General features: G+C 60.9%; 102 protein-coding genes (1 of these 102 running past the window's edge). 49 read left to right on the plus strand and 53 right to left on the minus strand.

Translation table 11 applies throughout. The features are described 5' to 3' along the window. Positions 1-1,230 carry the 3' portion of a YccS/YhfK family putative transporter gene (locus ACRAWE_RS22385; protein WP_432525901.1) on the plus strand. Its footprint begins 849 nt before the window's first position, so the window shows 1,230 of its 2,079 coding nt (coding positions 850-2,079); the start codon falls outside the window, past its left edge; the stop codon is at positions 1,228-1,230. A 40-nt stretch (positions 1,231-1,270) separates the two neighbouring features. Here ACRAWE_RS22385 and argD read toward each other — a convergent pair whose 3' ends face one another. From argD to ACRAWE_RS22400, 3 genes are all read right to left on the minus strand, one after another. Next, complete coding sequence (gene argD, locus ACRAWE_RS22390) at positions 1,271-2,488, minus strand: bifunctional acetylornithine/succinyldiaminopimelate transaminase (RefSeq protein WP_063918407.1); 1,218 nt, start codon at positions 2,486-2,488, stop codon at positions 1,271-1,273. Positions 2,489-2,618: 130 nt separating this feature from the next. After that, positions 2,619-3,194: an aminodeoxychorismate synthase component II gene (locus ACRAWE_RS22395; RefSeq protein ID WP_432525902.1), complete on the minus strand. Its 576-nt coding sequence runs from the start codon at positions 3,192-3,194 to the stop codon at positions 2,619-2,621. 72 nt (positions 3,195-3,266) lie between these two features. Next, on the minus strand, positions 3,267-4,793 hold the full coding sequence (locus tag ACRAWE_RS22400) for a helicase HerA-like domain-containing protein (protein ID WP_019456142.1): 1,527 nt from the start codon (positions 4,791-4,793) through the stop codon (positions 3,267-3,269). A 210-nt stretch (positions 4,794-5,003) separates the two neighbouring features. On the opposite strand from ACRAWE_RS22400, the gene ACRAWE_RS22405 reads away from it, so the two are divergent. Beyond that, positions 5,004-5,273, plus strand: a complete 270-nt coding sequence (locus ACRAWE_RS22405) for a hypothetical protein (RefSeq protein ID WP_004930356.1) — start codon at positions 5,004-5,006, stop codon at positions 5,271-5,273. Between the two features lie 17 nt (positions 5,274-5,290). Continuing rightward, positions 5,291-5,569, plus strand: a complete 279-nt coding sequence (locus ACRAWE_RS22410) for a type II toxin-antitoxin system RelE/ParE family toxin (RefSeq protein WP_015379287.1) — start codon at positions 5,291-5,293, stop codon at positions 5,567-5,569. Here ACRAWE_RS22410 and btsR read toward each other — a convergent pair whose 3' ends face one another. The 3 genes from btsR to ppiA all read right to left on the minus strand — a co-directional run bounded on the left by btsR (position 5,570) and on the right by ppiA (position 8,706). Beyond that, entirely contained in the window at positions 5,570-6,295 is a 726-nt protein-coding gene (gene btsR / locus ACRAWE_RS22415; RefSeq protein ID WP_019456143.1) for a two-component system response regulator BtsR, read from the minus strand. Beyond that, a complete protein-coding gene (locus ACRAWE_RS22420) occupies positions 6,295-7,980 on the minus strand; it encodes a sensor histidine kinase (RefSeq protein WP_211129498.1) in 1,686 nt (561 codons plus the stop codon). Before ACRAWE_RS22420 ends, btsR begins: the two co-directional genes overlap by 1 nt. Positions 7,981-8,136: 156 nt before the next feature. Next, entirely contained in the window at positions 8,137-8,706 is a 570-nt protein-coding gene (gene ppiA / locus ACRAWE_RS22425; protein WP_019456145.1) for a peptidylprolyl isomerase A, read from the minus strand. A 353-nt stretch (positions 8,707-9,059) separates the two neighbouring features. Here ppiA and ACRAWE_RS22430 point away from each other — a divergent pair, with 353 nt between their 5' ends. The 6 genes from ACRAWE_RS22430 (at position 9,060) to ACRAWE_RS22455 (ending at position 13,831) form a co-directional block, all read left to right on the plus strand. After that, complete coding sequence (locus tag ACRAWE_RS22430; protein WP_432525935.1) at positions 9,060-9,398, plus strand: PTS lactose/cellobiose transporter subunit IIA; 339 nt, start codon at positions 9,060-9,062, stop codon at positions 9,396-9,398. Further along, on the plus strand, positions 9,395-10,702 hold the full coding sequence (locus tag ACRAWE_RS22435; protein ID WP_019456148.1) for a 6-phospho-beta-glucosidase: 1,308 nt from the start codon (positions 9,395-9,397) through the stop codon (positions 10,700-10,702). Before ACRAWE_RS22430 ends, ACRAWE_RS22435 begins: the two co-directional genes overlap by 4 nt. Positions 10,703-10,774: 72 nt before the next feature. After that, positions 10,775-11,755, plus strand: a complete 981-nt coding sequence (locus ACRAWE_RS22440) for a LacI family DNA-binding transcriptional regulator (RefSeq protein WP_019456149.1) — start codon at positions 10,775-10,777, stop codon at positions 11,753-11,755. Between the two features lie 188 nt (positions 11,756-11,943). Continuing rightward, entirely contained in the window at positions 11,944-13,128 is a 1,185-nt protein-coding gene (gene tsgA, locus ACRAWE_RS22445) for an MFS transporter TsgA (protein WP_004930336.1), read from the plus strand. A 110-nt stretch (positions 13,129-13,238) separates the two neighbouring features. Beyond that, complete coding sequence (locus tag ACRAWE_RS22450; RefSeq protein ID WP_025159908.1) at positions 13,239-13,487, plus strand: AbrB/MazE/SpoVT family DNA-binding domain-containing protein; 249 nt, start codon at positions 13,239-13,241, stop codon at positions 13,485-13,487. Continuing rightward, positions 13,481-13,831, plus strand: coding sequence for a type II toxin-antitoxin system ChpB family toxin (locus ACRAWE_RS22455; RefSeq protein ID WP_019456151.1), 351 nt, complete (start codon positions 13,481-13,483; stop codon positions 13,829-13,831). The genes ACRAWE_RS22450 and ACRAWE_RS22455 overlap by 7 nt, the downstream gene beginning before the upstream one ends. Here the strand turns inward: ACRAWE_RS22455 and ACRAWE_RS22460 are convergent. Next, positions 13,828-15,096, minus strand: coding sequence for a cytosine deaminase (locus ACRAWE_RS22460; protein WP_275507223.1), 1,269 nt, complete (start codon positions 15,094-15,096; stop codon positions 13,828-13,830). The genes ACRAWE_RS22455 and ACRAWE_RS22460 overlap by 4 nt on opposite strands. A gap of 303 nt (positions 15,097-15,399) precedes the next feature. Between ACRAWE_RS22460 and nirB the strand changes: the two genes are divergently transcribed. Genes nirB through cysG form a run of 4 tightly spaced genes read left to right on the plus strand, consistent with a single transcriptional unit; the run spans position 15,400 to position 20,543 of the window. Then, positions 15,400-17,949: a nitrite reductase large subunit NirB gene (nirB, locus tag ACRAWE_RS22465; RefSeq protein ID WP_432525903.1), complete on the plus strand. Its 2,550-nt coding sequence runs from the start codon at positions 15,400-15,402 to the stop codon at positions 17,947-17,949. Beyond that, positions 17,946-18,272: a nitrite reductase small subunit NirD gene (gene nirD / locus ACRAWE_RS22470; protein WP_019456155.1), complete on the plus strand. Its 327-nt coding sequence runs from the start codon at positions 17,946-17,948 to the stop codon at positions 18,270-18,272. The genes nirB and nirD overlap by 4 nt, the downstream gene beginning before the upstream one ends. Before the next feature lie 16 nt (positions 18,273-18,288). Then, the gene (gene nirC, locus ACRAWE_RS22475; RefSeq protein WP_432525904.1) at positions 18,289-19,089 is read left to right on the plus strand and encodes a nitrite transporter NirC; all 801 of its coding nucleotides are present in this window, start codon (positions 18,289-18,291) and stop codon (positions 19,087-19,089) included. Positions 19,090-19,139: 50 nt separating this feature from the next. Beyond that, positions 19,140-20,543: a siroheme synthase CysG gene (gene cysG / locus ACRAWE_RS22480; protein WP_432525905.1), complete on the plus strand. Its 1,404-nt coding sequence runs from the start codon at positions 19,140-19,142 to the stop codon at positions 20,541-20,543. 50 nt (positions 20,544-20,593) lie between these two features. Here cysG and trpS read toward each other — a convergent pair whose 3' ends face one another. The 12 genes from trpS to pilM form a co-directional block, all read right to left on the minus strand. Further along, entirely contained in the window at positions 20,594-21,601 is a 1,008-nt protein-coding gene (gene trpS / locus ACRAWE_RS22485; RefSeq protein ID WP_063918397.1) for a tryptophan--tRNA ligase, read from the minus strand. A gap of 2 nt (positions 21,602-21,603) precedes the next feature. Further along, a complete protein-coding gene (locus ACRAWE_RS22490; protein ID WP_019456159.1) occupies positions 21,604-22,302 on the minus strand; it encodes a phosphoglycolate phosphatase in 699 nt (232 codons plus the stop codon). Next, positions 22,295-22,972: a ribulose-phosphate 3-epimerase gene (rpe, locus tag ACRAWE_RS22495; RefSeq protein ID WP_019456160.1), complete on the minus strand. Its 678-nt coding sequence runs from the start codon at positions 22,970-22,972 to the stop codon at positions 22,295-22,297. The genes ACRAWE_RS22490 and rpe overlap by 8 nt, the downstream gene beginning before the upstream one ends. Before the next feature lie 51 nt (positions 22,973-23,023). Further along, the gene (dam, locus tag ACRAWE_RS22500; protein ID WP_004930319.1) at positions 23,024-23,836 is read right to left on the minus strand and encodes an adenine-specific DNA-methyltransferase; all 813 of its coding nucleotides are present in this window, start codon (positions 23,834-23,836) and stop codon (positions 23,024-23,026) included. An 84-nt stretch (positions 23,837-23,920) separates the two neighbouring features. Further along, positions 23,921-24,931, minus strand: coding sequence for an SPOR domain-containing protein (locus tag ACRAWE_RS22505; RefSeq protein WP_197668280.1), 1,011 nt, complete (start codon positions 24,929-24,931; stop codon positions 23,921-23,923). Positions 24,932-25,087: 156 nt separating this feature from the next. Beyond that, entirely contained in the window at positions 25,088-26,188 is a 1,101-nt protein-coding gene (aroB, locus tag ACRAWE_RS22510) for a 3-dehydroquinate synthase (protein WP_019456162.1), read from the minus strand. A 106-nt stretch (positions 26,189-26,294) separates the two neighbouring features. Then, the gene (aroK, locus tag ACRAWE_RS22515; RefSeq protein ID WP_004391482.1) at positions 26,295-26,816 is read right to left on the minus strand and encodes a shikimate kinase AroK; all 522 of its coding nucleotides are present in this window, start codon (positions 26,814-26,816) and stop codon (positions 26,295-26,297) included. A gap of 349 nt (positions 26,817-27,165) precedes the next feature. After that, positions 27,166-28,410: a DNA uptake porin HofQ gene (gene hofQ, locus ACRAWE_RS22520; RefSeq protein WP_432525907.1), complete on the minus strand. Its 1,245-nt coding sequence runs from the start codon at positions 28,408-28,410 to the stop codon at positions 27,166-27,168. Beyond that, positions 28,407-28,763, minus strand: a complete 357-nt coding sequence (locus ACRAWE_RS22525) for a HofP DNA utilization family protein (RefSeq protein ID WP_432525908.1) — start codon at positions 28,761-28,763, stop codon at positions 28,407-28,409. Before ACRAWE_RS22525 ends, hofQ begins: the two co-directional genes overlap by 4 nt. Then, a complete protein-coding gene (locus ACRAWE_RS22530) occupies positions 28,756-29,256 on the minus strand; it encodes a hypothetical protein (protein WP_432525909.1) in 501 nt (166 codons plus the stop codon). Before ACRAWE_RS22530 ends, ACRAWE_RS22525 begins: the two co-directional genes overlap by 8 nt. Then, positions 29,249-29,788: a PilN domain-containing protein gene (locus ACRAWE_RS22535; protein ID WP_432525910.1), complete on the minus strand. Its 540-nt coding sequence runs from the start codon at positions 29,786-29,788 to the stop codon at positions 29,249-29,251. The genes ACRAWE_RS22530 and ACRAWE_RS22535 overlap by 8 nt, the downstream gene beginning before the upstream one ends. Beyond that, positions 29,788-30,621, minus strand: a complete 834-nt coding sequence (gene pilM, locus ACRAWE_RS22540) for a type IV pilus biogenesis protein PilM (protein WP_432525911.1) — start codon at positions 30,619-30,621, stop codon at positions 29,788-29,790. Before pilM ends, ACRAWE_RS22535 begins: the two co-directional genes overlap by 1 nt. A 121-nt stretch (positions 30,622-30,742) precedes the next feature. On the opposite strand from pilM, the gene mrcA reads away from it, so the two are divergent. Then, complete coding sequence (gene mrcA, locus ACRAWE_RS22545; protein ID WP_025159904.1) at positions 30,743-33,301, plus strand: peptidoglycan glycosyltransferase/peptidoglycan DD-transpeptidase MrcA; 2,559 nt, start codon at positions 30,743-30,745, stop codon at positions 33,299-33,301. 51 nt (positions 33,302-33,352) lie between these two features. Here the strand turns inward: mrcA and nudE are convergent, their stop codons facing one another. After that, positions 33,353-33,907, minus strand: a complete 555-nt coding sequence (nudE, locus tag ACRAWE_RS22550; protein ID WP_015379304.1) for an ADP compounds hydrolase NudE — start codon at positions 33,905-33,907, stop codon at positions 33,353-33,355. A 446-nt stretch (positions 33,908-34,353) separates the two neighbouring features. Here nudE and ACRAWE_RS22555 point away from each other — a divergent pair, with 446 nt between their 5' ends. The 7 genes from ACRAWE_RS22555 (at position 34,354) to ACRAWE_RS22585 (ending at position 41,256) form a co-directional block, all read left to right on the plus strand. Next, positions 34,354-36,489, plus strand: a complete 2,136-nt coding sequence (locus ACRAWE_RS22555; RefSeq protein WP_063918393.1) for an intracellular growth attenuator family protein — start codon at positions 34,354-34,356, stop codon at positions 36,487-36,489. Between the two features lie 98 nt (positions 36,490-36,587). Further along, entirely contained in the window at positions 36,588-37,268 is a 681-nt protein-coding gene (yrfG, locus tag ACRAWE_RS22560; RefSeq protein WP_019456170.1) for a GMP/IMP nucleotidase, read from the plus strand. Then, positions 37,265-37,672, plus strand: a complete 408-nt coding sequence (hslR, locus tag ACRAWE_RS22565) for a ribosome-associated heat shock protein Hsp15 (RefSeq protein ID WP_025304547.1) — start codon at positions 37,265-37,267, stop codon at positions 37,670-37,672. Before yrfG ends, hslR begins: the two co-directional genes overlap by 4 nt. Before the next feature lie 25 nt (positions 37,673-37,697). Continuing rightward, positions 37,698-38,576 carry an Hsp33 family molecular chaperone HslO gene (hslO, locus tag ACRAWE_RS22570; protein ID WP_015379307.1) on the plus strand — a complete coding sequence of 293 codons (879 nt, stop codon included), beginning with the start codon at positions 37,698-37,700 and terminating at the stop codon, positions 38,574-38,576. A gap of 194 nt (positions 38,577-38,770) precedes the next feature. Beyond that, a complete protein-coding gene (gene pckA, locus ACRAWE_RS22575) occupies positions 38,771-40,390 on the plus strand; it encodes a phosphoenolpyruvate carboxykinase (ATP) (protein WP_025159902.1) in 1,620 nt (539 codons plus the stop codon). A 126-nt stretch (positions 40,391-40,516) separates the two neighbouring features. Beyond that, positions 40,517-40,780 (plus strand): FitA-like ribbon-helix-helix domain-containing protein, encoded by a 264-nt coding sequence (locus ACRAWE_RS22580; protein WP_004930730.1) that lies wholly within the window; start codon positions 40,517-40,519, stop codon positions 40,778-40,780. After that, a complete protein-coding gene (locus ACRAWE_RS22585) occupies positions 40,777-41,256 on the plus strand; it encodes a type II toxin-antitoxin system VapC family toxin (protein WP_432525912.1) in 480 nt (159 codons plus the stop codon). The genes ACRAWE_RS22580 and ACRAWE_RS22585 overlap by 4 nt, the downstream gene beginning before the upstream one ends. A gap of 33 nt (positions 41,257-41,289) precedes the next feature. Here the strand turns inward: ACRAWE_RS22585 and envZ are convergent, their stop codons facing one another. From envZ to cbpA, 4 genes are all read right to left on the minus strand, one after another. Continuing rightward, positions 41,290-42,660, minus strand: coding sequence for a two-component system sensor histidine kinase EnvZ (gene envZ, locus ACRAWE_RS22590; RefSeq protein ID WP_025159901.1), 1,371 nt, complete (start codon positions 42,658-42,660; stop codon positions 41,290-41,292). After that, on the minus strand, positions 42,657-43,376 hold the full coding sequence (ompR, locus tag ACRAWE_RS22595) for an osmolarity response regulator transcription factor OmpR (RefSeq protein WP_004709363.1): 720 nt from the start codon (positions 43,374-43,376) through the stop codon (positions 42,657-42,659). The genes envZ and ompR overlap by 4 nt, the downstream gene beginning before the upstream one ends. A 257-nt stretch (positions 43,377-43,633) precedes the next feature. Then, a complete protein-coding gene (locus ACRAWE_RS22600) occupies positions 43,634-43,939 on the minus strand; it encodes a chaperone modulator CbpM (protein WP_019455157.1) in 306 nt (101 codons plus the stop codon). Positions 43,940-43,944: 5 nt separating this feature from the next. Then, a complete protein-coding gene (cbpA, locus tag ACRAWE_RS22605; protein ID WP_019455158.1) occupies positions 43,945-44,904 on the minus strand; it encodes a curved DNA-binding protein in 960 nt (319 codons plus the stop codon). Between the two features lie 230 nt (positions 44,905-45,134). Here cbpA and greB point away from each other — a divergent pair, with 230 nt between their 5' ends. The 5 genes from greB (at position 45,135) to ACRAWE_RS22630 (ending at position 51,557) form a co-directional block, all read left to right on the plus strand. Continuing rightward, positions 45,135-45,608 carry a transcription elongation factor GreB gene (gene greB, locus ACRAWE_RS22610; protein WP_019455159.1) on the plus strand — a complete coding sequence of 158 codons (474 nt, stop codon included), beginning with the start codon at positions 45,135-45,137 and terminating at the stop codon, positions 45,606-45,608. A gap of 157 nt (positions 45,609-45,765) precedes the next feature. Next, positions 45,766-48,099, plus strand: coding sequence for a Tex family protein (locus ACRAWE_RS22615; protein ID WP_019455160.1), 2,334 nt, complete (start codon positions 45,766-45,768; stop codon positions 48,097-48,099). Positions 48,100-48,705: 606 nt separating this feature from the next. Then, positions 48,706-48,930 carry a ferrous iron transporter A gene (gene feoA, locus ACRAWE_RS22620; protein WP_025159900.1) on the plus strand — a complete coding sequence of 75 codons (225 nt, stop codon included), beginning with the start codon at positions 48,706-48,708 and terminating at the stop codon, positions 48,928-48,930. A 72-nt stretch (positions 48,931-49,002) separates the two neighbouring features. Beyond that, positions 49,003-51,318: a Fe(2+) transporter permease subunit FeoB gene (feoB, locus tag ACRAWE_RS22625; RefSeq protein WP_019455162.1), complete on the plus strand. Its 2,316-nt coding sequence runs from the start codon at positions 49,003-49,005 to the stop codon at positions 51,316-51,318. Next, positions 51,318-51,557, plus strand: coding sequence for a FeoC-like transcriptional regulator (locus tag ACRAWE_RS22630; protein ID WP_063918391.1), 240 nt, complete (start codon positions 51,318-51,320; stop codon positions 51,555-51,557). The genes feoB and ACRAWE_RS22630 overlap by 1 nt, the downstream gene beginning before the upstream one ends. A 43-nt stretch (positions 51,558-51,600) precedes the next feature. Here ACRAWE_RS22630 and ACRAWE_RS22635 read toward each other — a convergent pair whose 3' ends face one another. Together ACRAWE_RS22635 and bioH are read right to left on the minus strand one after the other, a co-directional pair. Then, positions 51,601-51,885: a YdgH/BhsA/McbA-like domain containing protein gene (locus ACRAWE_RS22635; RefSeq protein WP_019455164.1), complete on the minus strand. Its 285-nt coding sequence runs from the start codon at positions 51,883-51,885 to the stop codon at positions 51,601-51,603. Between the two features lie 270 nt (positions 51,886-52,155). Beyond that, positions 52,156-52,926 (minus strand): pimeloyl-ACP methyl ester esterase BioH, encoded by a 771-nt coding sequence (bioH, locus tag ACRAWE_RS22640; protein WP_019455165.1) that lies wholly within the window; start codon positions 52,924-52,926, stop codon positions 52,156-52,158. 40 nt (positions 52,927-52,966) lie between these two features. On the opposite strand from bioH, the gene gntX reads away from it, so the two are divergent. Further along, complete coding sequence (gene gntX, locus ACRAWE_RS22645) at positions 52,967-53,650, plus strand: DNA utilization protein GntX (RefSeq protein WP_063918390.1); 684 nt, start codon at positions 52,967-52,969, stop codon at positions 53,648-53,650. A 58-nt stretch (positions 53,651-53,708) separates the two neighbouring features. Beyond that, positions 53,709-54,284 (plus strand): Fe-S biogenesis protein NfuA, encoded by a 576-nt coding sequence (gene nfuA / locus ACRAWE_RS22650; protein WP_004930777.1) that lies wholly within the window; start codon positions 53,709-53,711, stop codon positions 54,282-54,284. 69 nt (positions 54,285-54,353) lie between these two features. Here the strand turns inward: nfuA and malQ are convergent, their stop codons facing one another. Then, complete coding sequence (gene malQ, locus ACRAWE_RS22655) at positions 54,354-56,444, minus strand: 4-alpha-glucanotransferase (RefSeq protein WP_432525913.1); 2,091 nt, start codon at positions 56,442-56,444, stop codon at positions 54,354-54,356. Between the two features lie 9 nt (positions 56,445-56,453). Then, the gene (gene malP, locus ACRAWE_RS22660; protein WP_432525914.1) at positions 56,454-58,859 is read right to left on the minus strand and encodes a maltodextrin phosphorylase; all 2,406 of its coding nucleotides are present in this window, start codon (positions 58,857-58,859) and stop codon (positions 56,454-56,456) included. Positions 58,860-59,319: 460 nt separating this feature from the next. On the opposite strand from malP, the gene malT reads away from it, so the two are divergent. The 5 genes from malT to glpD all read left to right on the plus strand — a co-directional run bounded on the left by malT (position 59,320) and on the right by glpD (position 66,016). After that, positions 59,320-62,034 (plus strand): HTH-type transcriptional regulator MalT, encoded by a 2,715-nt coding sequence (gene malT / locus ACRAWE_RS22665; protein WP_033631899.1) that lies wholly within the window; start codon positions 59,320-59,322, stop codon positions 62,032-62,034. Positions 62,035-62,116: 82 nt separating this feature from the next. After that, entirely contained in the window at positions 62,117-62,443 is a 327-nt protein-coding gene (gene glpE / locus ACRAWE_RS22670) for a thiosulfate sulfurtransferase GlpE (RefSeq protein WP_019455180.1), read from the plus strand. A gap of 170 nt (positions 62,444-62,613) precedes the next feature. Then, positions 62,614-63,450: a rhomboid family intramembrane serine protease GlpG gene (gene glpG / locus ACRAWE_RS22675; RefSeq protein WP_019455181.1), complete on the plus strand. Its 837-nt coding sequence runs from the start codon at positions 62,614-62,616 to the stop codon at positions 63,448-63,450. Positions 63,451-63,501: 51 nt separating this feature from the next. After that, entirely contained in the window at positions 63,502-64,260 is a 759-nt protein-coding gene (locus ACRAWE_RS22680) for a DeoR/GlpR family transcriptional regulator (RefSeq protein ID WP_004930797.1), read from the plus strand. Between the two features lie 247 nt (positions 64,261-64,507). Continuing rightward, complete coding sequence (glpD, locus tag ACRAWE_RS22685; protein ID WP_019455182.1) at positions 64,508-66,016, plus strand: glycerol-3-phosphate dehydrogenase; 1,509 nt, start codon at positions 64,508-64,510, stop codon at positions 66,014-66,016. 56 nt (positions 66,017-66,072) lie between these two features. On the opposite strand, the gene glgP is transcribed toward glpD, so the two are convergent. The 6 genes from glgP to asd all read right to left on the minus strand — a co-directional run bounded on the left by glgP (position 66,073) and on the right by asd (position 77,233). After that, positions 66,073-68,520 carry a glycogen phosphorylase gene (gene glgP, locus ACRAWE_RS22690; RefSeq protein WP_063918387.1) on the minus strand — a complete coding sequence of 816 codons (2,448 nt, stop codon included), beginning with the start codon at positions 68,518-68,520 and terminating at the stop codon, positions 66,073-66,075. Between the two features lie 141 nt (positions 68,521-68,661). Beyond that, positions 68,662-70,092 (minus strand): glycogen synthase GlgA, encoded by a 1,431-nt coding sequence (gene glgA, locus ACRAWE_RS22695; RefSeq protein ID WP_063918386.1) that lies wholly within the window; start codon positions 70,090-70,092, stop codon positions 68,662-68,664. Between the two features lie 135 nt (positions 70,093-70,227). Then, positions 70,228-71,505 (minus strand): glucose-1-phosphate adenylyltransferase, encoded by a 1,278-nt coding sequence (glgC, locus tag ACRAWE_RS22700; protein WP_019455185.1) that lies wholly within the window; start codon positions 71,503-71,505, stop codon positions 70,228-70,230. Positions 71,506-71,520: 15 nt separating this feature from the next. After that, on the minus strand, positions 71,521-73,503 hold the full coding sequence (gene glgX / locus ACRAWE_RS22705) for a glycogen debranching protein GlgX (protein WP_432525915.1): 1,983 nt from the start codon (positions 73,501-73,503) through the stop codon (positions 71,521-71,523). After that, positions 73,500-75,686 (minus strand): 1,4-alpha-glucan branching enzyme, encoded by a 2,187-nt coding sequence (gene glgB, locus ACRAWE_RS22710; protein WP_432525916.1) that lies wholly within the window; start codon positions 75,684-75,686, stop codon positions 73,500-73,502. The genes glgX and glgB overlap by 4 nt, the downstream gene beginning before the upstream one ends. 443 nt (positions 75,687-76,129) lie before the next feature. Then, complete coding sequence (gene asd, locus ACRAWE_RS22715) at positions 76,130-77,233, minus strand: aspartate-semialdehyde dehydrogenase (RefSeq protein WP_063918383.1); 1,104 nt, start codon at positions 77,231-77,233, stop codon at positions 76,130-76,132. Positions 77,234-77,550: 317 nt separating this feature from the next. Between asd and ACRAWE_RS22720 the strand changes: the two genes are divergently transcribed. Beyond that, positions 77,551-78,144 carry a YhgN family NAAT transporter gene (locus ACRAWE_RS22720; RefSeq protein WP_025159894.1) on the plus strand — a complete coding sequence of 198 codons (594 nt, stop codon included), beginning with the start codon at positions 77,551-77,553 and terminating at the stop codon, positions 78,142-78,144. A gap of 30 nt (positions 78,145-78,174) precedes the next feature. Here ACRAWE_RS22720 and gntK read toward each other — a convergent pair whose 3' ends face one another. The 4 genes from gntK to ACRAWE_RS22740 form a co-directional block, all read right to left on the minus strand. Beyond that, the gene (gntK, locus tag ACRAWE_RS22725; RefSeq protein WP_025159893.1) at positions 78,175-78,702 is read right to left on the minus strand and encodes a gluconokinase; all 528 of its coding nucleotides are present in this window, start codon (positions 78,700-78,702) and stop codon (positions 78,175-78,177) included. A gap of 87 nt (positions 78,703-78,789) precedes the next feature. Beyond that, positions 78,790-80,106: a gluconate transporter gene (gene gntT, locus ACRAWE_RS22730; RefSeq protein ID WP_016930400.1), complete on the minus strand. Its 1,317-nt coding sequence runs from the start codon at positions 80,104-80,106 to the stop codon at positions 78,790-78,792. A gap of 340 nt (positions 80,107-80,446) precedes the next feature. After that, a complete protein-coding gene (gntR, locus tag ACRAWE_RS22735) occupies positions 80,447-81,442 on the minus strand; it encodes a gluconate operon transcriptional repressor GntR (RefSeq protein ID WP_019455190.1) in 996 nt (331 codons plus the stop codon). Positions 81,443-81,572: 130 nt separating this feature from the next. Then, complete coding sequence (locus tag ACRAWE_RS22740) at positions 81,573-82,268, minus strand: pirin family protein (RefSeq protein WP_063918381.1); 696 nt, start codon at positions 82,266-82,268, stop codon at positions 81,573-81,575. 390 nt (positions 82,269-82,658) lie between these two features. Between ACRAWE_RS22740 and ACRAWE_RS22745 the strand changes: the two genes are divergently transcribed. Both ACRAWE_RS22745 and ACRAWE_RS22750 read left to right on the plus strand, forming a co-directional pair. Beyond that, the gene (locus ACRAWE_RS22745; RefSeq protein WP_019455192.1) at positions 82,659-83,174 is read left to right on the plus strand and encodes a GNAT family N-acetyltransferase; all 516 of its coding nucleotides are present in this window, start codon (positions 82,659-82,661) and stop codon (positions 83,172-83,174) included. Beyond that, entirely contained in the window at positions 83,167-84,348 is a 1,182-nt protein-coding gene (locus ACRAWE_RS22750; RefSeq protein WP_432525919.1) for a P1 family peptidase, read from the plus strand. The genes ACRAWE_RS22745 and ACRAWE_RS22750 overlap by 8 nt, the downstream gene beginning before the upstream one ends. A gap of 61 nt (positions 84,349-84,409) precedes the next feature. Here the strand turns inward: ACRAWE_RS22750 and iolE are convergent, their stop codons facing one another. The 4 genes from iolE to iolD are packed head-to-tail and all read right to left on the minus strand — an operon-like array spanning position 84,410 to position 89,279. Continuing rightward, positions 84,410-85,306: a myo-inosose-2 dehydratase gene (gene iolE / locus ACRAWE_RS22755; protein ID WP_063918379.1), complete on the minus strand. Its 897-nt coding sequence runs from the start codon at positions 85,304-85,306 to the stop codon at positions 84,410-84,412. A gap of 59 nt (positions 85,307-85,365) precedes the next feature. Next, the gene (locus ACRAWE_RS22760) at positions 85,366-86,250 is read right to left on the minus strand and encodes a sugar phosphate isomerase/epimerase family protein (RefSeq protein ID WP_063918378.1); all 885 of its coding nucleotides are present in this window, start codon (positions 86,248-86,250) and stop codon (positions 85,366-85,368) included. A 39-nt stretch (positions 86,251-86,289) separates the two neighbouring features. Next, the gene (locus ACRAWE_RS22765) at positions 86,290-87,303 is read right to left on the minus strand and encodes a Gfo/Idh/MocA family protein (RefSeq protein ID WP_004930848.1); all 1,014 of its coding nucleotides are present in this window, start codon (positions 87,301-87,303) and stop codon (positions 86,290-86,292) included. A 35-nt stretch (positions 87,304-87,338) separates the two neighbouring features. Then, positions 87,339-89,279, minus strand: coding sequence for a 3D-(3,5/4)-trihydroxycyclohexane-1,2-dione acylhydrolase (decyclizing) (gene iolD, locus ACRAWE_RS22770; protein ID WP_025159892.1), 1,941 nt, complete (start codon positions 89,277-89,279; stop codon positions 87,339-87,341). 545 nt (positions 89,280-89,824) lie between these two features. Between iolD and ACRAWE_RS22775 the strand changes: the two genes are divergently transcribed. Together ACRAWE_RS22775 and ACRAWE_RS22780 are read left to right on the plus strand one after the other, a co-directional pair. Continuing rightward, positions 89,825-91,756 (plus strand): bifunctional 5-dehydro-2-deoxygluconokinase/5-dehydro-2-deoxyphosphogluconate aldolase, encoded by a 1,932-nt coding sequence (locus ACRAWE_RS22775; protein ID WP_432525920.1) that lies wholly within the window; start codon positions 89,825-89,827, stop codon positions 91,754-91,756. A 204-nt stretch (positions 91,757-91,960) separates the two neighbouring features. Continuing rightward, complete coding sequence (locus ACRAWE_RS22780; RefSeq protein ID WP_019455199.1) at positions 91,961-92,797, plus strand: MurR/RpiR family transcriptional regulator; 837 nt, start codon at positions 91,961-91,963, stop codon at positions 92,795-92,797. A gap of 48 nt (positions 92,798-92,845) precedes the next feature. On the opposite strand, the gene ACRAWE_RS22785 is transcribed toward ACRAWE_RS22780, so the two are convergent. The 4 genes from ACRAWE_RS22785 to ACRAWE_RS22800 form a co-directional block, all read right to left on the minus strand. Next, positions 92,846-93,184 carry a type II toxin-antitoxin system RelE/ParE family toxin gene (locus ACRAWE_RS22785; RefSeq protein WP_432525921.1) on the minus strand — a complete coding sequence of 113 codons (339 nt, stop codon included), beginning with the start codon at positions 93,182-93,184 and terminating at the stop codon, positions 92,846-92,848. Between the two features lie 13 nt (positions 93,185-93,197). Then, complete coding sequence (locus ACRAWE_RS22790) at positions 93,198-93,467, minus strand: hypothetical protein (protein WP_019455201.1); 270 nt, start codon at positions 93,465-93,467, stop codon at positions 93,198-93,200. Between the two features lie 174 nt (positions 93,468-93,641). Continuing rightward, positions 93,642-94,463 carry a 5-deoxy-glucuronate isomerase gene (iolB, locus tag ACRAWE_RS22795; RefSeq protein WP_063918374.1) on the minus strand — a complete coding sequence of 274 codons (822 nt, stop codon included), beginning with the start codon at positions 94,461-94,463 and terminating at the stop codon, positions 93,642-93,644. A 77-nt stretch (positions 94,464-94,540) separates the two neighbouring features. Next, positions 94,541-96,046, minus strand: coding sequence for a CoA-acylating methylmalonate-semialdehyde dehydrogenase (locus ACRAWE_RS22800; protein ID WP_197668262.1), 1,506 nt, complete (start codon positions 96,044-96,046; stop codon positions 94,541-94,543). Between the two features lie 556 nt (positions 96,047-96,602). On the opposite strand from ACRAWE_RS22800, the gene ACRAWE_RS22805 reads away from it, so the two are divergent. Both ACRAWE_RS22805 and ACRAWE_RS22810 read left to right on the plus strand, forming a co-directional pair. After that, a complete protein-coding gene (locus ACRAWE_RS22805) occupies positions 96,603-98,045 on the plus strand; it encodes a sugar porter family MFS transporter (RefSeq protein WP_432525923.1) in 1,443 nt (480 codons plus the stop codon). A gap of 31 nt (positions 98,046-98,076) precedes the next feature. Next, positions 98,077-98,913 (plus strand): TIM barrel protein, encoded by an 837-nt coding sequence (locus ACRAWE_RS22810; RefSeq protein WP_063918373.1) that lies wholly within the window; start codon positions 98,077-98,079, stop codon positions 98,911-98,913. A 36-nt stretch (positions 98,914-98,949) separates the two neighbouring features. Here the strand turns inward: ACRAWE_RS22810 and fetB are convergent, their stop codons facing one another. The 5 genes from fetB to ACRAWE_RS22835 all read right to left on the minus strand — a co-directional run bounded on the left by fetB (position 98,950) and on the right by ACRAWE_RS22835 (position 102,446). Beyond that, entirely contained in the window at positions 98,950-99,723 is a 774-nt protein-coding gene (fetB, locus tag ACRAWE_RS22815) for an iron efflux ABC transporter permease subunit FetB (RefSeq protein WP_019455206.1), read from the minus strand. Further along, the gene (fetA, locus tag ACRAWE_RS22820; protein WP_063918372.1) at positions 99,710-100,387 is read right to left on the minus strand and encodes an iron efflux ABC transporter ATP-binding subunit FetA; all 678 of its coding nucleotides are present in this window, start codon (positions 100,385-100,387) and stop codon (positions 99,710-99,712) included. Before fetA ends, fetB begins: the two co-directional genes overlap by 14 nt. A 190-nt stretch (positions 100,388-100,577) precedes the next feature. Further along, positions 100,578-100,865: a FaeA/PapI family transcriptional regulator gene (locus ACRAWE_RS22825; protein WP_063918371.1), complete on the minus strand. Its 288-nt coding sequence runs from the start codon at positions 100,863-100,865 to the stop codon at positions 100,578-100,580. A 37-nt stretch (positions 100,866-100,902) separates the two neighbouring features. Next, positions 100,903-102,030, minus strand: a complete 1,128-nt coding sequence (locus tag ACRAWE_RS22830) for an FKBP-type peptidyl-prolyl cis-trans isomerase N-terminal domain-containing protein (RefSeq protein WP_211129479.1) — start codon at positions 102,028-102,030, stop codon at positions 100,903-100,905. 2 nt (positions 102,031-102,032) lie between these two features. Beyond that, positions 102,033-102,446: a hypothetical protein gene (locus ACRAWE_RS22835; protein WP_432525924.1), complete on the minus strand. Its 414-nt coding sequence runs from the start codon at positions 102,444-102,446 to the stop codon at positions 102,033-102,035. A gap of 758 nt (positions 102,447-103,204) precedes the next feature. Here ACRAWE_RS22835 and ACRAWE_RS22840 point away from each other — a divergent pair. The 8 genes from ACRAWE_RS22840 to ACRAWE_RS22875 all read left to right on the plus strand — a co-directional run bounded on the left by ACRAWE_RS22840 (position 103,205) and on the right by ACRAWE_RS22875 (position 110,645). Further along, positions 103,205-103,735 carry a fimbrial protein gene (locus tag ACRAWE_RS22840; RefSeq protein ID WP_019455211.1) on the plus strand — a complete coding sequence of 177 codons (531 nt, stop codon included), beginning with the start codon at positions 103,205-103,207 and terminating at the stop codon, positions 103,733-103,735. A gap of 91 nt (positions 103,736-103,826) precedes the next feature. Beyond that, complete coding sequence (locus tag ACRAWE_RS22845; RefSeq protein WP_074056129.1) at positions 103,827-104,375, plus strand: fimbrial protein; 549 nt, start codon at positions 103,827-103,829, stop codon at positions 104,373-104,375. Positions 104,376-104,446: 71 nt separating this feature from the next. Further along, a complete protein-coding gene (locus tag ACRAWE_RS22850; protein WP_154747656.1) occupies positions 104,447-106,948 on the plus strand; it encodes a fimbria/pilus outer membrane usher protein in 2,502 nt (833 codons plus the stop codon). Between the two features lie 24 nt (positions 106,949-106,972). Beyond that, positions 106,973-107,719 (plus strand): fimbrial biogenesis chaperone, encoded by a 747-nt coding sequence (locus tag ACRAWE_RS22855; RefSeq protein ID WP_016930416.1) that lies wholly within the window; start codon positions 106,973-106,975, stop codon positions 107,717-107,719. A gap of 11 nt (positions 107,720-107,730) precedes the next feature. Continuing rightward, positions 107,731-108,342 carry a fimbrial protein gene (locus ACRAWE_RS22860; protein ID WP_063918368.1) on the plus strand — a complete coding sequence of 204 codons (612 nt, stop codon included), beginning with the start codon at positions 107,731-107,733 and terminating at the stop codon, positions 108,340-108,342. 14 nt (positions 108,343-108,356) lie between these two features. Next, positions 108,357-109,361, plus strand: a complete 1,005-nt coding sequence (locus ACRAWE_RS22865; RefSeq protein WP_019455215.1) for a fimbrial protein — start codon at positions 108,357-108,359, stop codon at positions 109,359-109,361. 19 nt (positions 109,362-109,380) lie between these two features. Then, positions 109,381-109,920, plus strand: a complete 540-nt coding sequence (locus ACRAWE_RS22870) for a fimbrial protein (protein ID WP_019455216.1) — start codon at positions 109,381-109,383, stop codon at positions 109,918-109,920. Between the two features lie 101 nt (positions 109,921-110,021). Further along, entirely contained in the window at positions 110,022-110,645 is a 624-nt protein-coding gene (locus ACRAWE_RS22875) for a LuxR C-terminal-related transcriptional regulator (protein ID WP_019455217.1), read from the plus strand. 16 nt (positions 110,646-110,661) lie between these two features. On the opposite strand, the gene ACRAWE_RS22880 is transcribed toward ACRAWE_RS22875, so the two are convergent. Continuing rightward, positions 110,662-111,573 carry an arginase family protein gene (locus ACRAWE_RS22880; protein ID WP_432525925.1) on the minus strand — a complete coding sequence of 304 codons (912 nt, stop codon included), beginning with the start codon at positions 111,571-111,573 and terminating at the stop codon, positions 110,662-110,664. Between the two features lie 161 nt (positions 111,574-111,734). Between ACRAWE_RS22880 and ACRAWE_RS22885 the strand changes: the two genes are divergently transcribed. After that, positions 111,735-113,228, plus strand: coding sequence for a PLP-dependent aminotransferase family protein (locus tag ACRAWE_RS22885; protein WP_063918365.1), 1,494 nt, complete (start codon positions 111,735-111,737; stop codon positions 113,226-113,228). Here ACRAWE_RS22885 and ACRAWE_RS22890 read toward each other — a convergent pair. Continuing rightward, a complete protein-coding gene (locus ACRAWE_RS22890; RefSeq protein WP_432525926.1) occupies positions 113,225-114,142 on the minus strand; it encodes a DMT family transporter in 918 nt (305 codons plus the stop codon). The genes ACRAWE_RS22885 and ACRAWE_RS22890 overlap by 4 nt on opposite strands. Positions 114,143-114,156: the final 14 nt, after the last annotated feature.

Raw genomic sequence — 114,156 nt, forward strand, 5'->3', positions numbered from 1 at the left:
CTCTACCATCAACATTCGAAGCGCTTTTCCATGACGCACGAGCTGGCAGCGCTGGAAAAAATGGCGGCGCAGCATCCCGACAACCCAGTCGGCCAGTTTTGCTACTACCATTTCAGCCGCATCGCCCGCCTGCTGCGCACCCAGCACCCGCTGTACCGCCGCGATTTGATGCCCAGCCAGCACCGCCTGCCGTTTTGGCCGGCGGTGGCCAGCTACCTGTCGTTCAAATCCACCGCCCTGCGCAACGCCGCGCGGCTGGGGGTAACGCTGGCGGTCGGCAGCAGCCTGGGGGCGGTATTCAACCTGCCGAAGCCTTACTGGATCCTGCTCACCATCATGCTGGTGAGTCAAAACGGCTATAACGCCACCCGGGTGCGCATTCAGCACCGTGCGCTGGGCACGATCGCCGGCCTGTTGCTGGCGGCGGGTCTGCTGCAGCTGCAGTTGCCGGAAGGGGAAACGCTGAGCATCATGCTGGTGATCACCCTGCTGGCCTACCTGGTTTCGCGCAAGAACTACGGGCTGTCGGTGATCGGCTTTACGGTCACGGCGGTTTACACCCTGCAGCTGCTGGCGCTGAACGGCTCGCATTTTCTGGTGCCGCGCCTGATCGATACGCTGATCGGCTGCGTGCTGGCGTTCGGTGGCACCATTTGGCTGTGGCCGCAGTGGCAAAGCGGGCTGCTGCGCAAAAATGCCCATCAGGCGCTGGAGAACGATCAGGCCGCGCTGCGGCTGATGCTGAAGCAACCCGAGCCGGACGCCGCCTCGCTGGCCTACGCCCGCATGCAGGTCAACCAGGCGCACAATGCGCTGTTCACCGCGCTCAATCAGGCGATGCAGGAACCGGGATTCGCCTCGAACTATCTGGCTGACATGCGGCTGTGGGTCACTCACAGCCAGTTCATCGTCGAGCACCTGAACGCCATGACCATTCTGGCGCGCGAGCACTACATGCTGACGCCGAAGCTGGCGGAAGAGTATCTGCAAACCTGTGAAATCGCGCTGCAAAGCTGCCAGCAGCGGCTGGAATACGATGGCCCGAGCAGCGACAACAGCGGCATCATGCAGCCGCCGGACCTGCATCCGGACATGCCCGTCACCGAGATGGAGCGCCATCTGCGGCGCATCCTGTCGCACCTGAGCGTGATGCATACCATTTCGTCGCTGGCCTGGCGCCAGCGCCCGCACCACGGCATCTGGCTCAAACGCAAACTGCGCGATCAATAAGGGCGCGGCATGCCGCGCCCCGTTATTCGCCGCACGGGCTTCAGGCGTTGATCACGTCCTGCACCGCCAGCTCGAACAGCGCCATGCCGGCTTCGATATCCTGCAGCTCCACCACCAGCGACGGCGCGAAACGAATCACGTTCGGCCCGGCGTTGAGGATCATCAGCCCACGCACAGCGGCGGCGGTGAGGAAGTCACGCGCTCTGCCGTGATAATGCGGCGTCAGTTCGGCGCCAATCAGCAACCCCATACCGCGAATGGCGGTGAAAATACCGTATTTATCGCCGATATTCTGTAAAGCCTGCACATACAGCGCATGGCGCTGCTCAATGCCGCTCAACACCTCCGGCGTATTGATCACATCCAGCGCCGCCTCCGCCACCGCGCAGGCCAGCGGGTTGCCGCCGTAGGTAGTGCCGTGAGTGCCCACCTGCATCACCGACGCGATCTCTTCGGTGGTCAGCATGGCGCTGACCGGGAAACCGCCGCCCAGCGCCTTGGCGGTGGTGAGAATGTCCGGCGTCACGCCATAATGCATGTAGGCGAACAGCTTGCCGCTGCGCCCCATGCCGCTCTGCACTTCGTCGAACACCAGCAGCGCCTGATGTTGGTCGCACAGCTCGCGCACGCCTTTGAGGAAGCCGGCGTCGACCGGCGTAATGCCGCCCTCACCCTGAATCGGCTCCATCACCACCGCGCAGGTATGGTCGTCCATCACCGCTTTCACCGCCGCCAGATCGTTAAACGGCACGTGCACAATGTCGGCCGGCTTCGGCCCGAACCCGTCGGAGTATTTAGCCTGCCCGCCCACCGAAACGGTGAACAGCGTGCGGCCGTGAAACGCGTTATAGAAGGCGATGATTTTGGTTTTGTATGGGCTGTGGCGGGTGATGGCGTAATGGCGCGCCAGCTTGAACGCCGCCTCGTTGGCCTCCGCGCCGGAGTTGGCGAAGAACACCCGATCGGCGAAGGTGGCGTCGATCAGTTTACTCGCCAGACGCAGCGCCGGTTCATTGGTGAAGACGTTGCTGGTATGCCACAGGGTTTCCCCCTGACGTTTGAGCGCATCGACCAGCGCCGGGTGACAATGTCCCAGCGCCGTTACCGCGATGCCGCCGGAAAAATCGATGTACTCTTTTCCCTGCTGATCCCAGACCCGGCTGCCTTTGCCGCGCACCGGCACGAACTGGGCAGGTGCATAAACAGGCAGGATAACCTGGTCAAAGGTGCTGCGGCTCACTGCGAATTTGTCAGTCATTTTCGGCTCCACCCCGAAGGTTTTTCGGCGCTATTTCGATGTCAGATTGAAAACATAATCACGAAATATGCATAAAAAACCAATCAAGCGCAAACGCAAAACGCCTGACGGGTGAAAAAACGCGAAAGTATTAACGCTTGAGGAAATTATCCAGCAGCTGGTGGCCCTGCTCGCTGAGCACGCTTTCCGGATGGAACTGCACGCCTTCCAACGCCAAAGTGCGGTGGCGAATGCCCATGATCTCATCACGCACGCTGTCGCGCTCGCTCCAGGCGGTCACTTCAAAACAGTCCGGCAGCGTCTCGGCTTTCAGCACCAGCGAGTGGTAACGGGTCACGGTCAGCGGATCGCTCAGGCCGCGAAACACGCCGACGCCCAGGTGACGAATGGCCGAGGTTTTGCCGTGCATCACCGCACGGGCGCGCACCACCTCGGCGCCGAACGCCTGCCCCAGCGCCTGATGCCCCAGGCACACGCCGAGGATCGGCAGCTTGCCGGCGAAATGTCGAATGGCGGCCAGCGAGATACCCGCTTCGTTCGGGGTACAGGGGCCAGGGGAAATCACCAGATGCTGCGGCGCCAGCCGCTCGATATCGGCCAGCTGCAGCTCATCGTTGCGCTTCACCAGCACCTCGGCGCCCAATTCGCAGAAGTACTGGTAAAGGTTATAGGTAAAGGAGTCGTAGTTATCGATCAGCAGCAGCATGTTAGGTCCGGCAGAGAAAAACGCCGCCACAGTTTACTGATTTAACACGCCGCTGCCGACGATAATTTCCGCTTACTTTTTACGGCCGCCGGTGATCGACCCCAGCACGCCGCGCAGGATCTGGCGGCCGAGATCGCGCGCCATGCTCTTGGCGGCGGTCTGGACGATGCCGTCGCGCTTGCCGCCGCGCGGGCCGGTGGAACCGAACAGCAGCTCGTTCAGGCCGTCCATCAGGCCGCCGCCCGCCTGCTGTTGTTGCTGTTGCGCCTGCGGTTGCTGCCCCTGCTGCGGGGTGCCGACGGTGGCAAAGCCACCCGACGACAGCTTCTCGTAGGCGGACTCGCGATCGATCATATCCTCATAGCGGCCATACAGCGGCGACTTGTTGATTGCGCTGTTCAGCCCTTCCGCGCCAAGCATGCCCATCTTGGATTCCGGCGCGATCACCATCGCCCGCTCCACCACGTTCGGGCGGCCCTTCTCGTCGAGGAACGACACCAGCGCTTCGCCCACGCCCAGCTCGGTGATCGCCGTTTCGGCATCGAAGGCCGGGTTGGCGCGCAGGGTTTGCGCCGCCGTCTTCACCGCTTTCTGATCGCGCGGGGTAAAGGCGCGCAAAGCATGCTGTACGCGGTTACCCAATTGGCCCAATACGCTGTCCGGAATGTCCAGCGGGTTCTGGGTGACGAAGTAAATGCCGACGCCTTTGGAGCGGATCAGGCGCACCACCTGTTCGATCTTGGTCAGCAGCGCCGCCGGCGCGTCGTTGAACAGCAAGTGCGCTTCATCGAAGAAGAACACCAGCTTCGGCTGTTCGGGATCACCCACTTCCGGCAGGTGTTCAAACAGCTCGGCCAGCAGCCATAGCAGGAACACCGAATACAGCTTCGGCTGATTGATCAGCTTGTCCGCCGCCAGCAGGTTGATCACGCCGTGACCGTTGGCGTCGGTTTTCATCAGATCGTTGATGTCCAGCATCGGCTCGCCGAAGAACTGGTTGGCACCCTGTTCTTCCAGCGTCAGTAATCCACGCTGGATGGCGCCGATCGACGCGGTAGAGATATTGCCGTACTGGGTCTGGAATTGTTTGGCGTTATCGCCGACGAACTGCACCATGGCACGCAGGTCTTTCATATCCAGCAGCAGCAGCGCATTGTCATCGGCGATTTTGAACACCAGCTGCAGCACGCCGCTTTGCACCTCGTTCAGATCCAGCAGGCGCCCCAGCAGCAACGGCCCGAGATCGGAAATCGTGGCGCGGATCGGGTGGCCTTTTTCACCGTAAATATCCCACGGGATAATGGTGCAGGCCTGCGGTTGCCAGTCGGTAACGCCGATCGCCGCCAGACGCGCCTGCAGTTTTTCGGAAGGCACGCCCTCGGCGCCGATGCCGGACAGATCGCCCTTCACATCCGACAGGAACACCGGCACGCCGATGCGTGAGAACTGTTCGGCCATTTTCTGCAGCGTCACCGTCTTGCCGGTGCCGGTTGCCCCGGTGATCAAGCCGTGGCGGTTGGCCAACGCCGGCAAAATCACCAGATCCTGTTCCGGTTTTCCGTCTTTCATCGCTTTGGCGATAATCCGTGGTTCACTCATTTTCTGTTCCTTTGACGCTGACGCGGCGCGAAACGCGCCTGTGGATGCAATAAAGCTATAAGCGCCGCGTAACCCCGTCAAGGACAAACAAAATGAGCGCCGTCGGGGCCTGATGAATTCAGATTGCGCTTAACGTCAGAGCGTCTTTGCTTGAACAATAAAGCACCAGTGCTATAGTGAGCATTACGCTGTATATACGAGGTAAATACCATGTCTGAATCTACCGTGGTAATCCGCGTGGATGACGAGTTAAAAACCGCTTTCGCCAGCGCGGCAAAGGCCGCCGATCGCACGGCTTCGCAACTGTTGCGCGATTTCATGCGCGAGTTTGTCAGCCGCCAGGCGCAGCAGGAAGAGTACGACCAGTGGTTAAAGGAAAAGGTCGAGGTGAGCCGCAAGGCGTTGCGTGAAGGCAAGTTCGCCGACGATGAAGAGGTGGCCGCTTATTTCGCCGAACGCAGAGCTAAATCAACGCAATAAAACACAAAAGGACTTTTGTGAAACTGACATGGACGGTACCCGCCATCGCCGATCGTCTGGCGATTTATGAATGGTTGGAACTTAAAAATCCGGCCGCCGCCGCAGAAAATGATGCAAAAATCGCTGACGCGGCGGCACGCCTCGTGCATCATCCCACCAGCGGGAAAACGGGTCGGATAGCCGGCACGCGCGAGCTGGTCATCTCCCCGTCCTATCTGCTGGTCTATGAATTGGCGGCTCAACGCGTCATCATATTGGCCATCGTGCATACTCGCCGCCGGTGGCCGCCGGCATAGTCACCCCCGCAGCCCCAGTTGTTCCTTCAGCGCCTTCAAATAGCGCCGGCTGACCGGAACCGGATCGCCGGCCGACATGATCATCTCCGCCGCGCCGCCCTCTTCGAAGCGGATCTCGCGCACCTGCTCCAGATTGACCAGATACTGCCGATGGCAGCGCACCAGCGGGGTGCGGCTTTCCAGCGTGCGCAGCGTCAATTCGGTGAAACACTCCATGCCGTCGCTACGCACCACAAATACCCCGCTCAGTTTGGAACGGATCGCCAGCACCTCGTCGAACCGCAGCAGATAGATGCGGCTGTGGCCGGTACAGGGAATGTATTTCAGGTAACCGGCGCTCTCATCCAGCACCGCCACGTCCTGCGGCGCACTACGCTGCCGCAGGCGTTGCAGCGTTTTGCTCAACCGCTTCGGCTCCGCCGGCTTCAGCAGATAGTCGAAGGCATGCTCCTCGAACGCCTGCACCGCGTATTCGTCGTAGGCGGTCAGAAACACGATGTGCGGCATGCGATTGGGATCCAGCATGCCGACCATTTCCAGCCCGCTGATGCGCGGCATTTGGATATCGAGAAACACCACGTCCGGCTGCAGCCGGTGGATCTGGCTGATGGCTTCGATGGCGTTGGCGCATTCGCCGATAATCGCAATCTCCGCCTCGGCCTCCAGCAGATGGCGCAGGTTGTCGCGCGCGGAAGGTTCATCGTCAACAATCAGTGCGTTTAACATCAGGCGGCCCTCTCCATGGGAACATTGAGCGTAATGCGGGTGTAGGCGTCCGGCCGGCAATCCACCCGTACGCCATAGCCCTCGCCGTAGCGCACGCGAATGCGCTTATCCACCAGGTTCATCCCCAGCCCGCTGCAGTTCGGTTTCGGCTGGAACAGCCCGGCGTTGTCCGTCACCTGCAGCAGCAGATGCTCACCCTCACAGCAGGCACCGATTTCGATGCGTCCCACGCCCAACAGGTGCGAGGTGCCGTGCTTGATGGCGTTCTCGACGATCGGTTGCAGCGAGAACGCCGGCAGCCGCACCGCCAACAGCGCCTCCGGCAGCGATACCGCGATCTCCAGCCGATCGGCGAAGCGCGCTTTCTCGATCTGCAGATAGGCGTTCACATGTTCAATCTCGTCCGCCAGGCTGACTTCGTCATCCGAGCGTTTGAGGTTTTTGCGAAAGAACGTCGAGAGGGACTGCACCAGCTCGCAGGCGCGCTCGCCGTCGCGACGGATCACCGCCACCAGGGTATTCAGCGCATTAAACAGGAAATGCGGGTTGACCTGCGCATGCAGCAGCTTGATCTCCGACTGAGCCAGCAGCTGCTTGTGGCGCTCGTACTGTCCGGCCATGATCTGCGCCGACAGCAGGCTGGCGATACCTTCGCCCAGCGTCCGGTTGATGGTGCTGAACAGCTGGCTTTTCGGTTCATACAGCTTGATGGTACCGATGACCCGCTGGTTTTCGCCGCGCAGCGGGATCACCAGCGTCGATCCCAGTTTGCAGGCCGGATTGATCGAGCAGCAGTAAGAGAGCTGATTACCGTCGGCATAGACCACCTCGTTGTTGTCGATGGCGCGATGCGAATGCACCGAGGCGATCGGCGTGCCCGGCAGGTGGTGATCGTCGCCGATGCCGATGAACGCCAGCAGCTTGTCGCGATCGGTGATCGCCACCGCGCCGATGCCCAGCTCCTGATAAATCACCCGGGCGACCTTCATGCTGTTTTCCTGATCGAACCCCTGCCGTAGAATGCCCTCGGTGCGCTCGGCGATCTTCAACGCCTTGGACGAAAAGGCGCTGGTGTACTTCTCGAACATGGCGCGCCTGTCCAGCAGGATTTGCATAAACATCGCCGCGCCGACGGTATTGGCGATCATCATCGGCAGCGCGATGTGTTCCACCAGCTGCAACGCCTCGTCGTAAGGGCGTGCCACCGCCAGAATGATCGCCATCTGCAGCACCTCCGCCACCAGCGCCACGCCGCCGACGAACATCGGGTTGAACAGCAGCTCGATGCGCCCGCGGCGCATGGCGATGCTGTGTACGATGCCGCCGACCAGACCTTCCGACACCGTGGAGATCGCACAGGCCACGTCGGTCATGCCGCCGAGCGTATAGCGATGCAGACCGCCGGTCAGCCCGACCAGAAAGCCCACCGACGGCCCGCCCAGCAGCCCGCCCAGAACCGCGCCTATCGCACGAGTGTTGGCGATCGAATCCTGAATGTGCAGCCCAAAATAGGTGCCCATGATGCAGAACACCGAGAAGATCACATAGCACAGCAGCTTGTGCGGCAGGCGAATGGTCACCTGCATCAGCGGGATGAACAGCGGGGTTTTGCTCAGCAGATAGGCGATAACGAGATAGACGCACATCTGCTGCAACAGCAACAGCACCTGGTTAAATTCATACATGGCAGCAACTCATCCAGAGACAACAAAGGGCGAACGCCGGATTTCCGGTCTGGTTATTGTCTGCCGATTAGAGCATGAGGCGCGGGAGAAAACAGTGATGAAGGCAAGGCTTCACGAGGAAGGAGCGGCCGACCCCGGCGGGATCGGCCAAAAAATTTACGGCAGTACCTTGGCCGACAGAATCACCACCGGTTTGGTCGGCACATTCTGGTATGGGCCGACGTTGCCGGTTGGCACCTGAGCAATCTTGTCCACCACGTCCATGCCTTTCACCACTTTGCCGAACACCGCGTAACCGAAGTCGCGCTGGCCGTGATCCAGGAAGGCGTTATCCGCCACGTTGAGGAAGAACTGGCTGGTGGCGCTGTCCTTGTCGGCGGTGCGCGCCATCGAGATGGTGCCGCGCAGGTTGCGCAAGCCGTTGTCGGCTTCGTTCTTGATTGGCGCCTTGGTGGATTTCTGCTGCATGTCAGCGGTGAAACCGCCGCCCTGGATCATGAAGCCCGGGATCACGCGGTGGAAAATGGTGTTGTTGTAGTACCCGCTGTTCACGTAATCGACGAAGTTCTGGGTAGAAACCGGTGCCTTCTTGCTGTCGAGCGCCAATTCGATATTCCCCGCCGAGGTCGTCAGCATGACGTGGGTCTCACCGGCGGCGAGTGCGGCTGGCGCCACTGCGGTCAGGGAACACAGCGCGACGAAGGTCACTAAAGTACGTTTGAACATTAACGGGTCCTTTCTCTGAGAGACAAACAACGGAAAAGCGCTTTGATTCTAAAGAGCTGTATCGGCAAGTGCCAGCCATTTACCTATATTTACCCAATTACGGGACATATCCTAGGCGGCCCTGAATTTTGCTGCGGAAAGTATGGGCGCAGAAGACTTTTTTGCCAACCGCATCACGCATTTTTTGCCCAGCGCCGCCCTGGGGCGGTTTTTGCGATCCACCTCTCAGTTTGCACACGTATTGTCGTTACTCTATATAAATGAGAGCGCTCTCATTTTAAAAAGAACGGATACTGAGGCATTCCACGACGGCGTCGCCGCGCAACCCCTGGAGAAATGACGTGAGTGAATTGATGACTGAAATCAGCCCCGAGTTTGAAAGCACCATCATGGAACTGCTGGTGTTCTCCGGCAGCGCGCGCAGCAATGCGCTGACGGCGTTGCGACAAGCGCGCGCCGGCGACTTCGCCGCCGCGGCCAAACACATGGCCGAATCCAAAGAGTGGGTGAAGAAGGCGCACCTGATCCAGACTGAGCTGATCGGTCTGGACGAAGGCTGCGGCAAGTTGGCGATCAACCTGATCATCGTGCATGCGCAGGATCATCTGATGAACGCCATGGTGATCCAGGATCTGGCCGAGGACATGATCGAGCTCTATCGCCGCCAGTCGCAGATGGAGGGCCGCCCATGAACGCGCTCAAAATCGCCGTGATCGGCGGCGGCAGCAGCTATACCCCCGAGCTGGTCGATGGGCTGATCCAACGCATCGAGGAACTGCCGGTCACCGAACTGGCGTTGGTGGACGTCGAACCGGGCCGGCAAAAAGTGGAAATCATCGCCGCCCTGACCCGCCGCATGCTGGCGCGCCACGGGCTGGAGCAGGTGAAGGTCAGCGTGCACTTCGCGCTGGACGAGGCGATTCGCGGCGCCGCTTTCGTGCTGACCCAGTTCCGCGTCGGGCAACTGCCGGCGCGCGCCGCCGACGAACGGCTGGGCCTGAAATATCAGCTGCTCGGTCAGGAGACCACCGGCGTCGGCGGCTTCGCCAAGGCGCTGCGCACCATCCCGGTGATGCTGGATATTGCACGCCGGGTGGAAAAGCTGGCGCCGGACGCCTGGATCATCAACTTCACCAACCCGGCCGGTATCGTCACCGAGGCAGTGTCCCGCTTCACCAAGGCGAAGATCATCGGCCTGTGCAACGTACCGATCAGCATGCACCACATGATCGCCAACATGCTGCAGGCGCCCTACGCCGATGTGCAGCTGCGATTCGCCGGTCTGAACCACATGGTCTGGGTGCATCAGGTCACGCAGCAGGGACGCGACGTCACCGCCAAGGTGATCGACATGCTGTGCGACGGCGCGGCGCTGACCATGAACAACATCAAGGAAGAGCCCTGGCAGCCGGACTTCCTGCGCGCGCTCGGCGCTATCCCCTGCCCGTATCATCGCTATTTTTACCAGACCCGCGAGATGCTGGCGGAAGAGATGGCCGCCGCCGGCGAGCGCGGCACCCGCGCGGAACAGGTGATGCAGGTGGAAAAAGAGCTGTTCGAGCTGTATGCCGATCCGCAGCTGAACACGAAACCGGAGCAGCTCAGCTTCCGCGGCGGTTCTTTCTATTCCGAAGTTGCGCTGGAGCTGATTCGTGCTATCCATAATAATCTCGGCACGCAATTAGTGGTCAACACCGCAAACCGCGGCGCAATCCATGGCCTGCCGGACGATGCTGTGATAGAAATCAACTGTATCGTCGATGCCCAGGGCGCGCATCCGCTGACTTTCGGCCCGCTGCCGGAACCGATGCAGGCGCTGACGCAGCAGGTAAAAGCCTACGAACGCCTGACCATCGAAGCTGCGGTGCACGGCGATCGCCGCAGCGGGTTGCTGGCGCTGATCGCTAATCCGCTGGTGGGCAACGCCAATCTGGCGCAGCCGCTGCTGGACGAAGTGTTGGCGATCAACGCGCCGTATTTGCCGCAGTTCAGGTAAGCGCTTAAGCGCAGCCAGACAAGGGTTCGGCGCGCCGAACCCCTTTTTTTAGCCGTAATCAGGAGTTGGACGATGGTGACACTGGAAGATGTCGCGGCGTTGGCGGGCGTATCGCGCGCCACCGTATCGCGCGTGGTGAACGGCGACAGCAACGTCAAGGCGCCGACCCGCGAGAAGGTTGAACGCGCCGTCGCCCAGCTCGGTTACACCCCCAATCCGGCGGCCCGCGCGCTCGCCTCCAGTCACAGCAATACCCTCGGGCTGGTCACCACCTCGTATCGCGGCGGTTTCTTCGGCGCGCTGATGGACTTCGTACAGACCGAGGCCGAATCCCACGGCAAGCAGCTGCTGGTGACCCAGGGCCGCAACAGCGCCGAAAACGAATGGCAGGCGGTGCAGCGGTTATTTAGCCTGCGCTGCGACGGCGTGATCCTGCACGTGCGCTTTCTCAGCGACGACAGGCTGCGTCAGCTAGCGGCGGAGCAACGTCATTTCGTGTTGCTCGATCGCCTGGTGCCTGGGCTGGAGGCCCGCTGCGTCACCTTCGATCACCCGCTCGCCAGCCGCATGGCGACGCAACAGCTGCTCGATGCCGGGCACCGGCGCATCGCCTGTATCAGCGGCCCGCGCGAGCGCCCGTCGAGCCGCCTGCGGCTGCAGGGGTTTGAGGAAGCCATGCAGGCGGCAAACATCGAACCGCTGGCCTGTCTGGAAGGCGTCTACGATCTGGAAAGCGGTTACCGCTGCGCCGATCGGCTGCTGCGGCAAGACGCGCGGCCCAGCGCCATCTACTGCTGCAACGAAGAGATGGCGATCGGCGCCCTGCTGGCGATCAACGAGCACCGTTTGCGGGTGCCGCAGGATATCTCGTTGATCTGCTACGACAGCGGCGAACGCGCGCCTTTCGTGCGCCCGGCGCTGAGCAGCGTTCATTTTCCCATCAGCGAGATGGCGCAATACGCTGCGCGGCTGTTGATCGATCCCGCCACTCCGGCGCGCCGTTTTGAGCCGGCGATTATCAACCGCGATTCTATTGTGACTGCGCGCAAATAGATCACAACAACAGGCATCAGCCTTTCATAAATTGCATCAAAAAATCGACACCCATCACAAAAAATCCCGTTGTCTGTGCTAGGATCCGCCCCCTGGCGGCCTGATCGGGACTTTTCTGCTTTGCCGGGAAAAGCCAGCGGCCTTATACCAGCGTTAAAACCTCTAACAGACATATTCAGGCCTATACAATGAATGACAGTAACCGCATACGGCTTACCTGGATCAGCTTCTTTTCATACGCGCTGACCGGTGCTTTAGTGATCGTCACAGGGATGGTGATGGGAAACATTGCAGAGTACTTTAATCTGCCGGTTTCCAGCATGAGTAACACCTTTACTTTCCTCAACGCCGGCATTTTGATTTCGATCTTCCTCAATGCCTGGCTGATGGAAATCATCCCGCTGAAGCGTCAGCTGATCTTCGGCTTTGTCCTGATGGTGCTGGCGGTCGCAGGCTTGATGCTCGGCAAGAGCCTGACCATGTTCTCGCTGTGCATGTTTATCCTCGGCGTGGTTAGCGGTATCACCATGTCGATCGGCACCTTCCTGATCACCCACATGTATGCCGGCCGCCAGCGCGGCTCGCGCCTGCTGTTCACCGACTCCTTCTTCAGCATGGCCGGTATGATCTTCCCGATCGTCGCCGCGATGCTGCTGGCCCGCCATATCGGCTGGTACTGGGTTTATGCCTGCATCGGCCTGCTGTACGTGGCGATCTTCGTGCTGACCCTGTGCTCCGAATTCCCGGTGCTGGGCAAGAAAGGCGCCGACGCCGGTCAGCCGGTCGAGAAAGAAAAGTGGGGTATCGGCGTGCTGTTCCTGTCGATCGCCGCGCTGTGCTACATCCTCGGCCAGTTGGGCTTCATTCAGTGGGTGCCTGAGTACGCCACCAAGTCCTTCAACATGGACATCGGCCAGGCCGGTAAGCTGGTGAGCGACTTCTGGACCTCTTACATGGTCGGCATGTGGGTGTTCAGCTTCATCCTGCGCTTCTTCGATCTGCAGCGCATCGTCACCGTGTTGGCCGCACTGGCTACCGGCGCGATGTACCTGTTCGTCAGCACCGACAATCCGGAGCACCTGGGCTACTACATCATGGCTCTGGGCTTCGTTTCCAGCGCCATCTACACCACGCTGATCACCCTCGGCTCGCTGCAGACCAAGGTCTCCTCACCGAAGCTGGTCAACTTTATCCTGACCTGCGGCACCATCGGTACCATGCTGACCTTCGTGGTCACCGGCCCGATCGTCGCGAAAGGTGGCGCGCACGCGGCGCTGACCACCGCCAACGGCCTGTACCTGGCGGTGTTCGTGATGTGTCTGCTGCTGGGCTTCGTGACCAAGCACCGCAGCCACGGTCATGTGACGCACTAACGTCTTCGCATCAGATGCACCTAGGGCGCCCGCAAGGCGCCCTTTTTTATGTACATTTTTCACACTTGATTATACATTGTTTATACATGAACAATGGAGAGGGATTGCTCATGAAAGTCTCTATCAAAAAATGGGGCAACAGCGCGGGAATGCTGGTGCCCTCAGCGCTAATGAACGAGCTGGAACTACAGGTAGGTCAGGAAATGGACATGCAGGTTATCGATGGAGCGTTGGTCATTAAGCCGGTTAAGAAACGCTATTCACTGCAGCAATTGCTCGATGGCTGCGACGGTGAAGCGCCGGCCGCCGCAGACGACAGCTGGGAACACATGCCGCCGGCGGGGAAAGAAGTATGGTGAAGCGCCCCGTTTTTCAGCGCGGAGATCTTATCCGGGTCAGCCTGAATCCCGTGGTTGGCCGTGAGCAACAAGGCGACTTTCGTCCGGCACTGGTGCTGTCTCCCCGCGAGTTCAATGCGCTGGGCATGGTATTGGTCGCCCCCATTTCCCAAGGGGCGAATTTTGCCCGTACAGCGGGTTTCACCGTCAGCCTGAGCGGCAGTGGCACCGCAACGCAGGGCGTCATCTTGATCAATCAGGTTCGCATGATGGATCTGGCCGGGCGCAGCGCGCAATTCGTCGAGCATGCCCCCGGCGAAGTCATCGCCGATGCACTGGCGCGGCTTCAGGCGATCATCGACTAACGCCGAAAATCCACCGTCTCATCCTGCTGCAGATGCAGCGTAGTTTCCGCCGGCCGCGTCTCGGCGATCACCGCCCCCTGGCGGATCGAATAACGCACCGGCGTCTGGCGGCGCACCGCATCGAAGCCGCTTTCCGCCGGCAGGATCACCAGGTTGGCGCTGTTGCCGGCCGCCAGACCGTAGTCGCTCAGGTTAAGGGTGCGCGCACTGTGGCTGGTGATCAGCTTCAACCCGTCGTCGATCTGGCCATAACCCATCAGCTGACACACGTGCAGCCCCATATGCAGCACCTGCAGCATGTTGGCAGTGCCGAGCGGGTACCAGGGATCGAACACGTCGTCGTGGCCAAAGCAGACGTTGATCTCCGCCTCCAGCATCTCCTTCACCCGCGTCACGCCGCGCCGTTTCGGGTAGCTGTCGAAACGCCCCTGCAGATGAATATTCACCAGCGGGTTGGCGACGAAGTTGATGCCTGACATTTTCAGCAGGCGGAATAGCCGCGAGGCGTAAGCGCCGTTGTAAGAGTGCATCGCCGTGGTGTGGCTGGCGGTGACTTTCGCCCCCATCTCCAGCTTCAGCGCCAGCGCCGCCACGGTCTCGACGAAGCGCGATTGCTCGTCGTCGATCTCATCGCAGTGCACGTCCACCAGCCGATCGTATTTTTGCGCCAGCGCGAACGCCTTGTGCAGCGACTCCACGCCGTACTCGCGGGTGAATTCGAAATGTGGAATAGCGCCCACCACGTCGGCCCCCAACCGCAGCGCTTCTTCCAGCAGCGCTTCGCCGTTGGGATAAGAGAGGATCCCCTCCTGCGGGAAGGCGACGATCTGCAGCGTCACCCAGGGCGCCACCTCCCGTTTCACCTCCAGCATGGCGCGCAGCGCGGTCAGCGTGGGATCGGAGACGTCGACGTGGGTGCGCACATACTGCACGCCGTTGGCAATCTGCCACTTGAGGGTTTGCCAGGCGCGCTGCTTGACGTCTTCATGGGTCAACAGCGCTTTGCGTTCGGCCCAGCGCTCGATGCCTTCGAACAGCGTGCCGGACTGGTTCCAGGCCGGCTGGCCGGCGGTTTGCGTGGTATCCAGGTGAATATGCGGTTCGACGAACGCCGGCAGCGCCAGCCCGCCCTGCGCATCCAGCACGTCGCTGCGCCACTCCTGCCCTTCCGGCTGCGGCACCAGATGCGCAATGCGCCCCTGCTCAATCGCCAGTTGCCACAATCCTTCATGCCCGCTTAAACGCAGGTTGTCGATAAACTTCAATGGACGTTTCGCCACCCTTCACCTCTGCCGTTGCGCTGGTTTTCTTCATCATACTGGCAGCGGATCGCGCTGACAAAGTCGCCGTTTCGCTCCTACCTCCTGCGGCTACCCCCTGCGGGGTAATTGGCATGCAAACTGACTCGCTTCAGCTAAAGGTGAATAAAATCCGCAACTTATCAAAAATCGTGAAAAATCATCTATATACCACGTTAGAGGTATATAAGAGTGTGATTGATTTGCATCAATAAATTGCCCATCGGGAGAGATAAGGTAAGCCTAGGAAACCAGAATTTTGAGGCAATAATGAGCAGAGTCAAACTTGCCGTCGTCGGCAATGGCATGGTCGGCCACCGGTTCATCGAAGATCTGTTGGATAAAGCAGACAAAGACCAGTTCGAAATCACCGTATTTTGCGAAGAGCCGCGCATCGCTTACGATCGCGTGCATCTCTCTTCCTACTTCTCGCACCACACCGCCGAAGAGCTGTCGCTGGTGCGCGAAGGCTTTTACGAAAAACACGGCGTGAAGGTGCTGATCGGCGAGCGCGCCATCACCATCAATCGCGACGAGAAGGTCATCCACTCCAACACCGGCCGCACCGTCTATTACGACAAGCTGATCATGGCCACCGGCTCTTACCCGTGGATCCCGCCGATTAAAGGCTCGGATAGCCAGGACTGCTTCGTTTACCGCACCATCGAAGACCTGAATGCCATCGAAGCCTGCGCGCGCCGCAGCAAACGCGGCGCGGTGGTCGGCGGCGGGCTGCTGGGGCTGGAGGCCGCCGGCGCGCTGAAAAGCCTGGGGGTGGAAACGCACGTGATCGAGTTCGCTCCGGTGCTGATGGCCGAACAGCTCGACCCGATAGGCGGCGACCAGCTGCGCCGCAAGATCGAACGCATGGGCGTCAAGGTGCACACCGGCAAGAATACCCAGGAGATCGTCAACGGCGGCGGCACGGCGCGTAAAACCCTGCATTTCGCCGACGGCAGCCTGCTGGAAGTGGATTTCATCGTGTTCTCCACCGGCATCCGCGCCCAGGACAAGCTGGCGCGCCAGTGCGGGCTGGAGATCGGCCGCCGCGGCGGCATCGCCATCAACGACAGCTGCCAGACGTCGGATCCGAACGTCTACGCCATCGGTGAGTGCGCCGCCTGGCGCGATCGCACCTTCGGCCTGGTGGCGCCGGGTTACAAAATGGCGCAAGTGGCCGCCGATCACCTGCTGGGCCGCGAAAACGGCTTCCAGGGCGCCGACATGAGCGCCAAGCTGAAGCTGCTGGGCGTGGACGTCGGCGGCATCGGCGATGCCCATGGCCGCACCGAAGGCGCCCGCAGCTACGTTTATCTGGATGAAAACAAAGAAGTCTACAAACGCCTCATCGTCAGCGCCGACAGCAAAACCCTGCTCGGCGCGGTGCTGGTGGGCGACACCAGCGACTACGGCAACCTGCTGCAGCTGGCGCTGAACGGCATCGAACTGCCGGAGAACCCGGACGGCCTGATCCTGCCGGCCCATGCGGGCAGCAAACCGGCCATCGGCGTGGATTCGCTGCCGGAAAGCGCGCAGATCTGCTCCTGCTTCGACGTCAGCAAAGGCGACATCATTCAGGCGGTCAACAAAGGTTGCCACACCGTGGCGGCGCTGAAAGCCGAAACCAAGGCCGGCACCGGCTGCGGCGGCTGCATCCCGCTGCTCACCCAGGTGCTGAACGCCGAGCTGAGCAAGCAAGGCATCGAGGTCAACCACCACCTGTGCGAACACTTCGCCTATTCACGCCAGGAGCTGTTCCACCTGATCCGCGTCGAAGGCATCAAATCGTTCGAGGCGTTGCTGGCCAAATACGGCAAAGGCTACGGCTGCGAAGTCTGTAAGCCGACCGTCGGCTCGCTGTTGGCCTCGTGCTGGAACGAATACGTTCTCAAGCCGCAGCATACGCCGCTGCAGGATACCAACGACAACTTCCTCGGCAATATCCAGAAAGACGGCACCTATTCGGTAATCCCGCGCTCCGCCGGCGGCGAAATCACCCCGGACGGCCTGCTGGCCATCGGCCAAATCGCCAAGGAGTACAACCTCTACACCAAAATGACCGGCTCGCAGCGCATCGGCATGTTCGGCGCGCAGAAAGACGACCTGCCTGCCATCTGGAGCAAGCTGCTCGCCGCCGGCTTTGAAACCGGCCACGCATACGCCAAGGCGCTGCGCATGGCGAAAACCTGCGTCGGCAGCACCTGGTGCCGCTACGGCGTCGGCGACAGCGTCGGCTTCGGCGTCACGCTGGAGCACCGTTACAAAGGCATCCGCACCCCGCACAAAATGAAGTTCGGCGTCTCGGGCTGCACCCGTGAATGCGCCGAAGCGCAGGGCAAGGACGTCGGCATCATCGCCACCGAGAACGGCTGGAACCTGTATGTCTGCGGCAACGGCGGCATGAAACCGCGCCACGCCGACCTGCTGGCTGCCGACCTCGATCGCGAGACCCTGGTGCGTTACCTCGACCGCTTCATGATGTTCTATATCCGCACCGCCGATAAGCTGCAGCGCACCTCGGTGTGGCTGGAAAGCCTGGAAGGCGGCATCGATTACCTGCGCAAGGTGATCGTCGACGACAAGCTCGGCATCAACGATCAATTGGAAGCGGAGATCGCCCGCCTGCGCGACGCAGTGATCTGCGAGTGGAAAGAGACCGTCGAGCATCCGGAAACTCAGCTGCGCTTCGCCCACTTCATCAACAGCCCGCTGCGCGATCCGAACGTGCAGGTGGTGGCCGAACGCGACCAGCACCGCCCGGCGCGCCCGGACGAGCGTATCCCCGTCACCCTGATCGATACCGAGGAGAGCCACGCATGAGCCAGTGGATTACCGTTTGTCCCGTCGCCGACATCCTGCCAGGCACCGGCGTGTGCGCCCTGATCGGCGATCGGCAGGTGGCGGTGTTCCGCCCCTATGCCGACGAACAGGTGTTCGCCATCAGCAATATCGACCCGTTCGCCCAGGCCAGCGTGCTGTCGCGCGGGCTGATCGCCGAACATCAAGGCGAGTTGTGGGTCGCCAGCCCGCTGAAGAAGCAGCATTTCCGCCTGTACGACGGCCACTGCCTGGAAGATGACAGCCGTTCCGTCGCCAGCTTCGCCAGCCGGGTGGTCGACGGCATCGTGCAAGTCGCGGCATAACCTTTCGGGAGGCCACATGTTTACCGACACCCTCAACAAATGTGCCGTCAACGCGGCGCGCATTGTCCGCCTGGCGAAGGAGAGCCCGCTCGGTTTCTGGATCAGCTCGGCGATGGCCGGCGCCTACGTCGGCCTCGGCATCATCCTGATCTTCACCCTCGGCAATCTGGTCGATCCAGGCGTGCGGCCGCTGGTGATGGGCGCCACCTTCGGCATCGCGCTGACGCTGGTGATCATCGCCGGTTCCGAGCTGTTCACCGGCCATACGATGTTCCTGACGCTCGGCGTCAAGGCCGGCACCATCCGCCAGAGCCAGATGTGGGCGGTGCTGCCGCAAACCTGGCTCGGCAACCTGCTCGGCTCGGTGCTGGTGGCGCTGATGTATTACTACGGCGGCGGCAGCCTGCTGCCGGTGGATACCAGCCTGGTGCACAGCGCCGCGCTGGCGAAAACCACCGCGCCGGCCGAAGTGCTGTTCTTCAAGGGCGTACTGTGCAACTGGCTGGTTTGCCTAGCGATTTGGATGGCGATCCGCGTTGAAGGCGCCGCCAGGTTCATCGCCATCTGGTGGTGCCTGCTGGCCTTCATCGCCTCGGGTTATGAGCACTCCGTCGCCAATATGACGCTGTTCGCCCTCTCTTGGTTCGGCAACCACAGCGAGGCCTATACCCTCGCCGGCATCGGCCACAACCTGCTGTGGGTGACGCTGGGCAATATCCTGTCCGGCTCGGTGCTGATGGGCCTGGGTTATTGGTACGCCACACCGCGCGCCGAACGCCCGCAGGTGGCGAAAGCCGCCGCACGTCAGACCGCCTGAGTTTTCGGGGGCGCCTTTCGCCCCCGCACTGATTATCCCGAGGAGTGCCGATGGACTACCTGCCGATTTTCTGCCAACTGCAACATAAAGCCTGCCTGCTGGTCGGCGGCGGCGAGATAGCCGAACGCAAAGCGCGCCTGCTGCTGGACGCCGGCGCGGCGCTGACCGTCAACGCCCTGGAGTTCACCCCGCAGTTCCGCCAATGGGCGGAAGAAGGCCTGGTGACGCTGACCGAAGGCGAATTCAACCCAAGCCTGTTGGCGGAAAAATGGCTGGTGATCGCCGCCACCGATCGGCTGGAAGTCAACGCGCTGGTGTACCAATGCGCCAACCAGCAGCGGGTATTCTGCAACGTGGTCGATGACCCGAAACGCGCCAGCTTTATCATGCCGTCGATCATCGATCGTTCGCCGATCATGGTGGCGGTATCCTCCGGTGGCAAAGCGCCGGTATTAGCACGGCTGCTGCGCGAGAAGCTGGAGGCGATGTTGCCGCAGCACCTCGGAGAACTGGCCCAGTTAGGCGGTTCGCTGCGGCAGCGGGTAAAACGACGCTTCAGCAGCCTCGGCGCGCGTCGTCGCTTTTGGGAACGGTTGTTCGCCCACGATCGGCTAGCGCAGTCGCTGGCCAACGACGACGCCGCGCTGGCTGAACGCCAGCTCGAGCAGCTGTTCAGCGAACAGCCGGAAGATCGCGGTGAAGTGGTACTGGTGGGCGCCGGGCCAGGCGATGCCGGCTTGCTGACGCTGAAAGGGCTACAGCAGATCCAGCAGGCCGACGTGGTGGTTTATGACCGGCTGGTCTCTGAAGATATCATGACGCTGGTGCGCCGCGACGCCGAGCGCATCTTCGTCGGCAAACGCGCCGGCCACCACTGCGTGCCGCAGGAGCAGATCAACCAAATCTTGCTGCAGCAGGCGTTGCAAGGCAAACGCGTGGTGCGTCTGAAAGGGGGCGATCCCTTTATCTTCGGCCGTGGCGGCGAAGAGCTGGAGACGCTGGCGGACGCCAACGTGCCATTCTCGGTGGTGCCAGGCATTACCGCCGCCTCTGGCTGTTCCGCCTACAGCGGCATCCCGCTCACCCACCGCGACCACGCGCAGAGCGTGCGCCTGGTGACCGGCCACGCCAAAGCCGACGGTGGATTGGACTGGGCGACGCTGGCTGCCGGGCAACAGACGCTGGTGTTTTATATGGGGCTATCGCAAGCGGCGGAGATCCAACGCCAGCTGATCGCTAACGGCCTGCCGGCCGCCACGCCGGTGGCGCTGGTGGAAAACGGTACCTCCTGCCGTCAGCGAGTGATCGAAGGCGAGCTCGGCCAACTGGGCGCCTTGGCCCTGCAGGCCGCCAGTCCCAGCCTGATCATCGTCGGCAGCGTGGTCAGCCTGCGCGGCAAGCTCAATTGGTTCGCCAGCGAGGCAGCGCCCGCCAGTCTGGCGCAAATGGCGTGATAGCGACGTAAAAAAAGCGGCCTAGGCCGCTTTTTTTATTTGTGCCGGCGTTACGCCTGCGGCGGTACGAAACCGACGGCCTGATAGACCTTCGCCAGGGTTTCCTGCGCCCGCGCACGCGCTTTGGCCGCGCCATCGCGCATCACCTGCTGCAGGTAGGCTTCATCGTTGCGGAAGCGATAGTAACGCTCCTGCAGCTCGCCCAACATGCCGGAGACGGCGTCCGCCACCGCGCCTTTCAGATGGCCGTACATTTGGCCCTCGAACTCGGCTTCCAGCTGTGCGATGCTCTTGCCGCTCACGCCGGCGAGGATATCCAGCAGGTTGGAGACACCCGCCTTGTTGGCCACGTCGTAACGCACGACAGGCGGCTCTTCCGAGTCGGTCATTGCGCGTTTGATCTTCTTGCTCACCGCTTTCGGATCTTCCAGCAGACCGATCACGTTGTTGCGGTTGTCGTCCGACTTGGACATCTTCTTGGTCGGTTCCTGCAGCGACATTACGCGCGCGCCGGATTTAGGGATAAACGGCTCCGGCACTTTGAACACGTCGCCGTACAGCGCGTTGAAACGCTGGCCCACGTCGCGGCTCAGCTCCAGGTGCTGTTTCTGGTCTTCGCCCACCGGCACCTGGTTGGTTTGATACAGCAGGATGTCCGCCGCCATCAGCACCGGATAGCTGAACAACCCGGCGTTGATGTTCTCCGCATAGCGTGCGGATTTGTCCTTGAACTGCGTCATGCGGCTCAGCTCGCCGAAATAGGTGTAGCAGTTCAGCACCCAGCTCAGCTGCGTGTGCTCAGGCACGTGCGACTGCACGAAGATGGTGCTTTTTTCCGGATCGATGCCGCAGGCCAGGTACAGTGCCAGCGTATCCAGCGTGGCCTTGCGCAACTTCTCGGCGTCCTGGCGCACGGTGATGGCATGCAGATCGACGATGCAATAGATGCAGTCGTAGTCGTCCTGCATCTGAACCCACTGACGCAGCGCACCCATGTAGTTGCCGATGGTCAGTTCGCCGGACGGCTGCGCGCCGCTAAATACGATGGGCTTACTCATGTTTAAATTTCCTGATTCTCTAAAGATGACAGCCCAAGAGCGGGCAACAAATCGGCGAAGCGCTCCAACACCCGATCGGGGTGGCTCAGGGCGATCGATTCGCCGTAGTTATAACCGTAGGTGAAACCGACACTCGGGCAACCGGCGCCCTGTGCGGCTTGAATATCGTTGCGTGAGTCGCCGACGAACAGCAGTTCATGCGCGCGCAGGCCAAGCTTGCCGAGCACCAGGTACAACGGCGCAGGATGCGGTTTCTTTTCCGTCACGTCGTCGCCGCCGATCACCAGCGAGAAATAGTCGCCAATGCCCAACGACGCCAGCAGCGGCGCCACGAACGGCGTCGGCTTATTGGTCACCAACGCCATCGGGTAACCGTGCGCCGCCAGTCGGGCCAGCGTCTCTTGCACCTGCGGGAACAGGCGGCTGCCACTGTCGACGGTCTGCGCATAGAAATGGTCGAAGCGTTCACGCAGCCGGCCGCATTGCTCCGGCGTGCCTTCCGCTTCCGCCCAGCGCAGCGCGCGCTGCACCAGCACGTCGGCGCCGTTGCCGATCCAGGTGCCGACCCGCTCCTCACCCGCTTGCGGCAGGTTCATCTCTTCCAGCGCCATATCGATGGCGGCCGCCAGGCCCGGCGCACTGTCGACCAGCGTGCCGTCCAGATCGAAGGCCAGTGCGCGGATCGCGCCGAAATCAGCCATGGGAAACCTTCGCCAGCTCGCTGCGCATCTCGTCGATCACCTTGCGGTAGTCCGGCTGGCCAAAGATGGCGGAACCGGCGACAAACATATCGGCGCCCGCGGCGGCGATTTCGGCGATGTTGTCCACTTTCACCCCACCGTCGACTTCCAGACGGATATCGCGGCCGCTGTCGTCGATCAGCTTGCGCACCTGGCGCAGCTTGTCGAGGGTACCGTGAATGAACGACTGGCCGCCGAAGCCCGGGTTGACCGACATCAGTAGGATCACGTCGATTTTATCCATCACGTAATCGAGATAGCTCAGCGGCGTGGCCGGATTGAACACCAGGCCGGCTTTGCAACCGTGCTCTTTGATCAGTTGGATGGTGCGATCGACATGTTCGGACGCTTCGGGGTGGAAAGAGATATAGGATGCGCCGGCCTTGGCGAAATCAGGCACGATGCGATCCACCGGCTTGACCATCAGGTGCACGTCAATCGGCGCGGTAATGCCATAGTTACGCAGCGCTTCGCACACCATCGGACCGATGGTCAGATTGGGCACGTAGTGGTTGTCCATCACGTCGAAGTGCACCACGTCGCCGCCAGCGGCCAGCACGTTAGCGGTATCTTCACCTAACCGGGCAAAATCTGCCGACAGAATGGACGGGGCAATCAAAAACTTTTTCATCCGCTTCTCCAAACGTAGGGTCGAGTTGTTATGCGCCGGGGTGCCCCCGGCTTAGCGATACAGCGCCAAAAGCTCGTTCACTTTGCTGCGGCCGAGAATATTGCGGCTGATCGTGCGGCGCGCTTTCACCACATACAGCGCAGCATGCTGATACCAGTCGCGCGTCAGCTCGGTATCGTGATTGGAGATCAATACCGGCACCTGGCTCTCTACCGAGAGCTGGTGCGCCAGATGCGCCAGGCTCTGCTGATCGGCGATGCTGAAGCTGTTGGTGTGGTAAGCGGTGAAATTCGCCGTCGCCGACAGCGGCGCGTAAGGCGGATCACAATACACCACGGCGCCGGCCACGGCCTTCGCCATGGTATCGCGGTAATGCTCGCAGACAAAAGTGGCATTGCGCGATTTTTCGGCAAACCAGTAGAGCTCTTCTTCCGGGAAGTACGGTTTCTTGTAGCGGCCAAACGGCACGTTGAACTCGCCGCGCAGGTTATAGCGGCACAGGCCGTTATAGCAGTGACGGTTCAGATACAGGAACAGCAGCGCCCGGCGGTAAGGCTCGGTGCTAGTATTGAACTCTTCTCGCAGCAGGTAAAACTGATCCGAGTTATTGAATTCATCGGCGAAAAGCGTGCGGGCATCGCGCACGAAGTCATCCGTGCGCAGCTTAACGATGTTATACAGGTTGATAAGATCGCTATTGATGTCGGCGAGAATGTAGGCGTCGTAATCCGTATTCAGAAAGACGGATCCCGCACCCACGAAGGGCTCGATTAAGCAGTCTCCCGCCGGCAGATGGCGACGAATCTCATCTACCAGCGGGTATTTTCCACCAGCCCATTTTAAAAAAGCGCGGTTTTTCTTCATGCCGTCAATTAGCTACTTATACAATTCAGAGCGGCGGATTGTACTCTGTTTCAGACAGCACATCAGCGCACAAATTTAAATGATTTATTTTTTAAGATCTTGCTGCACTTGGTGTACAGGTCGGACCCATGGTTTTTTCGCCTGCACATCCGCCGGCAACGAAGCGATGGCGCGCTTCGCTTCCGCAGAAGACGCGTAGTTGCCGCTCACCAGCACGTACCACGGCTTACCGTCGCGCTTAGTGGCGTACACCAGGTAATTCTGCAGCTTCTGTTGCTTGGCGTAGGCGTTCAGCGTATCGGAGCGCGAAGCGCTGCTCAGCTGCAAGGTATAGTGGCTGCCCGGCGCAGACTGCAGAGAACTGCCGCTGCTGCTGACCGCCTCCGCTTTCGCGGTGGAAGACGGCTTGGCCGGCGGCGTATACACCGTAGTCGGTGATTTATGCTGCGTAGCGTTCGGTTTAGTCACGGCGGTTTTCGCCGGCGTTTTATGCTGCTGCGCGGTGCCCTGCACAGGACGTGTCGCTTCGCGCGCCGCGGCGCCGCTCATCACCGTCGCCGGTGCGGTCGGCAACGACGACGCTGCGCCGGTCATGCCCTGGGTCGCGGCATCCACCTGCCCCTGCTGCTGCGACAGCGCATCCGCCATGTTGCCCGGCAAATCGACGCGCTGCTGCGCACCGCCCTGCTGAGGCTGAGTTTGCGCTTCGGTCGGCGTGCCGGAGATCGGCGGAACGCTGACGTTCTGCGGTTGCTGCGGCTGAGTCGCGCTTACGCCGCTGTTGTCGTGGGTATCTGTCGTGCCGCCCGGCACGCCGTTATTGGCGGTGGTCAGCGACGAAGAACCGGACAGGTTGATATCGCGGGCCGCGCCGTTTTGCGCGCCGCTCTCCTGAGCCGCCTCATGTTTGGTCGGCGCCTTCAGGGCGGAACCGATGCCGATAATCAGCAGCAGCAACACCAAAATGCCGATGCCAATCATCAAATGCTGGCGCGAAACGGCGAAGCGCGGCGCAGCGGCCGGCTTGCGCGAACGCGTAGGACGACGATCGCTGCTATCAGGTCTGAGATCGTCTTCCGGTTTAAACTCGTCCATCTGAAACCCTCCAACTAGAGGCAAAAGCCCACCACCGTAGACCTACCGTGGCACGGGCAGATTAACCCGATGATGGCAAAGCGACACCCGTCGTGCTCTGCTCACTGTATTAATATAGATGCAAATGGCGGCTAAGCCACTGTTACTTAGTCCGATTTAATTACGCTTCTGCTCAGGCAGGCAGGCGGCGATCGACGCCAACACCAGCTCATGCCCTATGCCGCCGCGCACTTCCGCCGCGCCGATCGCGGTCGGCAGCACCAGACGCAGTTCACCCGCCAGCACTTTCTTGTCGCGCAGCATGTGCGGCAGATAGGATGCCGGCGTCATTTCCTGCGGCCCGCAGACCGGCAAGCCGGCGCGCAACAGCAGCGCTTTGACGCGTTCGATGTCTTCAACGGAGAACTGGCCGAGACGATATGCGGTTTCCGCCGCCATCACCATGCCCGCAGCCACCGCTTCGCCGTGCAGCCATACGCCGTAGCCCATTTCGGCTTCGATGGCGTGGCCGTAAGTATGGCCCAGATTCAGCAAGGCGCGCAGACCGCTTTCGCGTTCGTCGGCGGCCACGACCTCAGCCTTCAGTTCGCAGCAGCGGCGAATACAGTAGGCCAACGCCTGCATATCCAGCGCCATCAGCGCATCGATATTGTTTTCCAACCAGACGAAGAATTCGCGATCGAGGATGATCCCGTATTTGATGACTTCAGCCAGGCCGGAAGAGAGTTCACGCGCCGGCAATGTCTTCAGGCAATCCAGATCAACCACCACCGAAGCGGGTTGATAGAAAGCGCCGATCATGTTTTTGCCGAGCGGGTGGTTGACGGCGGTCTTGCCGCCCACGGAAGAGTCCACCTGCGACAACAGCGTGGTGGGAACCTGAATAAAGCGCACGCCGCGTTGATAGCACGCGGCGGCAAAGCCGGTCAGATCGCCGACAACGCCGCCACCAAGCGCGATCAACGTGGTGTCGCGCCCGTGCGGTTTTTCGAGCAGCGCCGAAAACACCTGCTCCAACACCGCCAGAGATTTGTACTGTTCACCATCGGGAAGGATCACCTGATCCACCACGACGCCGCCCTGCTCCAGCACCTGCCGGACACGCTCCAGATAGAGCGGCGCCAGGGTCTGGTTGGTGACCAACATCGCTTGCTCACCCGCCTTTAACGGCATAAAAGAAGCCGGATCGTTAAACAATCCGGCGGCGATGGTAATCGGGTAGCTGCGCTCCCCAAGCGTTACAGTAATTCTCTCCATGTCGCGCTCAGTTCTCTGTATGGTGCGGCGGTGGTTGCTCCCCGCAGCGGCGGGGAACACAAATCAGTTTTCCGCATTAGCCGACGGCGAACGCGAAAATCGGCAATCAGTTGCTTTCCAGCATGTTGATGATCTGGTTGGCAACCACTTTAGCGCTCTGATCGTCGGTGCGGATGGTGACATCAGCAATCTCTTCATACAACGGATTGCGCTCTTTCGCCAACGCTTCCAACACCTCGCGCGGCGGAGAGTCGACCTGCAGCAGCGGGCGTTTTTTATCACGCTGGGTGCGAGCCAGCTGCTTCTCGATCGTGGTTTCCAAATAGACCACCACGCCGCGCGCGGACAGACGGTTGCGCGTTTCGCGCGACTTCACCGAACCGCCGCCGGTCGCCAACACAATCCCTTGTTTTTCCGTCAGTTCATTAATGACTTTTTCTTCACGATCGCGGAAACCTTCTTCCCCTTCCACGTCGAATACCCAGCCCACGTCAGCTCCGGTACGTCGCTCAATTTCTTGATCGGAGTCGAAGAACTCCATATTGAGTTGCTGAGCTAACTGACGGCCAATAGTGCTTTTGCCGGCACCCATAGGCCCAACCAGAAAGATATTGCGTTTCTCTGCCATGTTTTTCGGTATTACTAAGACAATTCGTTAATGTTAACCCGCCCCGCCAATCAAATCAGCGGCGGGACCTAAACTGAAACCTCATGAGCGATAGTGCGAGATCAGACGAAAAATTATCTCAACACTCTTGGTAGTTTGGCAACCGAATAAATCGCAATCCACGCCGCGGGAGGGAAACCATATGTTTTTAACGGCGTCTTGGCGCTAACAAAAAACCTCGGTGCTCAATTCGGTAACCCTTGTAAGCTAAATCGGCCGCAGCGTCAAACGCAGATCCCCCCAAGGGGATAAAAAAGTGTATCTGCTCATCAACTTTAGGAGATTTGCCGTCCGGCCGACAGGCAGCCGCTTATCCCTTAATCAACGTCGGCGTAATGAAGATCACCAGCTCGCGTTTTTTCTGCTGTGCGCCGCTCTGCCGGAACAAGCCCCCCAGCAGCGGCGCGTTTCCCAACCCCGGCACCTTGTCCGCCGTATTGCCTTGATGCCGTTGAAAAATGCCGCCGAGTACCAGGGTTTCGCCGTTTTTCACCGTGATCTGCGTCTTAATCTCCTGTTTATCGATGGTCAGCGCTTCGCCCGCCCCCCGGCTGATGGCGCGCCCCGGCATATTTTGGCTGATGTGCAGCGTCAGCGTGATGCGCCCGTCCGGCAACACCTTCGGCGTCACCTCCATACCCAGCACCGCCTCTTTGAACTCGATCGCGGTCGCGCCGCTGGCGCCGCTTGAGACTTCGTAAGGGATCTCCGTGCCCTGTTTGATGCTGGCGGTTTGCAAGTGCGCCGTCAGCAGGCGCGGGCTGGCGATGATCTCCACCTGATTCTCCTGCTCCAGCGCCGTCAGCTCGAGGCTCAGCAAGCGCCCGCTGATGCGCGCCAGGTGGAAACCGGCGTTCACCGCGCTGCGCTCCAGCGGCAGGTTGACGCCGAGATTGCCCGGCCGCAGCGGCTGTGCCGGCCTGTCGTCGGGCGCCAATCCCCAGCGCACGCCAAGTTCACGCAGGCTTTCGCTGTTGATGGTCACGATATGCGCCGCCAGCTGCACCTGCGCCAGCGGCGCGTCCATTTCCGTTACGCGCTTTTTCAACTGTGCCAACATCGGCGTGGTGTCACGCAACAGCAGCGTATTGGTGCGCTTATCCGCCAGCACGCTGCCACGCTCGCTAAGCAAGGCGCCGCGTTGGGCGTTGAGGCTTTCGGCAATCTCCGCCGCATCGCCGTTTTGCAACGTCAGCGTCAGGCTGTGCAGCGGTTGCCTTTGCGCCAGCGCCTCTCGCTGCTGTTTTTTTTGCTGCTCGTCCGGCTCCGGGGAGACAAGCATCACGTTGCCCTCACGCGTCATCGCCAGTTTGCTCATGCGCAAGGTCAGCGCCAGTGCCTGCGGCCAGGGCACATTCTCCAGCCGCAGCGTCAGGTTGCCGCTCACACCGGGCGCGGCGATCAGGTTCATCTGCCGATAATCCGCCAGCGCCTGCAGGATGACCGTGACCGGCGCGTCTTGAAACTCCAGCGAAATAACCTGTTTATCCTGCGCCTGCGCGGCGCCGAGCATCAGATACCACAGCGCCATACCCAGTCCAGCGCGTCCTTTCATGATTTGCCATCCTTGTTGTCCATCGTCAGCGATACGTCGCCGTGACCTGCCGGGCAATCCGGTTCGGCCGCCAGCGCCGTTAACGTCAGGCTGCGCGCCTGCACCTGCGTTACCTGCCAGCGTTCGGCGAGCACCCGCTGCTGCGGCCGCAGGCGCAGCCATTGACCCGCCGGCGTCACCACCCAGCCATAGCGCTGCGTTGGCTGCCCGATGACGCCCTTCAGTCGCCAACCTGCCGGCGATGCCGCCTGGACACAAGCAGGCTGCGAAGGCGGCGCAAACGGATCGCGCGATTCCGCGCATAAGGCCCACGGCCATAGCAGCCACCACCCAAGGCCGAGTCTTCTACTCATGCTCATCGGCTCGCTCCTCGGAGGCATCCTGCAGCACCAACCGCGCCGTCATGCCCTGCGGCGGGGTCTCCACGCGCAGTTGTACAAGGCGCAAATTGGCCGGTAGCGCCTCCAGCAACGTCAGTAAACCGGCGTAGTCAATGCGCAAGCTCAGCGTTTGCCGCAGCGGTTTTTCCTGCTGCTGCCAGCGCAGCAAGTCGCCCCCCACCCGTTGCAGCGCGCTCGCCAGATCGCCGGTTGGGAGTGGAGGAACTGGCGCTGCGGGGATAGCGGCCTGCGGCGCCTCGTCCAGCTGGCTCCGCACCATGGCGATCTGTTGCAGCAAGCGTTGTTGCCGCTCCGTCGCGTTTGCCTGCTGGCGCCATTCGTCTTGCAGCATCCAGCCGCCACCCAGTAGCGCCAACGCGCCGATGCCCAGCCATTGCGCGGCCAGCAACTGCCAACCCGACAGGCCCAGCCAAAAGCGCAGCCCGGATGACAAACGGTTATCCATCACGCCCCCATGGCGCCGCCAGATGAAAGGAGAACAGCCCGTCTTCGCGCTGCACCACCTCCGCCAAACGCAGCCGCGGCAGCGCGGGCATCTTCGCCAATCGCCGTTCGAACTGCGAGATGGCCGCAGGAGAACCGCTCAGCCCATGCAGCCGCAGGCCGTTCGCCGCATCGCTGTCCAACGTCGTGAGCCACAGCGCAGGGGGAACGCAGGAGGACAAATGTTGCAGCAGCTGTAAATAACGCCGGTTATGTTGGGCATTGTTCGCCTGCCGTTCGGCGAGGGCGCGGTGCCGCGCCTGCTGAGCCCGCTCTTGTTGCTGTTGACGGGCGAGCAGCGTCAATGCCGCCAGCTCTTCATCCAACGTCGCCAGTCGCTCTTGCCGCTGCGCCTGTTGATGGCGCTGCTGGCCGGCGACGAGGAATCCCGCCAACAACAGCACCGTAACCTGCAACAGCAACACGCACAGCCAGAAATAGCCACGCCGTCGGTCACGGCGTTGCCGCCAGGGCAGAAAGTTGACCTGATACATCAGCGGTCCTCCTCGCGCAGCGCCAGACCGCCGGCCAACGCGAACGCCGGGGGATGCGCAGGCAACGGCGGACGCAACTGCGTGAAGGCGCTGAGCGGTGACCAGGAAAGACAGCCGGCGGGCAGAGATCCCGCCAGCACGCCGCCGGCATAGATCGGCCGATCGTCGCCTGGCGGCGACTGGGATTGCAGCGCCCGCAACGCCTGCGCGCCATCGTCGCCCGGCGCCAGGCCAAAGGCGAACGCGCCGTCGGCCGGCGCCACCCACAGCCATTCTCGTTCGAGACGGTGCATCAGCCCCGCAGCGATCGGCACGCCCGCCGCCGTCGCCATCATTCGCAGCGCGCAGGGCGTGATATCGACCGCTTGCGGATGCAGACCAGCCTGGCGCAGACAATACAGCCACTGCTGCAGCTCCTGTCGCCGCGCGGCGGTCAACAACAACGCCGCCTCATCCGCCGGCGCGGCGCGATAATCGAGCGCCAGCGTCTGGCCATCGAGCGGAAACTGTTTTAAACCGTGGCCGCAGATATAGTCGCTGCGCTCCGGCTCGCGCAGTCGCGCGTCCGGCTGCGCCATGCGCTGCTGCAACACTCGCTGCGCCGGCAGGGCAATGCGTAAGGAAATATGTCGCGGCAGTTGAACGCGCCATTGCCGCAGCGCCCGGGTAAGGAATTCTGAAGGTGCCAGGCAGCCGTCGCGTAAAACCGCCTGCGGCAGCGCCTGTTGCCACCAGTGACGCAACTGCCAGCCATTGCGGCGACGCTGAACCGCCATCGCCCGCACGCAGTCGATTTGTATATCCAGCCCCACCTGCCATGCTTGAGGGAACATGTTTCGCAAGCCTCCATAACATCAGATGATAAAAGAACATATCCATGTCGCAGGCTTGCCTTTATACTACCGCGCGGTTGTTTACAAACTGCCCAAATGACTAAGAAATGGGAAATCTCAGGTGAAGTTCGTAAAGTATTTACTAATCCTTGCAGTATGTTGCATCGTGCTGGGAGCAGCCTCGATTTTCGGCTTGTACAAATATGTCGAGCCGCAGCTGCCCGACGTTGCAACGCTGAAAGACGTGCGGCTGCAGATACCGATGCAGGTCTACAGCGCCGATGGCGAACTGATCGCCCAGTACGGCGAGAAGCGCCGCATTCCGCTGAAGCTGGATCAAATTCCGCCGGTAATGGTGCACGCGTTTATCGCCACCGAAGACAGCCGCTTCTATGATCACCACGGCGTGGATCCGGTCGGTATCTTCCGTGCCGCCTCCATCGCGTTGGTCTCCGGCCACGCTTCACAGGGGGCCAGTACCATTACCCAACAGCTGGCGCGTAACTTCTTCTTAAGCCCGGAACGCACCCTGATGCGTAAAATCAAGGAAGCCTTCCTGGCGGTGCGCATCGAGCAGATGCTCACCAAGGATGAAATCCTTGAGCTGTATCTGAACAAGATCTATCTGGGTTACCGCGCCTACGGCGTGGGCGCCGCCGCGCAGGTCTATTTCGGCAAAGACGTCAGCCAGCTCACCCTGAGCGAAATGGCGACCATCGCCGGTCTGCCGAAAGCGCCGTCCACCTTTAACCCGCTCTATTCGCACGATCGCGCCGTTGCCCGTCGCAATGTGGTGCTGTCGCGCATGCTGGACGAGCATTACATCACGCAGGCGCAGTACGATCAGGCTCGTAGCGAAGATTTGGTCGCCAACTACCATGCGCCGGAAATCAGCTTCTCCGCACCTTATCTCTCCGAGATGGTGCGCCAGGAGATGATCAAGCGCTACGGTGAAAACGCCTATACCGACGGCTACAAGGTTTACACCACCGTCACCAAGCGGCTGCAGCTGGCGGCGCAGGAGTCGGTGCGCAACAACGTGCTGGCCTATGACATGCGCCACGGCTATCGCGGCCCGTCCAACGTGCTGTGGAAAGTCGGCGAAGCGGCCTGGGATCGCAAACAGATTATCGATTCGCTGAAAAACCTGCCGAACTACGGCCCGCTGGCGCCGGCGGTGATCACCGCCGCCAACCCGCAGGAAGCGACGGCGATGCTGGCCGACGGCAGCAGCATTGCCTTGCCGATGGCCACCATGCGCTGGGCGCGGCCATACCGTTCAGACACGCAGCAGGGCCCAACGCCGAAACGCGTCACCGACGTCGTGCAGGCCGGCCAGCAAGTGTGGGTGCGTAAAGTGAACGAAGCCTGGTGGCTGTCGCAGGTGCCGGACGTCAACTCGGCGCTGGTCTCCATCAACCCGAACGACGGCGCGGTAAAAGCGCTGGTCGGCGGCTTCGACTTCAACCAGAGCAAGTTCAACCGCGTCACGCAGGCCCTGCGTCAGGTCGGCTCGAACATCAAACCGTTCCTGTACACCGCCGCGATGGATAAAGGCCTGACGCTGGCCACCATCCTGAACGATTTGCCGATCACCCGTTGGGATGCCGGCGCCGGCACCGACTGGCGGCCGAAAAACTCGCCGCCAACCTACGACGGCCCGATCCGCCTGCGTCAGGGGCTGGGGCAATCGAAGAACGTGGTGATGGTGCGCGCGATGCGGGCGATGGGCGTCGACTACGCGGCGGAATATCTGCAGCGCTTCGGCTTCCCGGCGCAGAACATCGTGCATACCGAATCGCTGGCGCTGGGTTCCGCCTCCTTCACGCCGATGCAGTTGGTGCGCGGCTATGCGGTGCTGGCGAACGGCGGTTACCTGGTCGACCCGTACTTCATCACCAAGATCGAAGACGATAACGGCAATACGGTGTTCGAAGCCAAGCCGAAAGTGGTGTGCAGCAGCTGTAATCTGCCGGTTATCTACGGTGACACTCGCCGCTCGGCGGTACTGTCCGATGACAACATCGAAAACGTCGCCACTTCGCAGGAAGGCAACAACAGCACGGTGCCGATGCCGCAGCTGGAGCAGGTCACCCCGGCTCAGGTACAGCAGGACGGCGACCAACAGTATGCGCCGCACGTGATCAGCACACAGCTGGCGTTCCTGATCCACGATGCGCTGAACAGCAACATCTTCGGTGAACCGGGTTGGATGGGCACCGCCTGGCGCGCCGGGCGCGATCTGAAACGTCATGATATCGGCGGCAAAACCGGCACCACCAACAGCTCCAAAGACGCCTGGTTCTCCGGTTATGGTCCGGATACCGTGACGTCGGTGTGGATCGGCTTCGACGATCACCGCCGCGACCTGGGCCGTTCGACGGTGTCCGGCGCCATCCCGGATCAGATTTCCGGCGGTGAAGGCGGGGCCAAGAGCGCCCAACCGGCATGGGACGACTTCATGAAGACCGCGCTGGAAGGCATCCCGGAGCAGAAAGTCACGCCGCCGCCGGGCATCATCAGCGTCACCATCGACAAGAGCAGCGGCAAGCTCTCCGGCGGTGGCGGCGGCAGCCGTTCCGAGTACTTCATCGAAGGAACGCAGCCGACGGACTACCCATCGCGCGATACCGGCACCACGTTGACCGATCCGGGCGGCGAAAGCCACGAGCTGTTCTGATCGAAAAGGGCCAGAGAAATCTGGCCCTTTTTTTATGCAACGCGCAGCGTCTCAGCGCGAAGCGCGCAGAAACGCCTCGGAGAGGAACAGCGCGCTGACGTTGCGCGCCTCGCGGAAATCCGGTTCTGCCAGCAGCGCCATCATGTTGGCGATCGGCCAGCGCACCTGCGGCAGCGGCTCCGGCTCGTCCCCTTCCAGGCTCTGCGGATAGAGATCGTGCGCCAGCACGATATTCATTTTGCTGGAAAAGTAGGATGGCGCCATCGTCAGCTTGCTGAGGAAGTCAAAGCGCTTCGCCCCGTATCCCACCTCTTCCATCAGCTCGCGGTTGGCCGCCTCCAGCACCCCTTCACCGGGATCGATCAACCCTTTCGGGAAACCCAGCTCATAGGATTCAGTGCCCACCGCATACTCGCGGATCAGCAGCAGGTCATCGCCAATCACCGGCACGATCATTACCGCTTCGCGATCCGAAGGCCGCATACGCTCATACACCCGCCGAACACCGTTGCTGAATTCCAAATCGACCGACTCGACGTTAAACAAACGCGAACGCGCGACCGTTTCCACTTTCAGAATTTTAGGTTTTTGCAGGTGTTTATCCATGATTGCCTCAAAGAGGTTACCCAGGCGCAGACGGGGGCAACCGAAATAATGATTGGCGTAGCGCACGGCTCGTTGGCGCTCAAACGCTGACCAAATTCGATCTTGATCACATTGTGCGTTAAGGGCAAGCTTCGCCGCAACGAGCATGAACAGTAATTTACTTTCTTTTAACAAGCGTAGCCAGCGGCGGGCGATTTTCCGTACTGATTCAGCAAACAGCACGCATGAAAATAGGATAATACCGATATCGACGGCACAGGCCGGCTGCTAGTATCACGCAGGCAAGAATCAGTGATAAAATGGCCTTGCGTCATGAAGGAATGAGATCCAGAGCGAGAATCTGTTTGTTCCCTCATTAGTTCTGGGTGCCTCCTGGCGGTTTACTCCGTATAATATTCAGCTTTTCATCAGGTTGGCGAAATTCACGGGTGTGAGATGGGGATTGCATGAGCACAATAGTGTTGATATTGGCCTTAGTGCTTGTCTGCCTGATCGCCGCCGGCCTGTATCTATGGTTCAAGGCCCGCCACCCGTCGGCGCTGACGCACACGTTGCCGTTTATCAAACCCGCCCATCGCAAGCTGACCGACGAAGAGCGTGCCGCAGTCGAGTTCTATCTCAATCAGCAAAACAAGCTGAGCAACAAACTGTTGCCCGGCGGCAGCGCGATGCAGCCCAACGCAAAACTGGCGCTCACGCCGCAAAGCGATAGCGTATATCCCGTGACGCACGCCATCACCCGCTACGGCCTGGCCAGCGACGATCCCAATAAATGGCGCTACTATCTCGACGCCGAAGAGGTGCACCTGCCGCCGTTTTGGGAACCCTATATCACCGCCGACAACCATGTGGAAGTGATCAGGACCCAGACGTTGCCGCTGGTGATTTCGCTCAACGGACACTCGCTGAAAGATCATATCCACGATCGGCCGCAGCCGCCGGTAGTGACCGCCGCACCGACTAAAAACGCCTCTATCCGCAAGGAGGAGAGCGAACATGTCGAGCTGGTGAACATTCGCAAAGAAACGCCGGAAGAGCATGCGCTGAATCGGCCGAACGGCATCCGTGAAGCCGTCATCATCTCCGCCGCGCTGTTGTTGCTGTTCTTTAGCCTGATCAGCCCGGTGCTGGTGATCCCCTGGATGATCTTCGTGGCGGTGCTGATGATCGCCTGGGGCTGCTGGAACCTGTTCCGCCGCCCGGCGCCACGCGAACTGAAAGAGATCCACTGCCTGCGCGGCACGCCAAAGCGCTGGGGCCTGTTCGGTGAATCCGGCCAAGGGCAGATCAGCAATATTTCGCTCGGCATTATCGATCTTATCTATCCGCAGCATTGGCAGCCTTACCTGACGCAGGACCTGGGCAAAACCACCGATGTGGATGTCTACCTCAATCGGCAGGTGGTGCGCCAGGGGCGCTTCCTCTCGCTGCATGACGAAGTGAAGAATTTCCCGCTTCAGCAGTGGGGGCGCAATGCGGTGCTGGTCGCCAGTTCGGCGCTGGTGCTGCTGCTGCTGCTGGTCTATATCCCGCTCAACCTGCCATTGACCCTCAGCATGGCCTGGCTGCAAGGCGCGCAAAAAGTGGAAGTGACCAGCGTGCAAGCGCTGGAAGCCACGCCGCTGCGCATCGGCGATACGCTGAAGGTGCGCGGCAGCGGCATGTGCTATGTGCCGCCGCCGGCCAACGGTGGCGGCGCCGTCAACTTTGCGCCGTTCGACTGCTCCGGCATCTACTGGAACAACGCCGCTCCACTGCCGCCGCCGGAATCGGAAGTCATCGACAAAGCGACGGCCCTGTTGGCCACGGTCAACAGCCAGCTGCATCCAAGCGGCGCTGATCAGAAGGTCAACCCGCAACTGGCCAGCGCCATCGAGAAATCCGGCATGATCCTGTTGGACGACTTCTCCGATATCGTGCTGAAAACGCAGGATCTGTGCCAGGCTGAAAGCGACTGCGTGCGGCTGAAAAACGCGCTGGTCAATCTGGGTAACGCCAAAAACTGGAACGGCCTGGTGAAACGCGCCAAGTCTGGTGCGCTGCAGGGCGTCAACGTCCTGCTGCGCCCGGTAAGCGCCGAATCGCTGGACAGTTTGACCAAGGTGGCCACGTCATCGTTCATCTTCAATGAAACGCGGCTGGCCGCCGCGGCGCTCAACAGCCCGCCGCCGGGCGGTTTCCTGATCAGCAGCGACGAAGGCCGTCAGTTGGTCAGTCACCCGCAGCCGCAGACGCCGCAGAGCGAATACAACGCCCTCGACCAGTGGAACGAGCTGCAACGCCTTTCCAATCTGCTGCTGCACACCCCGTTCCAGGCGCAGGGCGTTATCACCAGCCTCAGCGTTGATGCCAACGGCACTCGCCACGTGGCGCTGCACAGCGAACCGGACATGATCACCCTGTGGCGCTACCTCGGCACCAGCCTGCTGTTGCTGGCGGTGGTCGTCAGCCTGGGTTATAACGCCTGGCGGCTGGTGCAGCGCCGGCGCATCAACCAGCACCGCGTCGCCGATATTCAGCGCTACTACGACAGCTGCTTCAACCCGCAGCTCAATCCGATGTCGATGCGGCCGATGGCCTGAACCTGACGCCGGGGCCTCCGCCCTGTCATCTGCTTATGCTACGCTAACGCTATTATTCTCATCTGCGGACCGTCCGTCGGTCCACCCGTGGAGTTTTTATGGTCCCTGAGTTTGACTGGCCGCAGATCGATACCGTGCTGCTGGATATGGACGGCACCTTGCTGGATCTGGAGTTCGACAGCCACTTTTGGCTCAGCCTGGTGCCGCAGGCACTGAGCGAGAGGCGCGCCATTCCGTTCGACGAAGCCCGTGATATCATTCAGCGGGAATATCAGGCGGTGCAGCACACTATGAACTGGTACTGCTTCGATTATTGGAGCGAGCGGTTGGATCTGGACATCTACCGCATGACCAGCGAAGTGGGCAGCCGCGCCCGGCTGCGCGAAGACACCGAGCCGTTTTTACGGGCGCTGCGCGACGCCGGCCTGCAAACCATTCTGTTGACCAACGCCCATCCGCACAGCCTGGCGGTCAAAATCGAGCATACCGGTCTCGATCGGCACCTTGATTTATTGTTTTCCACCCACACATTTGGTTATCCGAAAGAAGATCAGCGTCTGTGGCAGGCGGTGCAGCAGCACACCGGATTCAATCCGCAGCGCACGCTGTTTGTCGACGACGGCGAGCCGATCCTGGACGCGGCGCGCACTTTCGGCATTCGTTACTGCCTGGGCGTGCAAAACCCGGACTCCAGCACGGCGGAGAAAAGCTTCCAGCGCCATCCGTCGATGCGCGACTATCGCCTGCTGATACCGGCGCTGGCCAAGGGGGAAGCATGAAGGAAAAAGCGACGCGCGACGACGCGGTCCGACTGGATAAGTGGCTGTGGGCCGCACGCTTCTATAAGACCCGCGCACTGGCGCGCGAAATGATCGACGGCGGCAAGGTGCATTACAACGGCCAGCGCGGCAAGCCGAGCAAGATTGTCGAACTCAACGCCGAGCTCAAGCTGCGGCAGGGCAACGAAGAACGTACGGTGATCGTGCTGGCGCTGACCAGCCAACGCCGCGGCGCCAACGAGGCGCAGCAAATGTATCAGGAAACCGAAGCCAGCATCGCCAACCGCGAAAAAATGGCGCTGGCGCGCAAGATGAACGCGTTGACCATGCCGCATCCGGACCGCCGTCCGGACAAAAAGGAGCGGCGCGACCTGATGAAATTTAAATTTGGTGAGCCGGAATAACCCCTCACCGCAATGAGAGAAGATTATGTCCAACCATGACCAATTGCACCGTTACCTGTTTGAAAACTACGCGGTGCGCGGCGAGCTGGTTACCGTCAGCGAAACCTATCAGCAGATCCTGAATAACCACGACTACCCGGCGCCGGTACAAAAACTGCTGGGCGAGCTGCTGGTCGCCACCAGTCTGTTGACCGCCACCCTGAAGTTCGACGGCGACATTACCGTTCAGCTGCAAGGCGACGGCCCGCTGAAGCTGGCGGTGATCAACGGCAACAACCGTCAGGAGATGCGCGGCGTTGCGCGCACCCAGGCGCCTATCGCCGACGACAGCACCTTGCATCAGATGATCGGCAACGGCGTCATGGTAATCACCATTTCCCCGACGGAAGGCGAGCGCTATCAGGGCGTGGTCGGCCTGGAAGGCGAAACCCTGGCCGAATGCCTGGAAGCCTACTTCCGTCAGTCTGAGCAGCTGCCAACCCGCCTGTTCATCCGCACCGGCGAAGCGGAAGGCAACGCCGCGGCGGCCGGTATGCTGCTGCAGGTGCTGCCAGCGCAGGACGGCAACCTCGATGATTTCGATCACCTGGTGCAACTGACCAACACGGTCAAAAGCGAAGAGCTGTTCGGCCTGCCGGCCAACGAGGTGCTGTACCGTCTGTACCACCAGGAAGAAGTCACCCTGTACGAACCGCAGGACGTGCAGTTCCGTTGCACCTGTTCACGCCAGCGTTGCGCCGACGCGCTGCTGACCCTGCCGACCGACGAAGTGGCGGACATGCTGGAGCAGGACGGCAATATCGACATGCACTGCGACTATTGCGGCAGCCACTATGTCTTTGACCCGGTTGATGTTGCCGCGTTGTATGCGGGTAACACCGGCGAAAGCGACCAGTTGCACTAAGTTATACCCTCCCGGCGGGCGCGCCCGGCGCCCGCCAACGCCCGCCGTTTGCACGTTTGCTTTTTTCCGTGTGCTATCTCTCAGATCGTAACGAAATACCGCCTAAAACGTTAAATATTTGATACCCATCGCGGTTACGCACCGTTAGATCCCTACAATTGCCGCCAGAAATTCTGTGACCAAGGAGTAGTAACATGCGCGTTAAAGGTATAACCCCTCAGGATCTGGCCGCTTACGGCATTCACGACGTTAGCGAAATCGTTCACAACCCGAGCTATGAACTGCTGTTTAAGGAAGAAACAGACCCATCTCTGGAAGGTTTTGAGCGTGGGGTAGTCACCAAGCTGGGTGCCGTCTCCGTCGATACCGGCATCTTCACCGGTCGTTCGCCGAAAGACAAATACATCGTCCGCGACGACATCACCCGCGATACCGTGTGGTGGGCCGATCAGGGCAAAGGCAAAAACGACAACAAACCCCTCAGCCCGGAAGTGTGGGCCGATCTGAAACACCTGGTCACTGAGCAATTGTCCGGCAAGCGCCTGTTCGTGGTGGATACCTTCTGCGGCGCCAACGCCGACTCGCGCCTGAAAGTGCGCTTCATCACCGAGGTGGCCTGGCAGGCGCACTTCGTGAAAAACATGTTCATCCGCCCAAGCGACGAAGAGCTGGCTGACTTCGAACCGGACTTCGTGGTGATGAACGGCGCCAAATGCACCAACCCGAACTGGCAGCAGCAAGGCCTGAACTCGGAGAACTTCGTCGCCTTCAACCTGACCGAGCGCATGCAGCTGATCGGCGGCACCTGGTACGGCGGCGAAATGAAGAAAGGCATGTTCTCGATGATGAACTACCTGCTGCCGCTGAAAGGCATCGCCTCGATGCACTGCTCGGCCAACGTGGGCGAGAAAGGCGACGTAGCGGTGTTCTTCGGCCTGTCCGGTACCGGCAAGACCACCCTCTCCACCGATCCTAAACGCCAGCTGATCGGCGATGACGAACACGGCTGGGACGACGATGGCGTGTTCAACTTCGAAGGCGGCTGCTACGCCAAGACCATCAAACTGTCTGAAGAAGCCGAGCCGGATATCTATCACGCCATCAAGCGCGACGCGCTGCTGGAAAACGTCACCGTGCTGGCCGATGGCACCATCGACTTCAACGACGGTTCGAAAACCGAGAACACCCGCGTTTCTTACCCGATCTACCATATCCAGAACATCGTCAAGCCGGTGTCCAAGGCGGGTCACGCCACCAAGGTGATCTTCCTGACCGCTGACGCCTTCGGCGTGCTGCCGCCGGTATCGCGCCTGACCGCCAACCAGACGCAGTACCACTTCCTGTCCGGTTTCACCGCCAAGCTGGCCGGCACCGAGCGCGGCGTGACCGAACCGACGCCAACCTTCTCCGCCTGCTTCGGCGCCGCGTTCCTGTCGCTGCACCCGACGCAGTACGCCGAAGTGCTGGTGAAACGCATGCAGGCCGCCGGCGCCCAGGCTTACCTGGTCAATACCGGCTGGAACGGCACCGGCAAACGCATCTCGATCAAAGACACGCGCGGCATCATCGACGCCATCCTGAGCGGTGAGATCGACAAGGCGGAAACCGTAACCCTGCCGATCTTCGATCTGGCGATGCCGACCGCGCTGCCTGGCGTGAATCCGGAGATCCTCGATCCACGCAATACCTACGCTAGCCTCGAGCAGTGGCAGGAAAAAGCGCAGGATCTGGCCGAGCGCTTCATCACCAACTTCGACAAATACACCGACACGCCTGCAGGCGCCGCGCTGGTCAGCGCCGGCCCGAAGCTGTAATTCGGTGGCATTACCTCTTCAGCTAAGGCGCGGATCCCGCGCCTTTTTTTATTTTTCGTGATTGCTTTTTAACCAGCGAAACGAGAAAATAAGTCAATGCAATCATTGATAGCAAAGGAGGTTTCAATGGCTACTATCACCGTCAGAAATCTGGACGACGAAATCAAAGAACTGCTGCGTATTTCAGCGGCGAAAAACGGCCATTCCATGGAAGAGGAAGCGCGCATGATCCTGAAGCAGGCGCTGGTGAAAAAGCCGCCGCGCTATGGATTGGGTACCTGGATGCATCAGCACTTCGCCGAATTCGGCGGCGTCGAGCTGGAGATCCCACCGCGTGACGCCGTGCCACCACGCATCGTCACCTTTGATGATGAAGATGACAACGCATGATTATTCTCGACACCAACGTTATTTCGGAGACGCTGCGCCCCAGTCCGTACTACAACGTCATTAACTGGTTAAATGAAAAGGACAATGACGAGCTCTATCTGAGCGCCATAGTCCTGGCCGAACTGTTCAGCGGCGTCGCCTGCATGCCTGACGGCAAGCGCCAGCGGGATCTCAAGCTCAAATTGGCGGACGCGATTGAATTGAAGTTCGAGGGGCAGATATTGCCGTTTGATGGGCTGTGCGCGATGCAATACGCGGAATTGACGGCAAGGAATCGGCTTCTGGGTAAAGCGATGAGCATGCCGGATACCCAAATCGCCGCCACCTGCCTGCATTACGGTGCCGTCCTGGCCACCCGCAATACCAAAGACTTTCTCCACTGCGGCATCGAGCTCATCGATCCGTGGCAGGCGCCGACCGGCCGTCGGTTGCATGAGGATGCGGCGGAATACTACGTGATGAGCAGGAAGTCCTGACGGGGCCGCAGCGAGGCAGCCCGCGCCAGGGGGTCAGGCGTTTTCCCTGGCCGTTTGATGGCCGTTGGCCGACTCTTTTTTCTCCATCGGCAGCGGGATATACGCGCGGATCAACAACCCGCCGCGTTCGCTGGTGCCGATATCCAGCGCCCCGTCGTGCGCATCGATAATACGCTGCACGATCGCCAGCCCCAGACCGGTGCCGCTGGTGCTGCGCGCGCTGTCGCCGCGTACGAACGGCTGCAGTAGGTGCTTCAATTCTTCCGGCTTGATGCCCGGGCCGTCATCCTCGACCTGGAACCAGCCGCGCTGCAGCTCGCGGCCGCTGCTGACTTTGATCCAGCCGTTGCCGTAACGCGCCGCGTTCACCACCATATTCACCGCCGCCCGCTTAATCGACAGCGGGTGTACGTTCATCATCAGCTCGCCCGGCGACAGCGCAGTTTCAATCACCCGCTCATAACCGCTCTCCGCCGCGACCACCTCGCCCAAAATGGCGTTCAGATCGCTGCTTTCGGTCGGCATTTCCTGCCCGGTGCGCAGATAATCGATGAACTGTTCGATGATGGCGTTGCACTCTTCGATGTCTTTATTGATCGACTCGGCCAGATAGCCGTCTTCGGCGCTCATCATCTCCGTCGCCAGCCGGATGCGCGTCAACGGCGTGCGCAGGTCGTGGCTGACCCCGGCCATCAGCAAGGTGCGGTCGTCCGCCAGCTGCTTGACGCCCGACGCCATCTGATTGAACGCACGAGTCACCGAGCGCACTTCGGAAGCGCCATACTCGCGCAGCGGCGGCGGAATAATGCCCTTGCCCACCTGCAGCGCCGCATGTTCCAGCTCCACCAGCGGGCGGTTTTGAATACGGATAAACAGCCAGGCGCCGCCGATCGCCAACAGCATGATCGCCAGCGTATAGCGGAATAGCGGAGAGAAGTCGCCCTGATGGATTTCCGTCAGCGGCACGCGTACCCAGATATCGGGCTGCAACCAGGTTTTCAGCCACACCACCGGGGAGTTCTTGTTCACCTCCACCCGCACATCGGTCGGCCCGCCAAGCTGCTGCGCCATCTGCTGGCTGAGGAACTGGTAGTGCTGCGCCCAGCGCAGGCCGCTCTCTTCCGCCGCCGAATTGGTGTAGAGAGAGATGCCCAGCTCGCGGTAGATCTCACGACGGAACGCCGGCGGCACTTCCAGCAACGTGCCATCCTCCAGCTGCAGCCGATCGGTCATCAGCATACGCACTTCGTAAGCCAACACCTTGTTGAACTGCTGCAGGCTGGGCAGGATGGCGAAGTTCAGCACCACCAGATAGGTCGTCACCAGGCTGACGAACAGCAAGGTGACGATCAACAACAGGGTTCGGGCAAACGAGCTACGCGGTGAAAAGCGCAATCGCCTCATGCCTTGCTGCCGTCCGGAACGAACACGTAGCCGAGACCCCAAACGGTCTGGATGTAACGCGGATGCGCCGGATCTTCTTCAACCATGCGGCGCAGACGAGAGATCTGCACGTCGATGGAACGTTCCATGGCGCTGTATTCACGGCCACGCGCCAGGTTCATCAGCTTATCGCGCGACAGCGGTTCACGCGGGTGGCTGACCAGCGCCTTCAGGACCGCGAACTCGCCGCTGGTCAACGGCATCGGCTCGTCTTCGCGGAACATCTCGCGGGTGCCGAGGTTCAGTTTGAATTTGCCGAACGCGATCACCGCCTCTTCCTGCGAAGGCGCGCCCGGCAGTTCGTTAGCCTGACGGCGCAGCACCGCGCGGATGCGAGCCAACAGCTCACGCGGGTTGAACGGTTTAGGAATGTAGTCGTCGGCGCCGATTTCCAGCCCCACGATGCGATCGACCTCTTCGCCTTTGGCGGTGACCATAATGATCGGCATCGGGTTGCTCTGGCTGCGCAGGCGGCGGCAAATGGACAGACCGTCTTCGCCCGGCAACATCAGATCGAGCACCATCAGATGGAAGGATTCACGGGTCAGCAAGCGATCCATTTGCTCAGCGTTGGCGACACTGCGAACCTGGAAGCCCTGCTCGGTTAAATAACGTTCTAAAAGCGCGCGCAGGCGCATGTCATCATCGACAACCAGGATCTTATGATTCTCTTGCATGGTATTACTCCCAAAGGCTTTATTGCCTGACTCGAATATTGTTAGAAAACCTTGCCATTTGAGACAGCGTTTAATGGTATGTATTCTAGACGAAATTGTTACAAAGCTTATTCTTTTCCCCATTTATCAACAATTTTCATCGAATGTCGACGGGGGTTCGTCAAAATTTTGCCCTTTATCGGCGCAATGTGGGGCAGCGGCCCAATTTTACGCAATTTCGCCACCGGCGAACCGCACGGTGGCGTTTTGATATCGGGTCAGGAAGTCTGCAGGAAACGCGCCAGCTGCCTACGCAGCTGACGGTTTTCTTGCTGCAGCGCATCCACCCGGTCGAGCAGCGTCAGCGCCATGGCGATCCCCGGCCAGTCCAGATCCAGTTCGGCCCGCAGCCTGCGCGCACGCTGCAGATGGCTCAGCGCCGGATAATCGAACACCCAGCTCGGCTGCGCCGGCTCCAGCGGCACGATCACGCCCAGGCCGACGATCTCGACCAGCTCATCCTCTGAAATTTCCACCCGTTGGCACAACTCCACCACGGTGAAGGTGATCTCTTTCTTCATCATGTGCTTTACTCCCATTCCGCGCGTGGGTTGAACGGCGCCTGCTCGGCCAGTTCTCGCCACAGGGCGCTGGCTTTCTCGTTGGGTTTCGGCGGCATCACCACCTTGAGAATGACGTACAGATCGCCGGGCTCTTTCTTGCCCGCCAGCCCTTTGCCTTTGACCCGCAGCCGTTTGCCGCTCTGGCTGCCGGCCGGCACGGTCAGCGCGATCTTGCCGGTCAGCGTCGGCACCTCGATGCTGGCGCCGAGCGCCGCTTCCCACGGTGCGAGCGGCGCCACGATGCTCAGGTTGTGGCCGTCGATCTCAAACAGCGGATGCGGCGCGAGGCGGATGACCAGATACAGATCGCCGTTCTGGCCGCCGCCCACACCGGCGACACCCTGCCCCTTGAGGCGAATGCGTTCGCCGTCGCCGACGCCCGCCGGGATTTTCACGTTCAGCGTTTTGCTGGCTTCGCTCACCTGCCGCCCCAGCTCGTCGTACACCGGCAGCTTGTAGGAAATCTCGCGGCTTTGGCCATGCAGCGTTTCCTCGAGAAACAGCGGCACTTCCATCTCCAGATCCTGGCCGCGGAAGCCGTGCCCGCCGTGCGAATGCGCAGAGGAACGGTGGCTGCCCGCCGTCCGGCCGCCGAACATGCTCTCGAAGAAATCGGAGAAGTCTTGTGCGTCGCCGCCGCCGTGCCATGAAGCGCTCTGCTGATAGCCACCGTGGTCGCCGCGCGCCTGGCGGCCAAAGTTCGGATCGTTGCGGTGCAGCCGGATCTGATCGTACTCGGCGCGGCGCTCTTCGTCCTTCAGTACCTCATAGGCTTCGGCCAGCTCCTTAAACTTGCTCTCGGCGTCTTCTTCGGTGCTCACGTCAGGGTGATATTTACGCGCCAGCCGGCGGTAGGCCGTTTTGATGGTTTTCAGATCGGCGTTGGGCTCGACGCCCATCGTTGCGTAGTAATCTTTAAATTCCATGCGGTAATACCTTCAATGTGTTGGGTTGTGCGCCAAAATTCCTTGTCTCTCTCGCCAGATATCCTCCTTTCGTCACATTCCTTTTCCGCTATCGCTAAGCATACTCCCGATTGTTAAAAGCTGCGCAAACTGAATAAAAACCGTGCGACAAGGCGCAGGCCCGCGCGCCATTTTTAAAGCCTTCCGCATTCACGTACACTGTGGCGGTGGCCCCATAAAGATAAATCACGATGAGAACTCAACTGATAACCCGTGAAGGGTATGACAAGCTCAAACAAGAGCTGGATTACCTCTGGCGCGAAGAACGCCCCGAGGTGACCAAGAAAGTGACCTGGGCCGCCAGCCTGGGCGACAGAAGCGAAAACGCCGACTACCAATACAACAAGAAGCGGCTGCGCGAAATAGACCGCCGCGTCCGCTATCTGACCAAATGCCTGGAGCAGTTGAAGATCGTCGATTACTCCCCGCAGCAGGAAGGCAAGGTGTTCTTCGGCGCCTGGGTAGAGGTGGAGAACGACGACGGCGAGATCAAACGCTTTCGCATCGTCGGTTACGACGAGATTTTCGGCCGCAAGGATTACATCTCCATCGACGCGCCGATGGCGCGCGCCCTGCTGAAAAAAGAGGTCGGGGACATCGCCACCGTCAATACCCCGCTGGGCGAAGCGCAGTGGTACGTTAACGAGATAGACTACCCGAAGTAAGCTTTCAGCTTTTTCCGAACCGCCGCCAACGCCGCCGCCTGCGCAGTTCTCTACGCCGCGGCCGCGCGGCGGCGGCCCGCTCCGCTGGCATTTTCCCCGATCAATCCGTATAACTGTCCCCTGTTTATTCACCGTTCTCAATACAGATACCAGACCTATGAATGACCCACTGAGCCGCATTATTGCAACAGAACTGCAGGCCCGGCCGGAGCAAGTCGACTCCGCCATCCGTCTGCTGGATGAAGGTAATACCGTGCCCTTTATTGCACGCTATCGTAAGGAAGTCACCGGGGGCCTGGACGACACCCAACTGCGCCAGCTGGAGACCCGCCTGGGTTATCTGCGTGAACTGGAAGATCGTCGCCAGACTATCCTGAAGTCGATCGATGAACAGGGCAAACTGACCGAACAACTGGCGGGGGCGATCAACGCCACGCTGAGCAAGACCGAACTCGAAGACCTCTACCTGCCGTACAAACCGAAGCGCCGCACCCGCGGCCAGATCGCCATCGAAGCCGGTCTGGAACCGCTGGCGGACACGCTGTGGCAAGATCCCCAGCAGCAGCCGGAGCAGCTGGCCGAACGCTACGTCGACGCCGACAAGGGCGTGGCGGACGTCAAAGCCGCCCTCGACGGCGCGCGCTATATCCTGATGGAGCGCTTCGCCGAAGACGCCGCGCTGCTGGCCAAGGTGCGCGACTACCTGTGGAAAAACGCCCATCTGGTGTCCAAAGTGGTCGAAGGCAAGGAAGAAGAAGGCGCCAAGTTCCGCGACTACTTCGATCACCACGAACCGATTTCTCAGGTGCCTTCGCACCGCGCGCTGGCGATGTTCCGCGGCCGCAACGAAGGCGTGCTGCAGCTGGCGCTGAACGCCGATCCGCAGTTTGAGGAAGCGCCGCGCGAAAGCCAGGCGGAGCTGATCATCATCAACCACCTCAACCTGCGTCTGAACAACGCCCCGGCCGACGCCTGGCGCAAGGCGGTGGTCAACTGGACCTGGCGCATCAAGGTGCTGCTGCACCTGGAAACCGAGCTGATGGGCACGGTGCGCGAACGCGCGGAAGACGAAGCGATCAACGTTTTCGCCCGCAACATGCATGATCTGTTGATGGCCGCACCGGCCGGCATGCGCGCCACCATGGGCCTCGATCCTGGCCTGCGCACCGGGGTGAAAGTCGCCGTGGTCGACGCGACCGGCAAGCTGGTGGCCACCGACACCGTCTACCCGCACACCGGGCAAGCGGCCAAAGCCGCCACCATCGTCGCGGCGCTGTGCATCAAACACCACGTGGAACTGGTGGCGATCGGCAACGGCACCGCTTCGCGTGAAACCGAGCGTTTCTATCTCGACCTGCAAAAGCAGTTCAGCGACGTCCGGGCGCAGAAAGTGATCGTCAGCGAAGCGGGTGCGTCGGTGTATTCCGCGTCCGAACTGGCGGCGCAGGAATTCCCGGATCTCGACGTGTCGCTGCGTGGCGCGGTATCCATTGCCCGTCGCCTGCAGGATCCGCTGGCGGAGCTGGTGAAGATCGACCCGAAATCCATCGGCGTCGGCCAGTATCAGCATGACGTCAGCCAGAGCCAGCTGGCGAAGAAGCTGGACTCGGTGGTGGAAGACTGCGTGAACGCCGTCGGCGTCGACCTGAACACTGCGTCGGTGCCGTTGCTGACCCGTGTGGCCGGCCTGACGCGCATGATGGCCCAGAACATCGTCAACTGGCGCGACGAGAACGGCCGCTTCAGCAACCGTGAACAGCTGCTGAAGGTCAGCCGTCTGGGGCCGAAGGCCTTCGAACAGTGCGCCGGCTTCCTGCGCATCAACCACGGCGACAATCCGCTGGACGCTTCGACCGTTCACCCGGAAGCCTACCCGGTGGTGCAACGCATTCTGGCCGCTACCGAGCAGGCGCTGCAGGACCTGATGGGCAACGCTTCGGCGGTGCGCAGTCTCAAAGCGGTCGATTTCACCGACGACAAGTTCGGCGTGCCGACGGTTACCGACATCCTGAAAGAGCTGGAGAAACCGGGCCGCGATCCGCGTCCGGAGTTCAAAACCGCGACCTTTGCCGAAGGCGTGGAAACCCTCAACGATCTGCAGGTGGGCATGATCCTTGAAGGATCGGTCACCAACGTCACCAACTTCGGCGCCTTCGTGGATATCGGCGTGCATCAGGACGGCCTGGTGCACATCTCCTCGCTGGCGGACAAGTTCGTTGAAGATCCGCATACCGTGGTGAAGGCCGGCGACATCGTCAAAGTGAAGGTGATGGAAGTCGATCTGCAACGCAAACGCATCGCGCTGAGCATGCGGCTGGATGAGCAACCGGGCGAAGGTTCGCCGCGCCGCGGCGGCAATGCGCCGGCGCAAACGCGCGACAACGCCAATCGTTCGGCGGGCGGCAACAAGGCCAAACCGCGCAACGCGGCGCCGGCCGGCAACAGCGCCATGGGCGACGCGCTGGCCGCGGCGTTCGGTAAGAAACGCTAAGCCAGAACCGTCAGGGCGGAGCCTGCTCCGCCCTTGCCGAGAAAGAAAACTTGCGGCATTTTTTGACCCGACTCAATAAACCTTCATCTTTTTATTTCCCGTTGCTGCGTGACCGCCCTCCCATTGTTAAAGCGGCAAAAATCCCTTCTGTAGCCGTTTATTAACAACGTCGTTAACACGCATTTTTCATTTTGCGAATTGTGAGCGAAACACAAATGGTTACCGCTCGTATTACGGCGGAATAATGTTATTGAATTGCCTTTCATCAGAAATAAATAAGGGAAAAACGCCATCAATATTTGCAAACGAGAAAATTCGGCTACAAATACGCAACTGATTTAACTCACCATTCTCATTTGTCGCCGAGTAAAAGCAGTGGTAAAACGGGGCTTATCAAAGCGACACAACCAAAAACTGCCGCCGCCATAATAATTGGTTACAATACCCTTACTTTTTGTATTGAACGCGATAATGATAATTACTATTATTTGCGCTCAATTTATTGCATGACCTTATGGATGAATAGCGCCGACGGCGTGGCATTTTCGCCGGCAACGTCCAATTATTATCAGCCCGATGTTCATCGGCACCCGGAAGGTTAATCACATGCAGCTTCAACCTAAACACACGTATAAAATCGCCGGCTTTTCCAGTGAAATTGCGCCGGCCTATCGCCAGAAACTGTTATCGCTCGGCATGCTGCCCGGCTCTTCATTCGAAGTGGTGCGCGTCGCACCGCTGGGCGATCCGATAGAAATTAAAACTCGCCGCGTCAGCCTGGTGCTGCGCAGGAAGGATCTGGCGCTGCTGCAACTCGACGGTCAGTCCTGAGCCGGCGCGCCCTCCGTTTGCCGACGCGCCTTTGCGCCGGCGCTGTTCTCCTTGAAGACGACACGCTGAACTATGAAAAAACTCACCATCGGTTTAATCGGTAACCCGAACTCCGGCAAAACCACGCTGTTCAACCAGCTGACCGGCGCGCGCCAACGGGTCGGCAACTGGGCGGGCGTGACGGTCGAACGCAAAGAAGGCCATTTCACTACCCCGCAGTCCGACGTGCGGCTGGTCGATCTGCCCGGCACCTACTCCCTCACCACCATCTCGGAACAGACCTCGCTCGATGAGCAGATCGCCTGCCACTACATTTTGAGCGGCGACGCCGATCTGCTAATCAACGTGGTCGACGCCTCCAACCTGGAGCGCAATCTCTATCTGACGCTGCAGCTGCTGGAGCTGGGCATTCCCTGCATCGTGGCGCTGAACATGCTCGACATCGCCAAAAGCCAGCATATCGATATCGACGTCGCCGCGCTGTCGGCACGCCTCGGTTGCCCGGTGGTGCCGATGGTCTCCACCCGCGCCGACGGCATCGGCGTGCTGAAGCAGATGATCGACAATCATCACATCAACGAGCAGCAGGCGCTGGTGAACTACCCGCCGCTGTTGCTGAAAGAGGTCGCCACGCTGAGCGACGCCATGCCGCAAACGCTGCCGGCGGCGCAGCGCCGCTGGCTGGCGCTGCAGATGCTGGAAGGCGACATTTACAGCCACCGGCTGGCCGGCCCCGCCGTCGCGCTGCTGCCTGCGGCTACCCAGGCATTGCAACAGCAGCAGCAAGAAGACCCGGCACTGGTGATCGCCGACGCGCGCTACCAGTCTATCGCCACCCTGTGCGACGCGGTCAGCAACTCGCAGCAGGCGATGCCCAACCGCCTGACCGAGCTGCTGGATAAAGTGATCCTCAACCGCTGGCTGGGCGTGCCGATCTTCCTGCTGGTGATGTACCTGATGTTCCTGCTGGCGATCAACATCGGCGGCGCGCTGCAGCCGATCTTCGATATCGGCTCGGCGGCGATCTTCATCCAGGGCATTCAGTGGCTGGGTTATACCCTGCACTTCCCCGACTGGCTGACCGTCTTCCTGGCGCAGGGCGTCGGCGGCGGCATCAACACCGTGCTGCCGCTGGTGCCGCAGATCGGCATGATGTACCTGTTCCTGTCGTTCCTGGAGGATTCCGGCTATATGGCACGCGCGGCGTTCGTGATGGACCGCCTGATGCAGGCGCTCGGGCTGCCGGGCAAATCCTTCGTGCCGCTGATCGTCGGCTTCGGCTGCAACGTGCCGTCCATCATGGGCGCCCGCACGCTGGACGCCCAGCGAGAGCGGCTGATCACCATCATGATGGCGCCGTTCATGTCCTGTGGCGCGCGTCTGGCTATCTTCGCGGTCTTCGCCGCCGCCTTCTTCGGCCAGGACGGCGCCGGGGTAGTGTTCTCGCTGTACCTGCTCGGCATCGCGGTGGCGATTCTCACCGGTCTGGTGCTGAAATACACCATCATGCGCGGCGAAGCCTCGCCGTTCGTGATGGAGCTGCCGGTCTATCACGTGCCGCACCTGAAAAGCCTGCTGCTGCAAACCTGGCAGCGGTTGAAAGGTTTCGTGCTGCGCGCCGGTAAGGTGATCGTGGTGGCCAGCATATTTATCGGCGGCCTGAACAGCTTCTCGTTCAGCGGCAAGACGGTCGACAACATCAACGACTCCGCGCTGGCCTCGGTCTCCAAGGTGCTGACGCCGCTGCTGCAACCGATGGGCGTCCACAGCGACAACTGGCAGGCCACCGTCGGGCTGGTGACCGGCGCGATGGCAAAAGAAGTGGTGGTCGGCACGCTGAATACGCTGTATACCGCCGAGCATATCAACAAAGAAGCGTTCGACGCCGCCAACTTCAATCTGCTCGATGAGCTGGGCGGCGCGCTGCAGGAAACCTGGGACGGCCTGAAAAACACCTTCAGCCTGAGCGTGCTCTCCAACCCGATCGAAGCCAGCAAGGGCGACGGCGAGATGGGCGTCGGCTCGATGGGGGTGATGAGCAGCAAATTCGGCTCGGGCATCTCCGCCTACAGCTACCTGATCTTCGTGCTGCTATATGTGCCTTGCGTCTCGGTGATGGGCGCCATCGCCCGTGAATCGAGCCGCGGTTGGATGACATTCTCCATCCTGTGGGGGCTGAACGTCGCCTATTCGCTGGCAACGCTGTTCTATCAGGCGGCGACCTTCAACCAACACCCGCAGTACAGCCTGACGGCGATCCTGGCCGTGGTGGCGGTGAATCTGCTGGTACTGTTCGGCCTGCGCCGGGCACGCAGTCGCGTCACGGTACGCCTGGGCAACGCCACGCCGGCGGCCTGCTGCCAGGGCGCCAAAGGGAATTGCCACTGATGGCCGGGCTGCTGCAGGTGCGCGATGCGCTGGCGCTGCTCGGCAGCGCCCAGGCGCAGCAGCTCAGCCAATCGCTGGCGACGCCGCTGCCGCTGGTGCAGGCGATGCTGGACCGTTTGGCGGCGATGGGGAAAGTGGAGCGTATCGAACAGGATGAGGGCGCCTGTCTGAGCGGCAGCTGCAAAAGCTGCCCGCAGGGCCAGGGGTGCGGCACGGTTATCTACCGGCTGAAGGCCTGAAGATCGGGGGCGCCACGGCGGGCGCCCCTTTGCCGTTGAAGGCTTATTTCTTGTCTTTGTAAACTTCGGCGATGGCGCTGAATTTACCGTGTTCGCGACCCGCCAGAACCACGTAATATTGCCCGCCCTTTTCGTCCGCCAGTTTGGACAGCTCTTCCTTGGCATCCATCGGCGACGTGGTCTGCGCCGTGGTGGTCACGGTGCCGATCTTCTCGTATTTACCCGGGTTTTTATCCAGATCCTCCTTGGTCAGCAGGGTTGCCGCCATGGAGCCGAAAGACACCGAACCCAGCACTGCCGCTGCAATAATCATCTTCAATGATTTCATGACACTAACCTCTCAATGGATAATTTATCTGTTATGAAAGCCGTCAAGAATCCATGCGTAGTACATCAGGCTGCCGCGACATCCTCAGGCTCCGTTGCTTTCCCTGACGGTGCCTGTTTCCCAGAGACGAAACGCCAAAATGAAAAGCGCCGCGTACGGTCTTTTCATTTTGCAGCCAACGCATTGACTCACTAAGTATCGAACAGCTTTGTCTTTTATCCACCCGGCGGTGTTTTTTTTCGCACCTTATTGTGCGTTTTGCCGCCGCATTCAATGTGCTGCAATAAACGCTTCGATCGTCGTCACAAATTCGTCGGGATGAGAGATAAACGGCGCATGAGCGGCCTTAGCCACCATCTGCGACGTGGAGTTCGGCCAGGCGGTATCGAGCAGCTCGGCGACCTTGCGTGGCACCAGCCCGTCCAGATAGCCATAGATCCGCAGCAGCGGCAGATCCAGCGCCGCCAGAGGCGCACGCAGATCGGCGGTGCGCAGGATCTCCAGCCCGCCGTTCAGCACCTCGACGCTCGGCGTCGGCTGGTTGAGCACCACCGCTTTCAGCTGGCGCGCATCCTGACGCGCGCTTTCGGTGCCCAGCGTCTGCAGCGCCAGAAAACGCTCGACGGTGCGTTGGAAATCCAGGCTCAGCTGGTGCTGGAAACCGCTCAGCACGTCCGGACGGATCCCCGGCCACTCATCGCGAGCGGCAAAGCATGGCGAGGAAGCCACGGTGATAAGCCCATTGACCCGCTGCGGCTGCATCAACGCCGCCTGGCTGGCCACCAGCCCACCGAGCGACCAGCCGAGCCACCAGGCCTGCGGCGGGGCGGCCGCCAGCACAATCTCCGTCATCTGCTCTAGCGACAGAGCGCCGAATCCCTGGCTGCGGCCGTATCCCGGCAGGTCGACCAGATGCAGGCGAAAATGCGGCGTCAGTCGCGCCTGAATGCAACTCCACACTTCAGCGTTCAATCCCCAACCGTGCAGCAGCACAAGATCGCGTTCGCCTTCACCTATCGTTTGCCAGTACAGCGCTGTCATTGGTTATTGTCCTTTCATGCCTATTCGTCTCGGAGACGCTATGCTATCAACCCGCGGCCGCTGTTGGCTATGCCGGCAGCCATTAAGCCTGATGCGTCATGGCATCTGCAGCTGCTGTTTGCGCCATCTGCCGGCCAGGCCGCCGTGTTGCCCGTGCTGCGGGCTGCCCGCCGGTGATACGCAAACGCCCTGCGGCCGCTGCCTGCAACGGCCGCCGCCCTGGCAGCGGCTGGTGTTCGTCGGCGACTACGTGACGCCGCTCAGCCTGCTGGTAAAAAGGTTCAAATTTCACCGCGCGCCCGAATTGGCGCCGGCGTTGGCGCGCCTGATGCTGCTGCAGTGGCGGCAGGCGCGCGCAGAGCAGTATCTGAACAGACCCGACCTGATTTTAGCGGTACCTTTGCATGCAACGCGCTGCTGGCGCCGGGGTTATAACCAGAGCGATCTGTTGGCCCGGCAGCTGGCGCGCTGGCTGGGCTGTGCCTATCGGCCCACCGCCTTGCGCCGGGTACGCAAAACCGCCCTGCAACAGCGGCTGAGCGCCTCGGCCCGCAGGCGCAATCTGCAGCGCGCGTTCGCCTGTACCGTGCCGGTCGCCGGCCGGCATATCGCCCTGGTGGATGACGTGGTGACCACCGGCAGCACCGTCTCGGCGATCGCGGCGCTGCTGCGGCGGCAAGGTGCCGCCTCGGTGCAGATATGGTGCGTTTGCCGCACGTTGTAGTGCCACGGCAATGGGCGTATTATAACCGACTATAGAAGTCAACTATTGAGCTAATGCTATGATCCGTATAACAGATGCTGCACAGGAACACTTTGCCAAACTGCTGGCAAATCAAGAAGAAGGCACCCAAATCCGCGTATTCGTGATCAACCCGGGCACGCCGACGGCCGAATGCGGTGTCTCTTATTGCCCGCCGGACGCGGTAGAAGCGACGGATACCGAACTGAAGTTCGACAAGCTGTCCGCCTATGTCGATGAGCTGAGCGCGCCGTATCTGGAAGACGCCGAAATCGACTTCGTGACCGACCAGCTGGGTTCTCAGCTGACGCTGAAAGCGCCGAATGCCAAGATGCGCAAGGTCGATGACGACGCACCGCTGATGGAGCGCGTGGAATACGTGCTGCAATCGCAGATCAACCCGCAGCTGGCGGGCCACGGCGGCCGCGTAACGCTGATGGAGATCACCGACGACAACATGGCCATCCTGCAGTTCGGCGGCGGTTGCAACGGCTGTTCGATGGTGGACGTCACGTTGAAAGAAGGCATCGAGAAAGAGCTCCTGCAGAAGTTCCCGGAACTGAAAGGCGTGCGTGATCTCACCGAGCACCAGCGCGGTGAGCACTCTTACTACTGATACCCGGCGCTCGCGCCACGGTAGATAACACAATGCCGGAAGGGGGAACCCGTTCCGGCATTGTCGTTTTCAGCCCACCGACACCTTGCGGCGCCGTTTATCCAAATCCTTCAGCAGCCGGTTTATCCGCGGATCGGCGAACATCTCCTCCAGCGTCTGGGTCAACTTGCGCCGCCAGTTAGGGTATTGATCGCTGGTGCCGGGAATGTTGACCGGATCGGCCATGTCCAGCCAGTCTTCCGGCTGCAGGCCGAGCAAGGCGCTGGCGCTGTCGGCGACATAACGTTGCAGGCCGCGATTGAGCAGCGGGCTCATGCCGAGCAGCGCCGCCCTTTTGCCCACCTTCTGCGGCACGCAGCCGTAGTGATGCAACCCATCCAGCAACCCCTGCTTGGCGCGTTCCCGGTCGGCGAACAGCTCCCGCAGTATTGCCGCGTCCGGATAAAGCCCCAGCCGGTTGCCGAGCGTCAGATCGTCGCTTTGCCAATAGCCGCGCAGCGTCGGCAAATCGTGGGTGGTGATGGTCGCCATCGCCTGCACCGGATAGGCCTGCGGTGCGCGGAAATGGTGCTCGCCGTCGCTTTCGAAATAGAGCACTTTGTAAGAGTAGACGCCGCTGTCGCGCAGCTTGCCGACGATCTCCACCGGCACCGTGCCAAGATCCTCGCCGATCACCATGCAGCGATGACGCTGACTTTCCAGCGCCAGCACCGCCAGCAGATCGTCCACCGGGTATTTGACGTAGGCGCCGCGATCGGCAGTTTCGCCATAAGGGATCCACCACAACCGCAGCAGCGCCATCACGTGATCGATACGCAGCGCGCCGCAGCTGGTCATGTTGGCACGCAACAGATCGATAAACGGCTGATAGCCGCGCGCCGCCATCACGTGCGGATCCATCGGCGGCAGGCCCCAATTTTGCCCCAGCGGCCCCAGAATATCCGGCGGCGCACCGACCGACGCTTTCAGGCAGTACAGCTCGCGGTCGCACCAGGTTTCCGCTCCGCCTTCCGCCACGCCGACCGCCAGATCGCGATACAGGCCGATCGGCATCTGCTGCTGCTGACTCTGCTCAAAACACTGCGCGAACTGCGTGGCCGCCAGCCACTGCAGCCACAGGTAAAAACGGACCGCCTCCTGATGTTCGGCGCAGAACTGCCGCACCGCTTCGCCATCCCCCTGCCGATAACGCTCGGGCCAGGCCGGCCACCCCCACTGACTGACGTCCTCCGCCGCCAAATGGGCATGCAGCGCGTCGAACGCCGCCTGCTGATACAGGCTGTCGCTGCCGTCCGTCACGAACAGCTCGAACGCCTGACGCTGCGCGTCGTTCGGCTTGCGCGCCTGAAACAGCGGGAACGCCAGCTTCAGCGCCGCCAGTTTCAGCTGCATCACGGCGGTATAATCCACCCACTCCGTGGCGCGCGCCTTGGCCAACTGTTTCTGCGTCGCCGGCTTCTGCCACCAGCGCTGCGCCGCTTCGCTGCGTTGGAAATCCTCCACGGCATTGACATCGATGTACGCCAGATTCAGCCAGCGGCGCGACGAGGGGCTGTAGGGGCTGGCGCTCTCCGGGTTGGCCGGGTACAGAGCATGGATCGGATTGAGACCGACAAAAGCGCCGCCGCGCTCGCCCACCTCTTCTACCATCAGGCGCAGATCGCCGAAATCGCCGATGCCCCAGTTACGATCGGAACGCAGCGTATACAGCTGAACGCAGGCGCCCCACAGTTTTTTGCCGGTCAGCAAGGCGTCCGGCTCAAAGCAGCGCCTCGGCGCGACGATCACCCGGCATGACCACTGCTGGGCGCCCTGGCTCAACGTCAACTGGTGGTAACCCGCCGGCAGATCGCCGGGCAGCGTCAGGGTCTTGCGCGCGCCGGCGCGGCCCTGCAAGCATTCGCCGTCTTCACGCTGCAGCGCCCACAGATATTCGCCTTCGCCCGCCGGCGTCAGCGCCAACGGCGCGCCCTGATAGAACACCTTGACCGCCGGTAACGGCGGCGGCGCGCTTTCCCGCTCGGCAGCGCCCCAGTTCATGGCCGCCAATAGCTTGCGCTTGGTCTCCGGTTCAATCGCCTGCCGCTTGCCGTGGGCATTGATGAAATCGGCAGCGATCCCCGCCTGCGCTGCCGCCTGATCGATACGCTTGCGATCCATTCGCTCTCCTTAACGTTTGGCTTGCCAGATGCGCTGCTGGTAATCGCGAATCGAGCGATCCGAACTGAACATGCCGACGCGCGCGGTGTTAAGGATAGTCCGCCGCGTCCATTCATCCCGATCGCGGTACAGTTCATCGACCCGGCTCTGCGCCTGGCAGTACGAGGCGAAATCCGCCAGCACCAGATAGGGATCGCCGCCTTCCAGCAGACTGTGCAGCATCATGTCGAACGCGTGCTTGTCGCCGTGGCTGAACGCGCCGCTCGCCAGTTCGTCCAGAATCGCCTTCAGGTGTTTGTCTTTCTTGCGGTAGCTGAGCGGATCGTAGCCCTTCGCGAATATCGCCTTCACCTGCTCCACGGTATTGCCGAATATGAAGATATTGTCTTCGCCCACCTGCTCGGCGATTTCGACGTTGGCGCCGTCCAGTGTCCCCACCGTCAGCGCGCCGTTCAGCGCCAGCTTCATGTTGCCGGTGCCGGAGGCCTCTTTACCGGCGGTGGAGATCTGCTCGGAGATATCCGCCGCCGGGATCATCAGTTCGGCTACCGACACGCGGTAGTCGGGAATAAACGCCACTTTCAGGCGATCTTTCACCAGCGGATCGTGATTGATCTTCTCGGCCGCCTGGTTAATGGCGTAGATAATGTTCTTCGCCAGGTAGTAGCCCGGCGCCGCCTTGGCGCCGAACAGGAAGACGCGCGGCACGATGTCCAGATTCGGGTTGTCGCGCAGCTGGCGATACAGCGACAGGATGTGCAGCAGGTTCAGGTGCTGGCGTTTGTACTCGTGCAAACGCTTAATCTGCACATCGAAGATCGCATCCGGGTCGAGCGTCAGCCCCATCACGTCGTGCACGTAATGGGCCAGCGCCACCTTGTTGTCGCGTTTGATCTGCTGATAACGCTGGCGGAACGCCGCGTCGTCGGCGAATTTCTCCAGCCCGCGCAGCGCGTCAAGATCGTTCGCCCACTCCACCTTCAACGTCTCGTCGATCAAGCCCGACAGCGCCGGGTTGCACTGTTTCAGCCAGCGGCGCGGCGTGATGCCGTTGGTGACGTTATGGAATTTATTCGGCCACAGCTGGTGGTATTCCGGGAACAGATCTTTCACCACCAGATCCGAATGCAGCTGCGCCACGCCGTTGACCGCAAAGCCGCTGACCACGCACAGGTTGGCCATGCGCACCTGCTTGTTATGGTGCACCGCCAGCTTGGCCCACACCGCCTCGTCGCCCGGCCAGTGCTTATCCACCCGCTTTTTGAACCTGACGTTGATCTGTTTGATGATGGAGAAATGGCGCGGCAGCAGGCTGCGCACCAATTTCTCATCCCAGCACTCCAACGCTTCCGGCATCAGGGTGTGGTTGGTATAGGCAAAGGTGTTGCTGGTGATTGCCCAGGCCGCCTCCCACTCCAGCTGGTGCTCGTCCAGCAGAATGCGCAGCATTTCCGGAATGGCGATGGTCGGGTGGGTGTCGTTCAGCTGGATCACTTCATACTTCGGCAGTTCTTCAATCTTGCGGCCGGCCTGATGGTGCTTGCGTAAAATATCCGCCACCGAGCAGGCACACTGGAAATACTGCTGCATCAGGCGCAGGCGTTTGCCGGCCTGATGGTTGTCGTTCGGGTAGAGCACCTTGGTCAGCTTGTCGGCTTCTACGCCCTGCTTCTCAGCCTGCAGGAACTTGCCGTCGTTGAAATCGCTCAGGTTGAACGGATGCTGATGAGTCGCCTGCCACAGGCGCAGCGGCTGCGCCACGCCGTTGCGATACCCCAGAACCGGCAAATCCCAGGCTTCGCCGCGCAGGGTGAAGGCCGGACGCCACAGTTCGCGGCCGTCGGCCTGCTTTTCCAGCTTGCCGCCGATGCCCACGTCCACCGCCAGCGCGGCGTTGTGGCGGAACCACGGGTAGCTCTCGCGCTGCCAGTTATCCGGCGCCTCTTGCTGCTGCCCATCGCGGAACGACTGGCGGAACAGCCCATACTGATAATTCAGCCCATAGCCGGTGGCCGGTTGTTCCACCGTCGCCATCGAATCGAGGAAACAGGCCGCCAAGCGCCCCAGCCCGCCGTTGCCCAGCGCCGGATCGGTTTCCTGTTCCAGCAGGTCCGCCAGCTTGATGTTCTGCTCCGCCAGCGCCTGCTCGACGGTGTCGTACCAACCCAGGTTGATCAGGTTGTTCGCCGTCAATCGGCCGATCAGAAACTCCATCGAGATGTAGTTCACGTGGCGCAGCGGCTTGGCGCTTTTACGCGGCGCCGGCTGTGCGGCCAACTGCTCGGCCAGTGCCGCGCTGACGGCTTCCCACCATTGATGTTGCGTCATCTGCTGTGCGGAACTGAGGCCGAACCGTTGCCACTGGCGGGCAAGCGCCGCCAGAAAAGCATCCTTCTTGAGCGTAGGCTGTAACATAAGGAAAACTCTCTATCCAGTAAGTGGGTCAAATTGCCGCTATCGTGCCGGTGAGAAAGCCTGACGGCATCATCCCGCCTGGGGATTAGCTGGGGAGGAGGATTGGGGCGTAGCTGGAATTGTGATCTCAGGCACTTTTTGACTCCCTTGCAACGATGCAAAAAAGCCCGCCAACGCGTGCGGCGAGCACTGAGAACGTTAACCATGACGTTAGCACAAGTATTCGCGCTGCTGAAGTTTTGTCCATGGCCGGAAATGCGATCCGCCATCGCATCGCCGCGCGCCGGCGCCAAACGTAAAAAAGTGTGATCGGCAGCAACTTAACTCCAAGCCGATGCGGAAGCTTGTTGCAATACGTTTAGGGTTGGCAGAAGTTAGGGGGAGCTATTAATTACGAACCATAAAATAATTAGCGCCACTCCAATCCCGGCGGGAACCGCGATTTATACCCTGGAATACTATGCTGATCCCATCAAAACTGAGCCGCCCGGTACGGCTGCAAAATACCGTGATCCGCGATCGCCTGCTGGCCAAACTGGCCAGCGCGGGCAACTATCGCCTGACACTGGTCAATTGCCCGGCGGGATACGGGAAAACCACGCTGATCGCCCAATGGGCGGCCGGCAAAGCCGATCTGGGCTGGTATTCCCTGGATGAGAGCGACAACCAGCCGGAGCGCTTCGCCAGCTACCTGATCGCCGCGCTGCAGCAGGCCAGCGGCGGCCGCTGCGTCAAGAGCGAGGCGCTGAGCCAGAAACACCAGTACGCCAGCCTGTCGGCGCTGTTCGCCCAGCTGTTTATCGAGCTGGCCGACTGGCATCAGCCACTGTATCTGGTCATTGACGACTACCATCTGATCACCAACGACGCTATCCACGAAGCCATGCGCTTTTTCCTGCGCCATCAGCCGGAGAACCTGACGCTGATCCTGCTCTCGCGCACCCTGCCGCCGCTCGGTATCGCCAATCTGCGGGTGCGCGATCAGCTGCTGGAAATGGGGACGCAACAGTTGGCGTTCACCCATCAGGAAGCCAAACAGTTCTTCGATTGCCGCCTGGCGGCGCCGATGGAACAGCAGGACAGCAGCCGTCTGTGCGATGAAGTCGAAGGCTGGGCCACCGCGCTGCAGCTGATCGCGCTGTCGGCCCGCCAATCCGCCTCGTCGGCCCAACTGTCGGCCAAGCGGCTGGCGGGGCTGAACGCCAGCCATCTGTCCGACTACCTGGTGGATGAAGTGCTGGACCACGTCGATGCCGATGCGCGCGCCTTCCTGCTGCGCTGTTCGGTGCTGCGCTCGATGAACGATGCGCTGATCGTGCGGCTGACCGGCGAAGACAACGGCCAGCAACGGTTGGAGGAGCTGGAGCGCCAGGGGCTGTTTATCCACCGCATGGACGACACCGGCGAGTGGTTCAACTTCCACCCGCTGTTCGCCTCTTTCCTGCGCCAGCGCTGCCAGTGGGAACTGGCGCTGGAGCTGCCGGGCTTGCACCGCGCCGCCGCCGAAGGCTGGCTGGCGCTGGGGTATCCGGCGGAGGCCATTCACCACGCGCTGGCGGCCAGCGACGTCAGCATGCTGCGCGATATCCTGCTGCAACACGCCTGGTCGCTGTTCCACCACAGCGAACTGGCCTTGCTGGAGGAGTGCCTCAACGCGCTGCCTTATGAGCGCCTGATTCAAAACCCCAAGCTGGCGCTGCTGCAGGCCTGGCTGGCGCAGAGCCAGCACCGCTACAGTGAGGTCAACACCCTGCTGGAGCGCGCCGAGCGCACCATGCGCGAACAGAAAATCGAGATAGACCAAACGCTGCACGCCGAGTTCGACGCCTTGCGCGCCCAGGTGGCGATCAACGCCGGCAAACCGGAAGAAGCCGAACGGCTGGCGACCGAAGCGTTGAAATTCCTGCCGCTGTCGAGCTATTACAGCCGCATCGTCGCCACCTCGGTGACCGGCGAAGTACACCACTGCAAGGGCGAACTGGCGCGCGCGCTGCCGATGATGCAGCAGACCGAGCAGATGGCGCGACGCCATCAGGCGAACCATTACGCGCTCTGGGCGCTGCTGCAGCAGAGCGAAATTCTTATCGCCCAAGGCTTTCTGCAGGCCGCTTACGAAACCCAGGACAAGGCGTTCGAACTGATCCGCGAGCAGCACCTGGAACAGCTGCCGATGCACGAGTTCCTGCTGCGCATCCGCGCGCAGATCCTGTGGTCGTGGTCGCGGCTGGACGAGGCTGAAGACGCGGCGCGCAGCGGGTTGAAAATCCTGGCGAACTACCAGCCGCAACAGCAGCTGCAGTGCATTGCCATGTTAGCCAAATGCTCGCTGGCGCGCGGCGATCTGGACAACGCCAACACCCACCTGCAGCGCTGCGAAACCTTGCTGCACGGCGCCCACTACCATCGCGACTGGCTGACCAATACCGACAAATCGCGGGTGATCCACTGGCAGATGACCGGCGACACCGCCGCCGCCGCCCAGTGGCTGCGCCACACCGAAAAACCCGGCATGGCGGACAACCACTTCACGCAGGGCCAATGGCGCAACATCGCGCGGGTGCAGATCCTGCTCGGCCAGTATGAAGAGGCAGGGGTGGTGCTGGATGAACTGAACGAAAACGCTCGCCGCTTGCGACTGGTGAGCGATCTCAACCGCAACCTGCTGCTCAGCAACCAGCTTTACTGGCTGCAAGAGCGCAAAGGCGAAGCGCAGCAGGCGTTGATCGAAGCGCTGTCGCTGGCCAACCGCACCGGCTTTATCAGCCACTTCGTCATCGAGGGCGAAGCGATGGCGCAGCAACTGCGTCAGCTGATCCAGCTCAACACGCTGCCGGAGCTGGAGCAGCATCGCGCCCAGCGCATCCTGCGCGACATCAACCAGCATCATCGGCACAAGTTCGCGCATTTTGACGAGAACTTCGTCGATAAACTGCTGACCCATCCGCAGGTGCCGGAACTTATCCGCACCAGCCCGCTGACCCAACGCGAATGGCAGGTGCTGGGGCTGATCTATTCCGGTTACAGCAACGATCAGATCGCCGGCGAGTTGGACGTGGCGGCCACCACCATCAAGACGCACATCCGCAATCTGTACCAGAAACTGGGCGTGGCCCATCGCCAGGAAGCGGTGCAGCAGGCGCAGCAGCTGTTGAAGATGATGGGGTACGGTGCTTAAAAACCCTGATATCCCTCTGGTCTTAAACGCCGCAGAGTTGGTTACAATAGCGGCGTCCCCCAATAACGAGGCAGTCAGCAGTATGGAACAGTTCGAAGCGATCAACGTTGAGCAGGCCTACGCCCGCTGGAAAGAAGGCAGCGCCGCCCTGGTCGACATCCGCGATCCGCAAAGTTTTGAAGCCGGGCATACGCCGGGCGCCTTTCACCTCACCAACGCCACCCTGTCGGCTTTCATGCAGCAAAACGACTTCGAGCGGCCGGTGATGGTGATGTGCTACCACGGCAACAGCAGCCGCAGCGCGGCGCAATACCTGCTGCACCAGGGGTTCGACGCGGTCTACAGCATCGATGGCGGCTTCGAGGCCTGGGCCCGTCAGTATCCGCAAGACGTGGAAACCTCCGCCTGATTCCCTCCGCCCGCCGTGCATCGGCGGGCTTCCCCTGCGTTTTTGTGAGCGTTTTCGCGGGTTTTTCGCAGATCCGTTTGCCAGCGCTCAGGATTTCGACGTTATAATCGGCCGTCAGGGTCCCGGCGCGCAAGCCGCGGCCAAAATCATTCACTTACGACGGAAGAGCAATGGTTAGAGTAATCGCCATATCCAACCCGCGCCTGGCGCTGGCCTTTGTCGACTATATGGCGACCCAGGGCATCCGGCTTGAGCTGCGCAACAGCGGCGAAGCGGCGGAAATCTGGTTGGCCGACGACGGCCACCTCGAGCAGGTGCAACACGAGCTGCAGCAGTTTCTGGCCGATCCGCTCAACCGCCGTTATCAGGCAGCCAGCTGGCAGACCGGCCATACCGACGCCGGCCTGCATTATCAGAGCGAATCCTACCTGCACACCCTGCGCAGCAAGGCCGGGCCGCTGACGCTCGGCGTGATGGTGCTGTGCATCGCGGTCTATATCCTGATGCAGGTGCTGGGCGACGACACCGTGATGTACTGGCTTTCCTGGCCGCAAGACAGCAGCCAGTATTTACAGCTGTGGCGCTGGATCAGCCATGCATTCCTGCATTTCTCCCTGCTGCATATTCTGTTTAACCTGATGTGGTGGTGGTATCTCGGCGGCCAGATGGAAAAACGCCTCGGCGCCGGCAAGCTGTTCGTGCTGGCGGTGGTGTCGGCCTTCTTCAGCGGCTGGGCGCAATCGCTGTTCAGCGGCGCGCTGTTCGGCGGGCTGTCGGGCGTGGTCTATGCGCTGATGGGCTATGTCTGGCTCTCGGGCGAACGGGCGCCGGAGCGCGGCCTGATGCTGCCGCGCGGCCTGATGGCGTTCTCGGTGCTGTGGCTGGTGGCCGGATATTTCGATATGTTAGGAATGTCGATCGCCAACGCGGCACACGTAGCCGGTTTAGTGTTAGGGTTATTGATGGCATTTTGGGATACGCGTCATCGCGCACACAACGAACAATAACAGCCGGGAGCTATGCCCCAGCGGGCATAGCGGGCGTTTTAGGGGATTATCGTGAAGCAAACACAGCGTCATGACGCAATTATCGAGCTGGTGCGCCTGCAGGGTTACGTCAGCACGGAAGAGCTGGTCGAACATTTTGACGTCAGCCCGCAAACGATTCGCCGCGATTTGAATGACCTGGCCGACCAGAACAAGATCCAGCGTCACCACGGCGGCGCGGCGCTGCCTTCCAGCTCGGTCAACGCTGCCTATAACGATCGCAAGGTGATGTGGTCGGAAGAGAAAGCCCGCATCGCGCAGCGCGTCGCCAGCCAAATCCCGGATGGCGCCACGCTGTTCATCGATATCGGCACCACGCCGGAGGCGGTGGCCCATGCGCTGATGAACCACAAGAACCTGCGCGTGGTCACCAACAACCTCAACGTCGCCACCCTGCTGACCGCCAAGGAAGATTTCCGCCTGATCCTGGCCGGCGGTGAAGTGCGCACCCGCGACGGCGGCATCATGGGCGAAGCCACCCTGGACTTCATCTCCCAATTCCGCCTCGATTACGGCATTCTCGGCATCAGCGGTATCGATATGGACGGCTCGCTGCTCGAATTCGACTATCACGAAGTGCGCACCAAACGCGCGATTATCGAAAATTCCCGCTGTGTGATGCTGGTGACCGACCACTCCAAATTCGGCCGCAACGCCATGGTCAACCTGGGCAACATGAACCTGATCGACTACCTGTTTACCGATCAGTTACCGCCGCCGAGCGTGATGAAAATCATCGAGCAGTACGACGTGCAGCTGGAGCTGTGCTGATCCGGTCTTAACCTGCGGGGCGCACCGCCGCCCCGTTTCACGCCCCTCTACTCGCCTTGCCCAGCGCCGCCCGCGCGCCCGTGCCATATCCACATCAATTATGTGACTATCATCACCAAACTGTTACCTCTATCACGCCTAAATGTTTTTGTTTGGTTAACTCTTGGCTTGCTTGTTGGTTTTTGATTACAATCATGAGCGAAAACGAACATGAAAGAGCTATTTCGAACATCTGGAGGAAGATGACGTGGAAACCAAAGACTTGATCGTTATCGGTGGCGGCATCAACGGTGCCGGCATCGCGGCGGATGCTGCCGGGCGCGGGCTGTCGGTACTGCTACTGGAAGCGCAAGACTTGGCCTGTGCTACGTCTTCCGCCAGTTCCAAACTGATCCACGGTGGCCTGCGCTACCTGGAACACTACGAATTCCGTCTGGTAAGCGAAGCGCTGGCCGAGCGTGAAGTGCTGCTGAAGCTGGCGCCGCACATCGCGTTCCCGATGCGTTTCCGCCTGCCGCACCAGCCGCACCTGCGTCCGGCCTGGATGATCCGCATCGGCCTGTTCCTGTACGATCACCTGGGCAAACGCACCAGCCTGCCGGGCAGCAAGGGCTTGCGCTTTGGACCAGAGTCGGTGCTGAAGCCTGAACTGAAGCGCGGTTTCGAATATTCCGACTGCTGGGTTGACGATGCTCGCCTGGTGGTGCTGAACGCGCAGGAAGTGGAAAAACGCGGCGGCGAAGTGCGCACCCGCACCAAAGTGACCCGCGCATGGCGTGAAAACGGCCTGTGGATGGTGGAAGCGGTCGATATCGACAGCGGCAAAACCTTCACCTGGCGTGCCAAAGGCCTGGTGAACGCCACCGGCCCGTGGGTGAAAAACTTCTTCGACGACGGCCTGAAGCTGAAATCGCCTTACGGCATCCGCCTGATCAAAGGCAGCCACATCGTGGTACCGCGCGTGCACGATCAGCCGCAGTCTTACATTCTGCAGAACGAAGACCACCGCATCGTGTTCGTGATCCCGTGGAATGACGAGTTCTCCATCATCGGCACCACTGACGTGGAGTACAAAGGCGATCCGAAAGACGTGAAGATCGACGAGAACGAAATCGCTTATCTGCTGAAAGTGTACAACGACCACTTCAAGAAGCAGCTGGGCCGCGACGACATCGTCTGGACCTATTCCGGCGTGCGTCCGCTGTGCGATGACGAATCCGACTCACCGCAGGCGATCACCCGCGATTACACGCTGGACGTGCACGACGAACAAGGCAAGGCGCCGCTGCTGTCGGTCTTCGGCGGCAAGCTGACCACCTACCGCAAGCTGGCCGAACATGCGATGGAAAAACTGGCGCATTACTACCCAGGCTGCGGCCCGGCGTGGACCAAAAACGCCACGCTGCCGGGCGGTGACATCGACGGCGACCGCGACAGCTACGCGGCCAAACTGCGCCGCGCGCACGGCTGGCTGCCGGAAGCCCTGGCGCGTCGCTATGCCCGCACCTACGGCAGCCAGAGCGAGCTGATCCTGGCCGGCGCTAATGGCCTCGCCGATCTGGGCGAAGATTTCGGCCACGGTCTGTATGAAGCCGAGCTGCGTTACCTGACCGAGAAAGAGTGGGTCGTAGAACTGGACGACGCTATCTGGCGCCGCACCAAGCTGGGCATGTGGCTGGACGAGGCGCAGCAGGCGCGCGTGAAAGCCTGGCTGGCGGAACACGCGAAAACGAAAGCGCTGTCTCTGGCTTCCTGAGCCGCAGCGTCACAAAAAAGGCCGGTTATCCGGCCCTTTTCTTTTGCTCTCACGCTTTACAGTTTCACCGGCTGAATGTGCCAGATTTCATCCGCGTACTCCTGAATGGTGCGATCGGATGAGAAGTAGCCCATATTGGCGATATTCAGCACCGCACGCCGCGTCCACTCGTCCTGATTGAGATACACCTCGTCCACCTTGTCCTGCGTGTCCACATAGCTGCGGTAATCCGCCAACAGCTGATAGTGGTCGCCGAGGTTCACCAATGAGTCGAACAAATTGCCATAGCGTTTCGGCTCCTCCGGGCTGAACACGCCGGTGGCGATCTGCGTCAGCGCCTGATGCAGCTCAGGGTCTTGCTCATAGTACTGGCGCGGGTTGTAACCGTTGCGGCGCAGTTCCTCGACCTGCTCGGCGGTATTGCCGAAGATAAAGATGTTCTCCTCCCCCACATGCTCGCGCATCTCGACGTTGGCGCCGTCCAGCGTACCGATGGTCAGCGCGCCGTTCAGCGCGAACTTCATGTTGCTGGTGCCCGAGGCTTCGGTGCCCGCCAGCGAGATCTGTTCCGACAGATCCGCCGCCGGAATGATGATCTGCGCCAGGCTGACGCCGTAGTTCGGAATGAACACCACCTTCAGCTGGGTATGCACGCGCGGATCGTTGTTGATCACTTTGGCCACGTCGTTGATCAAGCGGATAATTTGTTTGGCGGCATAGTAGGCCGAGGCAGCCTTACCGGCGAAGATCACCACCCGCGGCACGCGCTCGATTTCCGGATCGTCCAGCAAACGGTTATACAGCGTGATGACGTGCAGCACGTTGAGCAACTGGCGTTTGTACTCGTGGATACGCTTGATCTGCACGTCGAACAGCGCATCCGGATTGACCACCACGTTGAGCGTTTTGGCGATATGCAGCGCCAACCGCTCCTTGTTCTGCCGCTTGGCGCGCTGCACCGCCTGCAGGAAGCTCGGGTAATCGATGTTGGCTTTGATCTCGCTCAGTTGGCTGAGATCGGTGCGCCAATTATGGCCGATGCAGTCGTCCAGCACCGTCGCCAGCGGCGGGTTGGCCAGCGCCAGCCAACGGCGCGGCGTCACCCCGTTGGTTTTGTTGCAGAAACGATTGGGGAACAGCCGGGCGAAGTCGGCGAACAGCGACTGCACCATCAGTTCGGAATGCAGGGCGGAAACGCCGTTGACCTTATGGCTGGCCACTACCGCCAGCCACGCCATGCGCACCCGGCGGCCGTTGGTTTCGTCGATGATCGAGACGCGCGCCAGCAGATCGTTGTCGCCCGGCGCCACTTCCTGCACCATCTTGAGGAAGTGATCGTTGATTTCGAAAATCAGCTGCAGATGGCGCGGCAGGATGCGGCCCAGCATATCCACCGGCCAGGTCTCCAGCGCCTCGCTCATCAACGTGTGATTGGTGTAAGAGAACACCTGCTCCACCACTTCCCAGGCGTCGAGCCACTGGAATTTGTGTTCGTCGATCAGCCGGTGCATCAGCTCGGGAATCGACAGCACCGGGTGGGTGTCGTTGAGGTGAATGGCGATCTTGTCCGCCAGGTTGTCGAAGGTTTTGTGCATCAGCCAATGGCGGTTGAGAATATCCTGCACCGTGGCCGACACCAGGAAATACTCCTGCCGCAGCCGCAGCTCTCGCCCGGAAGAGGTCGAGTCGTCCGGATACAACACGCGCGACACGTTTTCCGAGTGGTTTTTATCTTCCACCGCCGCGAAGTAGTCGCCCTGGTTGAATTTGCCGAGGTTGATCTCGTTACTGGCCTGCGCGCTCCACAGCCGCAGGGTGTTGGTGGCGTCGGTGTCGAAACCGGGGATTACCTGATCGTAGGCGATGGCCACGATCTCTTCGGTCTCCAACCAGCGCGCCTTGGCGCCCTCCTGCTGCACGCGGCCGCCGAAGCGCACCTTGTAGCGGGTGTTGTGGCGCGGAAACTCCCACGGATTGCCGTATTCCAGCCAGTAGTCGGGCGATTCCATCTGCTGCCCGTTGACGATGTTTTGCTTGAACATGCCGTATTCGTAGCGAATGCCATAGCCGCGCCCCGGCAGCGCCAGCGTCGCCAGCGAATCGAGGAAGCAGGCCGCCAGGCGTCCCAGACCGCCGTTGCCGAGGCCGGGGTCGTTCTCTTCTTCCAGCAGTTCCGCCAAACTCAGGCCCATTTCGTTCAGCGCGTTGTCGATGTCCTGATAGATGCCCATCGACAGCAGCGCGTTCGACAGGGTGCGGCCGATCAGGAACTCCATCGACAGGTAATACACCTGCCGCACGTCTTGCGACAGCTGGGCGCGGTTGGAGCGCAGCCAGCGCTCCACCATGCGATCGCGCACCGCGAACAGCACGGCGTTCAGCCAGTCGTGCCGGTTGGCGATGGCCGGATCCTTGCCGACGATAAACATCAGCTTATAGGCGATGGAGTGTTTCAGCGCTTCCACACTGACCGTAGGTGAGGTGTAACTAAACGGTGAAGTCATGGCTTTTTAATCCCTTGTAGGGAGCCCAGCCATCCGCCGCGGAATAGCTGGCCCCGCTGAACATGGACGCGGCACGCCGCGCCCCGACAATCAACCCAAACGGCTGCCCGCCGCGCGTCAACCCGAGACGCGAAACGCGGGCTACAAGCGTTGATAAAGCGACAGATACTCTTTCGCCGCCACCGGCCAGCCGAAGTCCACGCTCATGGCGTGACGCTGAACGTGGCGCCAATGTTTCGGCCGGCTCCACAGCACCATGGCGCGGCGAATGGCATTGCCGAGCGCGACGGCGTCGCAATCGTCGAACACGAATCCGCTGGCGGTGCCGTCGGCCAGGTTTTCCAGCGCGCAGTCCACCACCGTGTCCGCCAGCCCGCCGGTGCGGCGCACCAGCGGCAGCGTGCCGTATTTCAGGCCGTAGAGCTGCGTCAGCCCACAGGGCTCGAAGCGGCTCGGCACCAGAATCACGTCGGCGCCGCCGATGATGCGGTGGGAGAAGGATTCGTGGTAACCAATCTGCACGCCAACCTGTTCAGGATAGTCGGCGGCGGCGGCCAGAAACGCCTGTTGCAGCACCGCGTCGCCGGCGCCCAGCAGCGCCAGCTGCCCGCCCTGCGCCAGCAGTTCGGGCAACGCCTGCAACACCAGGTCCAGGCCTTTCTGGCTGGTCAAACGGCTCACCACCGCGAATACCGGCAGCGATTCGTCCACCTTCAGCCCCATGGTCTTTTGCAGATGCAGCTTGTTTTTGACCTTGCTTTTCAGATCGTCGGCGTCATAGCGGGCGGTCAGCCGCGGATCGTGGGCCGGATGCCAAATCTTGTCGTCGACGCCATTGAGGATACCGCTCAACCTGCCCTGCCGCTGCCGCTCCTGCAGCAGCCCCTCCATGCCGTAGCCGAACTCCGGCCGGGTGATTTCGCGCGCATAGGTCGGGCTGACGGCGGTCACGTGGTCGGCATAAAACAGCCCGGCCTTGAGGAACGACATCTGGCCGTAGAACTCCAGGCCGTAGACGTCGTAAAACGACGCCGGCAGCCACAGTTCGGTCACGTGATGGGCGGAGAACAGGCCCTGATAGGCCAGGTTATGCACCGTGAACACCGAACGTGCCGGATGGCCGTTGGCGGCCAGATAGGCGCAGGTCAGGCCGGCGTGCCAGTCATGGGCATGCACCAGCTGCGGGCGCCAGTAGCGGTCCAGCCCCTTGGCCAGCTCGCAGGCCATCCAACCCAGCAACGCAAAGCGGCGGTGGTTGTCGGGGTAGGCGTACATGGATTGATCGTGGTACGGGCTGCCCGGCCGGTCATACAGCCAGGGCGCGTCGATCAGATAAATGCCCACGCCATGGTAGGTGCCGTAGCGCAGGCCAACGCGGCCGGCGAACGAGTCGATTTCCGCCACCAGCACGGTGTCCGGAATGCCGTTGCGTACGTCAGGGAAAGCGGGCAATAGCACCCGAACATCGGCGCCTTCGGCGATTTGCGCCGCCGGCAGTGCGCCAACCACGTCTGCGAGCCCCCCTGTTTTCAGCAGGGGGAACATTTCAGAACATACGTGTAAGACCTGCATTATCACTCCTGAAAGTCGGCCGAAGGCCTCTGGATAAGAAATAAAGCAGGCTTGCCGCTGTTATGCGTGCCGCGTTGCGCAAGCCATCGAACCGTTCATCGGGTGGCAGGCTATCGTTCCGCCACCCACGTTAACTCACAATTTTGACAACATTTCGCGCGTCACCAGCACGATGCCGCCTTCCGAGCGATAAAAACGCTTGCTGTCCTCATCGGCGTTTTCCCCGATCACCATGCCTTCCGGAATATGGCAGGCGCGGTCGATGATGCAGCGCCGCAGGCGGCAGGAACGGCCGACGTTCACGTCCGGCAACAATACGGTAGAGTCGATGGTGCAGAACGAGTTCACTCGCACACGCGGGAACAGCACCGAATGCACCACCACCGATCCGGACACGATGCAGCCGCCGGACACCAGCGAGTTCATGGTCATGCCGTGGCTGCCGGAGCGATCCTGCACGAACTTGGCCGGTGGCAGCGGCTCCATGTGGGTGCGGATCGGCCAGGCGCGGTCATACATGTCCAGCTCCGGCGTCACCGACGCCAGATCGAGGTTAGCGCGCCAGTAGGCGTCCAGCGTACCCACGTCGCGCCAGTAAGGCGGCAGGTCGGGGTTGGACGTCACGCAGGACAAGGTAAACGGATGCGCCCACGCCGCCTGCTGCGCGGTGATTTTCGGGATCAGATCCTTGCCGAAATCGTGGCTGGAACCGGGGGTCGACATATCCTCTTCCAGCAATTGGAACAGATAGGCGGCATTAAAAATATAGATGCCCATGCTGGCCAGCGACATATCCGGGTTACCCGGCATCGCCGGTGGATCGGCGGGCTTTTCCAGAAACTCGATGATGCGGTCGCTTTCATCCACCTTCATCACGCCGAATTCGCTGGCTTCGCTGCGCGGCACCGGCAGACAGGCCACGGTGCACTGAGCGCCCTTCTCGACGTGATCGATCAGCATGCGCGAGTAATCCATCTTGTAGATGTGATCGCCCGCCAGGATCACCACGTATTCGGCTTCATAACGGCGAATGATGTCCAGGTTCTGGTACACCGCGTCGGCGGTGCCCTTGTACCAATGTTCGGTGCTGAGGCGCTGCTGAGCCGGCAGCAGATCGACGAACTCATTCATCTCCTCGTTAAGGAACGACCAGCCGCGCTGAATATGCTGCACCAGCGTGTGCGACTGGTATTGCGTGATCACGCCGATGCGGCGAATGCCGGAGTTCAGGCAGTTCGACAAGGCGAAATCGATGATGCGGAACTTGCCGCCAAAGTGGACGGCGGGCTTGGCGCGGGTGGAGGTCAAATCTTTCAGACGTGAGCCGCGGCCGCCGGCCAGGATCAGCGCTACGGATTTAATCGGCAGCTGGCGCGCCAACATCAGGGGGTCTTTATTTTCAAACCTAACCATAGCGGACTCCTTTTATTATTTCTGTACCAGTACGCAAACCGAGCGCGCGGCCTGGTGCCAGGCGGGTAATACCGCCCGTGAGTCTTCCTGAGTGAACGGGGCGACAACCTGCCAATCGCCTTCCGGCAGCCTCATCTCCGTCGTTTGCGGCGTGGCGTTGACCAGCACCAACCAGCGCTGCGACAGCAGGATCTGCATGAGCAGCTCGCCCTGCTCCCACTGCTGCGCGTCGAGCGGCTGGCCTTGCGCGTTCAGCCACTGCACGCTGCCGTCATCCTGCCGCCACCAGCGATCCTGCTGCAGAGCGGGGATCTGGCGGCGCAGCGCGATCAGCGCCGCGACGTAATCGGTCAGCGCATCGTCCGCCGTGGCCCAATCGAGCCAGGTGGTGGCGTTGTCCTGACAATAGGCGTTGTTGTTCCCCTGCTGGCTGTGTCCCTGTTCATCGCCGGCCAGCAGCATCGGCGTGCCCTGGGACAACAACAGCGTGGCGAGCATCGCCCGCTGGCTGGCCCTGCGGCGTTGCACAATGGCGTCATCGGCGACCAGGCCTTCCACGCCGTGGTTGTTGCTGAAATTGCGATCGCTGCCGTCGCGGTTGCCTTCGCCGTTCAGCTGGTTGTGTTTCTCGTTGAAGCTGACCACGTCTTGCAGAGTAAAACCGTCATGGGCGGTCAGCATGTTGACGGTGGCGTAAGGCGCTCGCCCGCGCTGATCGTACAGATCGCTGGAAGCGGCAAAACGCCGGGCGAATTGGCCGAGCGATACGCCGTTCTGCAGCCAGAAGCGGCGCATGTCATCGCGGTAATGGTCGTTCCATTCGGCGAAACGCCCGGGAAACGCCCCCACCTGATAACCGCCGGGGCCAACATCCCAGGGTTCGGCGATCAGCTTGCAGCGCGACAGCAGGTCGTCCGCCAGCATCGCCTGAAACAGCGGCGCATCGCGATCGAACCCCGGGGTGCGGCCCAGCACGCTGCCCAGATCGAAGCGGAAGCCGTCAATGTGACACTCGCGCACCCAAAAATGCAGGCAATCCATCACCCAGGCCACGCCCTGCGGCTGATCCAACCGCAGGGTGTTGCCGCAGCCGGTGTCGTTGACGTAGTCCCCTTCGGGCGTCAGCCAGTAGTAGCCCTGGTTATCGATGCCGCTCAGCGACAGCATCGGCCCATCCCTGTCCAGCTCGGCGCTGTGGTTGAACACCACGTCGAGGATCACCTCGATGCCGGCTTTGTGCAGCGCCTTGACCGCATCGCGCAATTCGTTCAGCGGCGTGCCGTCGGTGCTCAGGCTGGCGTAGCGGTTGTCCGGCGCATAGGGCGCCAGCACGTTATAGCCCCAGTAGTTGATCAGCCCCAGCCGCTGCAGACGCGGTTCGGAGGTATGCTGTTGCACCGGCAACAGTTCCAGCGCGGTGATGCCGAGGCGTTTGAAGTGGGCGATCATCACCGGATGCCCCAGCGCGGCAAAGCTGCCGCGCAGCGCCGGCGGGATTTTCGGGTGCAGCAGGGTCAGGCCGCGCACATGCGCCTCGTAAATCACCGTCTGACCCCAGGGCGTGGCGGGCGGGCGGTCGTCCTGCCAGTCATACTGTTCGTCCACCACCACGCATTTCGGCATCAGCTCGGCGCTGTCGTGCGGATCCGGCTGCTCGTAACCGCCGTGCAGGTGCGGGTGGTCCGCCACCGGCCCTTCCACCGCGCGTGCGGCCGGATCGAGCGCCAGCTTGTTGGGGTTGAAACGCTGCCCGTTCGCCGGGTCAAACGGGGCATAGACCCGGTAGCCATAACGCTGCCCCGGTTTGCCGCCCGGCAGATAGCCATGCCAGATGTCGCCGCTACGCGCCGGCAGCGGCAGGCGCACTTCGCGCTGCTGGCCGTCGAACAGGCACAGCTCCACCCGCTCGGCATGCGCCGAGTACAGGGTAAAATTGATGCCTTCGCCGTCGTAATGCGCGCCCAGCGGCGCGGCGAGGCCAGCCGTCAGCTCGGTCATGGCGCCTCCCGCAGCAGATATATGGTCGACAATGGCGGCAACGTCACGCTGATAGAGAAATCGCGCCCATGGCTGCCGACCGTTTCGGAAGAGACCCGCCCCTGATTGCCGGCGTTGCTGCCGTGATAGTGGTGCGAATCGGTATTGAGGATCTCGCGATAGTCACCGGCGCGGGAAATGCCGATGCGGTAGCGATAGCGCGGCACCGGGGTAAAGTTGCTGATGGCGATCAGCTCATTGCCCTGCGAGTCGTAGCGCGCAAAGGCGAACACCGAGTTGTCGTGATCGTCGACCACCAGCCACTCGAAGCCATCCGGGAAGTAGTCGCGCTCATACAGCGGCGCCTGCTGCCGGTAGCAGTGGTTCAGATCGCGCACCAGCCGCTGCACGCCGTTATGCCAGTTATCCAGCCCTTCCAATAAATGCCAGTCTAGGCTGGTATCGAAATTCCACTCGCGCCCCTGCGCGAATTCGCAGCCCATAAACAACAGCTTTTTACCCGGATGCGCCCACATAAAACCGTAATAGGCGCGCAGGTTGGCGAACTTCTGCCAGGCGTCGCCCGGCATGCGGTCGAGGATCGATTTTTTACCGTGCACCACTTCATCGTGCGATATCGGCAGCACGAAGTTCTCGGTATAGGCGTACAGCATGCCGAAGGTCATCTGGTTGTGGTGATACTTGCGGTGTACCGGATCGCACTTCATGTAATTGAGCGTGTCGTGCATCCAGCCGAGGTTCCATTTGTAGTGGAACCCCAGGCCGTTGGCGTCCGGCGGCAAGGTGACGCCGGGATAGTCGGTGGATTCCTCTGCCAGGGTCACCGCCCCCGGCTGCGCCTTGCCGAGGGTCTGATTGGTGTAACGCAGGAAGGCAATCGCCTCCAGGTTCTCGTTGCCGCCGTAATAATTCGGCACCCACTCGCCGTCGGCGCGGCTGTAGTCGCGATAGATCATCGACGCCACCGCATCGACCCGCAGCGCGTCGATACCGAAGCGCTCCAGCCAATACAGCGCGTTGCCCGCCAGGTAGTTGCGCACCTCGTGGCGGCCGTAGTTGTAGATCAGCGTATTCCAGTCCTGATGGAAGCCTTCGCGCGGATCGGCGTATTCATACAGCGCGGTGCCGTCGAAATTCGCCAGGCCGTAGGCGTCGCTGGGGAAGTGCCCAGGCACCCAGTCGAGGATCACGTTGATGCCCGCCTGGTGCGCCGCCGCCACAAACGCCCTGAAGTCGGCCGGCGTGCCGAAGCGCCGGGTCGGCGCATACAGCCCCAGCGGCTGATAGCCCCAGCTGCCGTCGAACGGATGCTCGTTGACCGGCAGCAGCTCGATATGGGTGAACCCCATGTCCTTCACGTAGTCGATAAGCTGCACCGCCAGCTCGCCGTAGCTGAGCCAGAAGTGGTTGTCGGTGTGACGGCGCCATGAGCCGAGATGCACCTCGTAGATGGCGATCGGCCGGTCAAAATCGTTGGCGCGGCGGCGCGCCTGCGTCGACGGCACCACCTCCGGCAGCGGCGCCACCAGCGAAGCGGTGTCCGGGCGCATCTGCGCCTCGAAGGCGTAAGGATCGGCTTTCAGCTGGGTGTTGCCGTAGCAATCGACGATTTCATATTTGTACAGCTGGCCGGCCCGCACGCCGGGCAAGAACAGTTCCCAGATGCCGTTCTCGCGCCGCAGACGCATCGGATGGCGACGGCCGTCCCAGAAGTTGAATTCACCCACTACCGAGACGCGCTGGGCGTTGGGCGCCCAGACCGCAAAGCTGACGCCGTCGACGCCATCCAGAGTAACAAGATGGGCGCCCAAGCGTTCGTAAGGACGCAGGTGCGTGCCCTCGGCCAGCAGCCAGCTATCGATGTCCTGCAGCAGCGGGCCAAACCGGTAAGGATCGTCGACGATCTGTTGATGATCGCGCCAGCTGACCTGCAGCTGATAGCGGAAAGGATTTTTGCGCCGCGGCACCACGGCGCTGAAGAAACCGCGCGGATCGTCGCAGTTCAGCTGCGCCAGCCGCCGGCCGGTTTGCTGCTCCACCAGCCAGACTTCGCTGGCGTCCGGCAGCAGCGCCCGCACCTGCAGACCGTTATCGGTCACATGCATGCCAAGCAGAGCGAAGGGATCGGCGTAATGGCCGGCGATGATCTGATCAATCACGTCACGATCGGGAAGTACAGGCATAGTCTTCTTCCTTAGATTAACAGCATGATCTAAGCACGGCTTGTTGGTTAATCCTTGGCCGTTTTGGTCATCATGCAATGCATTCGGTATCTAAAGCGTGATTGCGGTCGGTTATTGACCAATCTTTACTCTGCCGACCTGAATTTCGCTCTTTATGCTTATTTTTTGAAATATTTCAGTCATGGTGAAAAATTGCTCGCCAATGCGTTAAGCATAGCCAATGTCTGTTAAAAACTGCTCAGCATTGCTCAGGAAAATTCTTCATTAAGAAAACTGCCAGCCCGATAGCGCGTGCCTGCGGCGGCCGACGAGGAGAGATGCGGGGTGCAGCCCATGGAAGCAGGGCTTGCGATGACCTTGCCCGACGTGGGGCGTGGCGAACAAAAAAGCGGAAAATGAGGCTTTAGGGGGCCGAACGCGGTCAGCCCCCGGGAAGTGCAGGTTTACAGCAGGATGCGCAGCATGCGACGCAGCGGCTCAGCCGCGCCCCACAGCAGCTGGTCGCCCACGGTGAACGCCGACAGGTACTCCGGCCCCATATTCAGCTTGCGCAGACGACCGACCGGCGTATTCAGCGTGCCGGTGACCGCCGCAGGCGTCAGTTCGCGCATGGTCAGCTCGCGATCGTTCGGGATCACGCGCACCCAGTCGTTGTGCGTCGCCAGCATCTGCTCGATTTCCGGCAGCGACACGTCCTTTTTCAACTTCAGGGTGAACGCCTGGCTGTGGCAGCGCAGCGCGCCGACGCGCACGCACAGGCCATCGACCGGGATCACGCTGCCGGTGTTCAGAATTTTGTTGGTTTCCGCCTGGCCTTTCCACTCTTCGCGGCTTTGGCCGTTGTCGAGCTGCTTGTCGATCCACGGGATCAGGCTGCCGGCCAACGGCACACCGAAATTATCGGTCGGCAGTTTGCCGCTGCGGGTGGCCTCGGTCACCTTGCGTTCGATATCCAGAATCGCGGAGGCCGGGTCCTGCAGCTCTTTCGCCACGTCGGCGTGCAGCATGCCCATTTGGGTCAGCAATTCGCGCATATGGCGCGCGCCGCCGCCGGAGGCCGCCTGGTAGGTGGCGACCGACGCCCACTCCACCAGATCGTTGGCGAACAGGCCGCCGAGCGACATCAGCATCAGGCTGACGGTGCAGTTGCCGCCGACGAAGGTTTTGATGCCTTTGTCCAGGCCCTGCTGAATCACCGCGTGGTTGACCGGATCCAGGATAATGATGGCATCGTCCTGCATGCGCAGCGAAGAGGCCGCGTCGATCCAGTAACCCTGCCAACCGCTGGCGCGCAGCTTAGGATAAACTTCGTTGGTATAATCGCCGCCCTGACAGGTAATAATGATATCGAGCGCGCTCAGCGCGTCGACGTCATACGCATCCTGCAGCGTGCCCTGCTGGCCGCCGAAGGCCGGCGCGGCGGAACCGTGCTGCGAGGTGGAGAAAAAGACCGGGCGAATGGCGTCGAAATCGCGCTCTTCCGTCATGCGCTGCATGAGAACCGAGCCAACCATTCCGCGCCAACCGATGAAACCAACGTTTTTCATAATATCTGTGTCCCGCCCGGATAAGGGCTTATTAGGTGATAACGAGTTGTGTGCAATATCTCCTCACCTTACAAAATGTCGGCGCGGGCGCAAAGTGAATTTATTCGATGGCTGAGGATTTCTCAGCAATCCTTCTTATATACCCGTCGTCTTTCAAACTGCAGCGTTGTTACCTGCACGATCTTACCCCAGTCACTTACTTGAGTAAGCTTCTGGGGATGCGATCGCTGGGCGCCTAGCTGCAATTTGAAATCCATAGGGTATAGGCAAGGACGCGGCCGAAAAGGCCGAGGTGTTTTCCCGATCACGAGGTCACCATGACAGAGATGATTTCCGCTACGGTATTGCTGTTTTTAATTATGGATCCGCTGGGCAATCTGCCGATTTTCATGTCGGTGCTCAAGCACCTGGAGCCGCGCCGCCGCCGGGTGGTGCTGATCCGCGAGCTGCTGATCGCCCTGTTGCTGATGCTGATCTTCCTGTTCGCCGGCGAGAAAATTCTGGCGTTCCTCAACCTGCGCACCGAAACCGTCTCCATTTCCGGCGGCATCATCCTGTTTCTGATCGCCATCAAGATGATTTTCCCTTCGCAGGAGGGGAACAGCTCCGGGCTGTCCGCCGGCGAGGAGCCGTTCCTGGTGCCGCTGGCGATCCCACTGGTGGCCGGGCCATCGATTCTGGCGGCGCTGATGCTGCTGTCGCACCAGTATCCGCATCAGCTGCCGCATCTGGTGGCGGCGCTGTTGATCGCCTGGGGCCTCTCCGCGGCTATTTTGCTGATGTCGAACCTGTTCCTGCGCCTGCTGGGCAGCAAGGGCGTCAGCGCGCTGGAGCGGTTGATGGGGCTGATTCTGGTGATGCTGTCGACCCAGATGTTCCTGGATGGCGTGCGGGCTTACATGAAGCTGTAGGCGCCTGGCGGCGCCGACAACGGCCCGCGCTTAGCGGGCGGTAACGCGGCGAATATAGGCGAGCGTATCGGCGACCACGCCGTCCAGCGGCTGGTTGATGTCGATCGCTTGCACATCCGGCTCCTGCTCGCCCGGCTCTTCCAGCGTGGCGAACTGGGAAATCAACATCTGCGGCTTGAAGAAATGGCCCTTGCGTTGCTTCAGACGCTCCTCAATCACCGACTGATCGCCTTTCAGATACAGGAAATGCAGGTTGAGATTGCCGTCGCGCAGGCGATCGCGATAGCTTTTCTTCAGCGCCGAGCACACCAGCAGCGACACGTCGTTGGTGCGCTGCATGGCGAAGATGGCGTCGTTCAGGGCCGCCAGCCACGGCGCGCGATCGTTGTCGTCCAACGCATGCCCGGAGGACATTTTGATGATGTTGGCGCGCGGGTGCAGGTAGTCGCCATCCAGCATGGCGGCGTTGGCCTCGTGAGCGACGGCGCTGGCCACGGCGGATTTGCCGCTGCCGGAAACGCCCATCAAAACAAATACGTGATGCTGCGGATTACTCATAATCATGCCCTTATGGGAACTGGCGCGAGCGCGCCAAACGCGTCCCAACTGATAAACGCCGACGCCCCGCAGGGCGCCGGATAAAGATTATACAACCGTCGCCAACAGCAGGCAGCCCACCAGGCCGCACACCGAGATGATGGTTTCCAGCACCGACCAGGATTTGATGGTTTCCATGATGCTCAGGTTGAAATACTCCTTGAACAGCCAGAAGCCCGGATCGTTAACGTGCGAGAAGATGACGCTGCCGGAACCGACCGCAATCACCATCAGCTCAGGGCTGACGCCGGTAGTGGCGATAAGCGGCGCCACGATGCCACCGGCGGTGATCGCCGCCACAGTGGCGGAACCCAGCGCCAGACGCAGCGCAGCGGCGATCGACCAGGCCATCAGAATCGGCGAAACGTTGCTGCCTTCCATCAGGCCGGCGATGTACTGCTCGACGCCGCTGTCCACCAGCACCTGTTTGAAAGCGCCGCCGCCGCCGATGATCAACAGCATCATGGCGATGATTTTAATCGAGTCGGTGATGGTGCCCATCACTTCATCCATGGTGCGGCCACGGTTCAGGCCAAAGGTGAAGATGGCGATCAGTACGGCGATCAGGGTCGCCATCACCGGGTCGCCGAAGAACTCGGCGAAGCGCAGCAGGCTATGGCCCTTCGGCAGCACCATTTCAGCGACCGCGCGCAGCGCCATCAGGATCACCGGCACCAGCGACGTGGCGACGCTGACGCCAAAGCTCGGCATCTCTGCATCGGTAAAGGTTTTCGGGTTGTACAGGCCTTCCGGTACCGGTTTGTCGATGCCTTTCAGGAAGCGGGCATAGACCGGGCCGGCCAGAATAACCGTCGGGATCGCCAGCAGCGTGCCGTACAGCAGGGTTTTACCCATGTCGGCATGGAAGATGGTGGCAATGGCCGTCGGGCCCGGGTGCGGCGGCAGGAAACCGTGGGTCACCGACAGCGCGGCGGCCATCGGCACGCCGACGTACAGCAGCGGAATGCGTGCAGAGGCGGCGATGGTGAATACCAGCGGCAGCAACAGCACGAAGCCCACTTCGTAGAACAGCGCGAAGCCGACGGTGAAACCGGTCAGCACCACCGCCCATTGAATGTGTTTTCTGCCGAACTTGTCGATCAGCGTGGTGGCGATGCGCTGCGCGCCGCCGCAGTCCGCCAGCAGCTTGCCGAGCATGGCGCCGAAGCCCATGATCAGCGCCAGGCTGCCCAGCGTGCCGCCCACACCGGCCTTGATGGAACCGATGACCTTATCGACCGGCATACCCTGTGCAATCCCGACCGCCAGAGCAACCAGAACCAGAGAGATAAAGCCGTTCAGCTTGAAGCGGATCATCAGCAGCAGCAGCAGCGCTACGCCGCCTGCAACAATCACTAATGGCATAATTTTTCTCCAACCTTTTATCGCGACTCTCTTTACGATAGGCGTAAAGCGTGCGGTTGTTTTATTTTTAGGCTCTTTCCCGGTGTTTAAGAAGAGCTGTAGGTGTTGTTAAGTCAGAGGTTCAGTCTTGCAGCAAGGTGACCGCACGCTCATTGTTACCGGTATCATGATACCGGTAACAACATAATCCTCGGAACCGGGTAAACGGCTAAAATTCGCGTTCTGGGACAGAGATCAAACTTATGCCGGCAACGAGCAGCGGGCTTACAGGCGGGATAACCAGCGCGCCTTAGAGCGCGCTGCAAAAAGAAAGAGAGTTAAAACAGAGCGTTAAAATGTCTCAGATGCTGCCGCCGGGGATCACGGTGAAACCGACGTCCACCATGCGCGGGCACACCGTTTCGCCGCGCAGCCGGGCCAGCAGACGCTCGGCGCCGATCTGGCCCATGCGTTCGCGCGGCGTCAGCACGCTGGCCAACTTCGGCACCATCACCTGGCCGATGTCATGGCCGTGGAAACCGGCAATCGCCATGTCCTGCGGGATCGACAGCCCCTGCCGCTGGCACTCGAAGGCCGCGCCGATCGCCAGGTCATCGTTGGTGCAGAAGATACTGTCGATCTGCGGGTAGTCGCGCTGCGCCTGGCGCAGCAGCTCGCCGCCGGCGGAATAGGAAGAAGAGCGGGCGGTCATGATGCTGTACGGCTCCAGGCCGGATTCACGCATCGCCTGCTCATACCCCTGCTGTTTGATGATCGTACGCTCATCCTGACGGGCGCCGAAATAGACCACGTGGCGGTGGCCGTGCGCGATGATCTGCTGGGTCATCTGGCGCGCCGCTTCGAAGTTGTTGAAGCCCACCGCCAGATCGATGCACGGCGAAACGCAGTCCATCAGCTCCACCACCGGAATGCCCGCCACCTCGATCATTTTCAGGGTGCGCGCCGTGTGATGGCGCTCGGACAGGATCAGGCCGTCGATATTGTAAGAAAGCAGCGAGGTCAGACGCTCTTCTTCGCGCTCCGGCAGATAGCCGTAGTGCGCCAGCATGGTCTGGTAGTTGTGCGCGTCGGTCACGCTTTCGATGCCGCGCAGCACTTCGGCGAACACCTGGTTGGTCAGCGATGGCAACAGCACGCCAATCGCCCGGCTGGTGGCGTTGGAGAGAATGTCCGGCGCGCGGTTGGGGATGTAACCCAGCTCATCCAGCGCGACGGCGATTTTTTGCTGCAGGGCAGCGGAAACCTGGTCGGGATTGCGCAGATAACGGCTCACCGTCATCTTGGTCACGCCCACCTTGTCCGCCACATCCTGGAGTACCGGCCGTTTTTTCTTCATTATCAATGAACTGACTAACCGTGAATGGGCAGCCATTTTAGCAAAAAAAACGGCGGGCCGATATTGTCGGTTATGCGACGGCCAACGCAAAAAGGGCTCACATCGTGAGCCCTTGATATTTACCGCTAAATCACACCGGCGGCAGATCGAACAGCAGGATTTCGCTCTCTTCGTCGGCCTGAATCGACAGCGTTGATTCATCCCAAACCGCAAATGCATCGCTGATGCCGGCGGCCTGGCCGTTGACCGAGACCTTGCCGCGCACCACCTGGATCCAAATGCGGCGGCCGGTGTCGATCGCGTATTCCGCCTGTTCGCCTTTATTCAGCGCCCAACGCGACAGCGTCATATCCTGGAACACCTTCAGCGAACCGTCGCGCGCATCCGGCGACAGCACCAGCTGACGACCTTGCGGCGCGTCGAACATGCGCTGCTCGTAGCGCGGCTCCAGCCCGACCTGATCCGGAATGATCCAAATCTGGTACAGATGCAGCGGGCGATCCTGGTTGGCGTTGTACTCTGAGTGACGTACCCCGGTGCCCGCACTCATGATCTGGAATTCGCCGGCCTGGATCTGCTCCTTATTGCCCATGCTGTCCTGATGTTCCACCGTGCCGCTCAGCACGTAGGTCAGGATTTCCATGTCTTTATGCGGGTGAGTACCGAAACCCTGCCCTGCGTCGATCATGTCTTCGTTGATCACCCGCAGCGCCGAGAACCCCATAAAGTTCGGATCGTAGTAGTCGGCAAATGAGAAGGTGTGCCAGCTATCCAGCCAGCCATGATTGGCGTGGCCGCGGTCTTCCGCTTTACGTACATAAATCATATTCAACTCTCCTCAATGTTTTTTTACAGTCTAGTCCTGCCAGCAGAATAAGAAAGCGTAAAAAACTCATGCCTCTGTTCAAAAATTTCGATGGAATGAAACAGCGGAAGGGCAGCGGATTTGTTGAAGGCAGAAGCGGCTGAAAAAAGGGCAAAAAAAAAGCCAGCACCCGAGCTGGCTAAGTAAACACTGGAAGCAATGTGAGCAATGTCGTGCCTTCGCAGTGAGAGTATCAAGGGTTGATGCCCTCCCCGGAACGCATCGCAATAATAATCATTATCATTCGCACCTGTAAAGCGTTTTTTTTGACCCATTGAAATAATATTGACTCAAGGCAGTAAACGGATAAATTCAGAGGTTATTCAACCGGTAAGCGACAGGAGCAGCGACATGAGCGAGATCGTGATACGCCACGTGGAAACAACCGATGCACAAGCCCTGCATCATCTTTATTCTCAGACGCCCGTCTATCGCGATACGCTGCAGCTCCCGCTACCGTCCGTCGAGTCCTGGCAGAAACGCCTCGCCAATCCCGAACCGGGCACGCATAACCTGGCGGCCATCATCGACGGGCAGCTTGCCGGCCAGTTGGTGGTGATGCTGAATCAGCGCGTGCGCCGCCGCCACGTGGCCACCTTCGGCATCGGCGTCGATCCGCGCTACCACGGCAAAGGCGTCGGCAGCCGTCTGATGCAGGCGATGATCGACCTGTGCGACAACTGGGCGGCCATCGAGCGCATCGAACTCACGGTGTTCACCGACAACCCGGCGGCCATCGGGCTGTACCGCAAATTCGGTTTCGAGATAGAAGGCACCAGCCGCGCCTTCGCCATGCGCGACGGCGTGCTGGTCGACGCCTACCATATGGCGCGTTTTCGCACCGGGCAGCCGCGCGGCGATGCGTGATCTCATCCACTGGCAGGGGCCGCTGCGGCGGCCCCTGAATATCAACCGCCGAACCTTTTTACAGGCGCTGGCCGGCCTGACCGCTGCCGCCGGCATATTCTCTCCTCTCACCCCATTAGGTGCCGCTATGCCAACTTCCGCCGCCGGGCGCCCAGGCGCCCGCAACCTGATTACCGATGTACCGGGCCTGAAGGTCGGCGTGGCGCAAGACAGCCGGGTACGCACCGGCGCGACGGTGATCCTGCCGGATAGCCCGGCGATCGCCGCCGTGGATGTGCGCGGCGGTGGCCCCGCCACCCGGGAAACCGACGCGCTGGGTGAAGACAATCTGGTGCAAACCGTCGATGCGCTGACATTCAGCGGCGGTTCGGTTTACGGCCTGGCGGCGGCGGACGGCGTCGCGGCCTGGTTGGGGCAACAGGGCCGGGGCTACGCGCTGCGCCCGGCGCCTGGCGTGCCGGTCTCCCCTATCGTGCCCACCGCCTGCCTGTACGATCTGGCCAACGGCGGCGACAAAAACTGGCAGCTCACGCCGCCGTATCGCCAGTTGGGCATCGATGCGGTCGGCAAGGCCGGATTGGACTTTCCGCTGGGCAGCGTCGGTGCCGGCTATGGCGCCATGACCGGCATGGGCAAGCTGAAAGGCGGCCTAGGCTCGGCGTCGATCGTCACCGCCAACGGCGCTACCGTCGGCGCGCTGGTCGCGGTCAACAGTCTGGGCTCGGTGGTGGCGCCCGGCACCCGCGCCTTCTGGGCGACACCCTATGAGATCGACGGTGAATTCGGCAACGGCGGTGCGGCGGCACTGGCGCAACTGCGCGCTCAGGGCGAAGACTGGATGGCGCAAGAGCCGCAGGGCGGCAGAAAAAACACCACTCTGGCCTGCATCGCCACCGATCTGGCGCTGACGAGAGTGGAGTTGAAACGGGTGGCCATCATGGCGCAAGACGGCATGGCGCGCGCCATCCGCCCGCTGCATAGCCCGTTTGACGGCGACGTGGTGTTCGCCCTGTCCACCGGGCAGCGCGAGGTACAGGGCAGCCGTGAACTGGCGGTGCTGCAAATCGGCGCGCTGGCGGCGGACACGCTGGCTCGGGCGATCGCCCGTGGCGTGCATGCCGCCACGCCGTGGCCGGGCAGCCAGGTCGTAACCTGGCAAACGCTCGGCGGTTAACACGCCGCCATAAAACAAGGGGCGCCAGCGGCGCCCCTTAATCGTTATTGACCCTCACCGCTTAAATCCCGGCGGTTTCCCGAATATAGCGGCGTGCCTTCACCGCATACTCGAATGGGTTGGCCAGCGCCGGATCCTGCTCGGCCTCCACCACCATCCATCCCTTGTAACCGCGCTCGTCCAGCAGCTTGAACACCGGTCTGAAGTCGATCACTCCATCACCCGGCACGGTGAAGGTGCCCTTCTTCACGCCGTCTAGGAAGCTCAGCTTGTTGGCCTTCACTTCCGCTACCACCTCATCGCGCACGTCCTTCAGATGGACATGGTTGATGCGCGGCAGATACTTCTCCAGGATCGCCATCATCGCCTGCTGGCTGCCTTCCGAATAGTAGGCGTGGCCGGTATCGAACAGCAGGTAGACGTCGTCGTTGACCATGCTCATGTAACGGTCGATTTCGGCCGTGGTCTGAATGCCGGTGCCCATATGGTGGTGCAGACAGACCTGCATGCCTTTGCCAGCGGCGATCTTCGCCAAATCGTTGTAACCGTCGGCCACGCGCTGCCACTCTTCATCGCTGAAGTAAGGCTTCTCTTCGAACACCCCTTTGGTGGTGCCCTGAATGCTCTTGCTCTGCTCGGAACAGCCGATCACCCTGGCGCCCATGGCATGCAGGAAATTCATGTGGTTGATAAATTCATCGATGGTTTTGTCTTTCTGACCGTCGGCGAAAAAGGTGCTGAACCAGGCGTTGCAAATCTGGATGCCGCGAATATCCAGCATTGGTTTCAGCACCGCCGGATCGCGCGGGTATTTGCTGCCCACTTCGCTGCCGGTGAAGCCGGCCAGCGCCATTTCGCTGACGCACTGCTGGAAGGTGTTTTCCTTGCCCAGATCGGGCATGTCGTCGTTGGTCCAGCCGATCGGCGCAATGGCCAATTTCACGTTGTCTTTATTCATGGTCTGCCTCGGTCCTTGGAGGGCCGCCGGTGCACACGCCACCGGCGAGCCGAATAAGATTATTTGCCCAACAGCTCTCTCTCGATGCGTTCTCTGGTCGCCACCGCCTGGCTCGGCATCTTTTCCGGGTAGCCGAACAGCGAGGTGCAGATAATCGATTCGCCGCCGGCCTTGAAGCTGCGGTTGGCGAATTCCATGTCGCGCAGCGTCTGGAACAGGGCATCGAAGTCCACCTCGCCTTCGCCGATGCCGACGTGCTGGTGCACGGCGGCGTCAACGCCCGGCGGGTTGACGATATAGCGGCAATGCTTGGTGTGGTTCATGGTGTCGGCGATCAGCACGTGGGACAGATCGTCCCCGGCGTACTGCAGCATGCCGGCCACGTCGCCTTGCCCCTTGTCGTAGTAGAAGGTGTGCGGCACGCTGTAGAGGTATTTGACGTGATCGCTGCGCAGCGACTTCACCAGATCGGCGGTTTCGTTGCTCAGCTCGCAGAAATCCCAAGGGTGCGACTGGATCTCCATGCGGATGCCCTCGCGCTCGACGATCGGCAGCAGCTCCTCCATCGAGCGATACCACAGCTCCTCGCAGATCTCCGGCTCATTGGGGTTGCCCGCCAGTTCGGTGTTGATCACCTGCACGCCCATCTCCACCGCGATTTCGATCATCCGCCGCCAGTTTTTGACCGCCGCCTGGCGGCGATCTTCTCCCGGCCCGGACCAGCGATACACCACGATAAATGAGGAGATCTCCACGCCGGTCGCTTTCAAGGCGTTTTTATACTCCGCCATGATTTCGCGGCTGGCCTTCGGATGTTTGTAAAACGGGTTGATCTGCGGGTGCGGCGACTGCTCAATGTACTTATAGCCCCAGTCCGCCACCTGCTGAACCATTTTGGTCACGCCCAAATCCCGGATAACGTCGACATCAAAAGCGATCTTCATGGTCACTCCTCTGCAATCGTGGTTACGCGCTACGAGCGGTTATTTACCGTAAAACGCCGGGCGCGCCGGCAGGGTCACCGGCACGATCTCGCCGCTGAGCTGGGCCGCCACGCAGGCGTCGGCGGTCACCGCGGCGGCGTAGCCGTCCCAGGCGGAAGGCCCGGTCAACTTGCCCGCGGCCACGTCGTTGATGAAACCCTGCAGTTCGACGTCATAGGCATCGATAAAGCGATCCTTCCAGTCGGTCAGAATTTCGGTCGACAGGCGGGCGCCGCTGCGCATCTGCACCGAGGACGGTTCCGGCAGCTTGGCGATGCCGGTTTCCCCCACCACTTCACACTGAATGTCGTAGCCGTACTGGCAGTTGACGAAGATTTCGACGTCGATGCGCGTACCCTTGGCGGTTTCAAACAGCACAATCTGCGGATCTTTCAGGTGCGGAAACGCCTTCGGGCTCTTGCGCGGGAACACCACCTGCACCGACACGTAGTCGTCGTCAAGCAGCCAGCGCAGCACGTCGATTTCGTGGATCAGGGTGTCAGTGATCGCCATATCGGTGGTGTAGGCCTCGCCGACCGTCGGGTTGCGGTGCGCGCAGTGCAGCATCAGCGGCTCGCCGATCTGGCCGCTGGTCAGCACCTGTTTCAGCGCGCGATAGCCCTGGTCATAGGGGCGCATGAAGCCGACCTGCACCAGCCGCTTGCCGTGCTTCGCTTCGGCGTCGACAATGTTTTTGCAGCCCTGCGCGGTCACCGCCAGCGGCTTCTCGCAGAACACCGGTTTGCCGGCAGCGATGGCCGCCAACACGAACTCTTCATGACTCGGCCCCCAGGAGGTGACCAGCACCGCCTGTACGTCGGCGGCCTTAATGAGATCGTGTCCGTTGTCATACACCCGCGCATCCAGCTGCAGATCGCTCACCACCTTGGCGGCGTTGTCGCGATTGATGTCGTTGACCGCCACCACGCGAGCGCCCTGCAACACTTTGCTGCAGCGACGGATATGATCGCGGCCGATGGCGCCGGTGCCGATAACCCCAATGTTCAATGTCATTTTCGCTACCCTCGAGATTTATGTATGAAAACGAATCAGTAATCGCGCGCCTTATCGATGTTTTCCTGCAGCTTGCGCGCCACTGCGACGATTTTCTCGCTGTCGGCCACCTGAGCGCCGCCCACGCGCCACCAGCTGAGATACTTGTGCACCATGGTCTTCGGCAGCACCTTGATATCCAGCAGCGTGGATACGGTTTGCCTGCGGGCGTCGGCCAGCGCGTCGAGCAGCTGCTGTTCGGTGGTGACGCGATAGGTTTTACAACCGTAAGCTGCCGCCAGCATGGCGAAATCGACCGGCACCAGTTTGCCGTCGAGCTTGCCGCCCTGTGGATTGCGGAAGCGGAACTCGGTGGTATAGCTGTCCATGCCGTGTTCCATCTGCAGATTGTTGATGCAACCGTTGGTCATGTTGTCGAACAGCACCACGTTGATCTTGCAGCCTTCCTGAATCGAAGTGACCAGTTCGGAATGCAGCATCATGAAGGCGCCATCGCCCACCATCGCGTACACCTCGCGCTGCGGCTCGGCCAGCTTGACCCCCAATGCGGCGTTGACCTCGTACCCCATGCAGGAGTAGCCGTATTCCACGTGGTAACCATGCTCGCCGTGGTTGTGCCAGACCCGCTGCAGATCGCCCGGCAGGCTGCCGGCGGCGGCGACGATCACGCTGTCCGGCGGCAGTTCGCGGTTCAGCACTCCCAGCACCCGGCTCTGGGTCAGAGCCGAGTCGGTCTGGGCGATAAATTCGGCGAACACCCGCTCACGGTCGAGGTGATCGTCTATCTCCGGCACAAAGCCTGTACCGCTGTATTCCACCGAGTAAACACGCTCGCTCTCTTCGCGCTGGGCACCGCGCGCCGCGGCGATGGCATCGCCCCAGCCGGCGCGATAATCGGCCTGTGCCAGCAGCGCGCCCAGCGCGTTCAGGGCCTCGCGGGCGTCCGCCAACACCTGCACGCCGTCGAGCTTGCCGGCGTCGAAGGCGCTGACGTTGATATTGAGGAAGCTGACGTCCGGGTGTTGGAACAGCCATTTGGACGAGGTGGTGAAATCGGTGTAACGGGTGCCGACGCCAATCACCAGATCGGCCTGCCGGGCCAGCGTGTTGGCCGCCAGGCAGCCGGTTTCGCCGATGCCGCCGAGGTTGAATTCATGGTCGCTCGGCACCGTGCCTTTGCCGGCCTGGGTCTCGGCGAACGGAATGCCGAAGCGCTCGGCGAATTCGCGCAGCGCCCGCCCGGCCTGCGAGTACTTCACGCCGCCGCCGCACACCAGCAAGGGTTTGCGTTTGGCCGTCAGCAGCGCCAGCGCGTCCGCCAACATGCCGTCGGTCGCCGGACGGCGATCGAGCCGGTGCACCCGCTTTTGGAAGAAATAGTCGGGATAGTCGTAGGCTTCCCCCTGCACGTCCTGCGGCAGACACAGCGTTACCGCGCCGGTTTCCGCCGGATCGGTCAGTACGCGCATCGCGTTGATGCAGGCGCTCATCAGCTGTTCCGGCCGCACGATGCGGTCCCAATACTTGCTCACCGCACGGAACGCGTCGTTGGTGCTGATGCTGAGATCGTAAGGCTGTTCGATTTGCTGCAACACCGGGTCCGGCTGGCGGGAAGCGTAAACGTCGCCCGGCAGCAGCAATAAAGGAATGCGGTTGGCAGTGGCGGTGGCCGCGGCGGTGATCATATTGGCGGCGCCGGGGCCGACCGATGAGGTGCAGGCGTAGATCTGCCGGCGCAGTTTCTGCTTGGCGAAGCCGATCGCCGCGTGGGCCATGCCCTGTTCGTTGCGGCCCTGATGCACCCGCAGTTCACCGCTATCCTGCTCCAGCGCTTGCCCCAGCCCCAGCACGTTGCCGTGGCCGAAAATCGCGAAAATGCCCGCGACGAATTTGGTTTCCACCCCGTCGGCCAGCAGATACTGGTTATCGAGAAATCTGACGAGCGCCTGCGCCATGGTTAGCCTGATCTTGCCCATTTACTCACCCTTTAGATTGAGGGCCGCCCCGGAAAGGGCTCGCGCCGAGCCGACAATCCCGTGTTTGTGTTACGCGGCGGCAGCTATTATCTTGAGCAAGCGATGCCCGCTGCTCACGAAGTCGACAACCTGAAACGTGAAGCGATTATAAACAAATATATTTTTCATAAAATCACATTACAGAAGAAACATTTCATTTTGCGATAAAGATCGCATATTGCATGAAAAGCCCGTTTCATCTCGTGGCTTGGCCTTCACCGGCTTCACGCCGCGTATCAGCCGGTAAAGCCATCGACGCGCAAGGCGACAGCCTTTTATCCTGCCGTCACGCCCCTTTTCCGCGCGCCCCTGGCCGCCGTTTCACAGCCGCTTCATCGGCTTTTTCCTCTCCTTTGTCGATGTTTTAAACTCATCACATTTTTGGGGTGTAAATTTCATTCTATATTGAAATTGAAATTTTCATTCCCCATACTGTCCACATGCTTCCAGCAGGGCGCCACGCTCGGGCCGCCGCCGGAGTTTTGCTTAAACAGAAGGAAACGGGTATGGCTACACAAGAAAAACAGCTTGATGTCATTTGTCTCGGGCGCATCGCCGTCGATTTCTATGCTCAGCAGATCGGCGCGCGTCTGGAAGACGCCGGCACATTCGCCAAATACCTCGGCGGCTCTTCCGGCAACGTGGCCTACGGCACCGCCATTCAGGGGTTAAAATCCGGCATGCTGGCGCGCGTCGGCGACGAGCACATGGGCCGCTTTTTGCGCGAAGAGCTGCAGCGCGTCGGAGCCGATACCCGCTGCTTGATCACCGATAAACAGCGGTTAACCGGCCTGGTGATCCTCGGCATCAAGGATCAGGAAACCTTCCCGCTGATCTTCTATCGCGAAAACTGCGCGGACATGGCGCTGACGCCGAGCGACATCGACGAATCCTACATCGCCTCTTCGCGCGCGCTGGCCATTACCGGCACGCACCTGTCGCACCCGAACACCCGCGCCGCCGTGCTGAAGGCGCTGGAATACGCGCGCCGCCACGGCCTGCGCACCGCGCTGGACATCGATTATCGCCCGGTGCTGTGGGGGCTGACGTCGCTGGGCGACGGCGAAACCCGCTTTGTGGAATCGCAACAGGTGACCCGCGAGCTGCAAGAGGTGTTGCACCATTTCGATCTGATCGTCGGCACCGAAGAGGAATTTCATATCGCCGGCGGCAGCACTGATACGCTGACGGCATTGAAAAACGTGCGCCGCACCACGGCAGCCACGCTGGTGTGCAAGCGCGGCGCGCAGGGATGCTCCGTATTCGAGGGCGAGATAGCCGACAGCTGGGCGCAGGTGAAGCTGCACGCCGGCGTGCGGGTTGAGGTGCTGAACGTACTGGGGGCCGGCGACGCGTTTATGTCCGGCCTGCTGCGCGGCTATCTGAACGATGAGGGCTGGGATCAGGCCTGCCGTTACGCCAACGCCTGCGGCGCATTGGTGGTCTCGCGCCACGGCTGCGCGCCGGCCATGCCGACCAAACGGGAGCTGGACGACTATCTGCAGCGTGAACAGCAGGTCACGCGCCCAGACCGCGATGCGCGTCTGAACCACCTGCACCGGGTCACCACCCGCAAGCAACAGTGGCCGGAACTGTGCGTGTTCGCCTTCGATCACCGCAAGCAGTTGGCGGACATGGCGCGCGAGGCCGGCGTCGGCGAGGAACGCATCCCGCATCTGAAAACCCTGCTGCTCACCGCAGCGCAACAGGCTGCCACACAGGCCGGCCTCAACGGCAACAGCGGCATTCTGGCCGACACCACCTATGGGCAGGCGGCGCTGAACGAGATCACCGGCCAGGGATGGTGGATCGGCCGGCCGGTAGAGCTGCCCAGCTCGCGCCCGCTGCGTCTGGAGCACGGCAATATCGGCTCGCAGTTGATCGACTGGCCGCAGGAGCACGTGGTGAAGTGCCTGGTGTTTTATCACCCGCATGACGCTGCGGAACTGCGCCGCGAACAGGATGAGCTGATCGCCGACGTCTACCGCGGCTGCTGCAAATCCGGCCATGAGCTGCTGCTGGAGGTGATCCTGCCGGACAGCAACGCCGACAAGGACGAACGTTATTACCTGGAGATGATTGAGCATTTCTACCAGTTGGGCATTCAGCCGGACTGGTGGAAACTGCCGCCGCTGAGCGCGGAAAACTGGCGGCGGGTCGGCGCGCTGATCGACAGCTACGATCCCTTCTGCCGCGGCGTGCTGATCCTGGGGCTCGACTCCCCTGAGGCGGTGCTGAAGGCGGGCTTTGCCGCCGCCGCAGATGCGCGTTGGGTGAAAGGTTTCGCCGTCGGCCGCACCATCTTCGGTCAACCTTCGCGCCGTTGGCTGCAGGGGGAACTCGACGATGCGGCGCTGATCGAGCAGGTGAAACAAAAATACCTGACGCTGATCGATTTCTGGCGCCAGTACCGCCCGCAGACGAGCGGCGCTCACTGACAGCGAGAAGCGAGTTCACGTCCCCTTAAGGCCATTTCGCCGCTTTAAGGGGATTTTTTTGCCCATTTTCTGTGAAGTCGCGCAACGTGCGATCGAATAAATCGCTTTTTGAGGAAATGAAATTTCCGCTCCGTCTGTTAAAATACCCTGTCAATATGTCAGGCGTCAGGCCAATGCGCCTTCACCCCACTGCGAGCCGAATGGATGAACAACCCAACTCAACTTTCGCTGTTACAGGACGAGATCCGCCACCGTTATGAAACGCTGAGCAAGCGTTTGAAGCAGGTGGCGCGCTATATTTTGGATAACAGTAACAGCATCGCTTTCGATACCGTTGCCTCCATCGCCGCACAGGCCAGCGTGCCGCCCTCCACCCTGATCCGTTTCGCCAACGCCTTTGGCTTCAGCGGCTTCAACGAAATGAAGCAGGTGTTCCGTCAGCATCTGATGGAAGAGACGGTGAACTATACCGAGCGCGCGCGCCTGTTCCGCCAGACCTCCACCGACGACAACGTCGCGCCGGAGAAACCGGCCGAAATCCTCAACGTATTCACCATGGTCAACGCGCAGGCGCTGCAGCAGCTGGCGATGCAAATCGCTCCCGAGCAGTTGGATCGCGCCGTGGATCTGCTCAACAACGCCGAAAACATCTACGTGATCGGCCTGCGCCGCTCGTTCAGCGTCGCCTCCTACCTCACCTATGCGCTGCGCCATCTGGAGCGCCGCGCGTTTCTGATCGACGGGCTGGGTGGGATGTTCACCGAACAGCTGAGCATGGTGAAACCGAAAGACGTGGTGATCGCCATCAGCTATTCGCCATACGCCCGCGAGGCGGTGGAACTGGTGGAGTTGGGCGCCAAGCGCGGCGCTCAGCAGATCGCCATCACCGACAGCCAGGTCAGCCCGCTTGCCGCCTTCAGCGACGTCTGTTTCGTGGTGCGCGAAGCGCAGGTGGACGGGTTCCGTTCGCAGGTGGCCTCGATGTGCCTGGCGCAGACGCTGGCGGTCTCGTTGGCGCTGAATAACGCCCGGGACGAGTAAGCGGCACGTCTGACGAAAGCGCCCGAGACAGGCTCGGGCGCGGCGGGATTATTGCAGCAATAAATAACGGTAGAGCACGCTTTCCAGATCCTGCTTCATGCTGATGAAAAGCAGAATCTCCACCGTCTGGCCGTCGTAGTCATAGATGACACGGTATTCGCTGTCGGGATCCAATCGTTCGTGCAACCGCCCCCCCATGCCCGCCAGCACGGCGTTGAAGCGGTAGCGGGCGGGATCGTCGGCAATTGCCGCAAGGGACGATAACAGCAGGTTATCCACGAACACCCCGGCTGCGGCGGCCCCTATCGTTCCGCTCTTGTAAGACTCGATGTCTTTCAGGCTCCATTCCGCCGCCGGCGCGACGGTAAAACGTATTTCCTGGGGCATCCTGCACCTGGGCCTATTTCCGCGCGTCACGCAGCCGCTGCAAGGTTTCTTCGGGCGACAGACCGCGCTGATTCTTAATCTCTTGCTTCGCCATCATAGTCAGTTTCAACAACGCATTGGACTGGCGCTCGAGATTGCGTTCCCGAATTTCGGCCTCTCTCTCAGCCGCCGTTTGCACAAATAGCTCAGCGACACCATTTTTTGTGACATAGACCCCGCCTTCAAACAGGTCGGGCGAACCTAATCCTTCGCGCGCCGCTTTTTGGGACATGGTGCTCGTCATGGTTGTTCCTCCTGCGCATAGGCAATCACGCTGTATCACAGCGGTTATTGGGATTCACTCAGTCAGAGAGCGAACGCGTGCCGACAGGTTATCATTTGAGCAAGATGGAGGGCAAATTTAGGGCAAATTTATACCCTGATAAAGAGAAGGCCCGGCAAGCCGGGCCTCAAGCGCTTATTGCGCGGCGGGGTAACCTTCGCCGTTAATCCAGGCGTGGTCTTTTTCCCAGGTGAACTTCCACTGCCGCACCGGCCCGGCCATCACGTTGAGATAATAGTTGTCGTAGCCCGCCAGGGTCGCCACCGGGTGATAACCGCGCGGCACTTTCACCACGTCGCGATTGTAGACCGGCATGCACTCGTCGAGCGTGCGATCGTCGGTATAGACGCGCTGCATGCAGAATCCCTGCTCCGGCTGAATGCGGTGATAGTAGGTCTCTTCCAGATAGGTTTCGTCCGGCGAGTCTTCCCGATCGTGCTTGTGGCTCGGGTAGGAGCTGGTGTTGCCCTCGTCGGTATACACTTCCACCACCAGCAGGCTGTCGGCCGGCTCGCTGTCCGGCAGAATGTTGTGCACCAACCGCTGGTTACGCCCCTTGCCGCGCCGCTCCACGCCGATATCCGCCGGCGTAATCAGCCGTGAAGGCAGGTGGCCGCCGCCGGGGGCACTGCACACCGCCAGCTCCAGCTCGGTCTCCGCCCGCACCTCGATGCGATCGTGGTGCGGCACATACACCGCATAAGGCGGCGTGCGTTCGAACGGGCTCATGCGCTTACCGATATGCGGGTATTCGGCGCGCAGCGTGGCCACGGAGGCGATACCGGCGACCAGCACCAGACACAGCTCGTTGTCGCCGCATTCCAACTGCAGCGACTGCCCGGCGGCCAGGCGGTAAACGTCAAAGCCGACATAGCGCCAACCGGCATTTTCCGGCGTCACGTGCTGGATACGCCCCTCGGCGTTCGGCGTCTGACATTTGGCAAGCAGTGAAGACATCTCGATTCTCCTGTTAACACCCCGTGCAAAGGCCGCTGCCCCAAAGGAACAACGGCCCGCTCATACTCTGCGATCGCTTAACCCAGCGTTGGCATGCTGAATTCGGACACCGTCTGTTGCCCGGCCGGCCAGCGCGCGGTGGCGGTCTTCATACGCGTGTAGAAACGCACGCCGTCGGTGCCGTGCACGTTCAGCGCACCGAACACCGAGCGCTTCCAGCCGCCGAAGCTGTGGAACGCCATCGGCACCGGCACCGGCACGTTGACGCCGACCATCCCGGCCTGCACTTCTTGCACGAACTGGCGCGCATAGTGGCCGCTGCCGGTAAAGATGGCGCTGCCGTTGCCAAACTCATGGCCGTTGACCGTATCGATGGCGGTGCGATAGTCCGGCACCCGAACGATGCCCAGCACCGGCCCGAAGATCTCTTCGCGGTAAATGCGCATGTTCGGCTTCACGTGATCGAACAGCGTGCCACCAACGTAATAGCCTTCAGGATAGCCCGGCACCTGATAATTGCGGCCGTCGGCCACCAGGGTCGCGCCTTCTTCCACCCCCAGATCGATGTAGCCCAGCACCTTCTTCTGGTGGGCGGACGACACCAGCGGCCCCATTTCATTCTCTTCGCCGCCCTGCTGCAAGCCAGGGCCGACGCGCAGCTGTGCGATCAGCGGCTTCAGTTTGGTGATCAGCTTGTCGGCGGTATCATCGCCGACCACGACGGCGATCGGCAACGCCATGCAGCGTTCTCCGGCGGAGCCGAACGCGCCGCCCATCAACGCGTTGACCGTGGCGTCCAGATCGGCGTCCGGCATGACGATCGCCTGGTTTTTCGCCGCGCCGAAGGCCTGTACTCGCTTGCCGTGCGCGCTGGCGGTGGTGTAGATATGTTCCGCCACGGTGGAGGAGCCGACGAAGCTCACCGCCTGAATGCGCGGATCGGTGCACAGCTGCGCCGCGTCTTCATTGGCGCAGTGCACCACGTTGAACACGCCGTCCGGCAGGCCGGCTTCTTTCAGCAGCTCCGCCAGGCGTACCGAGGCCGAAGGCACCAGCGCCGGCGGCTTGAGGATAAAGGTATTGCCGCAGGCCAGCGCGATAGGGAACATCCACATCGGCACCATTGCCGGGAAGTTGAACGGGGTGATGCCCGCCACCACGCCCAGCGGCTGCATCAGCGAGAAGCTGTCGACGCCGCTGCCGACGTCCGCCGAATACTCGCCCTTGATCAGATGCGGGATGCCGCAGGCGAATTCGACCACTTCCATGCCGCGCGTCAGTTCGCCCAGCGCATCCGAATACACTTTGCCGTGCTCGCTGACGATAAGCTCGGCCAGCTCGTCGCGGTGCTGTTCCAGCAACGCCTTGAAATTGAACATGATGCGCGCGCGACGCAGCGGCGTGGTGCGCGACCAGTCGGCGAACGCCCGATGGGCCACGTCGATGGCCTGTTTGACTTCGGCGGCGGTGCTCTGCGTGACGCGCCGCTCAACCTGCCCGCTGGCCGGGTTATGCACGTCGACGGTTTGATTGCTGCTGCTCAGGCACACCTGCCCGTCAATAAAGTTACCCACGGTTTTCATGTCACGCCCTCTTTTCAAGTCCGCTGCCGCCTGGCCACACGCAGGCGGCAGCGGCGTTAATCGTCCCGCTCGCCGCACTCCGTCGGCAAGCCGGCTAAATCCTGACCGGATGCAGCAAACTCTATTTCATTGAAAAAAAAGTTTCAAATAAATTGTTTTGGAAAATTTGTTTTTAGTGCGTGAGGTCGCAATTTTGCGGTGTCGATCGGTCGACGCTTTCATTGTCGTGCCAGGGCAGATACCGCGACGAGAGAGAAACCGTGGGTGATGCACGCTGACTTTGCTACAGAAAATCCGCACTGCGCCTGCCCTGCCGTCGCTATCGCCCAGCGCCGAACGCTCAAAGCGTCCGGGCCACTCGCGACGGTTTTTTTTGAACTGGATCTAAAAATCAATATTCCATTATTCACTAATTATGAAATAAATGTTCTTGTTTGTTCCAGCATTTATCGACGACATCGCCTTGATGACAGGCACGGTTCACACCCTTCCGCTCGCCCTCTTTCCGATAACCCAACCGTGCGGACGGAAGCCAGGATAAAAATCGGAGCAACACATGTCATATCAGCGTAAGCACAATACCGGCTACATCTTGCGAATTTGCGGCATCGCCGCCCTGGGCGGCATTCTGTTCGGCTACGACACCGCCGTGATCTCCGGCGCCATCGAAGCGCTGAAAACCTATTTCAGCCTCAGCCCGGCCGAAACCGGCTGGGCGGTCTCCAACGTGGTGATCGGTTGCGTGGTCGGCGCCTTCGCCGCCGGGCCGCTGGCGGCGCGCTGGGGCCGTAAAAAGGCGCTGATGCTGGCGGCGCTGCTGTTCACCGTGTCCGCCGTCGGCGCGGCATTGGCACCGACCTTCACCTGGTTCGTCATCTACCGCATCATCGGCGGCCTGGCGGTCGGCATCGCCGCCACCGTGTCGCCAATGTACATGTCGGAAGTGTCGCCGAAAGACATGCGCGGGCGGGCGCTCAGCATGCAGCAGTTCGCCATCGTGTTCGGCCAGATCGTGATTTTCTACGTCAACTTCAAAATCGCCAGCCTCGCCAGCGAAGCCTGGCTGGTGGAAATGGGCTGGCGCTGGATGTTCGCCTCGGGCGTGATCCCCTGCATCCTGTTCTGCATCCTGGTGTTCATTATCCCTGAATCGCCGCGCTGGAACGTGATGATGGGCCGCGACGATCAGGCGCTGGCGATGTTGACCAAGGTCTCCAACGCTGCCCACGCGCAGAATCTGCTGAAAGAAATCAAAGACTCGCTGCAGCAGGATCGGCAGCAACAACACCGGAAACTGAATTACGGCGACGTGCGGGTGCGGTTCATCCTGTTCGTCGGCTGCATGATCGCCATGCTGCAACAGGTGACCGGCGTCAACGTGATGATGTACTACGCGCCGGTGGTGTTGAAAACCGTCACCGAAAACGCGCAGGAAGCACTGTTCCAGACCATCTGGATCGGCGTGCTGCAGCTGGTCGGTTCGGTGATCGGCGCCATGCTGATGGATCGCATGGGCCGTATTCCGCTGATGCGTTACGGTACGCTGGGCACCATCGCCGGCCTGCTGCTCACCTCGTACGCGCTCTACACCCAGGCCACCGGCTATTTCGCGCTGTTCGGCATGCTGTTCTTCATGGTGTTTTATGCGCTGTCCTGGGGCGTCGGCGCCTGGGTGCTGGTGTCGGAGATCTTCCCGAACCGCATGCGCGCGCAGGGGATGAGCATCGCCGTCGGCTGCATGTGGGTCGCCAACTTCGCGGTATCGCAGTCATTCCCGATGATCAACGATCATCCTTACCTGTTCTCGCATTTCCACGGTGCCTTCCCGATGTGGATCTTCGCCGCCTGCTGCCTGTTCAGCTACTGGTTTATCGGCCGTTATATCCCGGAAACCAAAGGCGTCTCACTGGAAAAAATGGAGCAGGTGGTGCTGGCCAAACGCCACCGCCATCCTCTGCCCGACGGCAAGCCGCTGCCGCTGGAAAACGGCAAATCCTGATCTCTCACCCTGACCGCTGGAGTAATGCCTCATGACCATTGCGCTGGACCGCTTCTGCATTAACCGCAAGATCGCGCCGAATCTCGATCTGGACAGTTTTTTCCGCCTGGTGAAACGTTGCGGGCTCAGCAAGGTTGAGCTGCGCAACGACATGCCCAGCGGCAAGGTGACCGACGATCTGAGCGACGCGCAGCTCAACGCGCTTGCCGCACAATACGGCATCGACATCGTCACGATCAACGCCCTTGGCATGTTCAACCGGGTGGACGACCCGGCGGCGCTGCTGCAACGCGCCGAAGCGCTGCTGGCGCAGGCCCAGGCCATCCACAGCCGGGCGCTGGTGCTGTGCCCACACTGCAGCGCCGATGACCAGCGCAGCGAGCAGCAAAAACGGGATGACACCCTCGCCGCATTGCGGCTGCTGGCGCCGCTGTTTGCCCGCTATGGCGTACAGGGATACGTCGAACCGCTGGGTTTCGGCATCAGTTCGCTGCGATCGTCGCTGCTGACCCAGGCGATCATCCGCGATGCCGGCGCGCCGTACCGCATCGTGCTCGATACTTTCCACCACTATCTGAGCGGCGTGACGCAGGCCGATTTCGACGCCCAAATCCAGGTGGCGCAGATCGGCCTGGTGCATCTGTCCGGCGTGGAAGACGCGCGGGAGAAAGGCGCGTTGAGCGACGAAGAGCGCATCATGCTGAGCGAGGGCGATCGGCTGGAGAGCCGCCGTCAGGTGCAGAACCTGGAACGCCTGGGCTACGCCGGCATCTATGCCTTCGAACCTTTCTCTTCCCAGCTGGACAGCTGGAGTGAGGCGGATATCGAACGGGAAATCCGCCAGAGCATCGCCCTGCTGCAAGGGTAAAAAAAACGGCCTCCGCGGAGGCCGTTTTTCATGGCGTTACTTCAGGTTGCCGACCACCAGCTGGTGACGCTGGTTATAAAACTTACGGTAGGCCAGATAGCAGGCGATTATGGTCGACAGGCTGGCGGTGGAAAGCAGCATGAAGGTCACCATAATCTGGTATTTGATCGCTTTCACCGGATCGATGCCGGCGAAGATCAGCCCGGACATCATGCCCGGCAGGCTGACTAGCCCGACGGTTTTCGCCGAGTCCACGGTCGGGATCAGCGAAGCGCGGATGCTGTCGCGGATCAGCGCCGCCGAAGCGAACTTGGGCGTCGCCCCCAGGCTGAGCATCTCCTGAATCTTCTGCTGCTCGCTTTTGAAACGCTGGCCGAGGTTGGTGTAACACAGCCCCACCGCCACCATGGCGTTGCCGGCGATCATCCCGGAGATCGGGATCACCTGCATCGGCGTAAATTCGATAGACCCGGTCAACACCAGCACCGCCAGCGTCAGCACTGCACCGGTGGTGATGGCGATAAACGACGTCACGAAGGCGTGTTCGACGTACTTGCTGCGTTTCTTGGCGTTGTAGGCTGCGTTAAAGCAGATGAACAGCACCATCAGCACGGTGAGAACGGCGTTATCCAGGTCGAAAATATACTTCAGCACATAGCCGACGATGATCAGTTGCACCACCGCGCGGCAGATGCTCCAGATAATGTCCTTTTCCAGCGCCAGCTTTTCCCGATGGCTGATCAGAATGGCGACCACCACCAGGATCATCGACAAGCCCAAGGATTCGTTGGTGATGTTATGCTGATTCATGCTGTTGCTCCTGTTGCTCGGCGCGGTGCGCGCGCAGGGTGATCACCTCGTCCGCATGCGCTATCTCTTCGGTATCGTGCGTTACCCACAGCACCGCCAGCCGCTGCTCCGCCACCAGCTGATGAACGATTTCGTTGACGTTGCGCTTGTTTTCCTCGTCCAGCGCGCTGGTGATCTCATCGAGTAACAGCACCCGCGGCATAAACTGCAGGTTGCGGATCAGGGACACGCGCTGTTTTTCCCCGCCGGAAAGCTCATTGATGCCTTTAGTCAGCATCGCCTCCGGCAACCCGAAACGCGCCAAATCGGCCTTCATTTTCGCCGTGTCCGGCGACTGTTGGCGGATTTGATAGGGCAGCGCCAGATTGTCGTAAACCGTATTGCCGAACAGCGCCGGCGTCTGGAAACAATAAGAGACCTGCTTGCGGTACGCCTCCGGCGACATCTCGGCGATCGCCCGGCCGTCGAAATAGATATTTCCGCGGGTCGGATCCATTAAGGAAGAGATGATTTTCAGCAGGGTGCTTTTCCCGCAGCCGGAAGGTCCGGTGATCAGCTTGAACTCGCCTTCACCCAGGGTGAAAGAGACCGAGTCCAGGATCACCTGGTTGTCTATTTGATAATGAATATCATCCAATCTCAGTATGTCTTTCTTTTCCTTCATTACGATGCCGGCTCCCTACACCTGTTTCCGTCTGAGCGATAAGTATATGGCCGCAAAAAACATCTTAGCAATGCCTGCGCGGCGGGCGGGGAACGCAAAGGAGGATTGGCGGAGCGGAAAGCCCCGCCAAATGATAAGATTAATTAATGCTTAGCTGTAGGAATAGTCAAAAGCGACCGCCAGGGCCGAATCACTCTTTTTTCATCGCTGCCTGTTCGTCGCAGCTGTACCAGCGTAGAGAATTATTGATGCTGCGGTGGGTGCAGCGCACCTTGCCCTCCTTTTCCAACGCCAGCAGCAGGGTGCGGGTGGTATAGATGTTTTCACCGCATTTATCTGCCAGCTCGCGCGTCTTCGGCCACTGCTCCGGCGGGGGATGATGGCCCCCTGACCCTTCCACACGATCCCTGCACAATCCTTGCAACACATTCAGCATCAGCGATTTTCTGCTTTCAAACGTATTCGGCGCCTTGGCCATAGCATTCCTCCTGAGTGGTTACTGCTGAGCACCCCGCTCACGGTTGCACGTCCGCGATGCGCAGGGTGTAAATCATGGTGGCGTTCGGGGGGATCGCCGGCGGGCTGCCCTGCTTGCCGTATGCCAGCGCAGGTGGCACCACCAGGGTGATCGAGCCGTGGCGCTGCAGCTTCTCGATAGCGGCGCGAAACAGCGGCGGATAGCGCGTCAACGGCTGCGAGATCACCGTTCCCGCCAGCTCCATATCTTTGACCACCCGGCCGTCGGGCAAACTCTCGCGCACCACGATGTCCACCCGATCGTCGGTGCCAATCGCGCCGCTGCCGGCATAGTCGACCCGGTAGTAGAAACCGAGCGCATCCTGCTTCACCCCCTCCTGTCGGGCGAAATCGGCCAGGTAGGCCTTGCCGTCCGCAGGGGGAGTCTGCGCCTGCTGCAAACGCTGCTGCGCCGTGCGCAGCGCGCTGTCGATGGCGGCGTCATCCAACCGCAACCGACCGGCCAGGGTATCGGCGATGCCCGCCAGCAAAAGCTGCCTGTCCGCCTCCAGCCCTGCCCGTTGGTTCTCCTGCTGCAGATGCAAAATGTCGCGCCCCAGCGATACGCCGGCGGCATAGGCCTGCTTGTCCGCATCGCTGGCCAGCGGTGGCGCTTGCGCCGCCTGCCGCCGTTCTGTCAGCAAGGTTTCTATCCGCTGCCGTTGCTGCGCCAGCTGCGCGGTCAAACTTGCGCTGCGCTGTTCGGCTCGCGTCAACGAGGCGATCAGCACGCCCACCTCAGGCGCCGGCGCAATGGCCTGCTTCACCCCTTTCAACGCATTGATAAGCGGCCGAATATCGACGCCGACCGGCTCCCTTTTCGGCGCCGCAGCGGCCTGAGCCGCCGCCAACTGCAACTCCAACTGACGGATTTTCTCCGCCTGCTGTTGCAAAGAGTGCGTCAGTGCAGTTAAACGAGCGCCATCTGCGCCTGCGACGGCGGCCGGTTTAGCGGCCGGTACGGGCGCCGATTTGCGCTCGGCATCGTCCCTGGGCGCGGCCGGCGGCGCCTGCCGCTGTTCGGCAAACTTCAACAGGGCAGGAATGCCGTCGTCATCGGCGCAAACGGTCCCGCTCACCGCCAACAGCAGGATCCCTATCCCCCATCCTTGCGCACTGCGCTTCACGGCTACAGATTCTCGACCCGGTCAGACAGATCGGACATCAGCTCATGTTCGACGTCGGCGCAGAATTTCTCGGTTTTATATTGATAAAGCGCATCAATAGCTTTGCGGGTGCTTTCATCTACGTTGCCGCGCACCCCGGCATATCCGGAGGCGTTGGAAAGCAGGCCGTTAAAATAGGCGATGCGTTTTTGATAGATTTGCGGATTAATATTCTTTAAGGAATTAACCCGTTGCTGACAAAGCGCGATGCGCTGTTCATCAGATTTATCATTAGGATTGTTCTGTGAAAGTTTTTTCACGGAATTCAGGTTTGTTTTGCTACCGCCTGCACAGCCAGAAAGCGCCATAACAGAAAACAAAAATATGGCCAAACCCACCGCGCGGCGTCCGCCGCAAGCATTAATCATCGTTATCATTCCGTTTATAATCCTTTAATTGTCACGCAAGTCATCATTATGTAGCGAACGGCAGCAACGCATGCCTTAATTTGATTAATCAAAATGGGTTAGGCAGCGAAAAATCCCTATCACGTAATGCGATAGAATAATTCACTACCGGTGCAATTGTTATTTAATTGTTAACCAATTAGGTCTAAACGCTGGCTAAACGCGAATAAGAAACCCCACTCCTTCATGCACAAACAACCATGAAATAGCAATAAAAACAATAAATTATGTTTTATATTTTGTTTCAGTAAGGAAATTCAGCCTCTGCTGCCTAAGGGCGATATTAGCAAAACAATATTGTGAATTGTAGGTGCCACCCTATTTCCCCCGATCTAATATCTCGCATATCGTTATTTATATAGTGATTTATACTGGATAATATTTGTATACGATCTATTGATTTTAAAGCAAATATATTTCTTTTTCCTTTTGGTTTTATATTCTGAATTTGACTTAATTTAATAAAATCTATTTCCAAGCAATACTATTATTTGCAAGAATATTCCCAGCAACACGTCACACTTAAAACTCGTATTTTATTTACCAAGAAATCCATTGCTGATTTCCAAAATCTCGTTATTTCTCATAAATAACGGATGTTGGCGTATTGCCCAGAGCAAAAGGATCTGGCTCCAGCCGTACGGGCGGCGACATGGCGTTGCCGCCGCTGCGGGGGATTTAGATGTGCTGTTCTTTTTATTTAAAAACTCTCTACAGGAACTTGAGAAATGAAACTGAATAAATTAATGCTGGCAACCGTGATTGCTTTCGCTTCCGCATCTGTTGCTCATGCCGCATCTAATCAGGGCAGCGGTAAAGTCACCTTTACCGGCGAAATTATCGATGCGCCATGCAGCGTCGCACCGGAATCCGTTGACCAAACCGTGCCAATGGGCCAGATCAGCAGCCGCATCCTGGCCAACCAGGGTAAATCCAGCATGCAGCCTTTCAACATCGAACTGAAAGATTGCTCCATCTCCACCATGAAAAACGTCAAAGTGACCTTTACCGGTACGCCTGATCCGGTCAACAACAAATTGCTGGCTCTGAGCGGCACGGCAACCGGCGCCGGCATCGTGATCTACGACAACCTGCACTCCAAAGAAGTGGAACTGGGCACGGCGACCGACGGTCAGGGCCTGAACGACGGCGATAACTCGCTGAAATTCGCCGCTTACCTGCAGGGCAGCAGCGCCTCCGCCGCCGTGGTGCCGGGCGACTTCACCAGCGTGGCGAACTTCACCCTGGCTTACCTGTAATACCCCACAGGGGATGCCCCAGGGCATCCCCCGCTTTATTGCATGCCGACGAGAGCGGCAAGGGAACAGGGAAAGACAGGGAGACGCCAGCATGACTATCCGCCTTTGCGGTCTGTTGCTCATCGCGCTCAGCGTAGGCAACGCGGCGGCAGCGAAAAATCAGGGCCACGGCAAAGTCAGCCTGGGCGGCACCATCGTCGAAACACCGTGCGGCATCGCCAGCGACAGCCTGGATCAAACCGTCGATTTCGGTCTGATTTCCATGACCGACGCCTCACAGGACGGGCAATCGGTGCTGATCGGCAGCCGTCGCCATTTCACGATCAAACTGGTGAATTGCGAACTGGCCAGCCAGGTGAAGCCCGACTTTATCTATCGCGCGGCCAACGTCACGTTCGACGGCACCGCCGACAGCCGAGATCCTTCCCTGTTGGGCGTGTATGGCGAGGCGCAAGGCGTGGCTATCGAGCTGTTGACCGATACCGGCGCCCCGATCCCGCTCGGCAGCACGACGGCGGATTATCAGATCGTTGCCGGCGACAACACGCTGCGTTTCGGCGCACAGCTGCGCATACATCCCGATAAGGCGCGGGCGGGCGGCTTCAGCTCTCTGGCCAAATTCACCCTGTCTTATCTCTAGCGCCGGCGGGCGCTGCACAGCATTACGTATTCAGGTCGTACGGATGACCTGCTATTGGGCGCGGACTTGCCATGAGTGATTATGTTATGACGTCATTACTGACACGGAAACACCTACCTCTCCTCGTCATTCTGTCTTTCCTCTGGGTGCGTCCGGCATTTTCCGCCACGGAATTCAATACCGACGTCCTGGATATCGGCGAGCGCAGCAAAGTGGATCTTTCGCGCTTCTCCGACGCCGACTACGTCATGCCCGGCGCTTATTTGCTGGATATCAAGATCAACCAGAAAACGCTGCCTCAGCGCAGCATCCAGTATTTGCCGTCACCGGATAACAAGAGCGGCAGCCAGGTGTGCCTGCCGCCCGACCTGGTGGAAAAAATGGCGTTGAAGGAAGAGGCGGCCAAGAAAGTCACCCTGTGGCACGACAACCAGTGCGCCGACATTCGCGCGATCAAGGGCGCGACCGTCTCCGATCGCATCGGCGGCGGCGTGCTGGCGATCACCATCCCGCAGGCGTGGATGAAATACTCCGATCCCGACTGGACGCCGCCCGAACAGTGGGATGACGGCATTCCCGGCCTGCTGCTGGATTACAACATCAGCGGCCAGCTAGGCAAGCAGAGCCATAACAACAACACCGCCCAGAACCTGAGCAGCTACGGCACCTTGGGCGCCAACCTGGGCGCCTGGCGCCTGCGCGCGGACTTCCAGTCCAATTACAACCAGCAGGCCGGCGATCGCAGCACCGGTTTCGACTGGAACCAGATCTACGCCTACCGCGCGCTGCCGATGCAGGCCGCCAAGCTGACGGTGGGCGAGATCTATCTCGACTCCGGGGTGTTCGACGCCTATCGCTTCACCGGCCTCAACCTGGCCAGCGACGAGCGCATGCTGCCGCCTAATCTGCAGGGCTATGCGCCGGAAGTGCGCGGCATCGCCAAGAGCAACGCCAAGATCACCGTCTCGCAGGAAGGCCGCACGCTGTACGAAACCACCGTGCCCGCCGGGCCGTTCGCCATTCAAGATCTCAACAGCTCGGTACGCGGCAAGCTGGACGTCAAAGTGGAAGAGCAGGACGGCACCGTCTCGACCTTCCAGGTGGACACCGCCACCATTCCGTACCTGACCCGGCCGGGCTACGTACGCTACAACGTGGCGCTGGGCAAGACCTCGGCCTACGACCACCGCACTCAGGGGCCGCTGTTTTCCGCCAGCGACTTCTCCTGGGGGTTAAGCAACGCCTGGTCGCTGTATGGCGGCGCGCTGCTCGGCGGCGACTATAACGCCTGGGCGCTCGGCCTCGGCCGCGATCTGAACGTGTTCGGCGCCATGTCGCTGGACGTCACCCAGTCGATCGCCCGTCTGCCCGGCGAGCCGACCGCCAGCGGCATGTCGTTCAAGCTCAACTACGCCAAACGCTTCGACGAGCTGAACAGCCAGATCACCTTCGCCGGCTACCGCTTCTCACAGCGCAAGTTCATGAACATGTCGCAATATCTGCAGGAGCGTTACGGTGATTACGACAAGAATTACAACGGCCGACAGAAAGAGCTGTACACCATCACCGCCAGCAAAACCTTTATGGCGGAAGACACCACCAAGGCGATCACCGCCTACCTGACCTACTCGCACCAGACCTATTGGGACGCGCGAACTCAGGATCGTTACGGCCTGTCGGCCAGCAAGCTGTTCAGCATCGGCGATATCAGCAACATCACCGCCTCGCTGTCGGCTTACCGCACCTATTACCAGGGCCGCACCGACGATAGCGTGATGCTCAACTTCACCGTGCCGATCGGCGATCGCCGCCGTGTCGGCTATGCGCTGCAAACCAACAATGGCGATGTTACGCAGACCGCGTCGTACAACGACTACAGCGATCCGGACAATACCTGGCAGGTCAGCGGCGGCTTTAATCAGTCCGGCAAATCGCTGGCGCGCGGGTACTACACCCACAACGCCTCGTTCGGCTCGCTGAACGCCAGCGCCTCTTATCAGCAGGACAGCTACTCGTCGATCGGCGGTTCGTTCCGCGGCGGCCTCACCGCTACCCGGTACGGCATCGCGGCGCACCAGAACTCGAGCAACGGCGGCAGCCGCATGATGCTCGACACCGACGGCATCGCCGGCGTGCCGATCAACAACGGCCGCGCCTACAGCAACCGTTTCGGGCTGGCGGTGATTTCCGACATCACCAGCTACTACAACACCGACACCCGCATCGACGTCAACAAGCTGGCGGACGACGTCGAGGCCACCCGCGCAGTAGTGCAAGGCACGCTGACCGAAGGCGCCATCGGCTACCGCCACTTCGAGGTGGTGAAAGGCAGCAAGCTGCTGGCCACCATTCGCCTTGCGGACGGCAGCGAACCGCCGTTCGGCGCCGCGGTGCTGAGCGAGAAAGGCCGCGAGGTCGCGGTGGTCAACGACGGCGGCTCGGTCTACCTGACCGGCGTACAGCCGGAGGAAAAACTGGACGTCGCCTGGGAAGGCCAACGCCGCTGCCGCATCGTGATCCCGGGCGCCGCCAAGCCGCTGGACCAGCTGCTGCTGCCGTGCGCCACCCTGTAATCCGTAACGCTGAGAAATGATGACATGAACAAACACCCGATAACGCTACTGACCGCCGCCGGCCTGGCCTTGAGCGCCGTACTGCCCACCGCCGACGCGGCGATATCGCTGGATCGCACGCGCGCCGTCTATGTGAGCGACGCCAAATCGATCAGCCTGAATATCGTCAACGAAAACAAAGAGCTGCCCTTCCTGGCGCAGTCCTGGCTGGAGAACGAGCAGCACCAGAAAATCACCTCGCCGCTGGTGGTACTGCCACCGTTGCAGCGCGTGGAGCCGAGCGAGCGCAGTGTGGTGCGCATCACTAAAACGCCGGAGGCGGATCGCCTGCCGCAGGATCGCGAGTCGGTGTTCTACTTCAACCTGCGCGAGATCCCGCCGAAAAGCACCAAAACCAACGTGATGCAGCTGGCGCTGCAAACGCAGATCAAGCTGTTCTACCGGCCGAAGGCGATTGTCGCGCCCAAGGGTGAAGTGTGGCAGGAAAAGCTGGTGTTCCGTAAAAGCGGCGGCGCCATCACCGTCGACAACCCGACGCCGTTTTACATCACCCTGACCGGCATGACGCGGCAAACGCAAAAACAGGGCGGCGGCGCGATTGGCGGTTTTCAACCGCTGATGCTGAAGCCGAAATCCAGCGAAAGCCTCAAGCTGCACGACACCGGCATGAACAGCTTCGTCATCACCTACATCAACGACTACGGCGGCCACCCCGAGCTGCGCTTCGCCTGCAACGGCAGCGTTTGCACCGCCGTGCCCGAGAAAAAATAAGGAGGTCCAGCATGGCTGAATTCACCGATCGACTGCGTCCGCTGCTGTTCGGCGCGCTGCTGTGCGGCGGCAGCGCGCTGGCGGCAACGCCGCTGGGCGTGATCGAAGGCACGACCGGCACCGTCAGCTTTCACGGCGGCCTGCTCAGCTCTCCCTGCAGCCTGACGCCGGATAGCCGGGATCAGGCCGTCGATCTGGGCGACGTCAGCGCACGCGACTTCCGAAACACCGGCGATCGCAGTGCGCCGGTGCGTTTTCGCCTCTCGTTCCGCAACTGCCTGCTGGGCGCGCGAGCGCTGGCGGATAACCCGGCCGGCCCGCGCAACGGCGACGCCGGCCGCCTCTACCTGCAGGGTGAGCAGGCCGCCACGCTGGTGTTCCTCGGCGAAAGCGACGTCAACAATCCGTCGCTGCTGAAGCTGAACGGCGGCGTGCAAGGCATCGGCCTGCGGCTGCAAGATCAGCAGGGCCGCGCGCTGGAACTGAATCAGCGCAGCCGCCCCTACATTCTGCAGCCCGGCAGCAACACCCTGTGGTTCAGCGCCAGCGTGGAATCCACCCAGCGGGCGGTGATGGCGGCCGGGTTCGCCGCCGTGGCGCATATTCAGGTGATTTACCTGTGAGGTTCGAGAACGCAATGAAAACTCAACTGACCAAACTTTGCCTGCCGCTGGCGATCGCGCTGGCGGCCCCCGCCGCCTGGGCCAACGGCTATGTCACGCCGGACGGCGGGCCGAAACAGTTCTATATCGACCTCAATCAAAGCAACATCACCAACCAGGTGGGGTTCACCAAACAGTTTCCCTATTCATTAGGCGGTACCTATACCGGCAAGGCCTACTGCGATACGCCGATCCCCCGAAGCCCGCACTTTTACAAGTCGGATTCGGCGCTGCCCCCCTCTGACTACGGCAACGGCTTCCTACAGTTGAACGACTTCCTGGATTTAAAAGCCGAAGTGTGGATTGCAGGTAATAAGAAGGCCTATGTCACCGTGCCTTTTTACAACGAATCCAACGAGTATCCCAATCACAGTTGCTCACCGCCTTATGTGCAGGTCAACAACTATGAAAGCGGTTCAAAAGGCCGCATCACCTTCCGGGTGCGCAAGAAGATCATCAACGGCGTCGAGATTAACGATCGGCAGATCATCGAGATGTACGGCCGTCTCGGCTCGACCGACGGCGGCTTCGGCCCTAATCCGATGGCGCAGGTGTTTATCCAGTCCGCGATCCTTTATGTGCCGGATAAATGCGTGGTGAACGAAGGCCAGCTGATCAACGTGGAGTTCGGCGAGATCGGCGGCAGCGATCTCAACGGCTCGAACTACCCGCAAAGCATCCCAGTGCGTTTCCAGTGCGAGGGCGGCAGCTTCGAGGACGGCACGCTGAACATCAAGCTGGCGGTGTCGGGTACGGCGGCCTCCTTCAGCAACGAGGTGTTCAAAACCGACAAGAACGATCTCGGCATCCGGCTGACCCACAACGGCCAGCTGGTCATCCCGAATGAGTTTTATCCGGTGCCGAACATCGGCAACGGCGGTTCCTGGAACCTGGTGGCGGCGCCGTTCGCCAACGGCGGCGCGGAGATCGGTGAAGGGGAATTCAACGCGTCGGCCACCATCGTGGCGGCATTCCAGTAACCGAGGGAGGAACGAAAAAATGCGTCTACGCGCTTTAACGCTGCTGGTCTGCGCGCCCTGGTGGGTTGCCGTCATGCCGGCAGCGGCGAACACCGAGCTTATCGGCGCGCCGGTGCAGTTCCACGGTACCGTGGTGAGCCGCCCGTGCAATATCGAACCGCAGTCCGCCGATCAACTGGTGGAGATGGGCACGGTGATCGTCAAAACCCTGTACCGCTACGGCCATACTACGCCGGTGCCGTTCAGCATCAAGCTGACCGACTGCAAGACCACGGTGTTCAAATCCGTCAGCGTGACCTTCAGCGGCACCGAAGACGGAGAACTGCCGGGCAAGCTGGCGATCAACAACGGCGCGAACGGCGCCGCCATCGCCCTGTTCGATCATCAGGGCGCGGACATCGATTTGAACAAGGCCACCAGCGCCGTCGCACTGCAAAACGGCCCCAACAGCCTGAACTTCACCGCCTATGTGCAGGGGAGGCCCAGCGCGATTCAAAACCAAAGCATTACCGAAGGCGAATTCACGTCCGTCGCCAATTTTGTGCTGGCGTACCAATAAGCCCCGCACCTTCCCAGGGAAATCAGGAAAACGACCGGCGCGCAATCGCCGGCGATTGGCCGTCACCGTTCGCTCCGGCGCGGCCTTTTAAGGAGGCACCCATGCCAGATATTCGCTTCACGCTGTTCGACAGCGATAACTTCTACCAGCAGGGGCTGCGTCTGCTGCTGCAGGACTATCTGCACTCCCTGAACGAATGCCATCGCCTGTACCCGCAGTTCTCGCCGCTGGCGCTGCAGGCATTGGATAACATCGAAATCGTGCTTCGCACGCCGGAAGAGCGCTGGGGCTGCGCCAGCTGCTATCAAAGCCCCTACGGCACCCCGCGCCAACGGCAGCTGACCCTGCTGATCCTCGACGACGCGACCCAGCAACAGGTAAAAAATTCACCGCCGCTGTTCAGCATTCATCGGCGCGATTCGGCCTACGCCATCCGCCTCAAGCTGCAGATGGCGTTGGAAAAGTTCATCCAGCACCCGTGGGTGGCGCTGCACGCCGCCGGCACGTGGAAATGCCAGGCTTGCCGCATCGCCGCGCTCAGCCACTGCGAGAAAAAGGTGCTGGGTTTGATGAGCAGCGGCATGTCCGCCTGCAGCATCGCCGGCCTGCTGCAACGCAGCCAGAAAACCATCAGCGCCCATAAACGCTCGGCGATGCGCAAGCTGAACGTGCGTAAAAACAGCGAGTTGAATAAGGTGCTGCTCAATCAGCGGGGTTTGGGTTGAGGGCGATAACACACCATTATGCGCCAGATTGCCGAAACATCGCCGCCAACATATCGACAAGCAGCGCCGCATAATGGCCGGCGGGGTCGAGATCGGGATCGAATACCGTCACCGTCATGCCGCAGCACAGCGGATTTTGCAGCAGACGCGCGCCGATATTCTCCAGCCATTGCCGATCGATGCCGGGTGACCCCGGCGAATCGACCGCTGGCATCACTGTTTGGTCGAGCACGTCCACGTCGAAATGCAGCCAGAAACGCCACTGCGGCTGCGCGGCCAATACCCGCTCGATACGCCGGACAATTTCCGCCTCGCCGATCTGATGGGCGGTAAAAACGTCGATGCGCTCGATCGCCGTCTGCGCAATATCCGGCCAGGCGAAGTCTGCATGCCGGTTTTCGCGCTCCCCCAGCTGCACAATTTGCCGTTCCGGCACCAGCGGCGGCGCGATGCCGGGCCAGGTCGTCAGCAGGGGCTCGCCGCGGCCGCTCGCCAGCGCCAAATCCATCCCTGCCGCCGCCCCCAGCAGCTGTGCGGTATCGTAGTTGCCGGGGTGGCGAAAGTCGCTGTGGCCATCGATATGCACCAGCGACAGTGGCCCCGCCCGGCGCGCCCCGGCCAGCGCCCCCAACAGGATCGAACAGTCGCCGCCGACAACCAACGGAAAGTCTCCTTGCCCCTGCACAGCGGCCACCGCCTCCGCCAACTGTAGATTGAAGGCGCGGATAGCATGCCCATTGCGGATGCGAGTGCCGGGCTGCGCCAGCGGCGAATAAGGCCGTTGCGGCAAGGTGCTGACCGCGCTCGCCGCCAGCCTTTCCACCAGCCGCTGCGCCATCAGCGCCTGCGGCGCCCGCCAGACGCCGGGCACATGGCCGGGCCGCAACGGCCGCAGGCCCAGATTGCTCGGTGCAAGAATGAGGTGCATACGCGCGATCTCCGTGCAAAAAACGTCGTCGTAGCCAAAAGCATAAGCGCCGCAGCGCCGGGCGCGCGTTCTTTTTTCAATCTTGCATGGCGCATAGCGAACAGGGCAAAAGCGGTTTACTCTGAATGTCTATTTTCACACCGTAAAGCGAACCGGAATTCATGCCCAGAACAGCCAAAGTCGTTGACGTTCCCGCACTCGGCGAGCTCGATCGCCAAGCGGGTCAGCTTAGCCACCAGCTGGCGCAGGCTCTGCGTCAGGCCATCCACCGCGGCGATCTGAAAGCGGGCGATCTGCTGCCCTCGACGCGCCGGCTGTCGGCGGCGCTGAATCTGGCGCGCGGCACGGTGTTGGAGGCGTTCGCCCAGTTGACGGCGGAAGGTTTTCTCGAACCGCAGCCCGGCTCCGGCACCCGGGTCGCTCACTATCAGGCACCGCGCCGCCTGCCCCACGCCACCGTACAGGCCAGTCCGCCGCCGGCGATGCCGCTTTCTTCACAGGCGCAGCATCTGGCGCGCTTTGCCGCTCAGGCGCGGGCGCTGCCGCCGGTGCCGTTCACCGTCTCGGTGCCGATCGGCGATACCGCGCCCGACGATGTCTGGCGGCGGCTCGGCAACCGCATCCGGGCACGCGGCCCCGGCGCGCCTTCGGGCTATGGCGATCCTCTGGGCGCATTGCCGCTGCGCGAAGCCATCTGCGACTATGTGCGGCGTTCCCGCTCCGTGAACTGCACGCCGCAGCAAATCCTCATTACCTCCGGCACCCAGCAGGGGTTGTATCTGGCCGCGCAGATCCTGCTGGACGCCGGCGACAGCGCCTGGGTGGAAGACCCCGCCTACGCCGGCATTACCGCCATTTTCGACAGCCTGTTTCGCGACCGCCGCATGGTCAGGGTGCCCGTCGCCGACGACGGCATCGACGTCGCCGCGGGCATCCGTCTGGCCGCCGACGCCCGCGCCGCCTTTGTCACGCCGTCGCATCAATATCCGCTGGGCATGCCGATGAGCATGGCGAAAAGAAGCGCCCTGCTGGCCTGGGCCAGAGAGCGGCAGGCCTGGATCGTGGAGGATGATTACGACAGTGAGATGCGCTATGCCGGTCATCCGTTCCCCTCGCTGCAAGGGCTGGCACCCGAACGGACGCTCTATCTCGGCACCTTCAGCAAGGTGCTGTTCCCGTCATTGCGGCTGGGTTACGCCATCGTGCCGCCGCCGCTGGTCGACGCGTTTTGCGGCGCCAGGATCCTGATGGATCGCCATCCGCCCAGCGCAGATCAACACGTGCTGGCCGCCTTTATCGCCGAAGGGTATCTCGACCGGCATATCCGCAAAATGCGCGGCGTCTACGCCGAGAAACGCCGGGTGCTGATCGAGGCGATCAACGCGCATATCCCGGCCGAGTTGGCGATGGTGCAGCCCTGCGATCAGGGCATGCATATGGTGCTGTGGCTGAGGAAAGATCTCGACGACGCACAGATCGCCCTGCGCGCCAACCAAGCCGGGCTGGCGCTGCGGGCGGTATCGCCGATGTATGCACCCGGCAACGGCGAACCGGGGCTGGTGCTGGGGTTGGGCGGTTATGCCGATCGCCAGGTACAACAGGCGGTGGAGCGGCTCGCAGAGGTGATCCGAACATGCGCCCGCAACGGTGCCTAGCGGGAAAAACGTTTGGCGCCGAACACGCAAACTACCACGCCGGCCATCACGGCGATCATCATCGGCTGAACGGTCTCATGCAGCAGCCAGCCCGCCAGCGCCAGGCCGAAAAACGGCTGCAGCAGCTGCAGCTGGCCAACCGCGGCGATGCCGCCCTGCGCCAGGCCGCGATACCAGAAGATAAACCCGATCCACATGCTGAACACCGAGACATAAACCAACGACAGCCACGCCTTGCCGCTGACCACGGGCCATCCGGCCGGCGCCGCTAGCCAGGCGGCCGCCAGCGTCAACGGCAACGCCACCACCAGCGCCCAGGAGATCACCTGCCAGCCGCCGATCCGGCGCGACAGCACCGCACCCTCGGCATAACCCAGGCCGCACAGCAGCACCGCCCCGACCATCAGCGCATCCCCCAGCCAGGAGCCGCCGCTCCCCTGGCTCAGTGCGAAGGCCCCCACCAGCGCGGCGCCGACGCCCGAAAACGCCCAAAAAGCGGGCTTGGGCCGCTCTCCGCCGCGCAAAACGCCAAAACCGGCGGTCGCCAGCGGCAGCAGGCCGATATACACCAGCGAGTGCGCCGAGGTGGTGTGCTGCAGCGCCAGCGCCGTCAGCAGCGGAAAACCGATGACCACGCCGAGCGCCACAAACAGCAGCGGCGCTAAATCGGCCCGCGTCGGCCGCGCCTGGCAGGTAAGCAGCAGTGCGCACAGGGCCAGCAAGGCGGCGATCGCCGCCCTGACCGCGGTCAAAAACAGCGGATCGAGCTCCAGCACTGCCACCCGGGTAGCGGGCAACGAGCCGCTGAAGATAATCATGCCGATGAAGCCGTTCATCCAGCCCTGAGCCGAATGCCCGGCGGCGGGATGAGCGGTAGAGGTAACCACAAGAGTTTTTTCAGACTGGCTGTCCATGATGCGAACGCTCC

Origin of the sequence: Serratia sp. BFP-2025, from assembly GCF_050880365.1 — a bacterium.
GTDB classification, from domain to species: domain Bacteria; phylum Pseudomonadota; class Gammaproteobacteria; order Enterobacterales; family Enterobacteriaceae; genus Serratia; species Serratia surfactantfaciens.

What these genes read in the sequence shown, in the direction of transcription:
- ACRAWE_RS22535 (WP_432525910.1), bottom strand. Translation starts at nt 29,788, where the DNA reads ATGTATCAGGTCAACTTTCTGCCCTGGCGGCAACGCCGTGACCGACGG.
- gntT (WP_016930400.1), bottom strand. Translation starts at nt 80,106, where the DNA reads ATGCCATTAGTGATTGTTGCAGGCGGCGTAGCGCTGCTGCTGCTGCTG.
- ACRAWE_RS22865 (WP_019455215.1), top strand. Translation starts at nt 108,357, where the DNA reads ATGAAAACTCAACTGACCAAACTTTGCCTGCCGCTGGCGATCGCGCTG.
- ACRAWE_RS22740 (WP_063918381.1), bottom strand. Translation starts at nt 82,268, where the DNA reads ATGATTTATGTACGTAAAGCGGAAGACCGCGGCCACGCCAATCATGGC.
- ACRAWE_RS22835 (WP_432525924.1), bottom strand. Translation starts at nt 102,446, where the DNA reads ATGATAACGATGATTAATGCTTGCGGCGGACGCCGCGCGGTGGGTTTG.
- ACRAWE_RS22860 (WP_063918368.1), top strand. Translation starts at nt 107,731, where the DNA reads ATGGCTGAATTCACCGATCGACTGCGTCCGCTGCTGTTCGGCGCGCTG.
- ACRAWE_RS22800 (WP_197668262.1), bottom strand. Translation starts at nt 96,046, where the DNA reads ATGAAAACCGTGGGTAACTTTATTGACGGGCAGGTGTGCCTGAGCAGC.
- cysG (WP_432525905.1), top strand. Translation starts at nt 19,140, where the DNA reads ATGGACTACCTGCCGATTTTCTGCCAACTGCAACATAAAGCCTGCCTG.
- dam (WP_004930319.1), bottom strand. Translation starts at nt 23,836, where the DNA reads ATGAAGAAAAACCGCGCTTTTTTAAAATGGGCTGGTGGAAAATACCCG.
- iolB (WP_063918374.1), bottom strand. Translation starts at nt 94,463, where the DNA reads ATGTCTTCACTGCTTGCCAAATGTCAGACGCCGAACGCCGAGGGGCGT.
- ACRAWE_RS22840 (WP_019455211.1), top strand. Translation starts at nt 103,205, where the DNA reads ATGAAACTGAATAAATTAATGCTGGCAACCGTGATTGCTTTCGCTTCC.
- nfuA (WP_004930777.1), top strand. Translation starts at nt 53,709, where the DNA reads ATGATCCGTATAACAGATGCTGCACAGGAACACTTTGCCAAACTGCTG.
- ACRAWE_RS22420 (WP_211129498.1), bottom strand. Translation starts at nt 7,980, where the DNA reads ATGTATGAATTTAACCAGGTGCTGTTGCTGTTGCAGCAGATGTGCGTC.
- nudE (WP_015379304.1), bottom strand. Translation starts at nt 33,907, where the DNA reads ATGGATAAACACCTGCAAAAACCTAAAATTCTGAAAGTGGAAACGGTC.
- cbpA (WP_019455158.1), bottom strand. Translation starts at nt 44,904, where the DNA reads ATGGAATTTAAAGATTACTACGCAACGATGGGCGTCGAGCCCAACGCC.
- glgP (WP_063918387.1), bottom strand. Translation starts at nt 68,520, where the DNA reads ATGACTTCACCGTTTAGTTACACCTCACCTACGGTCAGTGTGGAAGCG.
- ACRAWE_RS22505 (WP_197668280.1), bottom strand. Translation starts at nt 24,931, where the DNA reads ATGGACGAGTTTAAACCGGAAGACGATCTCAGACCTGATAGCAGCGAT.
- iolD (WP_025159892.1), bottom strand. Translation starts at nt 89,279, where the DNA reads ATGGGCAAGATCAGGCTAACCATGGCGCAGGCGCTCGTCAGATTTCTC.
- ACRAWE_RS22630 (WP_063918391.1), top strand. Translation starts at nt 51,318, where the DNA reads ATGGCCGGGCTGCTGCAGGTGCGCGATGCGCTGGCGCTGCTCGGCAGC.
- bioH (WP_019455165.1), bottom strand. Translation starts at nt 52,926, where the DNA reads ATGACAGCGCTGTACTGGCAAACGATAGGTGAAGGCGAACGCGATCTT.
- aroK (WP_004391482.1), bottom strand. Translation starts at nt 26,816, where the DNA reads ATGGCAGAGAAACGCAATATCTTTCTGGTTGGGCCTATGGGTGCCGGC.
- ACRAWE_RS22875 (WP_019455217.1), top strand. Translation starts at nt 110,022, where the DNA reads ATGCCAGATATTCGCTTCACGCTGTTCGACAGCGATAACTTCTACCAG.
- glgA (WP_063918386.1), bottom strand. Translation starts at nt 70,092, where the DNA reads ATGCAGGTCTTACACGTATGTTCTGAAATGTTCCCCCTGCTGAAAACA.
- hslO (WP_015379307.1), top strand. Translation starts at nt 37,698, where the DNA reads ATGTCCAACCATGACCAATTGCACCGTTACCTGTTTGAAAACTACGCG.
- ACRAWE_RS22870 (WP_019455216.1), top strand. Translation starts at nt 109,381, where the DNA reads ATGCGTCTACGCGCTTTAACGCTGCTGGTCTGCGCGCCCTGGTGGGTT.
- gntR (WP_019455190.1), bottom strand. Translation starts at nt 81,442, where the DNA reads ATGAAGAAAAAACGGCCGGTACTCCAGGATGTGGCGGACAAGGTGGGC.
- ACRAWE_RS22600 (WP_019455157.1), bottom strand. Translation starts at nt 43,939, where the DNA reads ATGATGAAGAAAGAGATCACCTTCACCGTGGTGGAGTTGTGCCAACGG.
- ACRAWE_RS22890 (WP_432525926.1), bottom strand. Translation starts at nt 114,142, where the DNA reads ATGGACAGCCAGTCTGAAAAAACTCTTGTGGTTACCTCTACCGCTCAT.
- malT (WP_033631899.1), top strand. Translation starts at nt 59,320, where the DNA reads ATGCTGATCCCATCAAAACTGAGCCGCCCGGTACGGCTGCAAAATACC.
- ACRAWE_RS22585 (WP_432525912.1), top strand. Translation starts at nt 40,777, where the DNA reads ATGATTATTCTCGACACCAACGTTATTTCGGAGACGCTGCGCCCCAGT.
- ACRAWE_RS22825 (WP_063918371.1), bottom strand. Translation starts at nt 100,865, where the DNA reads ATGGCCAAGGCGCCGAATACGTTTGAAAGCAGAAAATCGCTGATGCTG.
- glgX (WP_432525915.1), bottom strand. Translation starts at nt 73,503, where the DNA reads ATGACCGAGCTGACGGCTGGCCTCGCCGCGCCGCTGGGCGCGCATTAC.
- ACRAWE_RS22790 (WP_019455201.1), bottom strand. Translation starts at nt 93,467, where the DNA reads ATGACGAGCACCATGTCCCAAAAAGCGGCGCGCGAAGGATTAGGTTCG.
- ACRAWE_RS22720 (WP_025159894.1), top strand. Translation starts at nt 77,551, where the DNA reads ATGACAGAGATGATTTCCGCTACGGTATTGCTGTTTTTAATTATGGAT.
- ACRAWE_RS22400 (WP_019456142.1), bottom strand. Translation starts at nt 4,793, where the DNA reads ATGAGTGAACCACGGATTATCGCCAAAGCGATGAAAGACGGAAAACCG.
- ACRAWE_RS22440 (WP_019456149.1), top strand. Translation starts at nt 10,775, where the DNA reads ATGGTGACACTGGAAGATGTCGCGGCGTTGGCGGGCGTATCGCGCGCC.
- feoA (WP_025159900.1), top strand. Translation starts at nt 48,706, where the DNA reads ATGCAGCTTCAACCTAAACACACGTATAAAATCGCCGGCTTTTCCAGT.
- ACRAWE_RS22405 (WP_004930356.1), top strand. Translation starts at nt 5,004, where the DNA reads ATGTCTGAATCTACCGTGGTAATCCGCGTGGATGACGAGTTAAAAACC.
- ACRAWE_RS22455 (WP_019456151.1), top strand. Translation starts at nt 13,481, where the DNA reads ATGGTGAAGCGCCCCGTTTTTCAGCGCGGAGATCTTATCCGGGTCAGC.
- pilM (WP_432525911.1), bottom strand. Translation starts at nt 30,621, where the DNA reads ATGTTCCCTCAAGCATGGCAGGTGGGGCTGGATATACAAATCGACTGC.
- feoB (WP_019455162.1), top strand. Translation starts at nt 49,003, where the DNA reads ATGAAAAAACTCACCATCGGTTTAATCGGTAACCCGAACTCCGGCAAA.
- hofQ (WP_432525907.1), bottom strand. Translation starts at nt 28,410, where the DNA reads ATGAAAGGACGCGCTGGACTGGGTATGGCGCTGTGGTATCTGATGCTC.
- fetB (WP_019455206.1), bottom strand. Translation starts at nt 99,723, where the DNA reads ATGAATCAGCATAACATCACCAACGAATCCTTGGGCTTGTCGATGATC.
- trpS (WP_063918397.1), bottom strand. Translation starts at nt 21,601, where the DNA reads ATGAGTAAGCCCATCGTATTTAGCGGCGCGCAGCCGTCCGGCGAACTG.
- nirB (WP_432525903.1), top strand. Translation starts at nt 15,400, where the DNA reads ATGAGCAGAGTCAAACTTGCCGTCGTCGGCAATGGCATGGTCGGCCAC.
- aroB (WP_019456162.1), bottom strand. Translation starts at nt 26,188, where the DNA reads ATGGAGAGAATTACTGTAACGCTTGGGGAGCGCAGCTACCCGATTACC.
- ACRAWE_RS22765 (WP_004930848.1), bottom strand. Translation starts at nt 87,303, where the DNA reads ATGACATTGAACATTGGGGTTATCGGCACCGGCGCCATCGGCCGCGAT.
- ACRAWE_RS22530 (WP_432525909.1), bottom strand. Translation starts at nt 29,256, where the DNA reads ATGGATAACCGTTTGTCATCCGGGCTGCGCTTTTGGCTGGGCCTGTCG.
- ACRAWE_RS22750 (WP_432525919.1), top strand. Translation starts at nt 83,167, where the DNA reads ATGCGTGATCTCATCCACTGGCAGGGGCCGCTGCGGCGGCCCCTGAAT.
- ACRAWE_RS22845 (WP_074056129.1), top strand. Translation starts at nt 103,827, where the DNA reads ATGACTATCCGCCTTTGCGGTCTGTTGCTCATCGCGCTCAGCGTAGGC.
- btsR (WP_019456143.1), bottom strand. Translation starts at nt 6,295, where the DNA reads ATGTTAAACGCACTGATTGTTGACGATGAACCTTCCGCGCGCGACAAC.
- malQ (WP_432525913.1), bottom strand. Translation starts at nt 56,444, where the DNA reads ATGGATCGCAAGCGTATCGATCAGGCGGCAGCGCAGGCGGGGATCGCT.
- ACRAWE_RS22525 (WP_432525908.1), bottom strand. Translation starts at nt 28,763, where the DNA reads ATGAGTAGAAGACTCGGCCTTGGGTGGTGGCTGCTATGGCCGTGGGCC.
- ACRAWE_RS22850 (WP_154747656.1), top strand. Translation starts at nt 104,447, where the DNA reads ATGAGTGATTATGTTATGACGTCATTACTGACACGGAAACACCTACCT.
- ACRAWE_RS22785 (WP_432525921.1), bottom strand. Translation starts at nt 93,184, where the DNA reads ATGCCCCAGGAAATACGTTTTACCGTCGCGCCGGCGGCGGAATGGAGC.
- envZ (WP_025159901.1), bottom strand. Translation starts at nt 42,660, where the DNA reads ATGAGGCGATTGCGCTTTTCACCGCGTAGCTCGTTTGCCCGAACCCTG.
- ACRAWE_RS22780 (WP_019455199.1), top strand. Translation starts at nt 91,961, where the DNA reads ATGAACAACCCAACTCAACTTTCGCTGTTACAGGACGAGATCCGCCAC.
- ACRAWE_RS22880 (WP_432525925.1), bottom strand. Translation starts at nt 111,573, where the DNA reads ATGCACCTCATTCTTGCACCGAGCAATCTGGGCCTGCGGCCGTTGCGG.
- rpe (WP_019456160.1), bottom strand. Translation starts at nt 22,972, where the DNA reads ATGAAAAAGTTTTTGATTGCCCCGTCCATTCTGTCGGCAGATTTTGCC.
- argD (WP_063918407.1), bottom strand. Translation starts at nt 2,488, where the DNA reads ATGACTGACAAATTCGCAGTGAGCCGCAGCACCTTTGACCAGGTTATC.
- malP (WP_432525914.1), bottom strand. Translation starts at nt 58,859, where the DNA reads ATGTTACAGCCTACGCTCAAGAAGGATGCTTTTCTGGCGGCGCTTGCC.
- pckA (WP_025159902.1), top strand. Translation starts at nt 38,771, where the DNA reads ATGCGCGTTAAAGGTATAACCCCTCAGGATCTGGCCGCTTACGGCATT.
- ACRAWE_RS22760 (WP_063918378.1), bottom strand. Translation starts at nt 86,250, where the DNA reads ATGAAGATCGCTTTTGATGTCGACGTTATCCGGGATTTGGGCGTGACC.
- asd (WP_063918383.1), bottom strand. Translation starts at nt 77,233, where the DNA reads ATGAAAAACGTTGGTTTCATCGGTTGGCGCGGAATGGTTGGCTCGGTT.
- ACRAWE_RS22635 (WP_019455164.1), bottom strand. Translation starts at nt 51,885, where the DNA reads ATGAAATCATTGAAGATGATTATTGCAGCGGCAGTGCTGGGTTCGGTG.
- ACRAWE_RS22745 (WP_019455192.1), top strand. Translation starts at nt 82,659, where the DNA reads ATGAGCGAGATCGTGATACGCCACGTGGAAACAACCGATGCACAAGCC.
- nirC (WP_432525904.1), top strand. Translation starts at nt 18,289, where the DNA reads ATGTTTACCGACACCCTCAACAAATGTGCCGTCAACGCGGCGCGCATT.
- gntK (WP_025159893.1), bottom strand. Translation starts at nt 78,702, where the DNA reads ATGAGTAATCCGCAGCATCACGTATTTGTTTTGATGGGCGTTTCCGGC.
- ppiA (WP_019456145.1), bottom strand. Translation starts at nt 8,706, where the DNA reads ATGTTCAAACGTACTTTAGTGACCTTCGTCGCGCTGTGTTCCCTGACC.
- ACRAWE_RS22580 (WP_004930730.1), top strand. Translation starts at nt 40,517, where the DNA reads ATGGCTACTATCACCGTCAGAAATCTGGACGACGAAATCAAAGAACTG.
- glpG (WP_019455181.1), top strand. Translation starts at nt 62,614, where the DNA reads ATGGTTAGAGTAATCGCCATATCCAACCCGCGCCTGGCGCTGGCCTTT.
- glpE (WP_019455180.1), top strand. Translation starts at nt 62,117, where the DNA reads ATGGAACAGTTCGAAGCGATCAACGTTGAGCAGGCCTACGCCCGCTGG.
- yrfG (WP_019456170.1), top strand. Translation starts at nt 36,588, where the DNA reads ATGGTCCCTGAGTTTGACTGGCCGCAGATCGATACCGTGCTGCTGGAT.
- glgB (WP_432525916.1), bottom strand. Translation starts at nt 75,686, where the DNA reads ATGCCTGTACTTCCCGATCGTGACGTGATTGATCAGATCATCGCCGGC.
- tsgA (WP_004930336.1), top strand. Translation starts at nt 11,944, where the DNA reads ATGAATGACAGTAACCGCATACGGCTTACCTGGATCAGCTTCTTTTCA.
- fetA (WP_063918372.1), bottom strand. Translation starts at nt 100,387, where the DNA reads ATGAAGGAAAAGAAAGACATACTGAGATTGGATGATATTCATTATCAA.
- ACRAWE_RS22395 (WP_432525902.1), bottom strand. Translation starts at nt 3,194, where the DNA reads ATGCTGCTGCTGATCGATAACTACGACTCCTTTACCTATAACCTTTAC.
- ACRAWE_RS22555 (WP_063918393.1), top strand. Translation starts at nt 34,354, where the DNA reads ATGAGCACAATAGTGTTGATATTGGCCTTAGTGCTTGTCTGCCTGATC.
- glgC (WP_019455185.1), bottom strand. Translation starts at nt 71,505, where the DNA reads ATGGTTAGGTTTGAAAATAAAGACCCCCTGATGTTGGCGCGCCAGCTG.
- ACRAWE_RS22805 (WP_432525923.1), top strand. Translation starts at nt 96,603, where the DNA reads ATGTCATATCAGCGTAAGCACAATACCGGCTACATCTTGCGAATTTGC.
- nirD (WP_019456155.1), top strand. Translation starts at nt 17,946, where the DNA reads ATGAGCCAGTGGATTACCGTTTGTCCCGTCGCCGACATCCTGCCAGGC.
- ACRAWE_RS22810 (WP_063918373.1), top strand. Translation starts at nt 98,077, where the DNA reads ATGACCATTGCGCTGGACCGCTTCTGCATTAACCGCAAGATCGCGCCG.
- ompR (WP_004709363.1), bottom strand. Translation starts at nt 43,376, where the DNA reads ATGCAAGAGAATCATAAGATCCTGGTTGTCGATGATGACATGCGCCTG.
- hslR (WP_025304547.1), top strand. Translation starts at nt 37,265, where the DNA reads ATGAAGGAAAAAGCGACGCGCGACGACGCGGTCCGACTGGATAAGTGG.
- greB (WP_019455159.1), top strand. Translation starts at nt 45,135, where the DNA reads ATGAGAACTCAACTGATAACCCGTGAAGGGTATGACAAGCTCAAACAA.
- ACRAWE_RS22430 (WP_432525935.1), top strand. Translation starts at nt 9,060, where the DNA reads ATGACTGAAATCAGCCCCGAGTTTGAAAGCACCATCATGGAACTGCTG.
- ACRAWE_RS22490 (WP_019456159.1), bottom strand. Translation starts at nt 22,302, where the DNA reads ATGGCTGATTTCGGCGCGATCCGCGCACTGGCCTTCGATCTGGACGGC.
- ACRAWE_RS22855 (WP_016930416.1), top strand. Translation starts at nt 106,973, where the DNA reads ATGAACAAACACCCGATAACGCTACTGACCGCCGCCGGCCTGGCCTTG.
- ACRAWE_RS22435 (WP_019456148.1), top strand. Translation starts at nt 9,395, where the DNA reads ATGAACGCGCTCAAAATCGCCGTGATCGGCGGCGGCAGCAGCTATACC.
- ACRAWE_RS22775 (WP_432525920.1), top strand. Translation starts at nt 89,825, where the DNA reads ATGGCTACACAAGAAAAACAGCTTGATGTCATTTGTCTCGGGCGCATC.
- ACRAWE_RS22885 (WP_063918365.1), top strand. Translation starts at nt 111,735, where the DNA reads ATGCCCAGAACAGCCAAAGTCGTTGACGTTCCCGCACTCGGCGAGCTC.
- gntX (WP_063918390.1), top strand. Translation starts at nt 52,967, where the DNA reads ATGCTATCAACCCGCGGCCGCTGTTGGCTATGCCGGCAGCCATTAAGC.
- ACRAWE_RS22615 (WP_019455160.1), top strand. Translation starts at nt 45,766, where the DNA reads ATGAATGACCCACTGAGCCGCATTATTGCAACAGAACTGCAGGCCCGG.
- iolE (WP_063918379.1), bottom strand. Translation starts at nt 85,306, where the DNA reads ATGAATAAAGACAACGTGAAATTGGCCATTGCGCCGATCGGCTGGACC.
- ACRAWE_RS22450 (WP_025159908.1), top strand. Translation starts at nt 13,239, where the DNA reads ATGAAAGTCTCTATCAAAAAATGGGGCAACAGCGCGGGAATGCTGGTG.